Below are 113661 nucleotides of genomic sequence, written 5' to 3'. Positions count from 1 at the left end.
GTGCCGTATTGACAGCCAGAGCTGAAGCGTCTTGTGTCTGGGCACTGGTGAAGTTGCGCTTGGCGATGACGGCCTGCTCCGCAGCCCGGCGGGTCGTCCAATATCCTTTGAAGCGGTGATGGCCGAAAATCATATAGGCGGGCAGGGCAAGCACCGGTGCAGACAGAAGGAACACGACCCAGCCGATCGCTCCTTGCGGCGTGCGTGCAGTGCGTGCCGCGCTGAGAGCTGCCACTCCGGCCGCCGTCCAGGTTGCAGCCAGGGCGGCGGTGCTTAGAACGATCCAGAACATAGAGGGCTCCAAAAACTGCCTGATTGTCAGACTAGTACCGATCCGGGCATCCCGCCATACCCGGGGACGGGCTTGTCTGTCCGCTTCATGATTTGACGCTGGCATTTTCCCTGCAGTTGTGGGACGTTGCGACTATGCCGATCCTTCCGCCAGTCCGCATGTGGCCAGCCGCATTGTTATCCGCCGCCGGCCGTTTCAACAGAAAGAACGGCTGGGTGATGAGCAGCCATATCGCCATGTCGATGATGCTGGCGCTTTTTCCCTTTGTGCTGTTCACCGTTGCACTGGCAGGCACCATTGCCGGCCTCCTGTCGCAGGAGGTCGAGGTCGAGGCGATGACGGAACAGGTGTTCAGTGTCTGGCCTGATGCGGTGGCACGGCCGATCCTGACGGAACTCAAGGCGGTATTGCGGACATCCAATACGCAACTGGTGACATTGGGCGGCCTGTTTGCGCTTTATTTCGCGTCAAACGGCGTCGATGCCGTGAGAACCGCCATGGTCCAAGCCTATCATGACACCGACACCCGGCCGTTCTGGCGGTCCCGTGCGCTGTGCATCGCGCTGGTCATTCTTGGCGGCGCGGGCATTCTGGCGGTCACGGTGTTCGAAGTGATCATGCCGCTGTATGTGCGCCACATTACCAAACTGCTGCCTTTTGCCACTGTGCCACAAGGTTGGGAGCAGGGGCTGAGGGGGCTTCTGGCCCTTGCGCTGCCAACGGGTGCGGTTCTAGCGTTTCATGTTCTGCTGCCTGGGCGGGTGCATCGTTTCCGGCGCATTCTGCCAGGCGCCGTGCTGACGCTGCTGCTGTGGTTGATCTGCGGCAGCGGCTTTGCGATCTACGTTGGTTCATTCGCCCAGTATTCAGCCACTTACGCAGGCCTGGCAGGCGCAATGGCGGCGATGATTTTTTTGTATCTCAATTCCGCCATTCTGATCTTGGGAGCGGAATTCAACGGTGCCCTCATCGATATGGCGAACAGCATGGGCCGGACATAGACCCTGCGGCACTGGTGCAACTGTTTCCGTTTATTCAACAATAAGGCAGCCTTGCCACAATTGCGCCCAGGTCTCAGCCCAATCGGCCCTTAGAACTACAGAAAGCTGCGGATCCAGAAAGGGCCATCATGACAAAACTGCAAAACAAACTGCGCCGCATGCGTCTGTTCGAACTGATGCGGCAGCATGGACTTGCCCGCAATGCTGTCCGCGAACTGCAGGTGTCCCGGCTGACCGATGAAGAAGGCGAGGAGGCCATTCTGCTTCGCACGCTTGCAGCCCGGTCGCTGACCATGCCCCACAACCGTCAGGTTTGACGCGGTTCAGCCGCGGAACCCCATGGCCACAACAAATTTCTCAGAGCTGTCCGACCGCGAGGAGGGCGGCTTGATGTTCATTACCTTGGTGAATTTCTGTTTCAGAAGCTTCTGCAAATCACCCTCTGCGCCGCCGGCCAGAACCTTGGCGACAAAGGTGCCGCCTTCCTCCAGCACGTCAAAGGCGAAGTAGGCGGCGGTTTCGCACAGCGAGATGATCCGCAAATGGTCAGTCTGCTTGTGGCCTGAACTGGCCGCAGCCATGTCCGACATCACCACATCCGCTTTGCCACCCAGCCATTCCTTGACCTGATCGTCAGCGCCGTCGTCCATGAAGTCGAGCTGGTGGAATTCTGCGCCTGCCAGCGGTTCGACCTCCTGCAGGTCGACACCAATGATGCGCCCGACAGCCTTGCCTTGTTTTTCGCCGAGAGAATTGATCCGCTTCACTGCCACCTGCGCCCAGCCACCCGGCGCACAGCCGAGGTCAACCACCCGCGCACCGTTCACCAGGAAGCGGAACTTGTCGTCCAGTTCCATTATCTTATAAGCGGCGCGGCCGCGGTAGCCTTCGGCCTGGGCGCGTTTGACATAGGGGTCGTTCAGCTGCCGCTGCAGCCAGCGGGTTGAGCTGAGCTTGCGCCCGCGCGCCGTTTTCACATTGACTTTCAGGTCCCGCTGACCGCGTCCCGAAGTGTTCTTTCCTGTCGGTGTTTTTGCCATGATTGCCACCATTTGCGCCGGGCGTCCGGAGTTTCGACACCTCCGGCCCGGAAAAATCCAATTCTACCGGCCCCGGTTAATAGGGGCCGTCTTCCAGAACGCCATCCGCACTCATCTGCGCATAAAGCAGGCCTTCGCGCAGGCCGCGGTCCGCGACCGATAGCCTGTCGGTGGGCCAGCAGCGCAGCAGAGCCTGCAGGATGGCGGAACCGGACATGATCAGCGCCTGCCGGTCCTCGCCGATGCGAGGGTCGCGGCGGCGGCCCTGAGGGCCGAGTTCTAGATAACCCCGGATCACTTTGTCAATCTGATCACTGGTCATCCGCAGCCCGTCCACCTTAGTCCGGTCATAACGTTTCAGGCCCAGGTGGGACGCTGCAACGGTGGTGACGGTGCCGGAGGTGCCGACTATCTGAAACCCCGCACGTGCCTGCTCATCTTTGTAGGGGGCGAAATCGGCCAGATTTTCCTCGAAGAACCAACTCATCAGGGCAAATCGGGCTGCATCGTCCTCCACGTCATTGAACTGGTCGCGCAGCGTAGCGACACCGAGAGGCACCGAGATCCAATCCACCACCTTGGCGGCAGGAAAGGGGCTTTCGGTAGGGTGAAACCCGTTATGCAGCCGCATGATGGCCGCCGGCCGGTCGCGCCGTGGCACGGAAGACACGTCGATCCACACCAATTCAGTGGAGCCGCCGCCGATATCAACCACCAGCAACTGCTCCGTCTTGGTGGACACCAGCGGCGCGCAGGAAATCACTGCCAGCCTCGCTTCCTCCTCCGGCTGTATGATTTCCAGTGTCAGACCGGTTTCCCGTTTTACTTGGCGGATGAAATCACGTGCGTTCTTGGCGCGGCGGCAGGCCTCTGTTGCCACCAGCCGCATCCGCTTGACCTTGTTGCGTTTGAGTTTCTGCTGACAGATCCGCAGCGCCTGGATGGTGCGCGCCATCGAGGACCGCGACAGCCGTCCGGTCCGCTCCAGTCCGGCGCCGAGCTGCACCGACTTGGAGAAACTGTCGACCACATGAATGCCGCTGCCCTTGGGCTGGGCAATCAGCATGCGGCAGCTATTTGTACCCAGATCCAGCGCAGCATAAAGCGCATCAGGATCGGGACGGGCCGGTGCAGGGGTCTCAACCGCTTTGGGAAACGCGCCCGCACCTTTCGAGCGCCTGGGCGCCATGATTCACGCCCTCCGATTATCGTGTTAAGAATGACAATAGGTGCGCGGATGAACCGGCGCAAGCGCCGTGGGAGCAGAAGTGAAGCAATTTCCGCTGCTTCCCGAAAAACTCATAATCCACATGAATATTTTGGCACTAAGCCGCTGTGGCATTCGCAGGTGTACAAAGCTAGTGTCGCGGCAGCAAAACGTCGCTCAATCCCATCGTGTTGTCGAAAATCGACCAACCTGCGGCGCGCCACCGCACTAGAACGTGGTCTATCCAGGCTAGGAGGAAAGCAAGGCATGCCCGACGTTACGATCGTATACTGGCGCGATATCCCCGCGCAGGTCATCGTTGGCAAAGGCCGCCGCGGCGCCAAGCGTCAGCTCGAGGAACGGTTCGAGCAGGCAATTGACCGCGCAGCCATGAAGGTGAACGCAAAAGACGCGGACGCCTATCTGGCTGAATGGCGCAAGGCTGCCCCTTTCTCTGCAGAAGGTGAGGCGGCTGATGTAGCCGAAGCCGAAGCGAAGCGCCTGGAAACTGAGTATGATCAGGACCGCCTGAAGGCACTGATTGCGAATGACGGATGGGCGTGACCCCTACCACTTTGGGAGGCCGTGATGGCTTTGCTGAACTTTAAAAAACGCGACTCTGGCGCAGGCCAATCCGCCACCCCGGAGATGGAGGCCTTCCTGAAGGGGTATTCCATCGAAGTGATGCCCCGTACGGCTGCAAAGGTGGAGGATTTCCGCGACCTGCTGCCCGCCGGAACGCGCGTTTACATTGCGCACATCGAAGGCACGCCGATCGAGGATATGGTCGAGACCGCCAAGCGCATCGCTGGCGAAGGCTATGATGTGATGCCGCACTTCCCGGCACGGATCATCAAGGACAAGGCGACGCTGGGAGACTGGATCAGCCGTTATCAGGGTGAGGCAGGCGTCAAGCAAGGCCTGATCCTGGCAGGCGGCGTTGCCAAGCCGCATGGCGACTTCGACAGCTCGATGCAATTGCTGGAGACCGGCCTGTTCGACCAGGCAGGCTTTACCAACCTGCACGTGGCAGGCCACCCCGAGCCGAACCTGGACATCGACCCCAAAGGCGGCCGCGCCAACACCTATGCGGCGCTTGACTGGAAACAGGAATTCTCCAAGCGCACCGACGCTCAGATGGCGCTGGCAACCCAGTTCTGCTTTGAGTCGCAGCCCGTGATCGACTGGGTGAATGAACTGAACGAGCGCGGCATGAACCTGCCGGTTCACATCGGTATCGCCGGCCCGGCCAAACTGCAGACCATGATCAAGTTCGCCATCGCCTGCGGCGTCGGCCCGTCGCTGAAGGTTCTGCAGAAGCGCGCCAAGGATGTCTCCAAGCTTCTGCTGCCGCATGAACCGGGTGAGGTTCTGGCGGGTCTGGCAGCCCACAAGGCAGCCAACCCTGACTTTGCAATCGAGAAGGTTCACTTCTTCCCGCTGGGCGGCATCAAGACCAATGCCACCTGGGCCATCAACAACGGCGGCGACTCCGCCAAGCCGGTTAACTCCTAAGGATCCACAATGACCCGTACAGTCGTAGAATCAAAAACAAAAACCGCGGTCCTGGGCTTTGACGAGCCGTTCTGCGTAATCGGCGAGCGTATCAACCCGACCGGCCGCAAGAAACTGGCGGCCGAGCTGGAAGCCGGCGATTTCTCCACCGTTGAAAAGGACGCTGTGGCACAGGTTCTGGCCGGCGCAACCGTGCTCGATATCAACGCAGGTGTGGTTTACAACTCCAACCCGAACCCGAACGAGACCGAGCCGCCGCTGATGAAGAAGATCGTCGAGCTGGTTCAGGGCCTTGTTGACGTGCCGCTCTGCATCGACTCCTCGGTTCCCGGCGCGCTGGAAGCTGGCCTGGAAGTTTGTGAAGGCCGTCCGCTGCTGAACTCGGTCACCGGCGAAGAAGAGCGTCTGGAGCAGATCCTGCCGCTGGTCAAAAAATACAACGTGCCGGTTGTGGCGATCTCCAACGATGACACCGGCATTTCGGAAGACCCCGACGTGCGCTTTGCCGTTGCTAAGAAAATCGTTGAGCGTGCTGCTGATTTCGGCATTCCGGCGCATGACATCGTGGTTGACCCGCTGGTGATGCCGGTTGGCGCCATGGCGACTGCCGGCCTGCAGGTGTTTGCCCTGGTCCGCCGCTTGCGCGAGGAACTGGGTGTGAACACCACTTGCGGCGCGTCCAACATCTCCTTCGGACTGCCGAACCGTCACGGCATCAACAACGCCTTCCTGCCGATGGCAATGGGCGCGGGCATGACTTCTGCGATCATGAACCCGGTGGCGCTGCCGGTGACCCAAAAGGCAATCGCCGAGAAGAAGGCCGCTGTCGAAGCCGCTGGCATCATCCTGCCTGAAGCCATGGATGACGAGGCGTTTGTCACCATGTTCGGACTCGGTTCCACCAAGCCGCGCGCCGGTAAAGAGATGGAGGCCATCCGCGCCGCCAACTTCCTGACCAACAACGACCCGCATGGCGGCGAGTGGATCAAGTTCAACAAGCCCCCGGCAGCCGAGGGTGAAGAAGGCCGCGGCCGTGGCGGCCGCGCCGGCGGACGCCGTCGCCGCGCTTGATCCGCATACTGCAAATCAATACAAAGGCCGGGCAGCATTGCCCGGCCTTTTTTCTTATTCAAATTCAGAAAGTTAGGCGCGCATTCTAAAGGGTGCCCAGGCCTGGGGTGCATGGCTGGAGACCAGCGCGCCGACCCGGCGCGGGCTTAAGTCTTCATTTTGGGAAGCGGTCTACAAGGAAAAATGGCGGAGAGACAGGGATTCGAACCCTGGGTGGGCTTGCACCCACAACGGTTTTCGAGACCGCCCCGTTCGACCACTCCGGCACCTCTCCGCGGGGGTCTGGTGGGGCAGCGTTTAAGGTTGATTCCAGACCGGCGCAAGGGGCGATTTGCGCCTTTGGCAAAAAAAGCCGGATTTGCGTTGCCAGCCAACGGTTTTTGCTTAGATTTGCACTATGCAGATGACCCTTCCGCTCCCCGTTTTCCTGATGCGTTTTCTGGCCGCAATGTGGCTTGGCTGCTGGGCGGTCGCCCAACCTGCCGCTGCCGCGGATCGTGCCCGGGTGGAGGCATTTCTGGAGGTTACCGGCTTTGACGTGGCGCTCGACAGCATCGCGCTGTCCGCCTCCAGCGCTCCGGACATGCTGGGCGTCGATGCCGGTGCCTTCGGGAGCCAGTGGACCGAAATGTCGGAGGAAGTCTTTGATACCGCACAGATGCGTGGCCTGGCTCTGGATATTCTGGAGAACACTCTGGATGACGAGGCACTGGATCACGCCTCCGCATTTTATGCCAGTGATCTGGGGAAGCGGCTGGTGCGGGCGGAAAATTCCTCGCATCTGGTCGAGGACGATGAGGTGAAGCAATTGGCGGGCAACCGCATCATCTCTGATCTGGTCAAGGCGGGAAGCAAGAGAGTCGCGATGTACCAGCGGATGGGCAGCGCAATCGATGCAGCGGGCACTGGTGTAAAAGCGCTGCAGCAGATCCAGTTCCGCTTCCTGATGGCCGCCGCCGCTGCTGGCGTGATCGAAATGGATCTGGATGCGGATGAGCTGCGCGCGCTGATGAAGGAGCAGGAAGGCGAACTGCGGCTCAGCCTGCAAGCTTCCAGTCTGGCGGCCTCTGCTTATACCTATCAGGAGTTCTCCGACGCAGAGGTGCAGGCCTACGTCGAGGCCCTGGAGGAGGAGCCGATGCAGCGCGTCTATGAACTGCTGAATGCGGTGCAATACGAGATCACCGCCAACCGGTTCGAGGAGCTTGCGCACCGCATGGCGGAGCTGACACCGGGCCAGGATATCTGATTTTCGCTGGGCACCTGAAATGCCAGTGGAAAACAGTTGACACACACACCGATCCGAACCATAAGCCCGCATCCCGGCCCGGAATCCGTGCGCCGGGGTTTATTTGTCATACGCCCATCCAAGGGCGCGCTGTTCGAGGCGGCATCTGCCGAAACGCCCGCAAGGGGGCCGTAGGACGCGGTTAGAAAAGGAAAGACGCACATGTTTGCGGTCCTCAAGACTGGCGGCAAGCAGTACAAGGTTCAGGCGGGCGACGTGCTCCGCGTTGAGAAACTTGCTGCAGATGCCGGCGACACCATCCAATTCGACGAAGTTCTGATGCTGGGCGGCGACGCTCCGGTTGTCGGTGCTCCGCTGGTTGACGGCGCAGCCGTCAAGGCAGAAGTGATCGAGCAGATCAAAGGCGAGAAGCTGATCCACTTCGTCAAACGCCGCCGGAAGCACTCCTCCAAGCGCACCAAAGGCCACCGTCAGAAGCTGACCCTGGTCCGGATCACCGAGATCCTGGCTTCGGGCGCCACCAAAGCCGCACCGAAAGCTGCTGCCAAAGCCAAAGCTGCTCCGGCTGCTGAAGCTGCTGCAGGTTCGGACGACCTGACCGCCCTGACCGGTGTTGGTCCCGCAGCTGCCGCCAAGCTGGCAGACGCAGGCCTGACCACTTTCGCCCAGATCGCAGCCTTGTCCGCAGACGACATTGCTGGTATCGAGGCGATCAAAGTGAAGCCCGAGTGGGTTGAGCAGGCCAAAGAACTGGCCAAAGGCTAAGGAGAGAGAGAATGGCACATAAAAAAGCTGGCGGTTCCTCCCGTAACGGCCGCGACTCTGCTGGTCGCCGCCTTGGCGTGAAACTCTACGGTGGCCAGGCAGCCATCGCAGGCAACATCATCGTGCGTCAGCGCGGCACCAAGTTCTGGGCCGGCGAAGGCGTAGGCATGGGCAAGGATCACACCCTGTTCGCAACTGCCGACGGTGCTGTAAGCTTCCGTAAAGGCCTGAAAGGCCGCACCTTTGTATCGGTTCTCCCAGTGGCGGAGGCCGCTGAGTAAGCCGACCCGAAGGGTAAAGAAATCTTTAGGGGGATCGGCTATAAGGCCGGTCCCCTTTGCCGTTTTAGACTGTGAGAATGTGATGAGTTTTTCTGGAAAGCCCGGCTGTCGAACGCGCCTGAAATGTGTTCACGCCAGGCAAACGGGAATTTTTCCACAATTTGAACGTTGTAACTATTGCCGCCGCAGCCGCGCGGACACATCTCAAGCAGGCAGCCGCAAGACTGCGGGCTGAGGAGGAGCAGACCCATGAACCTGGAACAGATCGTGTGCCAGCAAGTCATCGAAACCGAACGTTTTGTGCTGCGGCCGCTTCGAAAGTCAGATGCCGGCCTGATTGAGCATTACGTCAGCGACCAGCGGGTGGCCCGCATGACCCGTTCGGTACCCCATCCGCTGCCGCCGGGCGCGGCTGAGGCGTTTGTGGCCCGTGCCATGTCTGATGAGCGGGACGAAGATGTTTGGGTGATCGATGGCACCGTTGAGGGCGATTCCGAGCTGAAGGGTGTCATTGGGCTCAAGCGGATGGACCGAAATCAGTCAGAGGTCTCTTATTGGACTGCGCCGCCGTTCTGGAACACCGGGCTTGCCTCTGCCGCGCTGAAGGCGCTGGTTGATGCCAACCCGCAGAAGAATGACGCGATGTTTGCGTCCGTCTTTCAGGACAACCCGGCCTCGGCCCGGGTTCTGATCCATTGCGGCTTTGATTATCTGGGCGACGCCGAAAGCTACTCGGTGGCGCGGGATGCCTCAGTCCCAACCTGGACTTACAGCCGAAAACTGTGATTGGCGCGGCGCGCGCTTTGCGGTAAGGCAATCGAAACAGTCCCGTCACGGCCCCGGGCCTTGGCGGGACACTTGTACTGCACGGGCGGACATTGAGGTCTGCTGCATTAAGGAGCTGTCATGAAATTCCTCGATCTGGCAAAGGTCTATATCCGCTCGGGCGCCGGCGGGAACGGCTGCGTCAGCTTCCGCCGTGAGAAGTACATCGAATACGGCGGTCCGGATGGGGGCGACGGCGGCAAGGGCGGCTCGGTCTGGGCTGAGGTCACCGAGGGGCTGAACACCCTGATCGACTTCCGTTACCAGCAGCATTTCTTTGCCAAGAACGGGCAGTCCGGTATGGGCCGCCAGCGCACCGGCAAGGATGGCGACGACATCATTCTGCGTGTGCCTGTCGGAACCGAAATCCTGGACGAGGATCAGGAAACCGTTCTGGCCGACCTCACCGTGCCCGGCGAGCGTGTGCTGCTGGCCAAGGGCGGCAATGGCGGTTTCGGCAACCTGCACTTCAAATCCGCCACCAACCAGGCGCCGCGGCGCGCCAATCCGGGGCAGGAAGGCGTTGACCGCACAATCTGGCTGCGGCTCAAGCTGATCGCGGATGCGGGTCTTCTGGGCCTGCCGAATGCGGGCAAGTCGACGTTCCTGTCGGCGACGTCCAATGCCCGCCCCAAGATCGCGGATTACCCGTTCACCACGCTGCACCCGAACTTGGGCGTGGTCGGCATAGACAACACCGAATTTGTGGTCGCGGACATCCCCGGCCTGATCGAAGGCGCGCATGAGGGCAAGGGGATCGGCGACCGCTTCCTGGGCCATGTGGAACGCTGCGCGGTGCTGCTGCACCTGATCGACGGCACCTCCGAAACCGTGGTTGAGGATTACGAGACCATCATCGGCGAGCTGGAGGCCTATGGCGGCGTTCTGGCCACCAAGACCCGGATCACCGCACTTAACAAGGTCGATGCAATCGATCCGGAGGAGCTGGACGAGAAACGCAAAGCCCTGGAAGAGGTTGTTGGAGGTCCGGTGCTGCTGATGTCCGGCGTCAGCCGTCAGGGTGTGAATGAAGTTCTGCGTGCCCTGCGCAACGAGATCGACGATGACCGCTTGCGGATGAAGCCCGCCGAGGAGGAAGAGCCTTGGCAGCCCTGACGTCGGCAAAACGCATTGTCGTCAAGATCGGCTCGGCGCTGCTGGTTGACCGGGAGACCGGTGAGCTGCGTGTTGGCTGGCTGCATTCGCTGGCCAATGACGTTGCCTGGCTGAAGTCGCGCGGCACCGACGTTGTGCTGGTGTCCTCTGGTTCTATCGCGCTGGGGCGTGGTGTTTTGGGCCTGCCGCGTGCTGACCTGCCTCTGGAGCAATCCCAGGCAGCCGCTGCCGTCGGTCAGATCCGCCTTGCCCGCGCCTATGAGGAGGCGCTGGCGCCGCACCGGATAACCACGGCGCAGGTTCTGGTAACGCTGGAAGACAGTGAAAACCGCCGCCGCTACCTGAACTCACGCGCGACACTGGAAACGCTGCTGGCGATGGGGGCTGTGCCCATTGTTAACGAGAATGACACCATCGCCACTGATGAGATCCGCTATGGCGACAACGACCGTCTGGCGGCACAGGTTGCGGTGACCGTTGGGGCTGATGCTTTGATCCTGCTGTCAGATGTGGATGGTTTTTACAGCGCCAACCCCGCGCTGGACGCTGATGCCAAACGCTATGACCGGATTGATGAAATCACGCCAGAGATAGAGGCGATGGCCGGGGACGGCGTCTCCGGCCTGTCCAAGGGCGGCATGATCACCAAACTGCTGGCGGCTAAGATGGCAACCGCCGCTGGCTGCGCCATGGCGATCACTGAAGGTTCGCCTCTGAACCCGCTGAAAACGCTTGAAGAAGGCGCGTCTTGTACCTGGTTCACTGGACAGGGCGACCCGCAGGCCGCGCGCAAACGATGGATCGCGGCGATGAAGACCCGCGGCGTTCTGACTATCGACGAAGGCGCCGCCCGCGCGCTGATGTCCGGTAAAAGCCTGCTGCCCGCAGGTGTCCGTCATGTGGAGGGTGACTTTGGCCGCGGCGATCCGCTGGCCATCCTCGGCCCAGACGGGCGCAAACTGGGGCAGGGGCTGTCGCGCTACACCGCGGACGAAGCCCGTGCCATCCAAGGCCGCCAATCGCAGGAGATCGAGGCCACGCTGGGCTATCCCGGCCGCGCCGCTCTGATCCACCGCGATGATATGGCGCTTTGACCGCACCACCTTATAGTTTATTCCAGCCGGGACGGCACCCAGTGCCAGACAGGGACCGGCAAGGGCACGAGACATATGAAAGACAATGAAAACATCCCCGCCGTGATGGCGGAGCTTGGCAAACGTGCAAAGAAAGCGGCGCAAGTGCTGGCTACAGCCAGCGCTGAACGCAAACATGCAGCACTCATCGGAGCCGCAGAAGCGGTCTGGAACCGCCGGGCAGAAATCATCGCGGCAAACGCCAAGGATCTGGAGTTCGGCCGCGGCAAGGGCCTGTCGGACGCGATGATGGACCGGCTGATGCTGGATGAGGCGCGTATTCAAGGCATCGTCGACGGGTTGCGCGCAGTTGCAGAGCAGCGTGATCCGGTCGGCGAAATTATGGAAGAGTGGGAGCAGCCCACCGGCCTCAAGATCCAGCGCGTCCGCACACCGCTGGGTGTAATCGGTGTGATCTACGAAAGCCGGCCCAATGTGACCGCCGATGCCGGCGCGCTTTGCTTGAAATCAGGCAACGCGGTGATCCTGCGCGGCGGCTCCGAAAGCTTCCATTCTTCACAGGCGATCCACGCCTGCCTGGCAGATGGCCTCAAATCCGCAGGCCTTCCGGAAGACGCAGTGCAATTGGTGCCGACCCGCGACCGCGCCGCAGTGCAGGAACTGCTGACCATGACAGACTATGTGGATGTCATCGTCCCGCGCGGCGGTAAGGGATTGGTCGGGCTTGTGCAGCGCGAGGCGCGGGTGCCTGTTTTTGCCCACCTCGAGGGCATCGTGCACATCTACCTCGACAAGGCTGCAGATCCGCACAAGGCGCTGGAGGTGGTGCTGAATGCCAAGACCCGCCGCACCGGCATCTGCGGTGCTGCCGAGTGCCTTCTGATCCATCAGGACATTGCGCCGACGCTCGGCAAGATGGTTCTGGAAGCGCTGGCCTCCGCCGGTGTGGAAATCCGCGCTGAGTCAGGGCTTCCGGGACCGGTGGGCATGATCAGTGCCTCGGAAGAGGACTGGGGCAAGGAGTATCTGGATTCCATCATTGCAGCCAAGCAGGTGGCGGACATAGATGAAGCGATCCAGCACATCCGCACGCATCACTCCCAGCATACCGATTGCATCATCACTGAGGACGAGGACGCGGTTCAGAAGTTCTTTTCAGAACTCGACAGCGCCATCCTGATGCATAATGCCTCAACTCAGTTCGCCGATGGTGGCGAGTTCGGAATGGGGGCAGAAATCGGGATCGCCACGGGCAAGATGCACGCCCGCGGCCCGGTGGGGGCAACCCAGCTTACCAGTTTCAAATATCTGGTGCGCGGCAACGGCACCATCCGCGCCTGACCTTCATAAATGCAAAACGCCGGGCATGTAGCCCGGCGTTTCTTTGCGCAATATGCAGTTTTCAGAACTGCATCGTGATGTTTTCCAGGTTCAGTTCCAGCCTTACGGTTCGGCCTGCCTCCTTTGCTGCCTCCGGCAGCATGGCGAATTGAACCAGTGCGGGCGTTATCTCGGCGTTGGAGCTGCCGCCGCTGACACGAGCCCACAGCTCATCATCAACCGTGACTTTGCGGCCTTCGCCGACGATCGTCCATTTGCCGTCGGCACAGAAGATTTTGACCGTGCCGCCATAGGGCAGGGCGCTTTCCAGGCACAGCGCCGACAACAGCGCCAGCCGAGCCTCGCTGCGGGTGCAGCCCTCCAGCGGCGACCATTGATATTGAATGCGTCCGCCCTTGCTGACGTCTTCAAGCACGGAAACCACCTCTGCCCGCGGTGTCTGCTGGTCGCCGGCGGAGCCGAAGGCGATGCGGAAGAAACGGATGCGCGCATTGGCATTTGCGACGCTGTCGGAAATCAGCTCCAGCTCTGGTCCCGACATGCTGCCGGCCATGCCCAGAAGCTCCAAACCATTGTTGATGGCGCCGACCGGGCTGATCAGATCATGACAGATCCGCGACCCTACCAATGCGGCCAGATTGGCGTTATCTACACCCATAACTATTACTTCCTCCGAACTGGGCCATCCCCCTATGAATGACCTCAACGCTATTTTCACCCCCGGCATGTTCGTCCGTCACCCGGATCACCCCGATTGGGGAGTGGGCCAGGTGCAGTCGAACGCGGGCGGCAAGATCACTGTGAACTTTCCCGACCAGGGCAAGCTTGTGATTGACGGAGCGCGTGTCTCCCTTATTCCCGTCTTTGATCCATAACGGTTTATGAAGGGTTAACGTAATCCCTCAAATTTTCCCCAATACCTGCGCGCTCTTTGCCTGATTGGCTTGCAGCGCTCAACCCTCAACGATGCGAAGGTGAGCAAATGGCAGACGCCGCCCCGGAGTTTTCTGTGAAAATCGCTGAATCTGAGGATGAACTGCGCGCCGCGCAGGCCCTGCGCTATGACGTGTTCGTGCGTGAACTGGGCGGTGGCGGCGAGATGGTCGATCACGAGGCTGGGCTTGAACGGGACAGGTTCGACCCCTTGTTCGACCACATGCTGGTGACGGACGAGGCCACGGGCACAGTGGCAGGGGTTTACAGGCTGCTGCGCGATGACCAGGCGGCACAGGCGGGACAGTTCTATTCAGAGGATGAATACGACCTGAGTGCGCTGAAGGCCTCAGGCCGCCGGCTGCTGGAATTGGGCCGGTCCTGCCTTCACCCCGATTACCGCGGCGGGATGGCCATGTTTCACCTTTGGTCTGGACTGGCGGACTATGTTGAAAAGCACGGGATTGAGGTGCTGTTCGGCGTCGCAAGCTTCCATGGCACCAACCCCAAGGCGCTGGCCAATCCGCTTGCCATGCTGCACCACAACCATCTGGCGCCGCCAGATCTGCGTGTGCGGTCAAAGAAATTTCAAACCATGGACCTGGTGGGCGTTGATGATCTGGACCGAAAGCGCGCCATGGTCGAAATACCGTCTCTGATCAAGGCATATCTGCGCCTCGGCGGCTTTGTCGGCGAAGGCGCGTATGTCGATTATGCTTTCAACACCACCGATGTTTGCCTGATCCTGGACACGGCGCGGATGAATGAGCGTCAGCGCAGGATCTACACGGGAGGCCGGGAATGAACATCAGCTGGCACAGCGAAGATCCCCCGGATCCGATACGGATCCCCTTAGCTGGCTGGCTGCTAGTGCTTTTGCGCGGTCTTCCGCTGGCGCTGCTGGTGTTCGGCGGGCTGGCGATTCTGCTGATGGTTCGGCTTGCCGAGCGGCCCCTTTTTGGCGTTCGGCGCCCGGTAACGCCCTTCATCACCCAGTTTGTCTGCCGCAACGCGTTCCGCCTTCTCGGGATCAATTACAGAACCCGGGGCGGCCTGATGCGCCGGAACGGAGCAGTGGTCGCCAATCATTCCTCCTGGCTGGATATTTTCGCACTCAATGCACGTAAGCGGATCTATTTCGTCTCCAAGGCGGAAGTGGCCACATGGCCGGGGATTGGCTGGCTCGCGCAGGCAACCGGCACCGTTTTCATCGAACGCAATCCGAAAAAGGCAAGGGAGCAGGCGGAACTGTTCGAACAGCGCCTGCTGGCGGGGCACAAGCTGTTGTTTTTTCCGGAAGGCACCTCGACAGACGGGTTGCGTGTTTTGCCATTTAAAACAACACTCTTTGCCGCCTTTTTCACAAAGGAACTGCGCGAACAGCTGCATGTGCAACCGGTTTCCGTGCGGTTTCTGCCGCCCAAAGGAGAGCCAGACCGGTTTTACGGCTGGTGGGGCGACATGGACTTCGGGCCTCATCTGCTCAAGATCCTTGCAGCTCCGCGGCAGGGTGCGGTGGAACTGATCTACCATCCGCCTCTGAAGGTCTCGGACTTTCCGGACCGCAAATCCCTGGCCGCCAAGGCGGCGGAAATGGTTCGTTTCGGCCATGAAACCGGCCGTCCGGCGGGTAATTGACGGTTTGCACTGCTTTTCCGCCCCGCAGCCCTTGTCAGCTGACAATTTCTGATCTATAGGCGCGCCTACGAACCCGCAGGCGGGGTTTGGCCTGATCAGGGGAGACATCCCTGACGGACCCCCGGTTGGAGCATCCGCTCTGAACCCCCGCCGAGGATTGAAACCGGAAAGGATATATTAGCATGGCTCTTCCTGAGTTCTCCATGCGTCAGCTGCTGGAAGCTGGCGTTCACTTCGGCCACCAGACTCAGCGCTGGAACCCGCGCATGTCGCCCTTCATCTATGGCGCGCGCAACGGCATCCACATCATGGACCTGACCCAGACTGTTCCGATGCTGGACCAGGCGCTGCAGGTTGTCCGTGACACCGTCGCCAAGGGCGGCCGCATCCTGTTCGTCGGCACCAAGCGCCAGGCAGCTGGCCCGATCGCCGAAGCTGCTGAGAAATCTGCTCAGTACTACATGAACCACCGTTGGCTGGGCGGCACTCTGACCAACTGGAAAACCGTTTCCCAGTCGATCAACCGCCTGAAGGAAATCGACGAGAAGATGTCCGGCGGCGCCGAAGGCCTGACCAAAAAAGAGCGTCTGGGCATGGAGCGCGATCAAGAGAAGCTGCAGGCCTCCCTGGGCGGCATCCGCGAAATGGGCGGCGTGCCGGACCTGCTGTTCGTCATCGACGTGAAAAAAGAAGCACTGGCCATCGCCGAAGCCAAGAAACTGGGTATCCCGGTTGTGGCTGTTGTCGACACCAACTGCTCCCCCGATGGCGTTGACTTCATCATCCCGGGCAACGACGACGCATCGCGCGCCATCTCGCTGTACTGCGACCTGGTTGCCCGTGCGGCTCTGGACGGCATGTCGGCTCAGCTGGGCGCAGCAGGCGTTGACCTGGGCGCACTGGAAGAAGCACCGGCAGAAGAGGCCGTTGCTGAAGAAGCAGCCGCCGAAGCCTGATCCGTTCTGTCACGGAACTGACATGCGGGGCAGGGTATCACCTGCCCCAAATCTGTTTTTGAATTGAGGAGAGCCAAGAGATGGCAATCACTGCAGCAATGGTGAAAGAACTGCGCGAATCCACCGGCGCAGGCATGATGGACGCGAAAAAAGCACTGGTCGAGAACGACGGCAACATGGAAGCCGCCGTTGACTGGCTGCGCACCAAAGGCCTGGCGAAAGCCGCCAAGAAATCCGGCCGCACCGCCGCAGAAGGCCTAGTGGCTGTTGTCGTCGAAGGCGGCAAGGGCGTTGCCGTCGAGGTGAACTCCGAAACCGACTTCGTTGCAAAGAACGGCGAATTCCAGGAAATGGTTGGCAAAATCGCCACCGCAGCTCTGGGCGCCGCTGACGTCGAAGCCCTGGCTGCAGCAGATCTGGGCGGCAAATCCGTTGCCGAGACCCTGACCGACAAGATCGCCACCATCGGCGAAAACATGTCGCTGCGCCGCATGGAAACGCTGGAAGGCGAGACCGTCGTGTCCTACGTCCACAACGCGGCAACTGCCGGCATGGGCAAAATCGGCGTTCTGGTTGCAATGAACGGCGGCGACGAAACCATCGGCAAACAGGTTGCAATGCACATCGCAGCCGTGAACCCGGCGGCGCTGTCCGAAGCTGACCTGGATGCCTCCATCGTTGAGAAGGAAAAGCAGGTTCAGATCGACATCGCCCGCGAATCCGGCAAGCCGGAGCAGGTGATCGAGAAGATGATCGAAGGCCGCATGAAGAAATTCGTGGCTGAGTCGACCCTGCTGAACCAGCAGTTCGTCGTGAACCCTGACCTGACCGTGGAAGCCGCAGCCAAGGAAGCAGGCGCCACCATCACCGGCTTTGTCCGTGTGGAAGTCGGCGAAGGTATCGAGGTCGAGAAAGAAGACTTCGCAGCAGAAGTTGCCAAAGCTGTTCAGGGCTGATCTGGTCCAAACGCATCAAGTTCGGAAACCGGCAGGAGATCTCTCCTGCCGGTTTTTTTGTGTGAGAAGGCAGGCATGAGAAGACTGTCCAATGACATGGCTCCAGCCACCTGCGATTAGGAAAAAAACTGTTGCAGCGGAAGTGCGAGGGGCCCCGCTGATGGGGATGGGCAGGACCCCTCATATATCGGGGCAGAACACGGATCTATACGTGCCTGCCCCAGACCAGGTAGGAGAGCCTTGTAATCGCAAGGTTCGATACCCAAAGTTCCTTGGCCAAAGCCACCACTCACGGAACATGAGGAATTTGCAATGAATTATCCTTTAGCGGTAGTACAGAATACCATACTTTTTGACGCTAATTAACGTCTTTTGCGCTGCTGTTAGCGAGTGGGTGCCTTCAGCTGGAGGATACTTAACATGTAAAACCTCCATTATTTCAACGCTATAAGCTTCTAAGCTGAGGCCGGATTGGAGGCGGTTTGGTTCGAGCCTTAGGCGTCCACAACATACATCTGGTTGTAAAGGGCAGCTTTCAGGACAGCCTGCGCAGTGGTCTCCACTGACAAAGATTCCCGTGCCAAGCGAAGGTGTTTTTCAATTGTCGCCGGCGTCAGTCCCATCAGCAATGCAATATCCTGAGTCGTCTTGCCATCACCGACCCATTGCAGCACCTCCCGCTGCCGCTTGGTGAGGCTCCGGTGCGGAGTTTCATAGGGCAGGGTGAGGATCTTCAAATGCGCCACGTTGTTCATCAGGACAATATCCTCGCCCTCATCCTGCCACAGTGCATCTACCTGATCCTGAGACAGGCCCGGCCGGGCGGCCAGGGAAATTGCACCTTTGTAGCGTGGAGAGGAGGAGCAAAAGCTAATCGTATAGCCCGCTTTCATGTCCAGGGCCTGGTTGAATTCGTGTACTTTCAGAGCTTCGGGACCCAGAGCGCCTTTTGCGGCCATTTCCTGGACAATCCGCCAGCTACCGGGGCCCTCATTCTCTAGAGCCCAGCGGAGCATCGGCGCGTGAAAATAGAGCCCCTTGCGCAGGAAGCCGTCCAAGTACGCGTTCTCATGGTTGGACAAGATGACGAAGTCATCCGGATCCCCCAAAGATGTCTCTGTCTTGTAGCGCGTGTGCCCGTAGATCAGCCTGTCGAACCCGTACTCTGACATCTGCTGAACGTGGCCATGCCACAACTCCTCCAAGCTCTGCGCACCGCAGACAAAATTCAGGTATCTACGGATTTTCATGCTGAACCGGCACCCTTCAAATGCGCCGCCAGAGCATCTAGTGCCAGCAAAAAACCCTGTGCGCCAAATCCGCAGATCTGTCCCAGTGCTGCCTTGGATATGTAGGAGGTGTGGCGGAACGCCTCGCGTGCATGAATGTTTGAAAGATGCACTTCAACAGCCGGAATTTCCACGGAAATCAAGGCATCCATCAGTGCGATTGAGGTGTGCGTATAGGCTCCGGCATTCAGGATAATCCCCTGATGGCGGCCCTTGGCATCATGGATCGCGTCAATAAGAACGCCCTCGTGGTTCGATTGCAGGCAAGCTACTTCCAAACCCAGCTTCGCGGCATGATCCGCACAAGCGTCCTCAACCATTGCCAATGTCACAGAGCCATAGACCTCCGGCTGGCGGGTGCCAAGCAGGTTCAGGTTGGGTCCGTTCAAAACCAGAATACTCGCCATCGGTATGTCCTTGCCGTCTTTCCCTTTGAACTTCTAAGACAAATTTATTTCGAATGCGAACACACAAACGTATTTAGGCGAAAAAAACGTGAGGCAACTTGCTCTGGTTGAAGAAACCGGGATGCTGCTGAGTTGATACCTGTGGTGCAATGCAAAGTGATCCGCTCAACCAAAGACACAAGATCCGCTCGACCTGGCCAAACGTTCAACGCATTATCCCCCAAGTCCCAGTGGGAATTACCGGGTATGGACGGGAGGCGCCAATGAACCCTGAGCTAGTGGGGAGAATTAACTCCTGGCAGCAACGCTATGCGGACCAACGGAAATATCCTGGAAGCACATTGCTGATCCGCCGCGGTGGTGAGGAAATCTACTTCCATGCCGCTGGGATGCGGAACATGGAAGAGAACCTGCCATATACCCGCGATACGCTGGTGCGGCTCTACTCAATGACCAAGCCTGTGACGTCGCTGGCTGTTATGATGCTGCTGGAACGCGGCGCGTTTCACCTGGATGCGCCAGTCAGCGATTTCCTCCCGGAATTCAGTAGCATGAGGGCACTGATACCGGCTGCAACGGCCATCGATCAGACTGAACCATGCCAGGTGCCGACACTGCATCAGCTGCTGACACATACCAGCGGGCTGAGTTATCCGTTCAATCCGGGAGTTTTACCCCAAGCAATGGCGGGAGAAGATATCCTGTTCAAGCCGGACCATGGTCCGCTGTCTTCCATGGTTGCGCGCCTGGCAGAGCTGCCTCTGGCATTCAAGCCGGGGAGCCGCTGGGAATATTCGGTGGCAACGGATGTACTGGGCCGGGTTGTGGAGGTTGTGTCCGGCAAGACGCTGGGCAGCTTTCTGAGCAGTGAAATCTTTGAGCCGCTGGGCATGGCAGAGACCGGATTTCAGGTGCCAGACGGGGCAGGGAGCCGCTTTGCCTCGCTCTATACGCCGCTTGCCGGTGATGCCATGGCGCTCAACTCTGCGGATTCAGGCAACGACAGCTTGCGCCTCACTGACAGTCACGGGAACTCTCCTTTTGAGCAGGCCAGCATGCAGTCAGGCGGTGGCGGGCTGGTTGGCACAATTGATGACTACATGGTGTTTGCTGAGATGCTCCGGCAGCGGGGCCGTTGCAAAGATGGTTTCCTTATCAGCCCGTATGTGATTGATTTTATGATGCAAAACCATCTTTCTGGCGATATTGCATCGATGGGGCCCAGCAGTTTTGCAGAGCAGCCTATGGAAGGAATGGGCTTCGGGCTTGGTGGTGCGGTCGTGCTGAATCCTGCACGTGCCCGCTGTCCTGGTTCCATCGGAGACTTCAGCTGGGGCGGAATAGCCTCAACCTTTTTCTGGGTCGACCGGAAACTGGACTTGTCAGTGGTGTTTCTGACCCAGCTGGCACCCTCCAGCTCATATCCATCACGCCCGGAACTCAAGGCACTGGTGCATGGCGCCATCACAGACTAACGTGCATTTCCGGCAACACGGCTGGTGAATGGAAAGAAATACCTATGACTGATACCGCCAAAGTTCTGCTTGATCTCCTGGATCTTGAATGCCTGGACACCAATCTTTTCCGAGGGTCCGGATCTGGTGGTGAAACCCCGACGCGGATCTACGGCGGGCAAGTGATCGCGCAGGCATTAACTGCGGCTTATTCTACTATTTCCGGACGTTTATGCCATTCTCTTCATGCGTATTTCATCCGGCCCGGTGATCCGTCAAGGCCGGTAATCTACGAGGTTGATCCCGCGCGCGACGGCCGCAGTTTTACCACGCGGCGGGTTGTGGCGATGCAGAACGGAAAGCAAATCCTGAACTTGGCAGCTTCCTTTCATGCTCAGGAAGACGGCTGGGATCATCAGCACAAAATACCCGAGGTGCCGGATCCGGGCAGCTTGGAGCCGCGCCACAAAATCCTCAAGCGGAATGCCAACCGATTTGCGCAGGACAAGCAGGCTGAACTGCTCCGGCCGCGGCCGTTTGAAATCCGCGAGGTGGAGCCGCGCGACCCGATGGCACCCGAAAAAACCAGTGATGCCAATCAGATGTGGGTTCGAATGGAAGCGGCACGCGGCGCTGGCCCGGAACTGCAGCACATTCTGCTGGCCTATGTGTCGGACTTCGGGCTGCTGGGATCCTCGATGCGTCCGCATGGGCTGACGTTTCACAATCCCGAAGCCATGACGGCAAGTCTGGACCACGCGATGTGGTTCCACGCTCCAGTGCAATTGCAGAATTGGCATTTGTATTCGATGGACGCGCCATTTGCAGGCAGCGCCCGCGGTTTTAATCGCGGATCTATCTTTACAGAAGACGGGAAATTGGTAGCCAGTGTTGCCCAAGAGGGCTTGCTGAGACCTCTAAAGCGCTGATCTTGCGAATAATTAGCTGCCACAGCCACTCGGATCGCCCAACTATTTACCATAATTCTGATTATAAGACTACTGTTGGCGCGGCTAAAACGAGCCCCTAAAAGAAAATGGCTCCCTCTGATCCAGAGGAAGCCAGTTGTCACCGGTCAGGCTCCTTCATTGACTGCCCGAAAGTTTGTTCTTACCTGGGCCATCCCGGTGTTCAGAACGGGCGCACCCGTTCCTGATGTCGTCACAAGCGGCTTTAAGCCTGCCTGCCGTGTTTGGATGCGGCGCCGTCGGGGGTAAGACCGGCGCCGCAAGCGAAGGACCTCAGCTGCAGCCGGAGGTTCCCCCGCAGGTGTTGCATTTCATGCAGGTGCCGTTGCGGACCAGCGTGTAGTTGCCGCACTCGCCGCAGGCCTCGCCTTCATACCCTTGCATTTTTGCCTTGGTGCGTGCATCCATTCCACCAGTGCTTTGCGCCGGTGCTGAACTTGTTTCCGGCACCAGGGTTTGCAGCGCCGCAACCGGATCAGTGCCAGTGCCCAGCACGCCCGCGTCAGTCTGGCCGCCCTGCAGCACCACCAGATCCTGCGGCAGCCGCTTGCGCAGATAGCCGGTCGACGAAATCTGTTTCAGCACTTCCAGCGAACGGGTCGCCGCGCTTTCACTCAGTTCGGACAGGTTCGACACGCCTTCTTCTTCGCCGCGGCCCAGATCGTCAAAGGTTGCGCCTTCCGGTTTCACATGCGCCAGATCGGTGCGGTCGAGATAGGAAACAGCCAGTTCGCGGAACACGTAGTCGAGGATTGAGGTCGCATTCTTGATCGAGTCGTTGCCCTGGACCATGCCTGCGGGCTCGAACTTGGTGAAGGTGAAGGCGTCGACAAATTCCTCCAGGGGCACGCCGTACTGCAGGCCGACCGACACCGCGATGGCGAAGTTGTTCATCATCGCCCGGAAGCCAGCGCCTTCCTTGTGCATGTCGATGAAGATCTCGCCGAGGTTACCGTCCTCATATTCGCCTGTGCGCAGATACACCTTGTGGCCGCCGACTACTGCCTTCTGAGTATAACCTTTGCGCCGTTGCGGCATCTTGGTGCGGTGCGATTTCAGCACCTCCTTGATGACCACTTTCTCGACGATCTTCTCAGCCAGCACTGCGGCCTTCTCTTGGCTGGAGCCGCTTTCCAGCACTTCTGCCGCGTCGTCATCATCTTCGACCAGCGCCGCCGCCAGCGGCTGGCTCAATTTGGAGCCGTCGCGATACAGCGCATTGGCCTTGATGCCCAGGCTCCAGCTCAGCTCATAGGCCTTCTGGCAGTCCTCGATAGTGGCCGAATTCGGCATGTTGATTGTTTTGGAAATCGCACCGGAGATGAAACTCTGGGCTGCCGCCATCATGTAGATATGGCTGTCAACGCTCAGGAAGCGCTTGCCTTTCTTGCCGCACGGGTTGGCACAGTCAAAGATCGCATAGTGCTCTTCCTGCAGATGCGGCGCACCTTCCAGAGTCATGGTGCCGCAGACGTGGTCATTGGCCGCCTCGATGTCCGCCTTGGTAAAGCCCAGGTGGCGCAGCAGGTCGAAAGTCGGATCATTCAGCTTGGTCGCCGGGATGCCCAGCACGCCAGTGCAGAAATCTTCGCCCAGGGTCCACTGATTGAACACGAAGCGGATGTCGAAAGCCGATTCCAGCGCGGCGTCTACCTTGGCCAGCTCATTGGGGCCAAATCCATGTCCTGCCAGCGAGGTGTGGTTGATGCCCGGCGCATTTCCGATGGAGCCATGGCCCACCGCGTAGGACACGATTTCCTCGATCTGCGAGGAACTGTAGCCCAGCCCCTCCAGCGCCGACGGCACCGAACGGTTGATGATCTTGAAGTAGCCGCCGCCCGCCAGCTTCTTGAACTTCACCAGGGCAAAGTCCGGCTCGATGCCTGTGGTGTCGCAGTCCATAACCAGGCCAATGGTGCCGGTTGGCGCAATTACCGTGGTCTGGGCGTTGCGGTAGCCGTGCTCTTCGCCCAGTTCCAGTGCTTCGTCCCAGGCGCTGGCGGCCAGATCTGTCAGCAGCGCATCCGGGCAGTTGGCGATGTCCAGCGGCACGGGCTTGACCGCCAGCGCCTCATAGCCCTCAGCGTTACCCTTTGCAGCGTTGCGGTGGTTGCGAATAACCCGCAGCATGTGGTCTGCGTTTTTCGCATAACCCGGGAAGGCGCCCAGTTCAGATGCGATCTCGGCGGAGGTCGCATAGGCAACACCGGTCATCAGCGCGGTCAGCGCACCGCAAAGCGCCCTGCCCTCATCCGAGTCATAGCTGTAGCCCATGTTCATCAAAAGGCCGCCGATATTGGCATAGCCCAGACCCAGGGTACGGAAGTCGTAGGAGCGTTGCGCGATTTCCTTGGAGGGGAACTGCGCCATCATCACCGAGATTTCCAGCGTCAGCGTCCACAGGCGACTGCAGTGCATATAGTCATCTGCCTGGAACTGGCCGTCTTTCAGGAAGCTCAGCAGGTTCAGCGATGCCAGGTTGCAGGCGGTATCGTCCAGGAACATGTATTCCGAACAAGGGTTTGAGCCGCGAATCTCACCGTCTTCCGGGCAGGTGTGCCACTCGTTCACGGTGTCGTGGAACTGGATGCCGGGATCGGCACAGGCCCAGGCCGCGTGGCCAACTTTCTCCCACAGATCGCGCGCCCGTATCACCTTGGCAACCTGGCCGTCGGTGCGGTTGAACAGTTCCCAGTCGGCGTCCTTTTCGACCGCATGCAGGAACGCGTTGGTCACCCGGATCGAGTTGTTGGAGTTTTGACCGGAGACAGAGCTGTAGGCCTCCGAATCCCAGTCGGTGTCATAGGTCGGGAACTCGATCGAGGTGTGGCCCTGCTTGGCGTAGTCCAGCACCCGCTTGATGTAGGTTTCCGGGATCGCCACCTTCTTGGCTTCGCGGATCGCCAACTTCAGCCCGCCGTTGACCGCCGGGTCATAGGCGCCGGCCTCAGCCCCGTCCCAGTTGCGGATCGCCTCGAAAATGCCGTTCAGCATCTTCTCGTGCATTTTGGAGCCCGCTACGATTGACGCGACTTTCTGCTCCTCCAGCACCTTCCATTCGATGAACTGCTCGATATCCGGGTGGTCGGCATCGACGATCACCATTTTTGCTGCCCGACGGGTTGTGCCGCCTGATTTGATGGCGCCCGCCGCGCGGTCGCCGATTTTGAGGAAGCCCATCAGACCGGAGGATTTGCCGCCGCCGGACAGAGGCTCACCCTCGGCGCGCAGATGAGAGAAATTGGTGCCGGTGCCGGAGCCGTATTTGAACAGGCGCGCCTCGCGCACCCACAGGTCCATGATTCCGCCGTCCTTGACCAGATCGTCAGAGACCGACTGGATGAAGCAGGCGTGCGGCTGCGGGTGCTCATAGGCGCTGTCCGACTTGGTCAGCTTACCGGTCTTGTAGTCGACATAGTGATGGCCCTGCGCCGGGCCGTCGATGCCATAGGCCCAGTGCAGGCCGGTGTTGAACCACTGCGGAGAGTTCGGGGCCGAGCGCTGGGTCGCCAGCATATAGCGCATCTCGTCGTAATAGGCGCGCGCATCTGTCTCAGAGGAGAAATAGCCGCCCTTCCAGCCCCAATAGGCCCAAGCGCCCGCCAGACGGTCGAACACCTGCTTGGAGGACGTCTCGCCGCCCAGCTCCGCGCCTTTATCGGGGACCGAGCGCCACAGGAACTCCGGCACGTCCTTTTCGCGGACCTTCTTCAGGCGGGACGGCACACCGGCCTTGCGGAAATATTTCTGAGCGATCACGTCGCTGGCCACCTGGCTCCACGACGCAGGGATTTCAATGTTGTCGAGCCGGAAAACGATTGTCCCGTCCGGGTTGCGAATCTCCGAGGTGGCGGAGACAAAAGCCAGATCGGCGTAAGCATCCTGCCCGGGTTTGGTGAATTTCCGTTCGATCTTCATGCTCTGCCCCTTCTCAAGCACACATCGGTCAAGTGTCACGGTGCCCCCGCACCAGCCATTCCGGCCACGCAACACGCAGATACCCAGCTCACGCCGCATTCGACGCACTTGCGGCCCTCGCCGGCCTTTCTTCACAGGACTGTCTGCTGTTTTTCAGCGTTGTTGCTGTGGCCCCTTAACCCACCAGATTTAGTGCCATCGCAACCGGTGTCCACAATTTGGCGTATTCACACACAATGGGTCAACGTTAAATTTACCCCTTGGCAACGATCTTTGCTGTTGACGCTATTCGCGGTTTCAAGGGTCCGGTGAAGGCCATTGATTCATCCACAGGCTGCCACGTCCTTCGCTGCCAAACTCTGCTCTGCTGCCAGGCCGGAATTCTTACGCCAAGCAAGTAACTTGCCGCTTCGCAGAAAGGCCAGAGCTAAGGTTCAACCGGGCAATGATTCACATCTGTTGACCGGCCGGCAGCAAGTGTCGCGCTCAAACAACTTTACGGTGATCTACCGATGGTATCATGGCGCTGCGGCATCGGGGCCTGCAGTGCCATTAATCAAGTGATGCGGGTCAGCACCAGTTGGTTAAGAGTGTGTTAACAAGGTATTAAAGAAGTATTAACGCTTAGGGTTGTGTTTGAGGTGCACGTGTCTCCAAAAGCGTGAGGCGAATCTTGGCAGCAGATTCTGCCAGTTGGGATTCGCTGAAGTTTTATGGAGAGAAGTGGTCGGGGCGGCGAGATTCGAACTCACGACCCCCTGTACCCAAAACAGGTGCGCTACCAGACTGCGCCACGCCCCGGACCGTGCGCCTTCCTATCTCCGGCCAAGTGATTTGAAAACCCCTAACAGGGCCAAACTGCGCCTCTGGCGGAAAAAATTTGATGCCGCATCTGAGTGCCAGATGCGATGCCGTAGCGACGGGCCAGCCCGCCGTTGATTTCGAGCACCGCAAACACGTTATCTCCGCCCGGGATCGGGGTAAGATCGCCGGGTTTGGCGTTCTCATGCACTGAGGTCACCAGGCCATTTTCGCTCAGAAAAATGATGTCGAGCGGAATCAGGGTGTTCTTCATCCAAAACGCCGCGGGCTGGGGCTGGTCGTAGACAAACAGCATCCCTGCCCCGCGCGGCATCGACTTGCGGAACATCAGCCCTTGGGCGCGCTCCTGCTCATCGTCAGCGATTTCAACTGAAAATCCGGTCTGCCCCCAGCTGCCGCGCAGATCGACCCGGCCGGATTGGCATTCTCCGGCAAAACCTGGTGCGGTCATCACGAAACTGGCGGCTGCGGCGAGGCTCCAGTACTGAAGACGCCGCAACATCAGCTCAGTCCTGGTGGCCTGCCGCCAATGCGGCTTCCCACGCCAGCACCTCGACCGCCATGCGGCCGCGCTTGCCATCAATAACCCGCATCGCCAGCGCTTCGCCGGGCTGCAGATCGGCAAGGCCGGATTGGCGCAGCACTTCTACATGCAGGAAAACGTCTTCGCCGCGGCCGAACACATTGGCAAAGCCAAAGCCCTTGCCCTTGTCGAACCATTTTACCCGTGCGGGCTCGAGCGGCTCATTTTGCAGGCTACCCATATCCAGCTCGGCAAAATCGCTCAGCACCGGGGTGTCTTCGCGCTCGGGCGGCTGGATCGAGATCACCTCGACGGCCTGTACACCGCGTCCAGTCTGATGCGTCACGATCTCAATGCGGGCGCCGTCCGCGACAGAGCTTTGCCCGAAATTGCGCAGCACATTCACATGCAGAAGAATGTCCGGCCCGCCGGTGTCGGAAACGACAAAGCCGTACCCTTTTGCCGGGTCGAACCACTTCACCAGCCCCTGAACTTGCTGCAAGCTGCTGAGATCTTCTGCCACTGGATATTCCCTACCGCGTTTCTTGTTTTTTGATGGTGTCCTGATGCGCCAAACTGACCTTGGAATTCAAGCTAAAAAGTCTTGAAATTGTCACGAAAGACCCCTTGACCCAAGGTAAACTGACGATTCCTGTCAGGGATTGAGCCGATTGATCTGCCATGCTGCAGATGCGTCATCGCGGCGCCAGCGGAACCGGTCGTGCAACCGGAAGGCACCATCGGCCCAAAACTCGATCTCAACCGGCACCAGACGGTACCCGCCCCAGAACGGCGGGCGCTCGGGATTCGGGCCCTTCATCGCTGTCACTTTTGCGACCTCCGCCATCAGCGTGCCGCGGCTGTCCAGCGGCTGCGACTGTTTTGAGGCCCAGGCTCCCAGCCTGCTTTTGAGCGAACGGGACCTGTAATATTCATCGGCCTGCGGCCCTTCCTCGCGGGTGATGGCGCCGCGCACGCGGATCTGACGGCGCAGCGATTTCCAATGCATCACAAAGGCTGCCTTGCCCGCATGGTCCAGTTCCTGCGCCTTGGCACTGCCGTAGTTGGTATAGAACACAAAGGCGCTGTCCTCGATTTCCTTGAGCAGAACCATGCGGCTGTTGGGCAGCCCGGTCTCGTCCACCGTGGCCAGTGCAATGGCGTTCGCATCATTTGGTTCGGTCTGCTCCGCCTCTGCAAGCCAGGACCTGGCAATGGCAAACGGATCGTCGCCTTCAAATATACCTGTACGGTCGGACATGGGCACCTCAAACGGTAATTTGATTGCAACCTAGGGAGCTTCCTTTCCGCCTACAAGGGCGTGAACCCTTGAAGCGCCCCGCGCGGCATTATAAACACCGCTAAATTATCAGATCACAGGCGGAGAACCTGCATGTCTAGTCAACTGATGGCCGGTAAGCGCGGCCTCATCATGGGCCTGGCCAACGACAAATCCATCGCGTGGGGCATTGCCAAGGCCTGCGCTGATGCCGGGGCCGAGCTTGCCTTTTCCTATCAGGGCGATGCTCTGAAAAAGCGGGTTGATCCGCTGGCGGAGCAACTGGGCAGCAATATCGTTCTGCCCTGCGACGTGTCGGACGAAGCGTCGATCGACGCACTGTTTGCCGAACTGGAAGCCAAATGGGGCAAGCTGGACTTCGTGGTTCACGCCATTGGCTTTTCCGACAAGAACGAGCTGCGCGGCCGTTATGTCGACACCAGCCGCAGCAATTTCCAGATGACCATGGACATCTCGGTGTTCTCGTTCACTGCCGTTGCTAATCGCGCCGAAAAGATGATGAGTGAAGGCGGTTCGCTTCTGACCCTCACCTACTACGGTGCCGAGCAGGTGATGCCGCATTATAATGTGATGGGTGTTGCCAAGGCCGCACTGGAAGCGTCGGTCAAATACCTGGCAGAGGACCTGGGCAAAGACGGCATCCGCGTCAACGCGATCTCTGCCGGCCCGATCAAGACCCTGGCCGCATCGGGCATCGGCGATTTTCGCTACATCATGAAGTGGAACGAATACAACTCGCCGCTGCGCCGCAACGTGACCATCGACGATGTAGGCAAATCTGCCCTTTACCTGCTGTCCGACCTCAGCTCCGGCGTGACCGGCGAGAACCTGCATGTGGATGCAGGCTATCACGTCGTCGGCATGAAGGCAGTGGATGCGCCGGATATTTCCAAGTAACTGAACAGGCAGAGCCCTGGGCAACGGTCCGGGCTCCTGCAAGCTGACGCGACACCGCGGGGAGCACAAAACATGACCGATCGTTTGCCGCACGAAAAAGGCTTTCACATCAGCTGGGACCAGATCCACCGCGACAGCCGTGCGCTGGCATGGCGTCTGGACGGGCAAGGCCCCAAGGATGGCGCCTGGCGCGCTGTTGTGGCAATCACCCGCGGCGGCATGGCGCCGGCCATGATCGTCAGCCGCGAGCTGGATATCCGCACTGTCGACACCATCTCGGTGCGTTCTTACCACCATCAGGCCCAGGGTGAGGCGGAGGTGCTGAAAGCGCCGGATGCGGGCCTGATGGGCGACGGTGAGGGCGTGCTGATCATTGACGATCTGGTCGACAGCGGAAAAACTCTGGAACTGGTGCGCCAGATGTACCCCAAGGCGCATTTCGCCACGGTCTATGCCAAGCCCAAGGGCCGCCCGATGGTGGACACTTTCATCACAGAGGTCAGCCAGGACACCTGGATCTTCTTCCCTTGGGATATGGCGCTCCAGTATGTGGAGCCCTACCGCGGCAAGGATTGATCCGCACCGTGATTGAATTTCAAAGGCGCGCATCACTGCGCGCCTTTTTCTTTGGCCGTTCCAGCACCGCCGTTCCCGCTTGAGCCGTCCGGGCCGCCGTGCCAGACATACGCAGGCGCGCAAACCGGCGCGCCGGAAGTTTCTGACGCAGCCCGGAGCCGCCCATGCCCCTGCCCCGCACCCAAGCCACCTTTGTGTCGCCTATCGTCGAATCGCGCCGCTGGGTGGCCGGGGCGGAATTCCCGCCGGACCGACTGCTGTTGAATGTGAGTCAGGCCGCCCCGGCAGAAGCTCCGCCGGAAGGGTTGCGTCAGGCGCTGGCGGATGCTGCGCTCAATGACGTCTCTGCACATCTCTATGGCCCCGTGCTCGGCAACGACCCGCTGCGCCGCGCGCTGGCACAGCAGATGTGCCGTCACTATCAGGCAGAGGTCTTGCCGGAACAGGTTGGGATCACCTCCGGCTGCAATCAGGCCTTTGCCGCCGCGATAGCAGCGCTTTGCGGTGAAGGCGATGAAGTAATCATCCCAGTCCCTTGGTACTTCAATCACAAAATGTGGCTGGACATGGCAGGGGTAACCGCCGTGCCGCTTCGAACGGGCGAAGGTATGCTGCCGGATCTGGCCTCAGCAGAAGCGCTGATTTCGGACCGCACCCGCGCCATCGTGCTGGTCACGCCCAACAATCCCTGCGGTGTGGAGTACCCCAGCGGCCTGGTTCAGGCTTTCTTCAGCCTCGCCCGCAGCCGCGGGCTGGCGCTGATCGTTGACGAGACCTACCGAGACTTTGACAGCCGCGGCGGCGCACCGCACGGGCTGTTCCAGATGCCGGACTGGGGCACCACCCTTATCCATCTCTATTCCTTCTCAAAGGCTTACCGGCTGACAGGCCATAGGGTCGGTGCAATTGCCGCCTCGACGGACCGCCTGTTTGAGATGGAGAAATTCCTCGACACAGTCACCATCTGCCCCTCCCAGCTGGGGCAGGCCGGCGCGCTGTGGGGTATTGAAAACCTGCATCATTGGCTGGCAGGCGAACGCCAGGAAATCCTCGACCGCCGCCTGGCGATTGAGGAAGGCTTCCCGGTGCTGGCCGCAAAAGGCTGGAAACTGCTGGGCTGCGGCGCTTATTTCGCCTATGTCGAGCACCCGTTCGAAGAACCCTCCGAACAGATCGCGCGCCGGCTGGTCAAAGAGGCGTCAATCCTGATGCTGCCGGGCTCCATGTTCATGCCCGAGGGTGACCCGGACGGCGCCCGACAGTTCCGCATTGCCTTTGCCAATGTGGACCGTGCTGGCATCCGGACCCTGTTTGACCGTCTCGCAGCCTTTAATCCTTGATCATCCAGCAGTTTGCGCTGCATTCATCTTGCCCCTCTGCGGGCAGCCGCGTATTCAGTCAGCGGCATTTCCCGCTGCAAGGCACTCCCTTGCGCGGCAGAACAATAAAGAGGGCATCATGGCCGCAGGCATGAAACATCTATCCAAAACCTTCGTCTGGATCCTGATGGGGATGCTGATTGTCGGCCTTGCCGGCTTTGGCGCCGTGAACTTCTCCAGCTCCTCTTCCTCCGTTGCCCAGGTCGGTGACGAGGATGTCAGCATCGGCACCTATGTGCGCGAGCTGCAGCGCGAGCAGCGTGCCCTGCAGGCGCAGACCGGCCAGGCTATGTCCATGGCGCAGATGACCGCTTTCGGCCTTGACCGGGTGGTCCTGGGCCGCCTGATTTCCCTGGCGGCACTGGATCACGAGGCCAAGAGCCTCGGTCTGTCGCTGGGTGATGAGAACCTGATCGAGGAACTGGCTGCCATCGACGCTTTCCAGGGTGTGAACGGACAGTTCGACCGCGAGGCCTACAGTTTTGCTCTGCGCAATGCCGGCCTCACGGAAAAGGAATTCGAAGAAGACCTGCGCCGCGAGGCCGCCCGCACCATCGTGCAAAACGCGGTTCTGTCCGGCGCCAAGATGCCCGAAACCCTGACCGAAACCCTGACCAGCTATATCGGCGCCCGCCGCAGCTTCTCCTATGTGCAGATCAACGCCGCGGAAATCGACCTGACAGCTGAGGTTGCATCGGACGCGGACTTGAAAGCTTTCTACGAGGCCAATCAGGACCAGTTCATGCTGCCGGAAACCAAGGTCATCACCTATGCCGCTCTGCGTCCCTCCATGCTGCTGGACGAGATCGAGGTGGACGAGGCCCAGCTGCAGCGCCTGTTCGAGGACCGCTCTGACCAGTACCAGGTTCCCGAACGCCGTCTGGTCGAACGTCTGGTGTTTGGCGGTGAGGAAGCAGCCGCCAGCGCCAAGGCACAGCTGGAAACCGGTGGCGCCACCTTTGAAAGCCTGGTCGAGGGCCGCGGCCTGACACTTCAGGACATCGACATGGGCGACGTCACCATGGGCGACCTTGGCCCAGCCGGCACTGATGTCTTTGCTGCTGAGGTGGGCGCCGTGGCAGGCCCGCTGGCCTCGGACCTCGGCCCGGCGCTCTACCGCGTGAACGGCCGTCTGGAGGCACAGATCACCACCTTTGAAGACGCCAAGCCGGAACTGGTGGAAGAGCTTGCCTCCGACCGCGCCCGCCGCCTGGTGGAAACCCAGGCCGAAGATATCGACGACATGCTGGCCGGCGGCGCCACGCTGGAGGAGCTGGCAACCGAAAGCGGTCTGGAACTGGCCCAGATCAACTGGACCGAAGACAGCAGCGATGACATCGCGGCCTACGAAGGCTTCCGCACCGCCGCCGCTGCCGTAACCGCCGACGACTTCCCGGAAGTTGACTTCCTTGAGGACGGCAGCCTGTTTGCCCTCCGCCTGGACGACACCCTGCCGGAACGCCCAGAACCCTTTGATGATGCCAAGGAGAAGGTTCTGGCCGCCTGGCAGGCAGACCGGCTTGCCAACGCTCTGAAGGACCAGGGCGAAGCGCTTCTGGCGCAGGCAGAAGCCGCAGGCGGTTTTGCAGAAGATGCCGAAGTGAAAACCGAAACCGCGCTCACCCGCACCGCCTATATCGATACAGTGCCGGCGGGTCTGGTTGCAGGAGTATTCGGGATGGAGATCGGCGATTTCCGCCTAGTCCAGGACGCCGACTCTGCCGTGGTTGTCCGTCTCGACGCCATCCTGCCGCCGGAAGCAAGCGACGACATGACCCTGCTGACCCAGGCGCTGCAGGCACAGCTGGATCAGGCGCTGGCACAAGAGCTGTTTCAGGCCTATGCGCAGGACGTCCAGACCCGCGCCGAACCCCGTGTAGACCAGCAGGCGCTGAACGCAGCGCAGGCGAACTTCCAGTAACCAAGGCACCAGACCCATGGCCCTGACCCCCGATTTCGACAGTTTCTCCAAAGCCTATGAGGCCGGCAAAAACCAGGTCGTCTACACCCGCCTTGCCGCCGATCTCGACACGCCGGTGTCGCTGATGCTCAAGCTGACCGGCGCACAGAAGGACGCCTTCATGCTGGAGTCCGTTACCGGCGGCGAGGTGCGCGGGCGCTATTCGATCATTGGCATGAAACCGGATCTGGTCTGGCGCTGCCACGGAGAGCAATCCGCCCTGAACCGCTCGGCGCGGTTCGATGCGGATGACTTTACGCCGCAGGATGGCAACCCAATGGACAACCTGCGGGCGCTGATTGCCGAGAGCAAAATCGACCTGCCCGACGACCTGCCCCAGGCAGCGGCCGGGCTCTTTGGCTACCTCGGCTATGACATGATCCGTCTGGTCGAACACCTGCCGGATGTGAACCCGGATCCGCTCGGACTGCCCGACGCGCTTATGCTGCGCCCCTCCGTGATTGCCGTTCTGGACGGCGTCAAGGGCGAGGTGACCGTGGTCTCCCCCGTCTGGTCCAGCGATGGCCAGACAGCCAAGGCGGCATATGCTCAGGCCGCTGAACGGGTGATGGACGCGGTACGCGATCTGGAGCGCGCCATGCCCGCCGAAAGCCGCGACCTCGGCGACGCCCATGAAGCTGCTCCGCCGGTGTCGAACTTCACCAAGGACGGTTACATGGCCGCAGTGGAGAAGGCCAAGGAATACATCCGCGCGGGCGACATCTTTCAGGTGGTGCCGGCACAGCGCTGGACCCAGGAATTCCGCCAGCCGCCATTCGCACTTTATCGCTCGCTGCGGCGCACCAACCCGTCGCCCTTCATGTTCTACTTCAACTTCGGCGGTTTCCAGGTGGTGGGTGCCAGCCCGGAAATCCTGGTCCGTGTCTTCGGGCAGGAGGTCACTATCCGCCCCATCGCAGGCACCCGCCCCCGCGGTGCCACGCCCGAGGAGGACAAGGCGCTGGAACTGGATCTGCTGGCCGACAAAAAGGAGCTGGCAGAACACCTGATGCTCTTGGACCTGGGCCGCAACGACACTGGCCGGGTGGCCAAAATCGGCACCGTGCGCCCGACTGAGAAGTTCATCATCGAACGCTACAGCCATGTGATGCACATTGTCTCCAATGTCGTGGGTGAGCTGGCAGAGGACAAGGATGCGCTGGATGCCTTCTTTGCCGGCATGCCCGCTGGCACTGTCTCCGGCGCGCCCAAGGTGCGGGCGATGGAAATCATCGACGAACTGGAGCCTGAAAAGCGCGGCATCTACGGCGGCGGTGTCGGTTATTTCTCGGCCGGCGGCGACATGGACATGTGCATTGCTCTGCGCACGGCGATCGTCAAGGATCAGAACCTCTATATCCAGGCCGGCGGCGGCGTTGTCTATGACAGCGACCCGGAGGCCGAATACATGGAGACTGTCCACAAATCCAACGCTATCCGCCGTGCTGCCGCCGACGCCGCTCGTTTTACCGGAAACGGCAACAGCTAACCCCAAGATGGCGGGATACCCCGCTTCTTTCTTGTGAAAACACTCCTGCCGAAGGCAACGGCGCCTGTACAGGGCGCCGTTTCACTTTGCGAGGGATCACTTCTCGGGCAGCAGCGAATCCAGGCTGGCTGAGACCGGTGCCAGCGCCACCCGCTCCGCCCGGTCTTGCAGGCCCCACAGCAGCAAAGCTGAGATCGTATCCGGGCGCAGACGTCCCAGCATGATTACCGCGCCCTCCTGCCCGGCCCGGAATGCCGCCTGATCCAGAAACCGCCGGATCGCCCGCGGATCCTGTCCTGCACCGTCAAAATCGCGGAACACCACACCAGCCGGCACGCCGTCACGCAGCGCCAGTTTCTGCACTGTGTTAAGGCCGCTGTCCTGGGTCACCAGGCCGTAACCGGCTGACGCCGCCACCGCCGCCACTTGGTCCGCAAGCGGACGGTTTCCCTGCACGCCGGTATCAACACCTTCGAGGATTGCCACTGCTTCCGGCAGCTTGCCGCGCCAGACCTCAAAGGAGGTTTCCGCGTCCTGCGGCGTCGCTTCACGCGGCAGGTCCGCCAGCAAAAGAACCTCAAAGCCGGCCTCCCGGCGGGCGGCCATTTTCGCGGCTGCCTCAGGATCCTCCGGGTCGATCGCAAAGCTCAAGGGGTAGGGAAATTCCGCTAGGGCCTCCGCGCCAATTGCGCCTGCATCATCAATCAGCACAATCGACATCAAAGGCCGGTCTTCGGGGTTGAGGAACGGTTCCGCATTGGCAGTAAACGGATTGGCCACAGGTTCGCCGCCAAAACCGTTCGAGATGGTTTCCTGTTTGTCCCGCTCAGTCAGCGGCACAACCAGTGTTCCGATACTGGGCGTCAAGGGTGCAGGTTCGGCGGCTTCCGAAGCCGCAGCCTGTTCCGCACTTTCACCGGAATCACTGCTGCCCGCGGCCGCCGGGATGCCAGATGCAGCCCCGATCACCGGCAGAGTAATTTCTGCAGGCGCAGTGCCGATATCTGGAACCTGTAAGGTGCTGGTCACAGGGGCTTCGGCTGTCGCGGGGGCCTTCTCCTGCACAGGCAGTTCAACCGTCCCAAGCTCCCCTTCCCTGGGGTTTTCTTCCGGCGCGGCTGCGGGTTCTGTTGACGCCACAATCACACTTTCGCTGCCCGGCTCTTGCGGGGCGGCAGGCAATGCCGACTGCGGCTGGTGCCCGGCGGCGGTCACTACGGGGTCCGGAGCCTTTGCCGGTGCAAGCTTACCCGCGCTTTGCATCGCGGTGACAAGGCCTACCGCAGGCTGGTCTGCCGGAGTCGTATCGGCGCCAGCAAGGGCGCTCAGGTCATCTCCGGCGGCCTCTGCACCGGGCGCCTCGGGCTGAACCTCAGCCAGATCGGCGTCGCGCTGGCCATTGCCGGGAACCACTGCTTCCTCACCGCCGCCATTGGGCATTTGCGGCACTTCACCGGGGTCATGCGCAACCGGTTGCGGAGCCTCCGCCGCTTGAGTTTCCGCCACCGCAGGCGCAGCACCCGCAGTTTGGCCGGCAGGTTCCGGCGTTGGTTCCGGTTTGACCGCCGTCTGCGGCAGTGGCACCGACAGTGATAGCATCGCCAGTCCGCCCGCCGCCAGCAAAGCCCCGACACTCACGCCGCCCAGAAATCCACGCATGCCTGTTTTGCCTCTCAATCTTTCTGCCGTGCTGCGCCGCTCAGGCCTGCCAGTGTGAACCATGTGCCGGTTCGCCCCCGCATTCGCCCTTCCTGCCCTTGACGCTGCCTCGTATCCCTGAACAAGTATGTTGCAACCACTATACTGCGGCGCGCACCCCGCCCGCCACCCTTAAAAGAGCCCGCAAGATGCTGCTGCTGATCGACAACTACGATTCCTTCACCTACAACCTCGTCCACTACCTCGGCGAGCTTGGCGCCGAAATGGAAGTGCACCGTAACGACGCCATCAACGTGCAGGAAGCGATGGCGATGAAGCCCTCAGGCATTCTGCTGTCGCCCGGCCCGTGCGACCCGGATCAGGCCGGCATCTGCCTCGCCCTGACTGAGGCCGCGGCAGAGACCAAGACGCCGCTGATGGGGGTCTGCCTCGGCCACCAGACCATCGGCCAGGCCTTCGGCGGCAAGGTCGTGCGCTGCCACGAGATCGTGCACGGCAAGATGGGCATGATGCACCACAAGGACACCGGCGTTTTCAAAGGCTTGCCGACACCTTTTGAGGCAACCCGCTATCACTCTCTGGTGGTGGAGCGCGAAAGCCTGCCTGATTGCCTGGAAATCACGGCTGAGCTGGAAGACGGCACCATCATGGGTCTGCAGCACAAGGAACTGCCGATTCACGGAGTCCAGTTCCACCCGGAATCAATTGCCTCCGAACACGGCCATGCGCTCTTGAAGAACTTCCTCGACGTGATGCAGGTGCCGGCATGAGCGACCAGCTGAAGCCGCTGATCGGTGCCGCTGCCGAACGTTCCCTGTCCCGCGAAGAAGCCGAGAAGGCCTTCACCCTGCTGTTTGAGGGCGAGGCCACGCCGAGCCAGATCGGCGGCCTGCTGATGGCCATGCGCACCCGCGGTGAAAGCGTTGATGAATACGCCGCCGCCGCCGCGGTGATGCGCGCCAAATGCAATCCGGTGAAGGCGCCCGCCGGCGCCATGGATATCGTTGGCACCGGCGGCGACGGTAAGAACACCCTCAACATCTCCACCGCCACTGCCTTTGTCGCGGCGGGCGCCGGCGCGGTGGTCGCCAAGCACGGAAACCGCAACCTCAGTTCCAAATCCGGCACTGCAGACATGCAGTCCCAGATGGGCATCAACGTGATGGTCGGCCCGGAAGTTGTTGAAAAGGCGATAAATGAGGCCGGGATTGGTTTCATGATGGCGCCGATGCACCACCCGGCGGTGGCGCATGTGATGCCCACCCGGGCTGAGCTTGGCACCCGGACCATCTTCAACATCCTCGGCCCCCTGACCAACCCGGCCGGCGTCAAGCGCCAGCTGACCGGCGCCTTCAGCCGCGAAATGATCCGTCCCATGGCGGAAACCCTTAAAACCCTCGGGTCTGAGCGCGCTTGGCTGGTGCATGGCTCCGATGGAACCGATGAGCTGACCATTACCGGCGTCAGCTGGGTCTCAGCGCTGGAGGAGGACGGCACAATTCGCGACGTCGAGCTGCACCCCGAGGACGCGGGCTTGCCGGTGCATGACTTCGACAAGATCGTTGGTGGCACCCCGGAGGAAAACGCCATGGCCTTCCGCGTGCTTTTGCAAGGCACGCCCTCGGCCTACCGCGACGCGGTGCTGCTGAATGCCGCCGCCGCGCTGGTTGTAGCTGGCAAGGCCGCAGACCTCAAGGAAGGCGTGGCACGCGCCGCCGAGTCGATCGACAGCGGTGCCGCCAAGGCCAAGGTCGAAGCACTGGCCCGGATCACCTCAGCCGCATGACTGATCTGCCTGCAGGGCTGGGGACTTGGTCCAGCCTGCCGTTTTTCAGCACTGTCTGGCCCGGGATTTCCTCCGCGATTGATGCGGATGGACGGGAAATCCTGCCGCCCGCGCATCAGCGGTTTGCGGCGCTGGAGCTGACCCAGCCAGCGGACACCCGGGTGGTGATCCTCGGCCAGGACCCCTATCCGACACCGGGCCACGCCCACGGCCTGGCCTTCTCGGCAGAACCGCATGTGCGCCCCCTTCCCCGGTCCTTGTCCAATATTTACAAGGAACTGGCAGACGATCTTGGCGTCACCCGACCCAACGCGGATCTGCGCGGCTGGGCGCGCCAAGGCGTTCTTCTTCTGAACACTGCCCTGTCAGTCCCGGCAGGCGAAGCGAACGGCCACAAGCTCCTTGGCTGGCATCACCTGATGCATCAGGTGCTGGAGCTGACATCGGCGCGCCCCACCGCATACATTCTCTGGGGAAATGCTGCACAAAAGCTTGAAAAACATATCAAACCGGGCGATCACCTGATCCTGAAAACCGCCCATCCCTCGCCCCTTTCGGCGCGGCGCGGTTTCTTCGGGTCCCGGCCCTTTTCAAAAGTGAACAATTGGCTTACCGCCCGCGGCGAAGATGCCATAGACTGGAACGCAGGAACGGAGACGCCGGTATGACCGAAAACGTGCTCGACAAGATTAAGGCCTACAAGCTTGAGGAAGTGGCCGCGGACAAGGCCGCCAAACCGCTTGAGGCGGTCGAGGCCGAGGCGCGCGAAGCCTCCCCGGTGCGCGGCTTTGCCGACAGTCTGATGCAAGCCAACCGCACAGGCTATGGCCTGATTGCCGAGATCAAGAAGGCGAGCCCCTCCAAGGGCCTGATCCGCCCCGATTTTGAACCGGCCGAACTGGCCAAGGCATATGAAGACGGGGGCGCCACCTGCCTGTCGGTGCTGACCGACACCCCCAGCTTCCAGGGCGCCAAGGACTTTCTCACCCAGGCCCGCGAGGCCTGCGCGCTGCCTGCGCTGCGCAAGGACTTCATGTATGACACCTACCAGGTGGCCGAAGCCCGCGCGCTGGGGGCCGACTGCATTCTGATCATCCTCGCTACGGTTTCCGACGCCCAGGCGCAGGAGCTGGAGGAAAGCGCCTTTGAATGGGGCATGGATGTGCTGCTGGAAGTGCACGACGCCGAAGAGCTGGAACGCGCCTGCAATCTGAAATCGCCGCTGATGGGCATCAACAACCGCAACCTCAAGACCTTCGAGACAACTCTGGACACCACCCGGACCCTGTCCCGCATGGTGCCTGCCGACCGCACAATCGTCTGCGAAAGCGGGCTTTTCACGCCTGAGGACCTCAGCGATATGGCCCGCTACGGCGCCCGCACCTTCCTCATCGGCGAAAGCCTGATGCGGCAGGATGATGTGGCTGGCGCCACCCGTGCGCTGCTCACCAACCCGTTGATGCCTGGCATGATGTAAAGGAGGACCATATGAGCCTCACGCATTTCGACACCAAGGGCGACGCCCATATGGTCGACGTCTCGGACAAGGCGGTGACCTCGCGCATTGCCACCGCCGAGGGTCACATCACCATGGCGCAGGAAACCTTTGATATCATTGCCGAAGGTCGCGCCCAAAAGGGCGATGTGCTGTCGGTGGCTCGTCTCGCAGGCATCATGGGTGCTAAGAAGACGCCCGATCTGATCCCGCTCTGCCACCCGCTGCCGGTGACCAAAGTCGCGGTGGAACTGACGCTGGATCCGGACCTGCCCGGCGTGCGGGTTGAGGCCACGGTCAAGACCACCGGCCAGACCGGGGTTGAGATGGAGGCGCTCACTGCCGTCTCCACCGCCGCGCTCACCGTCTATGACATGGCCAAGGCAGTGGACAAGGCGATGCAGATCGGCGGTATCCGTGTCACGCTGAAAGATGGCGGAAAATCAGGCCGGTACGAGGCGTAAATGATCCCTGTCAGTGAAGCCCGCGCGCATCTTCTGGCGCTTGTCAGCCAGCTGGAAACCGAGGAAATTCCCTTGGCCGAGGCCTCAGGCCGGGTGCTCGCTCGCGACGTTCAGGCCCGCCGCGACCAGCCGCCGTTCTCAGCCTCCGCGATGGACGGCTATGCAGTCAACGCCGCCGAGGTTGAGCTGCACGCCATGTTCAAGGTGATCGGCGAGGCCGCTGCCGGCCACGCATTCGCTGGCCGCGTCGGAGCCGGCCAGGCGGTTCGGATTTTCACTGGCGCCCCGGTGCCCGAAGGCGCAAGTTTCGTTGTTATCCAAGAAGATGTCAGCCGTTCTGGCGATCTCATCACCATCAAAGATGAACCTGGCAGAAATCACAACATCCGCCCCCGCGGCGGTGATTTCACCGATGGCCAGACCGTCCGCGCACTGAAACGTCTGACCCCTTCGGATATCGCTCTGCTGGCCGCGATGAACATTCCGTCGGTTCCCGTCTCCCGCCGCCCGGAGATTGCGCTGATTTCCACCGGCGACGAGCTGGTGATGCCTGGCGGGACGCCTGGTCCGGACCAGATTATCGCTTCCAACACCTTCGGCCTCAAGGCGATGCTGGAAGGTATGGGCGCCCGCGCCCGTATCCTGCCCATTGCCCGCGACACCGAAAGCTCCTTGCGCACAGCGTTTGAACTAGCTGAGGGCGCAGATCTGGTGGTCACCATCGGCGGTGCCTCGGTTGGCGATCACGATCTGGTCGGCAAGGTGGCGCAGGACCTTGGAATGGAGCGCAGCTTTTACAAAGTCGCGATGCGCCCCGGCAAGCCGCTGATGGCCGGCCGCATGGGCGCCGCAGCAATGGTCGGCCTGCCGGGCAACCCGGTGTCTGCTATGGTTTGCGGCCATGTCTTCCTGGCGCCGATGGTCCAGGTCATGCTGGGATTGCCGTCTGAAGCCCAGCAACTGCAGGAAGCAATCCTTGCTGAACCGCTCGGCGAAAACGGCCCGCGGGAGCACTACATGCGTGCAAGGGTCGAAAACGGCCAGTTGACTGCTTTTGGGAACCAGGACAGTTCGCTTCTCACCATTCTGGCCGACGCCAACGCCCTGCTGGTGCGCCCGCCGAGCGACGGTGCCCGCACTGCAGGTGAAACGGTGCAATACCTCTCCGTCTGAACCCGGTTCTTCTTTGCGCAAATACTCAAACCGGACGCGGCAGCCTCCGACCCTGCCACTGCGATTGTTCGAATACAGCCATGTTGACACAAAACGTGAACATGCGTAGAACAAAAGAAAACATGAGGCACGGAGGGAGCGGCGATGCTCACAAAGAAGCAACTTCAACTGCTGGAATTCATTCACAAACGCCTGCAACGCGATGGCGTGCCCCCCAGTTTTGACGAAATGAAGACTGAACTCGACCTCAGGTCGAAATCTGGCATCCACCGGCTGATCACTGCGCTGGAGGAGCGCGGTTTCATCCGGCGCTTGCCGCACCGCGCCCGCGCCATTGAAATCATCCGCTTGCCAGAAAGCCTTGGCGGCACTGGCGAACCGCAGGGGTTTGCCCCCAGGGTGATTGACGGCGGTCAGGCTCCAGCCGCGGCGCCGGCTCCGGCATCAGCAGACCCGCTGCGCCAGGCGGCGGTTGAACTGCCGGTGATGGGCCGCATCGCCGCAGGCGTGCCGATTGAGGCAATCAGCCAGGTCTCGCACCAGGTGGCAGTGCCCGGCGGCATGATCGCCCCCACTGGCCAGCACTATGCGCTGGAAGTAAAGGGCGACTCGATGATCGAGGCCGGCATCAACGACGGCGACATCGTGGTGATCCGCGAGACTTCCGCGGCCGACAACGGCGACATCGTGGTGGCACTGGTCGAAGGCCAGGAGGCAACGCTGAAGAAGTACTACCGCGAGGGCTCCATGATCGCGCTGGAGGCTGCTAACCCGGCCTATGAAACCCGCCGCCACCCCGAAGATATGGTTCAGGTGCAGGGCCGTTTGGTCGGCCTGATCCGCACTTACTGACCCCTGGCCCTGTTCAGCAGCAGCCGCAGGCGGCGGATTTCCTGCCCCTCCGGCTGCCAGCCTGTCCAAGGCCGCTCACCCGCAGCATCCCGGGCTGTCAGCAGGCCGCCGCTCCGGGTCAGGGAAATACTGCCGGTCTGCCGCATGACTGCTGGCGTCAGCAGCAGGCAGTTGCTGGATTCCGCCACTGTGGAAATGACAATATCGTCGTCTTTGCAATTGCTTGCTGCCGACAGCTTACGCTTGCCCGGCGCATGCACCAGGCGAAACCCTGCGCCCTGCCAGACCGGCAGGCTGCCCGGACCGGCAACCCAACGCGCGGCCGCATCGGGCTGCGACGCCAGATCACCGTCATTCTCCAGCCATATCTCTGCAGTAAATCCCTGCCCCTTGGCCCGCGACAGTGCGCGGCCCTCAGGCCCCATCACTCCCACCAGACCGCCGGAGTCGGCAATCAGTATGTCCGGGCGCTCTGCAATGAACCAAAGTGCGAAGGCACAGGCCGCAGGCAGCAGTCCGGCAAGCCGCAGCCGCCCCTGCCAGACCACCGCAAAAATGAAACCCCCGGCAAGCAGCGGCAGCACCCAGGGCCCCGGTGCCGCCACCCGGGACACCGAGCCGTCAAAGCCGGACACGGTCCGGGCAACCCACAGGATCCAATCCATCCCCCATTGCATGGCCGCCAGCCCGATCCACTCCAGCCCGAACGGTGCCAGGGTCAGGGCCAGCACGGCGGCAGGGATCACAACTGTGCCCATCACCGGCACTGACAACAGGTTTGCCAGCAGCCCGTAATGCGGAATAGTGTTAAAATGTGCCGCCGCAAAGGGGGCCGTGGCAGCCCCGGCCACAGCAGAGGAAATCACCAAGGCGAGCACAGGCCGCAACCAGCGCGGCCCCAGCTGCACCTGCCCGTCCCGCAGCGCGGCAAACACCGCCACCAGCGCCGCGGTGGCGGCAAAGCTCATCTGGAATCCGGGGCTCAGCAGGCTTTCCGGCCGCCGCAGCAGCACGATCAGCGCCGCCACCGCCACCGCCCGCAGGGTGATCGCCCGCCGGTTCAGCAGCACTGCCCCGAACATCACCGCCACCATGACAAAGGCGCGTTCCGTTGCGACATTGCCGCCCGACAGCATCAGATAGCCACCCCCGGCGGCCAGCGCTGCAACTGCGGCCAGCTTCTTGACCGGCCAGCGCAGCGCGACCCAGGGAACCAGGCACATCAGGGTGCGCATCGCGGAAAAGACAAAGCCAGTGAGCAGCCCCATGTGCAGGCCGGAAATCGCCAATAGATGCGCCAGGTTGCTCTGCCGCAAAGCGGTCAGTGTCTCCTCACCCACGCCGCTTCGATCGCCCGCTGTGACAGCGGCTGCAAACCCGCCGGTTTCTCCCGGCAGCCGCTTCTGCAGATATTGCGCCAGTGCCCTGCGCAGCCGCTCAACCGGCTTGTCATCACCGGGGGCTTCGGCCAGCAGCACTGGCACCCGTGTGTAGCCCAGCCCGCCCAGCTGCTTGAACCAGGCGTGGCGGCGGAAATCGAAGCCGCCCGGCTCCACCGGCCCCTGGGGCGGCAGCAAATGCGCGGTGGTCATCACCCGCGCACCGGGCGGCGGTATGTCTTCCTGTCCCTTCAATGAAATCCTGACCAGCGCAGGCGTTTTTTCCTGTGAAACACGGTCCAGCCGAACCTCGTCCAGTGTCAGCCGAAGCGCATCGGTGGGAGAGCGGTCCACCGCCACCACCCTTCCTTCAACCGGCCCGTAGTAGCGGAAGTCCAGCACCGGGGCGGCCACCAGATGGGTGCGTGCAAACGCTAGGCATATCCCTGCCGCCAGCAGCGCAGGCACCCAGCACAGAAAGGCCAAGGCGTGCCGTATCAACGCACAAGCTGCGAACAGCATTGAGGCAGCCGCCAATACGGCAATACCCGTTGCGCTTGGTTCAACCTTCAGGCTGAAATAGATGGCTATGCCAGTGCCCAGAAACACCGGCACCCAGGGAAACAGGTTGCCGCGCTGGCCTTGCAGAACGTTGCTGGCTGCAGTTCCAAGCCCCATGCTTGCCCCCCGCCGTCTCGCCCGGTAGACAGGCGGAAACTCTACGCCTCACATGGTTTCCAAAAGGTAAATCCTGCACATGACCCAACCGGTTGTCACCCGCTTCGCGCCTTCTCCCACCGGCTATCTGCATATCGGCGGCGCCCGCACTGCGCTGTTCAACTGGCTGTATGCCCGCGGCCGCGGCGGCAAGTTCCTGCTGCGGATCGAGGACACAGACCGCGAACGCTCCACGCCGGAGGCCACCGCTGCCATCCTGCAGGGTATGGAATGGCTGGGGCTGGATCATGACGGTGAGGTGATCAGCCAGTTCGAACGCGCGGACCGCCACGCCGAGGTTGCCAGGCAGCTGCTGGCCGAGGGCAAGGCCTATAAATGCTTTGCCACCCAGGAAGAAATCGCCGCCTTCCGCGATCAGGCAAAGGCTGAGGGCAAATCCACCCTCTACCGGTCGCCCTGGCGCAATGCGGATGCCACCAGCCACCCGGATGCGCCTTTTGTGATCCGCATCAAGGCGCCGCAGGATGGCGCCACCGTGATCAAGGACGAGGTGCAGGGCGACGTCACCATCCGCAACGACCAGCTGGACGACATGATCCTGCTGCGTTCCGACGGAACCCCGGTCTATATGCTGGCGGTTGTGGTTGATGACCACGACATGGGCGTGACCCATGTGATCCGCGGCGACGACCACCTGAACAACGCCGCCCGCCAGATGATGATCTATCAGGCGATGGGCTGGGACGTGCCGGTCTGGGCGCATATCCCGCTGATCCATGGTGCGGACGGCAAGAAACTGTCCAAACGCCACGGTGCGCTCGGCGCGCAGGAATACCAGGCGATGGGCTACCCGGCGGCCGGCATGCGCAACTACCTGGCGCGTCTCGGCTGGTCACACGGCGATGACGAGTTTTTTACGGACGCGCAGGCAAAAGAGTGGTTTAATCTCGGCGGCATCGGCAAAAGCCCGGCCCGGTTCGACACCAAGAAGCTGGAGAATCTCTGCGGTCAGCACATTGCCATCGGCGATGATGCCGCGCTGCGGCAAGAAATCTGCGCCTATCTGGCGGCTGCCGGGGAAGCCGCCCTGACTGACGCGCAGTCACAAGGCCTGGAGCGTGCGATGTATTGCCTCAAGGACCGGGCGCGCACATTCCCTGAACTGCTTGAAAAAGCACATTTTATCCTTGCTTCACGGCCTCTTGACCGGGATGCGAAGGCAGAAAAAGCCCTGTCTTCTGTATCCGATGGTATACTGGATGAATTGACGCCGCAGTTGCAAAATGCTAGCTGGGTCCGTGACGATCTGGAGGCGCTTCTGAACGGATTTGCAGAAGCCCATGATACCAAGTTCGGCAAACTGGCAGGCCCCTTGCGGGCGGTGCTGGCCGGCCGGGCGGTAACGCCTTCGGTGTTCGACATGATGCTGATTCTGGGCCGCGAGGAAACCATCGCCCGGCTCAAGGACGCAACAGGCTGACCGCGGCCAGGCCGCCCGGGAACGCCTGTTTTTGATACGACAACCCCTGCGCGGCCTCGCGCAGGCGCTGCCCCGCATGAAGACGCCCGGACGGGGCAGCTTTCGTGCCTGCAACAGGAAGGGACATCTATGACCGAGACACAGAAATCTGCCACGCTCACGCTGAATGGCGAAAATTACGAGCTGCCCATTTTCTCGCCAACGGCCGGGCCTGATGTTGTCGACATCCGCAAGCTCTACGCGCAGGCAGGTGTGTTCACCTATGACCCGGGCTTCACCTCCACCGCGAGCTGCGACAGCACCATCACCTATATCGACGGTGACAAGGGCGAACTGCTGCACCGCGGCTACCCGATCGACCAGCTGGCGTCCAAGTCGCACTACCTCGAGGTCTGCTATCTGCTGCTTTACGGTGAACTGCCGACCGCAGCCCAGCTCGAGGATTTCGAAACCCGTGTGACCCGTCACACCATGGTGCATGAGCAGATGCACAACTTCTTCCGCGGGTTCCGCCGCGACGCGCACCCGATGGCGACACTGGTGGGTGTTGTCGGCGCAATGTCGGCTTTCTACCACGACTCGCTGGATGTGACCGACCCCTGGCAGCGTGAGGTTGCCGCCGTGCGCCTGATCGCCAAGCTGCCGACCATCGCCGCGATGGCCTATAAGTATTCGATCGGCCAGCCGTTTGTTTATCCGCGCAACGACCTGGATTACGCCGCCAACTTCCTGCACATGTGCTTCTCGGTTCCCGCCGAGGAATACCACGTGAACCCGATCCTCAGCCGGGCCATGGACCGTATCCTGACCCTGCACGCGGATCACGAGCAGAACGCCTCCACCTCTACCGTGCGCCTGGCGTCCTCTTCCGGCGCGAACCCCTTTGCCTGTATCGCGGCCGGCATCGCCTGCCTCTGGGGCCCGGCCCACGGCGGCGCCAATCAGGCTTGCCTGGAGATGCTCAAGGAAATCGGCACTGTTGACCGCATTCCCGAATACATCGCCCGCGCCAAGGACAAAAACGACCCGTTCCGCCTGATGGGCTTTGGCCACCGCGTGTACAAGAACACCGACCCGCGCGCGACCGTTCTCAAACAGTCCGCGGATGAAGTTCTGGAGCTCTTGGGCGTTGATGACAACCCGCTGCTGCAGGTCGCCAAGGAGCTGGAGCAGACCGCCCTCAATGATCCTTACTTCATTGAGAAGAAGCTGTTCCCGAACGTCGACTTCTACTCCGGTATCATCCTGGAGGCGATGGGCTTCCCGACCTCGATGTTTACGCCGATCTTTGCGCTGTCGCGCACCGTCGGCTGGATCTCGCAGTGGAAGGAAATGATCGCCGACCCGCAAAACAAGATCGGCCGCCCGCGCCAGCTGTACCTCGGCGAAACCATGCGCGACTACATCGACATCGAACAGCGCTGAGCAGCCGGCACTAGATGACAAACGCCCCGCAAACTGCGGGGCGTTTTTTTTGTTTTGAAGCACATGTTTAACCGGGGGCGGGCTTGCCGGGAAACGCTGCAAAAAGCGTTTCCTAATGCCATGGCTAACCCCGCAGTCTCAGAAAGGCGTCAGCGCCCCTCGAATTTCGCGGGGCGTTTTTCCATGAACGCGGTCACGCCTTCCAGGAAATCACGGGTCTTGCCGCATTGACCCTGCAGATGCGCCTCTTCCGACAACTGCTCTGCCAAGGTGCGGCCATAGCTGTCGCGCAGGGCCGCCTTGGTGGCAGCCAGCGCCTTGGTCGGGCCTTCGGCCAGATAGGCTGCACGCGCGCGCCAGTGAGCGTCAAATTCGGCGTCCGGCACCGCTTCCCAGATCATGCCCCAATCGCTGGCCTGCTGCGCGCTGATGCGGTCGGCAAACAGCGCTGCACCCGTGGCCTTGGCCAGGCCGATCTGGCGCGGCAGGAACCAGGTGCCGCCGGCATCCGGGATCAGCCCGATCTTGGTGAAGGCCTGCATGAAGAACGCGCTTTCGCAGGCAATCACCACATCCGCCGCCAGCGCCAGGTTGGCCCCTGCCCCGGCTGCGGCGCCATTGACTGCGGCAATCACCGGCACCGGGCAATCATAGATCGCCTGCAGCATCGGCAGATACTCATCGCGCAGGGTGCGCTCCAGATCCAGCTTGCCCTGGCTGCCGGCATCGCTCAGGTCCTGACCGGAGCAGAAAGCATCGCCAGCGCCCGTCAGCACCACCGCGCGCGCCTCTCCCGCGGCCAGCCGCATCGCATGGGTTATCTCCGACCGCATCCGGCTGGTCAGCGCGTTCTTGCGGGCTTCCCGGTTCAGCGTGATCACCGCCAGCCCGTCCTGCAGTGAAAACAGGATTTCTTTGTATTCCATCGGAGTGCCCCATCTAACAATAGCCCTGGGCCGCGCGATCTGTCCGCCAGCGCAGCCGGTTGGCAGGCATCGTGACGCAAAGCGCGCGGGCCGGAAAGACAGACCCGGCGTCAATCCTCCAGGATTTTCTTGAGCCGTTCCTGCTCTTCGGCGCTCAGGGATTGCTCTGCCGCCTTTGGCGTACGCGCCCGGCCGCGGACATAGAAGATCCCGATCACTAGCGCTGCCAGCAGCATCAATGGACCCGCAGCCCAAAGCAGCAGGTTGGCGCCCTGCGCTGTGGGATTCAACAGCACGTATTCGCCGTACCGGTCGACGATGAAATCCATCGCCTCCCGGTCGCTGTCGCCGGCCACCAGCCGCTCGCGCAGCAGCACGCGCAAATCGCGGGCAAGCTCGGCGTTGGAGTCATCGATGCTTTCATTGCGGCAAACCAGGCAGCGAAGGCCCTCTGACAGGTCGCGGGCGCGGGCCTCCAGCGCCGGATCATCCAGCACCTCATCCGGTTCCACTGCCAGCACCGGGGCCGGAACGTAGACCGCTAAAGCCATCAACGCCGCCAAGGCAAGGATCAGGAAACGCATCTGCTTCATTCTGCCGGCACTCCTGCAGAGGGTGTCTTGCGCGCGCCCGCGGCAACGCGGAAACGCCGGTCGCTGAGGCTGAGGAGCCCGCCAAGCGACATCAGGATGCAGCCCGCCCAGATCCAGTTGGCAAAGGGCTTGATATAGGTCCGCATGGTCCAGCTTCCGTCCGCCTGCTGGTCGCCCAGCACCACATAGAGGTCACGAGTCACGCGATAGTCGATGGCTGCCTCGGTGGTGGGCATCTTGGCAACCGGGTAGTCGCGTTTTTCCGGGAACATCACTGCCTCGGGGCGGCCATTGCGGGTGACTTCGACCCGGCCCTTGGTGGTGAAATAGTTTGGCCCCTGCTCGCGGCTCACGTCTTTCAGCGTCAAGGTGAAGGCGCCAACTTCAAACGGTTCACCCAGCTTGGCAACGCGGATGTCCTCCTGCTCCCAGGCGGTCAGGCCTGCGATGGCAAAGATGGTGATGCCAAGGCCCCCATGAGCCACGGCCTTGCCCCAGTCGGCCCGCGGCAGCCGCAGCATGCGGGTCAGGCGGTTCGACTTGCCGCTGCGCAGCCACAGGTCGGCCAGCGCGCCAAACACCATCCAGGAGCCAAGGAACAGCCCCACCGGCCCCAGCGCGGACCGCCCGGTCTGCATCGCCCAGGCCAAGACGCCCAGCGACACCGCCAGCAAAAACACATAGCGCAGCTGCCAGGCCACCTTGCCGATCCGCCCGCGCTTCCACGGCAGCATGGCGCCGATCGGCATGATCAGCCCCAGCACCACCATGAACGGTGTGAAGGCAGAGTTGAAGAACGGCGGGCCGACGCTCAGCTTGCGGTCAAAGACCATCTCCGCGACGATCGGCCAGACGGTGCCGAAGAACACCACAAAGCAGCTGACCGCCAGCAGGATGTTATTGGCCACCAGTGCGGTTTCGCGGCTGACCATGCCAAACAGGCCCTTGGCCTCCATCGCCTGGGCGCGGGCGGCAAACAGCGTCAGTGCACCGCCGGTGAAAAACGCCAGAATGAACAGGATGAACACGCCGCGTTCCGGGTCGTTGGCAAAAGCGTGCACGCTGGTGATGATGCCAGAGCGCACGATGAAAGTGCCGATCAGGGAGAAGCCGAAGGCGAGGATCGCCAGCAGGATGGTCCAGCTTTTCAGCGCCTCACGCTTTTCCACCACGATGGCGGAGTGCAGCAGCGCGGCGGCCAGCAGCCAGGGCATGAAGGAGGCGTTTTCAACCGGGTCCCAGAACCAGAAGCCGCCCCAGCCCAGTTCGTAATAGGCCCACCAGGACCCCAGCGCGATGCCGATGGTCAGAAACACCCAGGCCGCCAGCGTCCAGGGCCGCACCCAGCGGCCCCAGGCAGCGTCGATGCGGCCTTCGATCAGGGCGGCGACGGCAAAGGAGAATGCCATCGAAAGCCCAACATAGCCGAGGTAGAGGAACGGCGGATGGAAGGCCAGCCCCGGGTCCTGCAGCAGCGGGTTCAGGTCCTGCCCGTCAAACGGCGGCACCGTCAGCCGCAGGAACGGGTTGGAGGTGAACAGGATGAAGGCAAAGAACGCCACACCAATCGCCGCCTGCACTGACAGCACGCGCGCCTTCAGTGTCGGGGGCAGCCCGCCGCCAAAGACCGATGCCATGGCGCCGAACAGGCTGACGATCAGCACCCACAGCAGCATCGATCCCTCGTGGTTGCCCCAAGTTCCGGAGATCTTGTACAGCATCGGCTTGGCCGAATGGCTGTTGAGCGTCACCAGCTTCAGAGAGAAGTCCGAGGTGATGAAGGCCCACATCAGCGCGCCAAACGAGAACGCAGTAAACAGGAATTGCGCCTGTGCGGCAGGTTCCGCCACGGCCATCCAGCCGGGCCAGCGTTTATGGGCGCCGATCAAGGGGATAACGGCCTGCACGATGGCAATCATGAAGGCGAGAATTAGGGCGAAATGTCCGAGTTCTGTGATCATGTGCCGGTCTGTCCATGCATGGTCTTCAGGGATGGGTTTCCTATACGCCTCTCTGCCGGCAGGGCCAATGGCAAACGCCGCGCCACGCCGCCGCAGAAGGCAAATTGTGATCAGCCGCGGCTGGTTTTCCAGGCCCTCAGGGCTGGGTTGACTTCTAATTCGGTGGCATCCAGCCGGGCAGCGGCATCGGTGCCGGTCGACGCTGCCGCGGGTGAGTCTGCCCTAAGGTGCTCCAGCACGGCGATGTTGCTTGCCACCTGTGGCACCCGCGCCATGCTGGCAGCGAGCCCCTGCTGGAATTCCTGGCTTTTCATCTGATGGCGCGCGCCGAAGTAGAATGAGACGATGACGCCCAAAAGCCACCACAGCGGCTCCGGCACCAGCGCCAACCCTTGCATACGGGCGGCAAACCAAACCGGATCGCTGAGCGCGGAAATCATCAGCGCCAGGGTCCCCAGCGCCAGCAAGGGCCGGGGCAGCCGGTTGACGCCGTCCATGAACCGGTCGAACCGGCTTTTGCCGCCGTACTGGAATTCGGCGGCCAGCTGGCTGAGTGCCGCGGACTGCATCTGATGCGCCCGCGCCGCACCCGCCTCGGCATTCTCGCGGAACACCTCAGCCGTTTCGCGCAACACATTGCGCCGGCTTCCGAAAATCAACCCCAGAACATCCGTGATCAGCCCCATTCTGCTGTCCTCCGCTGAAATGCCTGACGGCTCAGGTGGTACTGGGCTGAGATGAACTCCTCCGCCCGTTTGATCCAGCCACCCTTGGTGCCGTCGCGGGCACGGGCGAATTTGCGGCTGGCTGCACGGCGATCCGCCAGACGGAAGTAGTAATTCCGGCGGGCTATGCCGTAGGCGTCGCGCAGGGCGTCCGCGTCAACCAATGCCGCCTGCGCTGCCGCTGATGCCGTCTGCGGGCCGATGGCACCGTCCACAACGACATCAAACCCCATTTCGTTCAACAGCCGCTGCAGGATGCGCACCGCATTGCTGCCGGCATTCACATACATATCGAACATCGATGGCTGCAGGCAGGCAGGCAGGCTTGTGATGCCGGGTGCCTCAAAGTAATGGCGGATGAAAATCTCCACCGCCTGCGCCCGGCTCAGCGCCTTCACGTCCTGCACAGTCACAATCCCGTCACCGGTCAGGTCCAGCCCCAGCCGCCGCATTGTGCCGATGGTCACCCCGTGTTTGGTGGCCCCGCCCGGGTCATCCGGATCATTCACAAAGCCGCCTTCGCGCGCCACGATCTGTTCTGCAATTTCAGTCACTGTCAGCATGTCACCTCACCACTTCCGGTTTGGCTCATACTGCCGCATGGGGCCTAAGATCCCCTGACACCACCGTACGCTGGGTGCGCAACACCCCCAGCAAAGCGCTGGTGCGCCGCGCATCGCGCGGCGCCGGGCCCAACGCAAAACGCCCCCCGGAAGGGAGGCGTCTTTGGGGCGGGAGCGCTCTGCTTCCAAGACCGGGCTTAGGTTTCGGGCTCCTGATAAACGCCTTGTTCCTTCAGCGCGTCCATGACTTCCTTGGGCATGTAGGTTTCGTCATGTTTTGCCAGAATTTCAGTGGCTTCAAAGACGCCATTTACGTAGCTGCCGGTCCCGACCATGCCCTGGTTCTCTTCAAACAGGTCGGGCAGCACGCCGGTATAGGCGACCTGCACTGTTGCTCCGCCGTCGGTGACGTCGAAATGCACGGTCATGCCTTGGCCGCGCACCAGCGAGCCTTCGGCGACCAGCCCGCCGATGCGGAAGACTTCCGATGGTTTCGGCGGCTCTTCGGCCACCTGGCTGGGCGAACGGAAATAGTTGATCCCGTCCTGCAGGGCATAGCCGATCAGGGCGGTTGCCACGATCAGGGCCACCGCGGCAACCGCGATGACCTGGATCCGGCGCTGTTTCTTCAGGTTCTTCATGGTGTCCTCAATTCAGGCCCAAGCCAGCGCCGCCCCCGGATCAGGGGAACAGCGGCGCCATCAACAAGCCCTCGGTTTCTTCCTCACCTAACATCAGGTTGGCGTTCTGCAAGGCCTGGCCGCTGCTTCCTTTTGTCAGGTTATCCAGTGCTGCGATGACGATGGCACGGCCTTCGATCCGGTCCTGTGCCACGCCGATATGGCAGAAATTAGAGCCGCGCACGTGGTGGGTGCTCGGCGCCTCGCCAAACGGCAGAAGTTCGATGAAGGGCTCATCGGCGTAAGCCTGGGCAAAGGTATCATGGATCGCCTGTGCATCACCCTTGACATAGACGGTCGCAAGGATGCCGCGGTTCACCGGCAGCAGGTGCGGGGTGAACTGCACCTTGACCGGGCGGCCGGCGATCTTGCTGAACTCCTGGTCGAACTCGCCCAGGTGCCGGTGGGTGCCACCGATGGCATAGGCGTTGTAGCCCTCGCTCAGCTCTGCGTGCAGCAGGTTTTCCTTGAGCGACCGGCCGGCGCCGGAGACTGCGCATTTCAGGTCCAGGATGATGTCGTCCAGGTCAATGACGCCAGCCGCGATCAGCGGCCGCAGGGCGAACTGGCCGGTGGCAGCGTTGCAACCCGTTCCGGCCACCAGCCGCGCGGATTTGATCTCATCCCGGTAGAATTCGGTGAGGCCATAGACCGCCTCTTCCTGCTGCGCCAGCGCGGCATGGGGGTTGCCGTACCATTTCTCGTATTCCGCCGGGTCGCGCAGCCGGAAGTCTGCCGACAGGTCGACGATCTTCAGGTCCTTGGGCAGGGCGGCGATCACCTCCTGGCTGGTCTTGTGCGGCAGCGCGCAAAAGCAGAGGTCGATGCCCGCAAAGTCGATCTCATTGATCTTGCACAGCACCGGCAGTTCCATATGGCGCAGGTGCGGGAACACTTCGGCCATGGTCATGCCGGCCTTGCGGTCGGCTGACAGCGCCGCGATCTCGATATTCGGGTGCTGGGCAATCAGCCGCACCAGTTCGGCGCCGGTATAGCCGGAAGCGCCAAGGATAGCCACTTTATGGGTCATGTCAGACCTCATCCTTCAATATGATATGCCGGTTCCGCAGCCATCTGCGGAGAGAGATAGGAAATACTGCGCCTCGGCACTTTGACCTGGAACAAGGTTCCGGGGCGTATGTGGTCAGGCCGCCTGAAAGGTGATTTCCCGTCGGAGAAACTGGGTCGCGCGGTCGCTGACACGGCCCGGATTGCCGGTGGTATAGAAGCCGCCTGCGCCACTGCCGTTCATGTCCGGGTGGCGGGTCAGATAGTCCGCCAGGCTGTCGGCCACCAGGCTGCCCTGGCTGAACACCTTGACGTCCGGGCCAAGTGCGGCCTGAAAGGTCTGCTCCATCAGCGGGTAATGGGTGCAGCCAAGAATTGCGGCCTGCGGGTGCGGCATCTTGCGTTTCAGCGCATCGACGTGGGAGCGCACCAGCGCCTCCGCAAGGATCATGTCGCCGTCCTCGATCGCGTCGACAACGCCGCCGCAGGCCTGCGCCTCGACATCGACACCAATGGCGCGGAACGCCAGCTCCCGCTGAAAGGCGCGGCTGGCGACGGTGGCAGGTGTTGCGAACAGCGCCACGTGTTTCACCTCCACCTCGCGCGGCGGTGAGTTGTCGCCCCACTGCCGTTCGGTCAGCGCTTCGATCAGCGGCACGAAGACGCCGAGCACCCGCTTGCCCTGGGGCAGCCCGCCCTCCTGCATCCGGCGCAGCGCGGCGGCGGAGGCGGTGTTGCAGGCGAGGATCACCAGATCGCAGCCCTTGTCCCACATGTCTTCAATCGCGGATTTGGTCAGCTGATAAATGTTTTCGGCGTCGCGCACGCCATAAGGCGCGTGGGCGTTGTCGCCGTAGTAAAGGAAATCCACATCCGGCAGGCGCTTTTGCGCCGCGTCCAGGACGGTCAGCCCGCCCAGGCCTGAATCAAAGATGCCTACAGCCATGTCGCCTTCTCACGCGCGGTGTTTTTCTTCGAACTCAAACCCATACCCGTAGGATTTGAGCGGTACTGGAGAAAGCTCATACGTCGCTTTGCGCAGAAAATCCATAAGTGCTTTTGTGTCTTTGGCCATTGGCGCCAGAACGTCGCGGTCAATCGGTTCGCCAATCACCACCCGGACCGGGGTCCCGACGCGTTTGCGGAACTCCTGGATCAGCAGTCCCATGCGCAGGGTGGCGTGCAGGTGACTGGCGATCTGGAACAGCCGCGAAGTATGGCCGTCAAAGAACACCGGGACCACCACGGCATCGGATTTGGCGACCATCCGGGCGGTGAAGCCGCGCCAGCCCGGGTCCATGGGGTGACCCATAGGGCGCGCTGCGGTGGACACAGTGCCGCCCGGAAAGATGCCGATAGCGCCGCCCTGCCCCAGATAGCTGAGCGCCGCCTTGCGGGTTTGCAGGTTTGTCTGCATCGCCTTCCGGGTTTCGGTAAAATCAACGGGCAGGATCACATTGTTCAGGTCCTCCGCCTTGCGGAATAAATGGTTTGCCAGAATGCGGAAATCGCCGCGGGTCTGGGCCAGGATATGCCCCATCATCAGCCCGTCGAGGATGCCGTAAGGATGGTTGGCGATCAGGATCACCGGCTTGTCCCGCGGGATATTCGCCAGCGTTCCGCCTGCGATATCCAGCGTCAGCCCGTAGCGTTCGGCCATCACGGCCCAGAAGTCCCGGCCCGCCGCCACCTCTTTCTCATACCCGGCAGCGCGGCGGATCAGGTTCAGCCGACCAGTGGAGTTCTCCATCAGCCGGATCACCGCGCGGCCTGTGCGGGTGGAGGCGGAATGGGCATAGGAAATGTCACGGGCGATTTGGCGCTGCGCCTGCATCCGGGCGGGTCTCCGTAAGGTGTTTGCAGCCAGATAAGGCCGGCAGCCCTGCATGCAACAGGCTTATGACGCAGGTGTGACGATGTGCAGCCGGTTCCCGCTCAAGGCCGGCAAGTTGGTCAGGCCGCAGTCTCCCGGTTGTCTCCCATCAGCGGCAAGCCCTCCAGCCCGGCCCCGCGCCACAGGACATAGGTCAGGATCGGCTGTGCGCCCGTGTTCATCGCATGCGGCTGCCAGCCGCCGTGCAAGCGCGTTTCGCCAGCGCCCAGCCAGCTCTCGTTCTCTGCTGTCAGGAACTGGGCGCCGCCGCCGAGCACCACGTAAAGTTCTTCTGCCTCGTGGCTGTGCCAATCGTATTTCAACCCGGCGCCCCAATAGGCGATATAGCCGCGCAATTGGGTGCTGCGGAAATGGCCGGTCGGGCCGAACAGCTCAAAATAACCGTAGTTCTGCAGGAAATGCGCGCCGACCTCGGCCTCGGTGTAGGTCTGGGTCCAATGCGCTTGGGATGCTGAGGCGCGCAGAGCATTGATCAGCGGCTGGGTCACGGGCGTGCCCGGCTGGCTGAACCCCGCTACCTGGTCTTGCGCGGGCATTGCTGCGGGCGCAAGCGCAGCCGGCTGCAAGTCACTGGGCCAGGGTGCAAACTCGCGCAGGGCAGGCAGCTGGCTGTGCAGTTCGCGGGCGGCCTGCAAGGCCTGAGAGAGGGACATCGGGCGGCTCCTTTCCGGTACAGCAGAAACATGCAATTCGGGCCGAGCCTAGCGGCGGCGCGTAAAGCCGCGCGCTGCATTTGCAGGAAAATTTGCCAAAAGCGACCGCCGCAGCAAAAAAACAAGCGGACTGGGTCCAAAAGGCGGAACGGCAAACGCCGCGCGTCAGCGCGGCGCCGGGCCCAACGGGTTTGGGCCTTTCTTTGAAAGGGTCAAGGCGGGCGGGAGCGCCCCGCCCTGCCCCGGGTGTTACTCTGCGGCTTTACTCTGCCGCCTGTTTCAGCGGCACGCCGCCCTGGCGCAGCGCGGCCAGCAGTTCCTCTCGGCGTTTGGCGGCCTTCTGCTCGTTCGCCATCTTGACCGGGCCGAAGCCGCGGATCTGCAGCGGAAGTTCGGCCAGTGCGACCAGCGGCTCCATGATCTCAGGCGCAGCTTTCGGCAGCCATTCCTTCATGTCAGCCTCATACTGCTTGATCAGCGCGCGTTCCATCTTGCGCTCTTCGGTGTAGCCGAAGACGTCCAGCGGCGTGCCGCGCAAGCGTTTCAGCTTGGCCAGCAGCCGGAATCCGCGTTCCATGCTTGCGCCGAACTTGCGCTTCTTCGGTCGGCCGTTGGGGTCGGTGCCGCCCAGCATCGGCGGCGCCAGGTGGTAGGAGAGCTTCAGATCGCCCTCAAACGCCTCTTCCGCTTTGGCGCGGCTGTCGAGCAGCAGGCGGGCGACCTCGTACTCGTCTTTATAGGCCAGCAGTTTGTGATAGCCCTTTGCCACCGCTTCCTTGAGGGCGGGATCGCTGATGCCCTCCAGCAGCTTGTCATAGCGCTTGGCCAGCCCCTTGCCCTGGTAGGCCACCAGGTGATCAGCGCGGAAGGCGATTTTCTCGTCCAGCGTCTTGGGCTTGTCCACCACCTTGGGTTCGATCAGCCGGGCCGCCTCTTCCGGGTGCAGCACCGCCCAGCGGCCGATGTCGAAGGCGCGCTTGTTGCGCTCCACCGCGGCGCCATTCATCTCGATCGCCTGCGCGATGGCCTCAAAGCTGACGGGGATCAGACCTTTCTGCCAGGCGCCGCCGAACACCATCATGTTCGAAAAGATCGAGTCGCCCATGGTGGCGCGGGCCAGTTCAGATGCATCAAACAGGTCCAGCTGGTCACGCAACCGCGCCTGCAGGGCCAGTTCCAGACGGTCGGACGGCACCTTAAACTCGGTGTTCTTGGTGAATTCGCCGGTGATGATCTCGTGGCTGTTCACAACCGCGCCGGTCTTGCCGGTTGTGGTCAGGCCCAGGGTCTTGGCGCCGGCGCTCACCACCAGGTCGCCGCCGATCAGGGCGTGCGCCTCGCCGGTGGCGACGCGGATGGCGGAGATATCCTCGGGCTTCTCAGCAATCCGGCAGTGGATATGCACCGCGCCGCCCTTCTGGGCGAGGCCGGCCATTTCCATCAGCCCGGCGCCCTTGCCATCGATCTGCGCTGCCTGCGCCAGCACCGCGCCGATGGTCACCACGCCGGTGCCGCCGACGCCGGTGATCACCACGTTATGAGTGCCGTCGATGGCCGGCAGGTCCGGCTTCGGCAGATCCGGCAGGTCCAGGCCCGCGGTTGCTTCCTTGCGGATCTTGGCGCCTTCGACGGTCACGAAGGACGGGCAGAAGCCGTTCAGGCAGGAGAAGTCCTTGTTGCACGACGACTGGTCGATGGCGCGTTTGCGGCCAAGCTCGGTGTCCTTGGGCACGATGGAGACGCAGTTTGATTGCACCCCGCAATCGCCGCAGCCCTCGCAGACGTCGGTGTTGATGAACACCCGCTGGTCCGGATCCGGGAACTGGCCCCGTTTGCGGCGGCGGCGTTTCTCGGCGGCGCAGGTCTGGATGTAGATAATGGCGGAGACGCCCTCGACCTGTTCGAACTCGCGCTGGATCTTCATCATCTCGGCGCGTTCATGCATCCGCATCCCAGCCGGGAACAGGGCGGCGTCCACGTCTTCCTTCTCGTCATAGACCACGGCCATGGTCTTGACGCCCATCGCCTTCAGCTCATGCGCGATCTGCTGCGCGGTCAGGCCGCCCTCGGCCTGCTGGCCGCCGGTCATCGCCACCGCGTCATTATAGAGTATCTTGTAGGTGATATTGGTGCCTTCGGCCAATGCCGCGCGGATTGCCTGCACGCCGGAGTGGTTGTAGGTGCCGTCGCCCAGGTTCTGGAACACATGCTTGCGGGTGGAGAACGGCGCCTCGCCGACCCAGTTCACTCCCTCGCCGCCCATATGGGTGAAGCCCGTGGTTTCGCGGTCCATCCATTGCACCATGAAGTGGCAGCCGATGCCGGCATAGGCGCGGGAGCCGTCCGGCAGGCGGGTGGAGGAGTTGTGCGGGCAGCCGGAACAGAAGTACGGCAGCCGGGTGGCGATTTCCTCGGCGTTGTCGGCGCGGCGCGCCTCTGCCAGGGCTTCCAGCCCTGCCTTGATTGCTTCGGTCTCGCGGCCTTCCTCAATCAGGATGCCGCCCAGTTTCTCGGCGATCATGATCGGGTCGAGCGCGTATTTGGTCGGGAACAGCTCCTCGCGGTGCATGCCGCCGGCGCCGCCCTTGTACCAGCCGTAAACCCGGCGGCCGCGGCGGTTGTCAAAGATCGCTTCCTTGATCTGGATCTCGATCAGCTTGCGCTTTTCCTCGACCACGACAATAAGGTCCAGGCCTTCGGCCCAGTCGTTGAAGCCCTTCATGTCCATCGGCCAGGTCTGCCCCACCTTGTAGGTGGTGATGCCGAGGCGTTCGGCCATGTTCTCGTCGATGTTCAAGAGCTTCAGCGCATGCACCAGGTCGAGCCAGTTCTTGCCCGCAGCGACAAGGCCGATCTTGGCGCCGGGTTTGCCCCACATGCGCTTGTCCATCTTGTTGGCATGGCTGAACGCCTCTGCCGCAAAGCGCTTGTAGTCGATGATGCGGTTTTCCTGGCGGAAACGGTCGTCATCCAGGCGGATGTTCAACCCGTCGGCGGGCATGTCGAACTCAGGAGTGACAATCTCCATCCGTTCAGGCCGGGCATCGACTACCGAAGTGACCTCAATAGTGTCTTTCATGGTCTTGAGGCCGGTCCAGAGGCCTGAGAATCGGGAAAGCGCATAGCCATAGATGCCATAGTCCAGGATCTCCTGAACGCCCGCCGGGCTGACGATCGGCAGGTAGCAGTCCAAGAGCGACCATTCCGACTGGTGCAGCACGGTGGAGCTTTCGCCGGTGTGGTCATCACCCATCGCCAGAAGCACGCCGCCGTATTTGGAGGAGCCGGCCATATTGGCATGCCGGATCGCGTCGCCAGAGCGGTCGACGCCCGGCCCTTTGCCGTACCACAGGCCGAAAACGCCGTCGTATTTGCCTTCACCGCGGACCTCTGCCTGCTGCGCGCCCCAGAGCGCGGTGACAGCCAGATCCTCGTTCAGCCCGTACTGAAAGGTGACGTCCGCTTCCTTCAGCTGCTTTTCGGCGCGGGACATCTGCAGGTCCACTGCCCCCAGGGGCGATCCGCGGTAGCCGGTGACAAGCCCGGCGGTATTGAGGCCTGCCGCCTTGTCGCGGTGCTTCTGCATCAGCATCAGGCGAACCAGCGCCTGGGTGCCGTTCAGCAGCACAGGCGATTTGGTCAGGTCGTATTTGTCGTTCAGCGTGATTTTCGGCGTGCTCATCGTGGCCTCCTCAACCGGGATTAGCTTGCACTTTCTGCCCGCAAGAATAGGTCATAATTGCTGACCTGAATAGCCGCATTTTTTTCGATTTTGCTCGCTTGCGCCGGGGAAACTGATACATAACTAAGATTTCATACAGTCGGCCCCGAACGGACAGAAAGTAACACATATGGATTGGGATAAGCTCAGAATATTTCACGCGGTGGCCGATGCGGGCAGCCTGACCCATGCGGGGGACAAGCTGAATCTGTCGCAATCCGCGGTCAGCCGCCAGATCCGGGCGCTGGAGGAAAGCCTGAATGCGACGCTTTTCCACCGTCACGCGCGCGGACTGATTCTCACGGAGCAGGGCGAGCTGCTGTTTGACGCGACGCAATCCATGTCTGCGCGGCTGGAAGCGGCCTCTGCCCGCATCCGCGACAGCGAAGAGGAAGTGTTCGGCGAGCTGCGGGTGACCACCACCGTGGGCTTTGGCACCCTGTGGCTGGCGCCGCGGCTGACGAAACTGTATGAACAGTACCCCAACCTCAAGATCGACCTGATGCTGGAAGAGCGGGTGCTGGACCTGCCGATGCGCGAGGCCGACGTGGCAATCCGCATGAAGGAGCCGAGCCAGGCCGATCTGGTGCGCAAGCGGCTGATGACAGTGCGGATGGGGCTTTATGCGACGCCGTCCTATCTTGAAAAGAATGGAAACCTGGAAACATCCGCGGACATCTCCAATCACCGGCTGATCTGCCAGAACCAGCATTCGGCCCAAGTGGGGTCCGCTGCTGTTCTGGGCAAGAAACTGATGGCCTTGAACCCCGGTTCGCTGCTGACGGTGAATAATTACTTTGGTGTGCTGCAGGGCGTCCTGCACAATCTGGGCATCGGCATTCTGCCTGACTATGTGACCGAAGAATTCCCTCAGCTGGTCGAAGTGCTGCCGGAAGAGGTCCAGAACGAGGTTCCGGTCTACCTCGCCTATCCGGAGGAACTGCGCCATTCCCAGCGCGTTGGCGCCTTCCGGGATTTTGTTCAAAGCGAGATCATGGCACACCGCAAGCATATGAAGGAACTGGGCAAACTCTAAGCGCCCGAACCGGGGTGGCGCTATGGTTTTGCGGCTGCTTCACGGCAGGCGGGCCATCCGGCGGCAAATACATGCGTCAGCCATGCAAAAACCGCATAGCAGCATTGACGCTGATTTGGCGTAACTCCCCTTGAAGGGTAGGCCCATTCACCCTAAATGAACCTCATGAAGGCGGCGGCTTCGCCCCCCTTCATACCTCCCTGTTGGACTTCGGCCGAGCTTAGTGCTCGGCCTTTTTTTTGGCCAAACGGCAGCCTGCCGCAGATTAACGTGCTGCGGAGCAAGCCTTTTTCCTTTGACCTGAATACAACTCATCGGTTCAACTGAGCCAGAGGTTACCCGCACCCGGCCCGTTTTACTGGCACAGGAGGTTCCGATGACGTTTATTTTTCAGCACTTCGCCCGCATTTTCAGCGTTTTTTTGACAGTTCTGGTTCTTGGGACAGCCCTGCAGGCACCGGCCATTGCCCAGACCAGCGGGGCCCCGGCTCTGCCTGATCCGCTGACTGAGGACGCCATTCATGAGATGGTCGCCCGAATGTCCGACGATCAGGTCCGGGTGCTGCTGCTTGAAAGGCTGGACGCCGTGGCAGCCCGGCAAGAGGCTGCCACCCCGCCGCCGACCCTGACGGGGCGGGTTGTGCAGCTGTGGACAGCCTTCACGTTGCCGGTCACGGATGCAGTGCGCAAACTGCCGGTGCTGCCGGAAGGCCAGGCCCGGGCGATCGGAAACTTTGTGCAGAAACATGACGGTTTCGGCGGCGTGCTGAAAATGCTGGGGCTGATAGCCCTGACCCTCGCCATCGGCCTGGCTGCCGAATTCGGGGTGCGCAAACTGATCGCGCGCTGGCGCAACCTTGAAACAGTCAGCGGCGATGCGGACACCCTGGCCGGAGCGCTGAGCTTTCTGGGCCGCCGCTTCCTGCGCGAGATAATCGGCCTTGTGGTCTTTTATGTCGTGATCCGCGTTGTGGGCCGCACGCTGCTGGATGCGCACATGCTGCAGTTTGCGGCACCGATGGTCACCTACCTGATCTGGATGCCGCGTGTGGGCGCGGCGGTGTCACGTTTCATCATGGCGCCGGAGCGGCCGGACCGGCGGCTGGTCAATGCCAGTGACCGCTGGGCCGACTTCCTGCATTTGCACACCATTGGTCTGATTTTCCTGGCCGGGCTGACCATTTTCTCCGTTGGCTTCAATGCCGCCAACGGGGTGCCGCCGGAATCAATCCGTCTGGCCTACTGGCTGGACACCCTGGTCTATGTCTACATTATCTGGATTGCCTGGACCGCGCGCGAAGGGCTGGCCGATATGATGCGCGGCACCGACCCGGACCGCACCAGGTACGATGAGATGGCAGCGCAGTATTATCCCTATTTCGCAATGGCTGTGGCGGCGTTGACTTGGGTCACCGTCGGCATCTTGGTTGGCCTCGGAAAAGTGGAACAGCTGATCCACGGCGCCCATTACGTCACCATGTTCTGGCTGCTGGCCGCGCCTGCCCTGGACACGGCTATCCGCGGCCTGGTCAAGCATCTGGTGCCGCCGATGTCCGGTGAGGGCCATCTGGCCGAAGCGGCGTATATCTCCACCAAACGCAGCTATATTCGGATCGGCCGGGTGCTGGTCGCGGGCATTGTACTGATGATCATCTCCAACGCATGGGATGTTGACCTGATGGCCATCGCCACCGGTGCAGAGGGCATTGCCGGCAATATTATCGGCTGCCTGATGACCATCGCAGTGGGCTATGTGGTTTATGAAGGCGTTTCGCTGTGGATCAACAGGCGGCTCGCCAAGGAACAGACCTCCGGCGAGGAGGCTGAGGCGGGCGGTGAAGGCGGCGGCGCGGGCGGGTCCCGGCTGGCGACGGTGCTGCCGCTCTTGCTGGTCACCGCGCAGATCGCCATCGTGGTGATTTTCGGCCTGCTGGCGGTCGGCGCGCTGGGCATCGACATCACGCCGCTTCTGGCCGGTGCGGGGATCCTGGGCCTTGCCATCGGCTTTGGCGCGCAAAAGCTGGTGTCGGATGTGGTATCCGGCATCTTCTTCCTGATCGATGATGCCTTCCGTGTCGGTGAGTACGTGGAGGTCGAAGGCACCCGCGGCACGGTGGAGAAAATCTCCATCCGCTCGATGCAGCTGCGCCATCACCGCGGGCCGATCAACACCATTCCCTATGGCGAGATCCCCAAGCTGACCAACTACAGCCGCGACTGGGTGATCATGAAACTGCGCTTTACCGTGCCGTTTGATACCGATCCCAACAAGGTCAAGAAGATCTTCAAGAAGATCGGCGCCTCGATGCTGGAGGATGAACTGTACAAGGACGACTTCCTGCAGCCGTTCAAAAGCCAGGGCGTGTTTGATTTCGATGACGTCGGTATGATCATGCGCGGCAAGTTCATGGCCAAGCCGGGCACCCAGTTCACCATCCGCAAGGAGATCTACAACCGGGTGAAAGCGGCCTTTGCCGAAAACGGCATCGACTTTGCCCGCCGCGAGGTCCGGGTAGCGATCCCGGGGCTGGAAGATACCGAGCAGTTGAACGACACCGAAAAGGCAGCCGTGGCCGCCGCTGCTGGCAGTGCCGCGCAGCAGCAGGCGGCAGAGGGAGGAGCTGGTGCTGCCGGGCAGAAGAAGTAATATCCTGCTCCGGGCCATCCGCTCTGCTGCCCTGGCCGCCGGGCTTGCAGGCCTGGCAAAGGCCGGGCTGGCCGCAGGTCCTGAACAGACGGAACGCCACCTTAACCATATCGAGACTGCGCAGAAGGCGGAGGGCTATGGCTTCCGCAACGGCTCTGTCGTGGTGGCGCCGGTGCCGTTTTCCAGCCCGATGATCGGCTCCGGCCTTGGCTTAGGCGCGGGCTACCTGTTCAAGACCAGCCCGGAAGCCAACACCTCCGTGATCGGGGTGGGCGGGCTCAGATCCGACAATGGAAGCCAGGCGGCGGCGGTCATGTTCAACTTTGCCCTGCCCGGAAACCGCTGGCAGGTCAAGGCGCTGGCGGCACGGGCGGATGCGGTCTATGACCTCTATACCGGGCTGGGTGTTCTGCCGGTCAGCCAGGACGGATCGCTGGTGCGGATCAATGCCTCCTACGGGGTGACGCCGGACCTGTCTGCCGGTGTCGTTCTGCGCTACTTGGAGACCAGCCTCTCTCCAAACGCAGGCCTGCTGCCATCCAGCCTGCAACCCGATGCCGATCTGGAGATCGGCACCTTCGGCCTCAGCCTCGATTGGGACCGGCGCGACGACAGCGACTATCCCACAGAAGGCACACGGCTGACCGCTTTTGCCACCCGCTCCCATACCCTGGGCGGGCTCAGCCGCCGCTATGACAAGGCCTATGCCATTTTCGACGGCTACCGTCCGCTTGGGCGCGGCGGGGTGTTTGCCCTGCGCGGCACCTTATGCGCGGCCTCCGGAAACACGCCTTTCTTTGATCAATGCTCTATCGGCGCCACCGACAACATGCGCGGCTTCAACAGCACACAGTTCATCGGGCCGCGCTCGGCCTCCATCCAGGCCGAATACCGCAGACGGTTTTCCAGGCGGTGGGGCGGCGTGGTCTTTGCCGGTACCGGCTGGACCGGGCCGGAGTTCGGCGATTTGACGCAGGGCGGCAGCCACAGCGCCGCCGGCGCAGGCGTCCGCTACCGGGTGTCCAAGAAATTTCCAGTGGATTTCTCCATTGATGTCAGCCGCAACAACGAGCAGGAAACCCAGCTTTATGTCTATGTCGGGCAGCGGTTTTGACGCTGCGGCCACGCTGCGTGCATCCGTTTGCGCAACCCCTCTTTCCCAATGGCAAAGCTTGCTCTAAAAGGCGCGCAATCGCAGCCATTGGGGACGTTTACGGATGCAGGAACCCGCCATCACGCCTGAACTGATCGCAAATCACGGGCTGAAGCCTGATGAGTACGATCTGATCCTCGAAATCATCGGGCGGGAGCCGACCTTCACCGAGCTGGGCATCTTCTCGGCGATGTGGAACGAGCACTGCTCCTACAAGTCCTCCAAGAAATGGCTGCGCACCCTGCCGACCGACGGCCCGCAGGTGATCTGCGGCCCCGGCGAGAACGCGGGCATCGTGGACATCGGCGACGGCGACGCCGTTGTTTTCAAAATGGAAAGCCACAACCACCCCTCTTACATCGAGCCCTACCAGGGCGCGGCAACCGGGGTCGGCGGCATTCTGCGTGACGTGTTCACCATGGGCGCGCGCCCCATCGCCTCGATGAATTCGCTGTCCTTTGGCGAGCCCGGCCACCACAAGACCCGCCAGCTGGTAAACGGTGTGGTTGAGGGCATCGGCGGCTACGGCAACTGCTTTGGCGTGCCATGTGCAGGCGGCGAGGTTCGCTTCCACCCAGCCTATAACGGCAACTGCCTGGTGAACGCATTTGCGGCCGGCCTGGCCAAGACCGACTCGATCTTCTACTCTGCGGCTTCGGGCGTTGGCATGCCGGTTGTGTACCTGGGCGCTAAGACCGGCCGTGACGGCGTTGGCGGTGCCACCATGGCGTCGGCAGAGTTTGACGACACCATCGAGGAAAAACGCCCCACCGTTCAGGTCGGCGACCCCTTCACCGAGAAACGCCTGATGGAAGCCACGCTGGAGCTGATGCAGACCGGTGCTGTGATCTCGATCCAGGACATGGGCGCCGCGGGCCTCACCTGCTCTGCAGTGGAAATGGGCGACAAGGGCAAACTGGGCGTGCGCCTGGACCTTGAAAAGGTGCCGCAGCGCGAAGAAAACATGACCGCCTACGAGATGATGCTGTCGGAATCCCAGGAGCGGATGCTGATGGTGCTGAAGCCGGAGCTGGAAGCCGAGGCGCGCGCGGTGTTCGAAAAGTGGGACCTGGACTTTGCCATCGTTGGCGAGACCATTGCCGAAGACCGCTTCCTGATCATGCACAACGGCGAAGTGAAAGCCGATCTGGTGCTGTCCAAGCTGTCCTCCACCGCGCCGGAATACGACCGTCCGTGGGTGGAAACCCCGGCAGCCGAGCCGTTGACCGACGCGGACGTGCCGACCATCGACCCGATCGATGGCCTTAAGGCGCTGCTGTCCTCGCCGAACTACGCAGGCAAGCAGTGGGTCTATGAGCAGTATGACACCACCGTGATGGGCGACACCCAGCGCCGTCCGGGCGCAGGCTCCGGTATCGTGCGTGTGCATGGAACGGACAAGAAACTGGCGTTCACCTCCGACGTGACCCCGCGCTATGTCAAGGCGAACCCGTTTGAGGGCGGCAAACAGGCGGTGGCCGAGGCCTACCGCAACCTGACCGCTGTGGGCGCCCTGCCGCTGGCGACCACCGACAATCTGAACTTCGGCAACCCCGAAAAGCCGGAGATCATGGGCCAGTTCGTCGGCGCCATCAAGGGCATCGGCGAGGCGGTTGCCGCGCTCGACATGCCGATCGTCTCCGGCAACGTGTCGCTGTATAATGAGACCGACGGCAAAGGCATCCTGCCGACCCCGACCATCGGCGCCGTGGGCCTGATTGCCGCGGGAGAAGAGCCGATCATCGGTGAAGCACGCGACGGCCATGTGGCATTGCTGGTGGGTGAAACCGTGGGCCATCTGGGCCAGTCAGCACTGCTGGCTGAGGTCTTCAACCGCGAGGACGGCGACGCCCCGGCAGTGGATCTTGAGGCAGAGAAGCGCAACGGCGAATTCATCCGCGCCAACCGCGAACTGATCAAGGCCTGCACCGACCTTGGCGATGGCGGCCTGGCGCTGGCGGCGTTCGAGATGGCCGAGGAGGCCGGCGTCGGCGTGCAGATCGACGCGGGCGACACCCAGACCGTGTTCGGCGAGGATCAGGCGCGTTACCTGATCGCCTGCAACTTCGACCAGGCCGAGGCGCTGATGCTGGCCGCAGGCCAGGCAGGAGTTATCATCACCACCGTCGGCAAGTTCGGCGGCGACATGGTGAAAATCGGCACCTCCGAGGCGCCGCTGGCTGAGCTAAAGGACATCTTCCGCTCCAGCTTTGCAGCAGCCGTGGCCTGATTGCTGGCCCGAACGGGCGGCAGTTGATACATGAACATTGGCGGGATGGCACAGCCGTCCCGCCTTTTTCTTTGTCCCGGAGGCATGCCGATGACCTTTCCAGAGCTGACAGAGGATTGCAGCCGGTGTGCGGGCCTGTGCTGCGTCGCCTATCCGTTTGAGGCGCATGAGGATTTCGGCCTGCTGAAAGCGGCAGACACCCCCTGCCCCAACCTCGCCCCGGATTTCCGCTGCTCCATTCACGCCGATCTTGCCAAATGCGGCTTTAGCGGCTGTGTTGCCTACTCCTGCGCCGGCGCCGGCCAGCGGGTGACACAGGAGCTGTTTGATGGCGAGACCTGGCGCGACGACCCGGACCTGCTGACCCATATGACCTATGCCCTGCGGGTCGTCCGCCCGGTCCATGAGGCGCTGCTGGTTCTGCAGGAGGCCGCGGCGCTGCCTTTGCCGCGGGACTTTGAGGACCGCTGCGCAGAGCTGACCCGGGCGCTCTGCCCGGAGGACCCCTCTTCCGTCTGGGATTTTGAGGAAGATGCCGTGCAGGAGGCCCTGGCAGCGGTGCCGGAATTTGTCGAAAGCATTGCCCCTTTTGCGCAGGGCTGAGGCTAATCCTGCTTGCACACCCCCAGCCGCACACCTACATTTTTGGCAAACAAGACAAAGGACTTCCCCGGATGCCCATGCAAGCCCACGAAATCGAAGAACTGCTGCGAGATGCCTTCCCGGATGCCGAAATCCAGGTCGGCGGCTCCGACGGCGTGCACATGTCGGCGATGGTTGTCGACGAAAGCTTCCGCGGCAAGAACCGCGTCCAGCAGCAGCGCGCCGTCTATGCCGCGCTGAAAGGCAAGATGGACGGCCCCGACGGCGAACTGCACGCGCTGGCGCTGACCACCAAGGCGCCGGAGTAACCCGGAATGTCGCTTTTCTCCTCCATCCTGGTGATTGGCATTGTGATCATGACCGCCATAGTGGCGCTCGTATCCCAGCGCCGCCGCCCGCTGGAGGAGAATGACGACGACCCGAATTACCACACCCTGCGGTCCGACTATCAATCCGGCATGGGCGGCGGGTCCGCCCGGACCTGGAAAGTTCCCAAGGATCCGCAGGAATATGCCCGTTTCTTTGTTCCAAAGAACAAACTGAAATAGCACTGCGCCCATCCTGGCGTTCTCTGTGGGGCGGATTGGCAAAACGCACCTCGTTCCCTATATGAACGCCAACGGAAACGGCGCAGCAGCCGAAAGGAAAAGAATACATGACCGACGCAAAGACCCGCATCGACGAAACCGTCAAAGCCAACGACGTGGTGCTTTTCATGAAAGGCACCAAGGAAATGCCGCAATGCGGCTTCTCCTCGCGCGTGGCAGCGGTGCTGAACTACATAGGCGTCGATTACACCGACGTGAACGTGCTGGCGGACGAGGAAATCCGCTCGGGCATCAAGGAATACTCCGACTGGCCGACCATCCCGCAGCTTTACGTCAAGGGCGAATTCGTCGGCGGCTGCGATATCATCACCGAGATGGCTCTGTCCTCGGAACTGGACACCCTGTTTGACGACAACAGCATCGCCTTCAACAAGGAAGCCGCTGACAAGATCCGCGAAGCCAACGCCTGACTTCAATCGGTATCAGAAACAAAAGAGGCCTGCCGTGTCCGATACGGCAGGCCTCTTTCTTTACGCCAGCGCCGCGCGTTACTCCGCGCCGACCAGAACCAGATCGTCGATGGTAAAGGTCTCTCCGGCGCCTTGCAGGCGGGCCACGATTTCACCCCGCTCCAGGATCAAAGCGTCGCCGGTGTCAGCATCGTTTTCAACAGTGTAATCGTCTGCGTCAACTGCCCCGCCGTCAGCGCTGAAAAGCAGTTGAACCACATCCTCGCCCGGCGTGAAATCCGTGATGCTGGTTACGCCTTCTGCGTCCTGGGACATATACAGTGCAAAACTGTCCTGACCACCGCCGCCGGTGCCGGTGTCACCTGCTCCAAGCAGCAGGAAATCACTGCCGGCCCCGCCATTCAGGGTATCGGCCCCGTCGGCGGCATCCGACAGGCTGAGCCCTGTGAGCGGGGTTCCCTCGTCGCGAAGCATGTCGATTTCTTCGGGGCTGACCTCGCGGGAGAAGTTCACACCGCTCAGCGCATCGTTGCCGTTCCCGCCGTTCAGCACATCGGCACCGTCGCCGCCGATCAGGTCGTCGTCCCAGTCGCCGCCGTTTAGCGTGTCGTCGCCGCTATCGCCGAACAGAACATCCTTTCCGCCGTCGCCGGACAGCATGTCATTGCCGTCACCTCCATAGACGATGTCATGAAACGCACCACCAGAGATACTGTCGTTGCCGTCACCGCCATAGGCCGTGTCCATGCCTGCGCCGCCCGAGAGCACATCATTGCCGTTGCCGCCGTCCAACAGGTCAAAGCCCGAGCCGCCGACCAGATGGTCGTTCCAGTCGCCGCCGCTCAGCGTATCGTTGCCGTCACCGCCAACCAGCGTGTCCATGCCGCCGTCACCGGACAGCGAGTCATCGCCTATGCCGCCATCGAGAATGTCGTGGTGGCTGCCGCCGGAAAGGGTGTCGTTACCCTCTTCGCCATAGACGACATCCATGCCGTCACCTGAATACACCTGGTCATCCCCGGCACCCGCATGAACGGTGTCAAATCCGGTCCCGCTTTCAACGAAATCATCGCCGTCGCCGAACACCAGATCGTCCGGACCAGCGGTAGGCAGATCTTCAGCCGGTTCCGCGGGCAGGTCATCCAGCTCTGTTTCAGGCCCGGTGCCGTTGTCATCGTCATCATTGTCCAAGCCGATTGCGATCCCGGCTACCGCCAAGGACCCGAAAAGAAGCGCCCCAATCATGTATTCCCCCAAAAGCAGAAAGTTAAAATTTTCCACAATCTTAATATTACGGTGCAGTGTACGGGTCCAGCACGCGTTTGACGTGTAACGCTACGGTACTGGAAACGCATTGTTCCGAAATTCGAAACGATAGAAGCAACGCGCAACCCCGCACCTCCCGGCGCAACCGGGGGCGTTAACCACCTGAAACCTTGGGGATAGGATCGGCCGTGTCAGCCGGCGGGCTGTACCTTCTCTTCGATTTCCTGCGCCAGGGACTCGGTCCGGGCGGCCAGTTCAGCCAGACTCTCGGTCACTTGCGGCGGCACCACGGCCACCTCGATCCGCTCAGGCTCGGGCGCGGGCGCGGCCTTCAGCGCTTCCAGCTCCTGCATCCGCTCAGACAGTTCTGCCTCGACTTCCTTGATCCGGTCCTCGACGGCCGCGGTCTTGTCGGCCAGCATCAGCCCGGCCATCAGCAGCATCCGTGCTTCCGGCATGCGGCCGATCTGGTCGGACAGCACCTGCGCCTCGTCATCCAGCATCTTGGCAGCAGCGTGCAGATAGCTTTCCTCACCTTCCTGACAAGAGACTTCAAAGCCGCGGCCGCCGATATGTATAGTCACCTCAGGCATCAGACTTCCTCTCCTTCAGGCAGATTGCGGGCATTGGCCAGAAGCGGCTCCAGCTTGGCCAGAACCGCGTTGACCTGAGCCTGATCGCTGGCCTGCGCCGCGCGCAGCCCTTCGATTTCCGCTTCCATCGCCGTGTTGATCAGGCCGGCATCACCCAGGCTTTGCGCGTTGGCGTCCCGCAGAGCGGCATTGGAGGCGCGCAGCTCCTCATTGGCCAGCCGCAGCTGCTGCAGTTCGCTGTCCAGCCGCACCAGGGCCTCGTTCTGGCGTTCCAGCTCAGCGTTCATGTCCGGAGCATCCGCCTGCGTGCCGCCTGCAGGTGCCGACTGCAGCTGGGCCTGCAAGGCATCATTGGCGGCCTTGGCCTCGGCCAGTTCATCCTCCAGCGCTTCCTTGTCGTTGGCAGCGGTATTGGCCGCTGCTTCCAGCTGGCCCTTCAGGCGGCTGACTTCGGACCGCAGGGCCTGTTTCTCAGCCGGGTCGCCGGCTTCGTTTCTCAACAGCTCCAGCTCGGCCTGCATCGCCGCCACATCTTCACTGCTGGCAGAGGAACCCCCAGACGCGTCGCCCTCAGCTTCCTTCAGCCGGGCGTGCAGTACCTTCACCCGCTCTTCCAGCTGGGCGTTGGCAGTTCTCTCTTCGTCCAATGCCTGCTCAAGCTCGGCGTTGGCGGCCCCGGCAGCTGCGGCCTCAGCGGCCTGAACAGCCGCAGCCGTTGCTTCCTCGGCCTTGACCCTGTCTGCAGCGCGCGCCTCCTGCAGCGCGGCAGAGCCCGCGCTGATGCGCTCCAGCGCGGCCTGAATGCGGCCTTGCAATTCTTCAATCTGGTTCATGCCTGTCCCTCACCCGCACCCTGCCGTTCCATTATCGTTCCGCTGCCCGTCCGAATCGAGCGGGCGCGGCCGGCCTGGGCCAGTTCTTCCTTTTCAGGAATAAATCACCCCCCTTTGCGTTTCAACCACTTGCCGCGCCTAGTTCGCGCAGATTGGCTGCAATAGGCGCAACCACGCTTGATCTTTGGCGCATCGCTGTTATTGAGCGCAACAAATGCCTGTTAACGCCAAAGGACAATCCAAGTGGACCTGACAGCCCTGCGCACCGCCAATCCCGACCATTGGAACAAGGCCGCCGCCATCCGCGCGCTGGCACTGGACGCCGTTGCCGCCGCGAACTCCGGCCATACCGGCATGCCGATCGGCATGGCCGATGTCGCCACCGTGCTGTTTGAAAAGCACCTGAAGTTCGACGCATCCAACCCGCAGTGGCCGGACCGCGACCGGTTTATCCTGTCGGCGGGCCACGGCTCGATGCTGATCTACTCGCTGCTGTACCTTACCGGCGACAAGCAGGTCACTCTGGATCAAATCAAGAATTTCCGCCAGTCCGGCGCGCTGACCGCCGGCCACCCCGAGAACTTCCTGCTGGACGCGGTTGAAGTCACCACCGGCCCGCTGGGCCAGGGCATCTCCAACGCCGTCGGCTTTGCCATGGCTGAAGAAATGCAGCGCGCGCACTACGGCAAGAAAGTTGTTGATCACCACACCTATGTGATCGCCGGCGACGGCTGCCTGATGGAGGGCATCAGCCAGGAGGCCATCGGTCTCGCAGGCCGCCACAGCCTCGGCAAACTGATTGTCTTCTGGGACAACAACAACATCACCATCGACGGCACCGTTGAGCTGTCCGACCGCACCAACCAGGTGCAGCGCTTCAAGGCGTCGGGCTGGCAGGTGATCGAAATCGATGGCCACGACCCGGTTGCCATCGACGAGGCCATCACTGCGGCGAAGAAATCGAAGAAACCTTCGATGATCGCTTGCAAGACCCACATCGCCCTGGGCCACGCCGCACAGGACACCTCCAAGGGCCACGGCGCGCTGACCGACCCTGACCAGCTGAAAGCCGCCAAGGACGCCTACGGCTGGACCGGCGGCGCGTTTGAGGTGCCGGCAGAGATCAAATCCCAGTGGGAGGAAATCGGCGCCCGCGGAAAGTCCGAGCGCGCAGCCTGGGAAGCCCGCTTTGCAGAACTCTCGCAGCAGAAGCAGGACCGTTTCAACCGCGCCTACGCTTTGGACGCGCCCAAGAAACTCTCGGCTGCCATCAAGGCGCTGAAAAAGCAGGTGAGCGAGGAGCAGCCCAAGGTTGCCACCCGCAAATCCTCGGAAATGGCGCTGGCCGTCATCAACCCGCTGATGCCGGAAACCGTGGGCGGTTCCGCCGACCTCACCGGCTCCAACAACACCAAGACCGGCGACCTGGGCGTCTTTGACACCGACAACCGCAAGGGCCGCTATGTCTACTGGGGCATCCGCGAGCACGGCATGGCCGCCGCGATGAACGGCATGGCGCTGCACGGCGGCATGCGCCCCTATGGCGGCACCTTCTTCTGCTTCACCGACTACGCCCGCCCGGCGATGCGCCTGGCGGCCCTGTCGAAAATCCCGTCCGTGTTCGTGATGACCCACGACTCGATCGGCGTTGGCGAAGACGGCCCGACCCACCAGCCGGTGGAGCATCTGGCGATCTGCCGCGCGACCCCGAACACCTATGTGTTCCGTCCCGCCGACACCGTGGAAACCGCCGAGGCCTGGGAAATCGCCCTCACCTCCAAGGACACCCCGTCGGTGATGACCCTGACCCGTCAGAACCTGCCGACCGTCCGGACCGAGCACAAGCTGACCAACATGGTCGAAAAAGGTGCCTATGTGCTGGCCGAGGCTGAGAACAAGCGCCAGGTGATCCTGATCGCCACCGGCTCCGAGGTTTCCGTTGCAATGGAAGCCAAGGCCAAGCTGGAAGCCGAGGGCATCGGCACCCGCGTCGTCTCCATGCCCTGCATGGAGCTGTTTGCACAGCAGGACGAAGCCTACCGCCGCAAGGTCCTGCCCGCAGGTCCGGTGCGTGTGGGTATCGAGGCAGCTGTCCGCGACGGCGGCTGGGACCGCTGGCTGCTGGGCGAGCGCGGCCAGGAGAAGAAAGCCGGTTTCGTCGGCATGGACCGCTTCGGCGCCTCTGCCCCTGCAGGCGAGCTGTTCGAGCGGTTCGGTATCACGGCTGAGGGCACTGTAGCCAAGGTGAAAGAGCTGCTGGGCTGAGCGAAGCCGTAAGGCAATTACAAACAGAAAGGGCACCCAGGAGGGTGCCCTTTTGTGCTACTGCGAGGAGCCTACATGTGGCCCATCTTTTTAAGGTAGTAAACATTTTTAAGTGCAAAATTAAATGCGAACAGCCCCGATGTCCGGGTAACGAAATGAGGAAACGAAAATGGTAGAAATTCAATCAACTATTTTCATCATTGGCGCTACGCTAACAGACACCCTTGAAGCTGGGGTGTTAGTCCTGATTGCCGCAGTAATAGTGTTCGATTTGATTGTTGACCTACGGCACAAAACCTTTTTGGCTTTAGGAATTTTCCAAGCTGGCGGGATTGCCGCAGGCTATTATTGGGCACTTTGGATTGCATCACAGCAAGATGTAGCGGGTCCGTATGCATGGGCAACGGTAGTTGGCACATGGTTCGCTTTTACGTTTCTGGCCCACTTTCTTTTTGCCGTAATAAAACGGATGAACCTCAGTAAAAAACGCTGACCAATTCACTAAACCACCTACTAATTCCCAATCCTAGCCAACACAGGCCCCACAACCTTCGTCGCCAGCGGGATCAGCACCAGCCCCCAAACGACCCCAAACACCCCGTCCATCGCTGCCTTGGCGGTCCACTCGGCAAAGCCCTCCCAGGCGGCAGGCACCGCGTGGCCCACGGCATAGGCCCAGTCGTGGATCAGATGACCCAGCCAGCCAAAGCCCAGCACCTCCAGCCCGTGAATGATGATGGAGCCGCCGACCCACAGCATCGCCGCGGTGCCGACCACGGACAGGATCCACATCAGAACCGGCATGAACTTGACCAGCCCGCGCCCCAGGCCGCGCCCGACCGGCGTTGGCGCGTTGCCCGCCAGATACAGCCCCACGTCGTCCATCTTCACAATCACTGCGACCGAGCCGTAGACGGCCAGCGTCACACCAATCGCCACCACGGCCAGCGTTGCCGCCTGCATCCAGACATTCGGCGCCTCGATGGCGGCCAGCGCGATGGTCATGATCTCCGCCGACAGGATGAAGTCGGTCTTGATCGCGCCCTTGATCTTCTGCTCTTCCAGATGGCCGGGGTCTTTGATGCTCATATCCTCGTCGATGGCGTGGTTCGCGTGCGGGAACAGCACGTGAAAGACCTTCTCCGCGCCCTCAAAGCACAGGTAGGACCCGCCCAGCATCAGCAACGGCGTAATTGCCCAAGGCGCGAAATTGGCCAGCAGCATCGCCACCGGCAGCAAAAGGATCAGCTTGTTGAACAAGGAGCCGCGGGTGATGCGCCAGATGATCGGCAGCTCACGGGCCGGTGCAAAGCCCTGCAGGTACTTCGGCGTCACTGCCGCATCGTCGATGATCACGCCTGCGGTCTTGGCGCCGGCCTTGCCCGCCGCTGCAGCCACATCGTCAACTGATGCCGCAGCCACCTTGGCAATCCCTGCCACATCATCCAGCAGCGCCAGCAATCCGCTCATGCCAATTCCCTCAATCCCTGTTCGCGTCTGAGTGGCAATCTGCCCGGTTCCGCGCCGCAGCACAAGCGTTAGCGCCACCGCATCCGGGGCTCGGATTTCCGTTACCGCCACCGGCTGAAACCGTTACCGCCAACAGCATGATTTTGCGCTAACAGTTTCATTTAATGACGCTTTTACCCCTTTAGACCACATCCGCCCCGGTCTATATGGCGGCCAAAGGTTTTGCTCGCTTGGAGACGTACTCATGACCATCAAAGTCGGGATCAACGGTTTTGGCCGCATCGGCCGCTGCACCCTGTCGCACATCGCCGCCTCGGGCCGCGACGACATCGAAGTGATCAAGGTGAACGCCACCGGCCCGCTGGAGACCGCGGCGCATCTGATCAAATACGATAGCGTGCATGGCCGTTTCCCGGGTGAAGTGACCATCGGCGACGGCACCATGAACCTGGGCCGCGGCGACATGCAGATGTTCTCCACCTACGACATGAATGAGCTGGACTGGTCGGGCTGCGACGTCGTCCTGGAATGCACCGGCAAGTTCAACGACGGTGAGAAGGCCAAGGCGCACCTGGAGCGCGGCGCCAAGAAAGTGCTGCTGTCTGCCCCCGGCAAGAACGTCGACAAGACCATCGTGTTCGGTGTCAACGACGACCAGCTGGAAGCCGGTGACAAGATGATCTCCAACGGCTCCTGCACCACCAACTGCCTGGCGCCGCTGGCCAAGGTGCTGGACGAGGCGTTCGGCATCGAGCACGGCATCATGACCACGATCCACGCCTACACCGGCGACCAGCCGACCCTGGACCGCCGCCACAAGGACCTGTACCGCGCCCGCGCTGCTGCCATGTCGATGATCCCGACCTCGACCGGTGCTGCGAAGGCCCTGGGTGAAGTGCTGCCGAACCTGAAGGGCCGCCTGGACGGTTCTGCCATCCGCGTGCCGACCCCGAATGTCTCCGCCGTGGACCTGACCTTCCGCGCCGGCCGCGACGTGACCGCAGAGCAGGTCAACGCCGCCGTTAAAGAGGCTGCTGAGGGCCCGATGAAGGGCGTGCTGGGCTATGAGCCGGCGCCGCTGGTCTCTGTTGACTTCAACCACTCGCCGGAAAGCTCCATCTTTGCGCCGGACCAGACCCGCGTGGTCGAGGACCGCATGGTGCGCGTCCTGGCCTGGTACGACAACGAATGGGGCTTCTCGGTCCGCATGGCCGATGTAGCCGTGGCCATGGGCAAGCTGGGCTAAACGCCCCTGGCCTCTTGAGAATTCGCGCCCGCTCAGGTTATCTGGGCGGGCGTTTTCATTTGCGGCGGAGCCTTCATGACCAACCGGATTGCCATCTGCCTCGGGCTGTTCCTGATTACCGCCGCGGTCATCGATATCGTCCTGTTCGGCGACAAGCATATGATCTTTCTCGGCAAGAAGCTGTTTGCGCTGATCGACTGGGCGGCTTTCTGGCGCTGACACCCCTCACATTCCAGCAGCGTTCCCCGGACAGCAAAAACCGGGCGTCAGCCCGGCTTTGTTTGTTTCCAATACTGTGAACGGTTTCAGCCGGTCTTACCCAACCGCTCCATCAGCTTGTCATTGACAAGCGGTGTGACGAATTTCGAAACATCGCCGTCCAGCCGGGCGATTTCCTTGACCAGCTTTGACGCGATCGCCTGGTGCCGTGCCTCCGCCATCAGGAACACGGTCTCGATCGAACTGTCTAGCGCCCGGTTCATGCCGACCATTTGGAATTCGTATTCGAAATCTGCGACCGCCCGCAGCCCGCGCACGATGATCTGGGCACCGACGTCGCGGGCGCAGTCGATCAGCAGATTCTCGAACGGATGCGCTACGATCTCTGTGCCGGTCTCGTCGCTCAGCTTGGCGCATTCCGCCTCGATCATCGCCACCCGCTCCTCCAGCGGGAACAGCGGCCCCTTGTCGCGGTTGATGGCGACACCGATCACCAGCTTGTCCACCAGCGCGCTGGCGCGGCGGATGATGTCGATATGCCCGATGGTGATCGGGTCAAAGGTGCCGGGATACAGACCAACGCGCATGGGCGGCCTCCTGCCTTGTCAGAAATTTCTGCACACGCAAACATATTTGCCGCCGTCATTGCAAGGGGGCAGAAATACGGAGGCCCCGCCTGCGGCCAAGTGCCCCGCGCGCCGGCCTGCGGCTCAGTGGCCCATGATCATGTCCTGCAGCGCGTCCTTCTCCATCGCAACCTGGGCAAGCTGCGCCTTGACAGCATCGCCCAGTGTGATGATCCCGATGAGCTTTCCGTCGTCTTCCACCACCGGCATGTGGCGGAACCGGCCATCGGTCATCTGCTGCAGAACCTCGCCGACATTGGACTGGCTGGTGCAGGTGACCAGTTCCTTGGTCATATAGTTGCTGACCGGCTCGTCCAGACAGCCTGAGCCGGATTTGGCCAGTTCCCGAACGATATCGCGCTCGGACAGAATGCCATCCGGGTAGTCTCCGTCGGCGGAAACAACAACGGTGCCAAAACGGTTGTCTGACATGACTTTTGCTGCCTCGGAAACACTCGCAAACAGGCTGACCGTAACAACACCCGAGCCGGCCTTGGACTTTAAAATCTCTTGAACGAGCACGCTGGAGACCTCCGGAAATAACTTCTCTATAAATTAAGTGTGCCGCAACGCAGCTTTAAGTCAAGGCTTCCAGCCGGGCCACCTCGTCGCGGATGCCTTTGGACAGCGCCTGGGCAAAGCGGTTGAGCCGCTCGCTGCGCTGGTCGCCCTGGTGGCGCACCAGGTGGAAACTGCGCGTCAGGCTCACCTTGTCAGTCAGGATTTTGCGCAGCATCCGGTGGGCCGGCAAACTGAAATCATGCGCCACGCAGACCGCCGTTCCTTGCGCCGCCATCTTGATCTGCACCGAGACAGAGTTGGACGCCAGCGCCACACGTTCAATCCCGATGTCGTTCAGATAGTCCAGTTCCTTGTCAAAGATCATATCGGGGATATAGCCGATCATCTTGTGGCCTTTCAGATCCTCCAGCTTTTCGATCGGCGGATGGTCCTTCAGGTAATGACGCGAGGCGACAAGGTGCAGCTTATAGTCGCAGATCTTCTGCACCAGCAGTTTGCCCGCCGTGGGTGCACTGACCGTAACAGCCATATCCGCTTCGCGGCGGCTGAGGTTAATGACGCGGGGCAGCGCCACGATCTGGATATCCAGATCCGGGTTCGCTTCGGCGATCTCGGCACAGACCTGCGGCAGGATGTAATTGGCGCTGCCATCGGGCGCGCCGATGCGGATCTGGCCGGACATGGTGTCGCTGGGGCCGCTCAGGGCTTCCGTCCCTGCCCGCATTGCCTGTTCCGCGGCCTCGGCATGGACCAGCAGCCGGTCGCCGGCGGCGCTGAGGGCATAGCCTTGCGGCGATTTCACGAACAGCGGGGTCTCCAATGCCGCCTCGAACCGGGCAATGCGGCGGCCGACGGTGGCGGGATCCATCTTGAGGATGCGGCCGGCGCCGGACAGGCTCGCCTCCCGCGCCACCGCCAAAAACACTTTCATATCATCCCACTGCGGATCCATTGGCCCGGGGTCCTCCGTTTATCTGCTAACCTGGCGTTAACCTTTTGCGTTCCTGCAAAGCCTCTTTGAAATGTTTCCTCTTTTCCGATGTTTTTTGCAAGCCTACGATATGGGCAAGATGAACAGAGGAGGATCCGATGAAAGAACTCGGCCACTTTATCAACGGCAAACTGGTCTCCGGCACCTCGGGCCGCTTTGACGATGTCTTCAACCCCGCAACCGGCGAAGTGCAGTACCAGTGCCCGATGGCCAGCGCTGCGGAAACCACCGATGCGATCGAAAAGGCCGCCGCGGCGCAGCCCGCTTGGGGCGCCACCAACCCGCAGAAACGCGCCCGCGTGATGATGGCGATGGTCGGCCTGATGAACCGCGACATGGACAAGCTGGCAGAGGCGCTGTCGCGCGAGCACGGCAAGACCATCCCGGACGCCAAGGGCGACCTGCAGCGCGGTCTGGAAGTGATCGAATACTGCATCGGCGCGCCGCAGATGCTGAAGGGTGAATTCACCGACAGCGCAGGCCCCGGCATCGACATGTACTCCATGCGTCAGCCGCTGGGTGTTGTCGGCTCCATCATGCCGTTCAACTTCCCCGCCATGATGCCGCTGTGGCACGTCGGCCCGGCGCTGGCCTGCGGCAACGCGGTGGTGCTGAAACCGTCCGAGCGCGATCCCTCCGTGCCGCTGATGCTGGCGGAGCTGTTCGTTGAGGCCGGCCTGCCCGAGGGCGTGTTCCAGGTGGTGAACGGCGACCGCGAGGCGGTTGACACCATTCTGGACAGCGAGATCATCCAGGGCGTGTCCTTCGTGGGCTCCACCCCGATTGCGCAGTACATCTATTCCCGCGCCACTGCCAACGGCAAGCGCGCCCAGTGCTTCGGCGGCGCCAAGAACCACATGATCGTGATGCCCGACGCCGATCTGGACCAGGCCGCTGACGCGCTGGTCGGCGCAGGCTTCGGCGCGGCCGGCGAACGCTGCATGGCAATCTCGGTTGCGGTTCCGGTCGGTGAAGAAACCGCCGACAAGCTGATCGAGAAGCTGATCCCGCGCATCGAAAAGCTGAAGGTCGGCCCCTACACCGCCGGCGACGACGTCGACCTGGGTCCGGTTGTGACCGCGGCGGCCAAGGAACGTATCCTGGGCCTGATCCAGTCCGGCGTCGACCAGGGCGCGGAACTGGTTGTCGACAACCGCGACTTCAAACTGCAGGGCTACGAGGACGGATTCTTTGTTGGCGCGCACCTGTTCGACCGGGTCACCCCGGACATGGACATCTACAAGCAGGAGATCTTCGGCCCGGTGCTTTCCACTGTCCGTGCAGGCACTTACGAGGAAGCCCTGAAGCTGGCGATGGACCACGAGTACGGCAACGGCACCGCGATCTTCACCCGTGACGGCGACACCGCGCGTGACTTCGCCTCCCGTGTGAACATCGGCATGGTGGGCATCAACGTGCCGATCCCGGTGCCGCTGGCCTATCACACCTTCGGCGGCTGGAAGAAGTCAATGTTCGGTGACCTGAACCAGCACGGCCCGGACAGCTTCAAGTTCTACACCCGCACCAAGACCGTAACCTCCCGCTGGCCCTCGGGCATTAAGGAAGGCGGCGAGTTCAACTTCAAGGCAATGGACTAACTCCCTGCCACTTAATAGGAAAAGGCCCCGGACATTCCGGGGCCTTTTTCGTTTCTGCCGCTTGTTATTCCTCCGGCAATCCCGCGACCTGCAGGCTTTCCAGCCAAATGCGCCGGTTTTCCGGGTGGTTCTTGCTGCCCTCGAATTGTTTGCGCATCGCCGCAACCGACAATTTTGGATTGATGGCCAGCGCCGCTTCTATGGCTGCCTGCGCCTCATCACTGCGGCCCAGCCGGGACAGATTGGCAGCGCGCAGCAGATGGGCATAGACCTGCCACACCGGGCTTTTCGCCACCGCCCGCATCTGCCGTGCGGCTTCCAGCGCGTCGTCATGGCGGCCCAAGTGGAACAGGATGTGACCCTTGTAGAAATACATGGCGTGCAGCATCGGGTCGCGCGGGCTGAGGCGGATCGCCATCTCGGCTTGCGGCAGCGCACGTTCCTGCAGGCGGAACCAGTCCAGCGTATGGGCAAGCTCCAGCCGGATGCGGGCATCGTTGGGATTGAGTTCCGCTGCGCGTTCCAAATTGGCAATCGCAGGCTCCCCCTTGCCGGTAAAACGGTAGATATATCCAAGCGCCGCATGGGCTTGTGGATCGTTGTTGTCCAACCGGATCGCGGCCTGTGCCGCGTCAATGGCTTGATCCAGCACCGCTTGCCCCTCTTCCACCCAGCCGTGGAAAAACTGCGTTCCCAAAGCCCGCGCCTCCAGGCTGCGGGCGGCAGCAAAGCCCGGGTCCATCTCTGCCGCCAGCCGCGCCAGCCGCAGCGCTTCCCTCTGCGCTTCCGCTGTCAGGATGCCCTGTTGCAACCGTCCGCGCAGGTACAGGTCCCAGGCGCTCAGGTCCTCTGTCGGGCGTGAAAGCTGTCCGGAGGCTTGCGACGTTTCGATCTCTGGGAGCAGCCGCCCGGCGATGGCACGAGTAATCCCGTCCTGAATTGAAAACACACCGGCCAGCTCTCGCTCGAACTGTTCCGCCCACAACGTGCGCCCTTCCGGCAGACCGATCAGCTCTGCAGTGATGCGGATGCGGCCTGCGTCCCGCCGGACACTGCCGCGCAAGGCATGGCTCAGTCCCAAATCCCGTGCCGCCTGCAATTGTGCCGCCGGATCACCGGGATAGGCCCGCATGGTCGCCGCAGATATCACGAACAGCTCCCGGAACCGCGCCAGATGGGTTGTCAGTTCCTCCGTCAGCCCCTCGGCGAAGAATGGCTCGGCGCCCTCCTCGCCCAGGGTCTCAAACCGCAGCACCGCCAGCGAGGGCCTTGCCTCAACCGCTGCCTTTGGCGCCGGCCACAGCCAGAACAGCAGGGCGACCGTCAGAACAGCCAGCGACGCAAGCGCGCCAGCCAGCCCAACGCGCCTGCGGTTTTGAGGCCCAAGCGGAGCATCTGCCTGTGTTTCCGCGGCAAAGCTGTAGCCGCGTTTCGGAAAGGTCTTGATATAACGCTGCTGCGCCGCGTCATCCCCCAGCGCGCGCCGCACGGACCGTATCCGGGTGTTGAGCGCCGCATCGGTGATTGCCCGTCCCTGCCAGATCTCCGCTATCAGGTCGTCCTTGCTGACGACACGGCCCCGGTTCCGGATGAGAACCTCCAGCAACTGCAGCGCCTGCGGCTCCAGCGCGACGTCTTCGCCTTGCCTGCGCAGCCCGGTGCCGCCCGGATCAAACTCGAACTCATCAAAAACATACATGCCGGACATCTGCCCCTTTAGGCAGGGATTGTCATACAGAAATCAGAAAAAGTCATCAGATTATCAAGCTTTTGCGCATCTTCAGGGCCAAGGCTGGAGCAGCAGGCGCCGGCACCTCAGATTTTAGACCAACCTGAAAGGACAAGAGAATGACACCTCGAACCTTCTTAACCTCCGCTGCAGCAGCTGCAACTTTCGCCTGTGCGGCATCGGCTGAAACGGAGCTGCAAACTGACTTAAGCAACGGCGGCACCGCAATGACCGCGGAAGAGATCGCCGATCTGGTTGTGGGAAAGGCGGTAACCGCCAAGGCAGGCACCAAAACCTTCCGGTTCTACTATGAACCCGGCAACCGGCTGGTTGGGGAACTGGAGGGCGGCGGCTGGTCCGGGGCTGGCGCCTATGCGATCACCGACGGCAACCAGATCTGCGTCTCAATGCCCAAGGACGGCGGGCGCTACCGCTGTCTGACTGTGGTGCGCAACAGCGATACGGTCCGCAAATACAACGCCGAGGGCAAGGCCACGTTCGAGATCCTGGCAACGGAAAAAGCCATCGGCTTGTGACTCGCAGGTGCCAGAAGCCGCCTGCACACTGGAGGCCGCCCTGCAGCCATTCCTGCAAGGAACCTGCGCAAATCCCCCCGAAATGATGGCGTTCCTGCAATGGCGCCGGAAATTCGCCGGAAATGCAGGCGCACAGGCCGGTTTTTGCTTGTTCCGCTGCGTAACTCGTCTATCCGGGCAGGAACAGACAGACAAACGGCAGGCGCATGAGCAAGACAGAAATACCGAACCAGCCGCAGGCGGCTGCTAAGTCCGCCCGCGACTGGGTCAAGATCCTGGCCCAGTACCGAGACCCCAGCGCCCTGCGCAGCAGCTTTGAGCTGGCAGTGACTGTGGTGCCTTTCCTCCTTCTTTGGGCGCTGGCCTGGTGGTCGCTGTCCGTGAGCTATTGGCTGACGCTGGCCATTTCCGTGCTGATCGCCGCTTTCCTGTTGCGCCTGTTCACCATCCAGCACGATTGCGGGCATGGCTCCTTTTTCAACAACCGTCATGTCAGCGACTGGGTGGGCCGCATTATCGGCGTGCTTACGCTCACGCCCTATGACGTCTGGCGCCGCACCCATTCGATCCATCACAGCACCCACGGCAACCTCGGCAAACGCGGCATGGGCGACATTCACACGATGACCGTGGCCGAATACCGCGCTGCCAGCCGCTGGGACCGGCTGGTCTACCGGCTGTACCGCCACCCGGTGACCCTGTTCGGGATCGGCCCCGGCTACCTGTTCTTCCTGCAGAACCGCATCCCTTACGGCCTGACTGGCCAGGCCCGCTACTGGATCAGCGCCATGGGCACCAATGCGTCGATCCTGGCCGCGCTGGGGCTGATCTGGTACTTCGGCGGGCTGATGCCACTGCTGCTGATCTTCCTGCCGGCCACGCTGATTGCCGCCACTGCGGGCCTGTGGCTGTTCTACGTGCAGCACCAATTCGAGACCACCCAGTGGGAGAGTGAAGAAGACTGGCAGCTGCATGACGCCGCGCTGCACGGCAGCTCTCATTACGTGCTGCCGCCGGTGCTGCAGTGGCTCAGCGCCAATATCGGCATCCACCATGTGCACCACCTCTACAGCCGCATCCCTTTCTATCGCCTGCCCGAGGTGCTGCGCGACCACGCCGAATTGGCCGAAGGCAACCGGATGACCATCCGCGAAAGTCTGGCCAACGCCCGGCTGCATCTGTGGGATGAGGACAGCAAGCGCCTTCTGTCCTTTGCCCAGGTCCGCAGCCTGCCGGCTTGAACAGCAACTGCTGCACCGGGCGGCAAAGTTCCGCCGCCCGGCATTACACAAGCTTGTGAGACCGGGAATTTCCGCTATTTCGCCCCTAGGAAAACCCGTAGGCATGCTTATCTTGCTGCGGAGTTTTCGAGCAGCACGGTAGAGGCAACATGACCAAACTCCGCATCACCCGCCGCGCAACCCTGATGGGGCTTGGCGCGACCCTGGCCACCCCGGCCCTTCTGCGCGCGCAATCCACCGACGCCTTCCCGCAGAACGAACCCGCCATCCGCGAAGAAGTGCCGGTGCAGCGCAACACCTCCGCCTTCAGCCAGCAGAACTGGCAGGATCATTTCGAGACGCTGGGCGTTGGCTGCCTGCTGGCCGACATCAGTTCCCGCGCGCTGCATTACTGGGGACCGGACAATGAAACCTACCGGCTGTTCCCCTCTTCGGTGCCGATGACCGAGGACCTGACCAAACGCGGCTACACCGAGGTGGTGCGCAAGAGGGAAAACCCCAGCTGGACCCCGACCGCCTCGATGCGGGAACGCGACCCATCGCTCCCGGTGACAATCGAGGGCGGCGTTCCGAACAACCCGCTGGGCACCCGAGCGATGTATCTGGACTGGCCCGCCTATCTGGTGCACGGCACCCATGACACCCGCAAGATCGGGCGGCAGAGCTCCTCCGGCTGCATCGGCCTTTATAATCAGCACGTCGAAGAGCTGTATGAACTGGTGCAAATCGGCACCCAGGTGCGGCTGCTCTGATCAGCGAGCCCGCACCGGCAGGCCCCGAATGTATACGGGCGCGGGAATATCCCGCGCCCTTATACGTTGGTCAGTTGCGTCAGCTCAGGCTGATGTGATCCGGTTTCAGCCCGGCATTGAACCGCTCCAGCGTTTTCTCCAGCAGCGCCTCAAAGTTGCGGGTGAACTTCTCCGTATCATAGAGCGGACCTGTCTCGATCCCCTGACGCACCCTAGCTTTCACATCGGCCAGATAGTCCTTGTCGCGGGCAAGCTTCAGAGCCAGGGCCTGATACTGCTGCGGCGTTGTGGTGGTCAGCTCATCCATTCCGACAGAGTGCAGAAGGCTGGCGGCAACACGCGCCGCAAACTGCTTGCCGACCTTTGTGACAACGGGAACACCTGCCCACAACGCGTCACTGGCGGTGGTGTGCGCGTTCACCGCAAACGTGTCGAGGAACACGTCCGCCAGCGGCAGACGGGCAAGATGCTCCGCTTGCTGGGCGAAGCCGGCAAACACGATCCGGTCCGGGCTGACGCCCCGCCGCTTGGCTTCTACGCGGATGTTGTCGCGGATGTCGTCATGGGCGGCGTAGAACCACAGCACACTGTCCGGTACCAGCTTCATCAGCTTCATCCAGATGTCGAATTCTTCCGGTGACACCTTGTAGGGGCTGTTGAAAGAGCAGAACACCAGCGCATCTTCCGGCAGACCCACATCCGCTCGCGTGGGCAAATCCTCTGAGGCCTTTCGGCTGTCGTCGTTCGACTGGTAGCAGTCCGGCATATAGAGAACTTTCTCGGTGTAGTGCTTGCGGTACTTCGGCGGCACCACAACCGGGTCGGCAATCATGTAATCAATGGCATCCACACCAGAGGTGCCGGGGTAGCCGAGATAGGATATCTGAACCGGCGCCATCCGGTGATCAAACAGGTTGATCCGGTTGCCCTTGGTGTGCCCCTTCAGGTCGATGGCGATGTCCAGCCCGTCCGCCCGTGCCTGTTCAACAATGATCTCGCTCGCGACGCCGCCGACCTGGCGGTAGACATCCGCGGATTGCTCCGCCCGCAGGCGGCCCTGCTGCTGGGTCATGGCGCCGTAGTCGTAGATGTAGATCTCGAACCGGTCCCGGTCATGCAGCTCGAACATCCGGCCGATCAGGTACATTGTCGCGTGATCCAGGAAATCGCAGGAGAAATATCCGATCCGGATCTTGTCCTTCTTTGCAAGCGGTGCGGTAAAGCTGGCGGTCTCTTCCTTGCAGACCTTGTTGGCGTTGGCGGCAAGCACTGAGTACTGTTTCTGCATCTCCGGATCGTCCACCACACTCAGGAAGGAGAACGGGTCGATCGCCTTCATGACCTTGGAGAAGTTCTTGATCTTCTTGCGGGCCTTGCCGAACTCGGACCAGTCGCATTTGCGCCGTTTCAGGTGCATCATGCGGGCAAAGACAACTTCATTTGACGGCGCGAACTTCAGGCAGTCCTGGAAATAGTTGATGGCTTCCTCATCCTGCCCGATCCGCATCAGATAGCTGCCGATATAGGCCAGGCATTCCGGGTTCTGGGGTTCCAGCCGCAGCGCCTCAACATGGCAGAGAATCGCCTTGTCGCGCTTCTCCATCAGTTCGTAGATCTCACCGAGCGCGGTATGGATAGAGCGGTTCTTGGGATCCAGTTCCAGCGCCTGCTCCATCAGATAGACCGCGTCCTTGAAACTGCGTTCAACCGCCTTGCGGCGTGACAGTTTCATCAGGCGCACCACCTGTTCGCGAACCGGAACGTCGTTTGATTTCAGCAGGCCGTGGCGCATGGCCATTGTGAAATTCGCCCGTTCATTGCTGGCCACCGCCGCCGGGAAATCCGGTGTTTTTCCACCCCCCTTTGCGGATCCGCTGAGGTTGGATGCCAGAAAATGCTGCGCCCCTGAATTTGACACGTCGCCTGCTCCTTTTGGAATGCGTAATGCAGGGTTCACCTGCACATGACCGGTTTGAGACAGAGTTTCGCCGAAGTTTCTTAATTTTCTCCTGACCCCGGGTGCCAGATGCCGCGGCAATGCTGCACGGCGGCTTTGCAATTGCGCAGCTTGCCTCAGCGTCCCCCGGCCGCTATTAAATTAACAACTGTTCAATTCATCTAACCGGCGGGAGGAGCGGCGCATGGATTTTGCACTGACAGAGGAACAGCAGGCCATTTTCGACATGGCCCTTGCATTCGGCCAGGACAACATCGCACCGCATTCCCGAGAGTGGGAGAAAGCAGGCACCATCCCCAAAACCCTGTGGCCGAAACTGGCAGAGTTGGGTTTCGGAGGGCTTTACGTCTCTGAGGAATACGGCGGCTCCGGCCTTTCGCGCCTGGACGCCACGCTGGTCTTCGAAGCGCTGGCCATGGCCGACCCCGCCATCGGCTCCTTCCTGTCGATCCACAACATGTGCGGCGGCATGATCGACAAGTTCGGCTCCGAGGAGACCAAGCAGAAATGGCTGCCCAGCCTCTGCACCATGGAGAAGATCTTCTCCTACTGCCTGACCGAGCCGGGCTCCGGCTCTGACGCCGCTGCTCTCAAAACCCGCGCCGAGCGCAGCAATGAGGGTTACATCCTGAACGGCACCAAGGCATTCATCTCCGGCGGCTCCTATTCTGACGCCTATGTCGTGATGTGCCGCACCGGCGAAGACGGCCCCAAGGGGATCTCCACTGTGGTGGTCGAGGACGGCAACCCGGGCCTGTCTTTCGGCGCGCTGGAGGACAAGATGGGCTGGAAGGCGCAACCCACCTCGCAGGTGCAGTTCGACGACTGCGCAATCCCCGCAGACAACCTGATCGGTGAGGAAGGCAAGGGCTTCTCCTATGCTATGGCGGGGCTCGACGGCGGACGGCTGAACATCTCTGCCGGTGCATTGGGCGGCGCTCAGGCGGCGCTGGATCAGACCGTCCAGTACATGTCCGAGCGCAAGGCCTTCGGCAAATCCATCAACCAGTTCCAAGCGCTGCAGTTCCGGCTGGCGGAATATGAAACCCGCCTGCAGGCAGCCCGCACCTTCCTGCGCCAGGCCGCGTGGAAACTGGACACCGGCGCCCATGACGCCACCAAGTTCTGCGCCATGGCCAAGCTGATGGTTACCGACACCGCCTTTGACGTGGCCAACGGCTGCCTGCAGCTGCACGGCGGCTACGGCTATTTGGCGGATTATGGAGTTGAGAAGATCGTCCGCGACTTGCGGGTGCACCAGATCCTGGAAGGCACCAACGAGATCATGCGCCTGATCGTCTCGCGCCAGCTGATTGCAGGCTGACCCGCCCTGCCCCAGACTGTACGGCAAGACATACTGATGGAGCACGCCAGATGAGTGACATCCACATCCGCAATTCCGGCCAGGCCGGCCGCATCACCTTCACCCGCCCCAAGGCGCTGAACGCGATGAGCTATGAGATGTGCATGGCTATCGACGCCGCCATGCGCGACTGGGCAAGGGATGACACCGTCAAACTGGTGGTGATCGACGCCGAGGGCGACAAGGCATTTTGCGCAGGCGGTGATATTGCCGAGCTCTATGACACCGGCACCAAGGGCGACTATTCCTATGGCCGTACTTTCTGGCGCGATGAATACCGGCTGAACGCACTGATTTTTGAGTATAAGAAGCCAGTGATCAGCTTCATGCAAGGATTCACCATGGGCGGCGGCGTCGGCATCGGCTGCCACGGCACCCACCGGGTCGTCGGCGAAAGCAGCCAGATCGCCATGCCGGAGGTCGGCATCGGCCTGGTGCCGGACGTGGGCGGTTCCCTGATGCTGTCGCTGGCGCCGGATCACCTGGGGGAATACCTTGGCATGACTGCCGCTAGGATGGGCGCGGATGATGCCATCCTCGCAGGCTTTGCCGACTACTTCATCCCGCAGGACCAATGGCCGGCTCTGATCTCCGCGCTGGAGGAAACCGGCAGCGCCAGGCTGGTCGAGGATGCCGCCAAGCCCGCGGCTGAGGGAAAGCTGCGCACGGTTCGCGAGCACACGACCAGACACTTCGGCAAGGACAGCCTAGAGGACATTCTTGCCAGTCTTGAGGCCGGAGATAGCGAATTTGCCGCTGCCGCACTGAAATCTCTCAAACGAAACTCGCCGCTGTCGATGGCCTGCACGCTGGAAATGCTGCGCCGGCTGCGTGCCGACGGCCCTGCCATCCGCCGGGCGCTGGACCTGGAATACCGCTACACATTCCGCGCTATGGAACACAGCGATTTTCTGGAGGGCATCCGGGCCCAGATCATCGACAAGGACCGCAACCCGCAGTGGCAATATGCGGGCGAGGCCGTCCCGCCGCAGGCGGTCGAGAACATGCTGGCGCCGCTGGGCGCCGACGCGCTGACATTTGAGGAGGACGTGCAATGAAGATCGGATTTATCGGGCTGGGCAACATGGGCGGGCCGATGGCCGCTAACCTCGCCAAGGCCGGCCACGAGGTCACCGGCTTCGACATGGCCGATGTCAGCATCGAAGGCGTCACCATGGCTGCTTCCGGCCCTGATGCCGCAGCTGGTGCTGATGCCGTCATCACCATGCTGCCGAACGGTGCTATCCTGCGCGCGGTCGCAGCGGAAGTTATCCCGGCCATGGCCAAGGGCGCCGCTCTGATCGACTGCTCCACCGTCGACGTGGATTCTGCCCGCGCGGTGGCTGAGCAGACGGAGGCCGCAGGCCTCCTGTCCGTCGACGCGCCGGTCTCCGGCGGTATCGGCGGCGCGGCCGGCGGCACGCTCACCTTCATGGCCGGCGGCTCGGCAGAGGCGTTTGCGGCCGCTGAGCCTCTGTTTGATATCATGGGCCAGAAGGCCGTGCATTGCGGCGAGGCCGGTGCCGGCCAGGCGGCCAAGATCTGCAACAACATGATCCTGGGCGTCACCATGATCGCCACCTGCGAAGCCTTTGCCCTGGCTGACAAGCTGGGCCTCGACCGGCAGAAGATGTTCGACGTGGTTTCCACTTCCTCAGGCTACAGCTGGACCATGAACGCCTATTGCCCCGCCCCCGGCGTCGGCCCGCAATCGCCCGCTGACAACAACTACCAGCCGGGTTTTGCAGCGGAGCTGATGCTCAAGGACCTGGGCCTCAGCCAGCAGGCCGCCGAAAGCGCCGATGCCGACACCCCGATGGGCGAGCTGGCCATGGCGCTCTACAAAAAATTCGTCGAGGACGAAGACGGCAAAGGCATGGACTTCTCTGCCATGCTGCCACGGTTCGAAAAGCGCAGCCGGGAGGGCTGAGACGCCCAGCCGCGGCACGCGGCCACCTCCCAAACCGGCAGCGCGCAAGGCCGGTCCCTGACGGGGCCGGCCTCTATCTTTTCCGGCATTCCAAAAATTCCTCTAAAATTCGAGTAAACTTCAGGATTTCGACCAAGGCCCGCCACTATTCCGCCGCAATTCAGCAGCATTCCGGAAAACAACCCGTTAACCAGCTCCCGGATTGAGGCGCCCGCTATGGCCACTGCGACCGAACTGAACATCGACTCCTCCGCGACCGCCACCCAGATGGCGGAGGAGATTTTCGGCGACGGCGTGACTGTGACCAGCGCCAGCTACAGCGGCGACACTCTTTCCTCCGGTATCTACACCGGCGCGGACATTACCACACCTGGCGTGGCCCCCGCGGATTCAGGCGTCATCCTGTCAACCGGCTATGTACGGGACTTCACCAACAGCGACGGCTCAACCAACACCAACCAGAACACCAACACCTCCACCAATACCAGCGGTGTAAACGGCGATGCAGATTTCGACGCGCTGGCGGGTGCCAGCACATTTGACGCATCCTTCCTGGAGGTCGATTTTGTACCGGACGGCGACACGCTGACCATCGACTTCGTGCTCTCGTCCGAAGAATACCCTGAGTTTGCCAGCTCCCAATACAACGACGTCATTGGCGTTTGGGTGAACGGTGTTGAGGCGCAGGTCTCCATCGGTGACGGCACCGCCTCGATCGGCAACATCAATGACGGCACCGAGAACGTCTATGTCGACAACACCGGCGACCAGTACAACACCGAAATGGACGGGTTCACCATCACCCTGACGTTCATTGCTCCCGTGAACGCAGGTGAAATCAACACGCTGAAGATCGGCGTCGCTGATACCTCCGACAGCAGCTATGACACCAATCTGCTGATCGCCGGCGGTTCAGTCCAGACCGCCGTGGTGGCCCAGGATGATGAGGCGGAATTCGCCATCAACAAGACCCGGGTGCTGGACGTTCTGGAGAATGACACCACCGCCGCCGGCACGCTGACCGTGACCCATATCAATGGTCAGCCGGTCACCGCCGGGGACACCGTTACCCTGCCGACCGGGCAGCAAATCACCCTGAATGCTGACGGCACTTTCACCGTAGTGACAGACGGCGATTTAGAAACAGTCTACTTCAACTATACTGCGGACAACGGCCAGGGGAACTCTGACACCGGGCTGGTAGAGATTACCCAGACCGTGCCCTGCTTCCTGCGCGGCACGCTGATCCGGACCCCGGATGGCGAGATCCCGGTCGAGGACCTGCGCCCGGGCATGGAAGTTCTGACCTACGACAACGGCCCGCAGGTTCTGAAGTGGATCGGCAGCCGCAGCACCGCATGCACAGCCGAAACGGCTCCGGTCCGTTTTGTCAAGGGCAGCTGCGGCAATAACCGCGACCTCTATGTGTCCCCGCAGCACCGGATGGTCGTGTCCGGCCCGCTGGCAGAGCTTCTGTTCGGCGAGGAGGAAGTCCTGGTCAAAGCCAAGGACCTGGTCAACGACAAGACCGTGCGACCGGCACTTGAGATGCAGAGGGCAGAGTATTTCCACCTCCTGTTCGGCAGCCACCAGATCGTCTGGGCGAATGGCGCCCTCAGCGAAAGCTACCAGCCCGGCCCTGAAACCGCGGCCGGCTTCGATGCCGGCACACAGGCGGAAATCCGCGAATTGTTCCCTGAACTTTGCGCTGAAACCGGCCGTGGCTACGGAAATGCCGCCCGGCTCTCGCTGCGCAGCTTTGAAGCGCGGGTTCTTGCCGCCGCCTGAGCTGCAACCGGCAACCCGCCGCCTCCCGTTTTCAGCCCCTCTTGGCTTTGCCGCCGGACCCTTTATGTGAAGGACAGCGCAAAGAGGACCCGCTGTAAATGTTACGCCGCCTTGTTCCAATATCTGTTCTTGCCGCTGCCAGCGCGCTGGCGATTCCGCTGGCTGCCGGCAATGGCAGCCCGGACAAGGACGCATTGGAATGCCCGCAGGGGCTGGCGATGAAAGCCTCGCACTGCACACCCGGGCCGGCTGCCAAAAAGTTCTACCGCCGCGGCGACCACATCCTGGATGACTACACCTGGATCGGTGAGCCGGGCCATTGGGCGCCGGACCCCTACGCTACTTATGTGCAGGCCGGCGGTTATGTTTATCAGGTGAACCGGGAAACCCAGAAGGTTCTGCGCTTGATCGGTTCTGCAGACAGCCTCGCCCAGTAAGTGCTGTGCTGGGCGGCCCGGTCAGGCCCCGGCCATCGCTGCTATCATTTGACGTGTTGCCTCATCGGCAGGAAACAGCATCTCGACCCTCAGCTCCGACATCGCTAGGTCACCGGTGCCGCCGAACTGGGTGATGGTTGAGAAAAAGGCCAAAACCTGCCCGCCCATCCGGTAACGCGCGGGGATCACTGCGGGCAGCACGCCCTCCTGCGGCGCATCATGGGCGGCAGCATTTGCCTGCAGCCGCGCCACCGCGCGCTCCAGAACCGGATCAGCACCGAAATGCGCCAGTTCCGTGCGCAACCGCGCAAGGCTGTGACGCTCCACTTCCTCCAGATTGTCCAGCGCCGAACGCAAGACCGCATTGTCCAGCAGTGCCTCGATCAGGCTGCTGCCCTTGGCTATACCGGCATTGCCCAGCATCATTTCCATTGGGCGGTTCAGATCCAGCAGGGTCCAGTGACGGTCGATCATCATCGCTGGAAAAGGCGCATGCGCATCGAGCATCTGTTCCGCCGCCTGCCTGAGCGGCGCCAGTTCCGCATCCTCCAGCGGGCGGCTCGCATAGACCGGCGCCAGACCGGCAGCGGTCAGCAGCTGGTTCTGTGCTCCGCCCGGCAGCTGCAACTCCTGGCTCAGACGCAGCACCATGCCCCGGCTGTGGCGCGACCGCCCGCTCTCGAGGAACGACAGATGCCGGGCTGAGACCCCGGCCTCCAGCGCCAGCTGCATCTGGCTCATCCGCCGCAGCCCGCGCCATTTCTTTAAAACCGCGCCAAAGCTCTCCGCCATTTGATGCCTCCGTTTTCCGCAGCATAGGGGGCTGCAGCGGGGAATACACTTACCCCCCAGGTAATTGTTTTGCCTCCGCTCTCCGCTGCATCTTGGCGGAGACATTTCACAGGAGCTTCCCATGTCTCACACTGCCGCGATCCGCATGCTCAAGACTGTCTCAATCCTCGGCACCGCTTTCGGCCTTGCCATGGTGCTGGCCCTCGTCACACCACTCGGCGCAGTACTCAGCCTGTTCATCGATCTCGCCTTCCTACCGGTGGACGGTGCCCAAGCGCTCAGTCCAGGCGCAGCCTCCCTGATGACAGCCATCAGCGGCGGGTTGATGTGCGGCTTCTGTGTTCTGATCTACCTGGTGACTGAGCGCATCTACAGCACCGACCCGGCCCTTGGCCGCCGCCTGCTGCTCCCGGCGCTGCTGGCCTGGTACATCCCCGACAGCCTCGGCTCCCTCGCCTCCGGCGCCTGGTTCAACGTGGCGATGAACACGGCCTTCCTGGGGCTGTTCCTGGTGCCGCTCGTCCTGGCCCGCCCCGCGGCGCCGCAACCCGCCTAAAGAAAAGGGGGGCGCAAACGCCCCTCTGTTCATCTGGCCAAAAATATCCCGGGGTGAATTGGCCAAAGGCCAAGAGGGGCAGCGCCCCTCTTATTCACTCTGCCGCCACCTTCCGCGCCGCCAGAATGTCCTTCAGATAGCGCCCGGTGTGGCTGCGCGGCTCCTCGGCCACCGCTTCCGGGGTGCCGGCCGCAACAATCTCACCGCCGCCATCCCCGCCTTCAGGGCCGATGTCGATGATCCAGTCGGCGGTCTTGACCACATCCAGATTGTGCTCGATCACCACCACCGAATTACCCTGCTCCACCAACTCGTGCAGCACTTCCAGCAGCTTCTTTACATCCTCGAAATGCAGGCCAGTGGTCGGCTCATCAAGGATATACAGCGTCCGCCCGGTAGAGCGTTTCGACAGCTCCTTCGACAGTTTCACCCGCTGCGCCTCGCCGCCTGACAGCGTGGTCGCCTGCTGGCCCACCTTGATATAACCAAGGCCTACCCGCATCAGCGCGTCCATCTTGTCGCGGATCGCAGGCACCGCCTGGAAGAAAGTCTGTGCATCTTCCACAGTCATATCCAGCACGTCGGCAATGCTCTTGCCCTTGAACTTGATCTCCAGCGTCTCGCGGTTGTAGCGCGCGCCCTTGCAGGTCTCGCAGGTCACATAGACGTCGGGCAGGAAATGCATCTCGATCTTGATGACGCCGTCGCCTTGGCAGGCCTCGCAGCGGCCGCCCTTGACGTTGAAGGAGAACCGCCCGGGCTTGTAGCCGCGCGTCTTCGCCTCCGGCAGGCCGGCAAACCAGTCGCGGATCGGAGTGAAGGCGCCGGTATAGGTCGCCGGGTTCGACCGCGGTGTGCGCCCGATCGGACGCTGGTCAATGTCGATCACCTTGTCCAGATGCTCCAGCCCCTTGATGCTCTCGCAAGGTGCAGGCGTCTGCCGCGCGCCATTGAGGCGCATGGAGGCGGTCTTGAACAGCGTCTCGATGGTCAGCGTCGACTTGCCGCCGCCCGACACGCCGGTCACACAGACGAACTTGCCCAGCGGGAACTCGGCCGTCACCTCTTTCAGGTTGTTGCCGGTGGCCTTCACCACCTTGATCTTCTTCTTGTTGCCCTTGCGCCGCTTGGCCGGCACCGCGATCTCCCGCGTGCCTGCCAAATACTGGCCGGTGATCGAATTGGTGTCAGACGCAATGGCCTGCGGCGTGCCGTGGCTCACCACCTCGCCGCCATGCACCCCGGCGCCTGGGCCGATGTCAAAGACGTAATCCGCCTGGCGGATCATGTCCTCGTCATGCTCCACCACGATCACCGTGTTGCCCTGGTCGCGCAGGTTCTTCAGCGTGCCGATCAGCCGGTCATTGTCGCGCTGGTGCAAGCCGATGGAGGGCTCGTCCAGCACATACAAGACCCCGGTCAGGCCGGAACCGATCTGGCTCGCCAGCCGGATCCGCTGGCTCTCGCCGCCGGACAGCGTGCCGGAATTGCGGCTCAGCGTCAGATATTCCAACCCCACATTGTTCAGGAACCCCAGCCGCTCGCGGATTTCCTTGACGATGGCGCGGGCGATCTCCTGTTTCTGCTGTGTCAGGTGGTTCGGCACATCCTCGATCCAGGCCAGCGCCTCGCGGATCGACAGCTGCACCACCTGCCCCACATGCACGCCGGCGATTTTCACCGCCAGCGCTTCCTCGCGCAGACGGTAGCCCTCGCAGTGATGGCAATGGCGGTTGTTCTGGTAGCGCTCAAACTCTTCGCGGATCCAGTTGGAATCGGTCTCGCGGTAGCGCCGCTCCATGTTCGGGATGACGCCCTCAAAGGTGCGCTCCACCTGGTAAACCCGGCCGCCCTCGTCATAGCGGAACAGGATCTCCTCCTCGCCGGACCCGTACAGAAACACCTTCTGCACCTTCTCGGGCAGATCCTTCCAGACGGTGTTCTTGTCGAACTCGTAATGCCGCGCGATGGCTTCAATGGTCTGCAGGAAATAGGGAGACTTGCCTTTGCGCCACGGCGCCAGCGCGCCGTCATAAACCTTCAGGCTCTGATCCGGCACCACCAGCCGCTCATCGAAAAACAGCTCAACCCCCAACCCGTCGCATTCCGGGCAGGCCCCGAACGGCGCGTTGAAGGAGAACAGCCGCGGTTCGATCTCCGGGATGGTGAAGCCGCTGACCGGGCACGCAAAGTTTTCGCTGAAGGTGATCCGCTCCGGATCCCCCTCCCGCGGAGCCGTTTCCAGAATGGCAATACCATCGGCCAGGTCCAGCGCGGTGCGAAGTGAGTCCGCCAGCCGCGTCTCCATCCCCTCGCGCACCACCAGCCGGTCGACAACCACGTCGATGTCATGGCGGAACTTCTTGTCCAGTGTGGGCGGCTCGTCCAGTTCATAGAACTCCCCGTCCACCTTAACCCGCTGGAAGCCCTGCTTGCGCAGCTCCAGGAATTCCTTCTTGTACTCGCCCTTGCGGTCGCGGACGATCGGCGCCAGCAGATAACCGCGGGTACCCTCCTCCATCTCCATGATCCGGTCGACCATGTCCTGCACCTGCTGCGCCTCGATCGGCTTGCCGGTGGCCGGGCTATAGGGCGTGCCCGCGCGGGCAAACAGCAGACGCATGTAGTCATAGATTTCCGTCACCGTGCCAACGGTGGAACGCGGGTTTTTGGAGGTCGTCTTTTGCTCAATCGAGATCGCAGGGGACAGACCGCTGATATGGTCCACATCCGGCTTTTCCATCATGTCGAGGAATTGGCGGGCATAGGCTGACAGGCTTTCCACGTACCGGCGCTGCCCCTCGGCATAGATGGTGTCGAACGCCAGCGAGGACTTGCCCGAGCCCGAAAGGCCAGTGATCACCACCAGCTCATCGCGCGGAATATCCACGTCGATGCTTTTCAGATTATGCTCGCGCGCGCCGCGCACTTCGATGGATTTCAGCTCAGCCATAATGCCCCCGTACCCGCGCCGCCGAACCCTTGGCGGACGCCCGCCCTACAGATAGGGAATGCTGTGGAAAACGCCAAGCCTAAAAAGAGAACATTGCGCGAACAGGTTGAAACTTGCTGACAGCAGCTGGCAGCAGCCGGAAAAGCTCCGTTCTTAGGTTCGGAATTCGGCACGAATTCCGTTGCGCCGCGCGCTTTGCGCGGCGCTTGGCCCAACGGGAACGGGCCCCTTGGGGCCAGTGACGGGCGGGAGCCGCCGCTCAGGCCCAGGCGCGCCGCCGTACGGCCAGCAGCTGGTGTACCAGAATGCCTGCCAGGAACAGGGCGCAGACCACCAGCATCATGCCGCCATAGCCTGCCAGGCCCAGCGAGCCCAGCAACAGAGGCGTGCCGATCACATTGCCTGCGTTGCCCGCCTGCGACATGGCGCCATTGGCCTCAGACTGATCCGCCGCGGTGGTGTTCAGCTGCGGCACGCAGGCAAAGCTGCCGCTCTGCACCAGGCCAAAGGCCGCCGCCAGCGCAAAACACGCCAGCCAATCTCCCGGCATGGCCCAGAGCCACAGCCCCCCCGCCGCACATAATCCAAAACCCAGCTGAATGAGCTGCACCGCCGGCATCACCCGCAACAAAGCCACCCCCAACAGCATCGACGACGCGATGGAGATCAGCGGAAACGCCCCCATCACAAAGGCCCGCTGCTCCGCTGGCAGATGCGGCGGAAGCACCGTCAGGAGCGCCACAAAACAAGTGGTGTAAAACAGCCAGCCCGCGGCCGGCGCCAGCTTGAACGGTGACCGGTAGATCTTCAGATGAAGGGCCGCCAGGTTGGCCAGCTGCGGCATCGGCTGGCGCGGCGGCACCGGCAGGCCCCGCATCGCCCACTGCAGCAGAACAGCCAGCACCGCCATCAGTGCGGCATGCGCGGCAAACAGCGACAGCAGGCCATGCGCGGCCACCAGCGGCAGCCCCAGCCAATTCAAGAGCGCAAAGGCAACGCCGAAAAACGTGCTCCACACCGTCAGCGCCGTGCCCCGCTGGCGGTCGCTTGCCAAGAGCGCCATCAGCGTCGGCCCCGCCACCACGATGCCCAGGTGCGACAACCCTTCGGCCGCGCGTGTCACCAGGAACAGCCCGTAGGGCAGATGCAGCACCTGCAGCGCCGACATCATGGCGCCTGTCCACAAGGCCCAGACCAGCGTGCGCCGGTAGCCGAAGGAAGAAACAAACAACCCGGCCACCGCACCCATCAGAATGCCCAGCACGCCCGTCATCGACACGCTGAGGCTCAGGCCGGCTCCGGCTTCCGGATACAGCGCGCCCAGCTGATCAAAGACAACCGACACCTTGCCGTATTGCGCGGCAGCGCCAAGGCCGGCCGCCCAGACCGCAAGGATCGCGCCCCAGCGGGTTTTCCCGGATGCCATCATGACTGCCGCCCCTTTGATCTTGTTCTGCCACTGGTTACCCCGTGCCGGCACCAGTGGCCAGAGGGCGCCCAGTATCTGACGCAACGCCCCGCGCGCCCGGGACATGCGGCACCACGAAAAAAGGCGGCCCTCAGCAGGCCGCCTTTTCAAATGCACACCACCGCGGGCAGCTTACATATGGATCACGCGTCCATAGGCATCCAGCACCGATTCATGCATCATCTCGCTGAGCGTCGGGTGCGGGAAGACGGTGTTCATCAGGTCTTCCTCGGTGGTCTCCAGCTGGCGGCCCACCACATAGCCCTGGATCATCTCGGTCACCTCGGCGCCGACCATGTGGGCACCCAGCAGCTCGCCGGTCTTGGCGTCAAAGATAGTCTTGACCACGCCCTCGGCCTCACCCAGCGCGATGGCCTTGCCGTTGCCGATGAAGGGGAAGCGGCCGACCTTGATGTCGTAACCCAGTTCCTTGGCTTTCGCTTCGGTATAGCCGACGGAGGCCACCTGCGGCTGGCAGTAGGTGCAGCCGGCAATGCTTTCCGGCTTCACCGGGTGCGCGTGCTTGCCCGCGATCAGCTCGGCCACCATCACACCTTCGTGGGACGCCTTGTGCGCCAGCCAGGGCGCGCCGGCGATGTCGCCGATGGCATAGAGGCCATCGACGCCGGTGCGGCAGAATTCATCAGTGATCACATGGGTCCGGTCGACCTTGACGCCGAGCTCTTCCAGCCCCAGGCCCTCGACATTGCCGACGATGCCCACGGCGGAGATCACGGTGTCGAACTCCTGTTTCTCTACCTTGCCGCCCACTTCGATATGGGCCGTCACTTTGCCCTTGCCGCGGTCCAGCTGCTTGACCATGGCTTTCTCCATGATCTTCATGCCCTGTTTGACAAAGGCCTTCTTGGCAAAGGCAGAGATTTCCGCATCTTCGACCGGCAGCACCCGGTCCATGACTTCGACAACCGTCGTGTCAGCGCCCAGGGTGTTGTAGAAGCTGGCAAATTCGATGCCGATGGCGCCAGAGCCGATCACCAGCAGCTTCTTCGGCATCCGCACCGGCTGCAGCGCGTGTTTGTAGGTCCAGACCAGATCGCCGTCCGCTTCCAGCCCCGGCAGCTCGCGGGCGCGGGCGCCGGTGGCCAGAACGATGTTCTTGGCGGTCAGATCCTGGGTGCCCTTGTCGGTCTTGACCGAAACCTTGCCTTTGGCCGGAATCGACGCTTCGCCCATCACCACGTCGATCTTGTTCTTCTTCATCAGGTGGCCGATGCCGGAGCTGAGTTGTTTCGCCACCCCGCGCGAGCGTTTCACCACCGCATCGAGGTCATAGCCGATGTTCTCCGCCTTCAGGCCGAAATCCTTGGCGCGCTCCATCAGGTGGAACACTTCCGAGGAGCGCAGCAGCGCCTTGGTCGGAATACAGCCCCAGTTCAGGCAGATGCCGCCCAGATGCTCACGCTCGACCACGCAGGTCTTCAGGCCCAGCTGCGCCGCACGGATGGCGGCGACATAGCCCCCCGGCCCGGCGCCGATTACGATCACGTCATAAGATTGTGCGGCCATGTTGCTCCCTCGCCCTCGAACAGGTTCCAAAACTAGTTTACCGTTAAACTAGTTTTCGCTGCACTGCAATCATCCTCTGCTGCGGCATAGCGGCCATGCATTTTCCGGCAGGTTTCCGCTTGGCAGAACAGGCAGCTCCGGGCCAGCATAGGCCGGAAGCTTTCTGCAATCCACAACCCTGGACCGCATGCATATGACAAAAAACCTTTTCGATCTTGCCAAGGCGCTCTTGAACGCCACCCTGATCCTGCTGGCACTGTGCGTGTTCCTGGCATGGAAACTGATGGCCGCAGCCGAAGGCGTCACCGCCAATGCGGCCGCAATTGCGGATCAGGTGTCCCCGCTGCGCACGGCCGTCTCGGGGCTGCAAGAGGAGGCAGCCGCTCTGCGCAGCATGGTGCAGGACGGCACCGCCACTGCTGCAAGCCTCACCCGGCTGGAGGCGCGCCTGGCACAGGTGCAAGCCAGCCTTGCAGACATGCGTGCCCTGCCCCGGCAGGCCGCGGCAGAGGCAGCCCGTGCAGGCGCTGCTGAACTGGCCGGCCGGATCATCCAGGCCGCGCCTTTGCTGAAGGATGGCAGCGCGTGCAGTTCAGGCGAAAGCTGACCCCGGCTCAGCCTCTTTCGGCGTAGGCCGCCAGCAGCCCGCCGAACTCCTCCATCGTGGGGAAATGCTCAAAGCTGTGTTCTGCGGTGACCTGCACAAACGGATGCTTGGCCGCTGTCCAGGTCTCAATGAACGGGCGGAACCAGCTGCTGTCCTCGAACATCGTCGGACGCACGTTCACAAACCCCTCCACGCCGGTGATGCGGGTGAACATCCAGGTCTGGCACCCAGGACAGCAATAGTGGGCCAGTTCGGCACCCTTGGCACCGCCAACGACAGGATCGCCCTGGACAACCCGGAACGCCTCAGCCGGGTACAGCGCGGTCAGGGAAAACGCGCTGGCGCTCATCTTTTGGCAGCCGCGGCAGTGGCAGGCGGCTGTCAGCGCCGGCGGTTTGGACACTTCTATTCCGGTGGCACCGCAGCGGCAGCTGCCGGTCATGGGAAAGGAGGATACAGTCATGCTCTCTCTTTCAAAGAAATTTATGAAATACGGGAGCACCTTCCTGCCGCAGTGCCGCACCGCAGGCAAGGGACCGCCAAAGAAAAACGCCGCGCCCGTCCTCAGGGCGCGGCGTTGAAATCTTCCAGTTGAACCGGTGTCAGCCGGCCGCTTGCATCTGCCGCACGGTCTCGCCATAGCCGCCGGCCTGCACATAGGCCAGTTCCGGGCTAGTGCTGGCCCGGTGCAGGGCCTCGTTGCGGTAGGGGAAGCGGCCGAACTGGCGAATCACTTCGCGGTGGGCACGGGCATGCAGCAGGTTGCTGGTGCCGGTCTGAGGCATCCGCTCCATCATCAGCCGGATGCAGCGTTCCTGATCGCACAGGTTTTCGGAATGCATCATCGGCAGATAGAAAAACTGCCGCGCCGGCTCGTCGATTTTCAGGTCCCAGTTCTTGTTGATCGCGATCTTTGCCGCCGACAGGGCCGCCCGGTCCGAGGCAAAGGCCCGGCCCTCGCCGCGGAACATGTTGCGCGGGAACTGGTCCATCAGGATGATGTAGGCCAGAGTGCCGCTCGGGTAGGTTAGCCAGAAGGAGAACCGGCCTTCGCAGGCCGCCTCCCAGGTGCTTTGGAACGTGTCGCGGATCTCCTGATCCAGCGCGTCATCCTGCAGATACCATCCCTTCTCCCCGACTTTGTCGAGCCAGAATGCAAGTATCTCTTCGGGACCAGCCATCGGTCGTAACTCCAAGTTTTTCCTGACCCTAACTTCAGGCCATTTTACATTACCTTTACAAGTAACCTTGGGTCACAAATTGCGTCAGACAACCCCATTGTGTGAAATAATCCTCACAATTCCGGTCGGTTAGCGCAATCAGACTGTTTCTTGGGCAGTTTCCTGCTCCTCCAGTTCGCTTTCGATGGCGTATTCCTGGGCAAACTCCACAGCCACCGGCGTTGCCGTCGGCGACATCGCGGCAAAGCTGCCGGTTTCATCGACAGGAACCGCCGCACGCTGCGTCGCGCGGTAGGCGGCATAGGCGGCCATCGCAAACATCAGCGCGCCGATGAAGGTGAAGAACCCCGCGGGCCCGAACACGGCATCCTCCATCAGCCAGCCGGTGATCAGCGGCCCGGCGATGGCGCCCAGCCCGTTGATGAAGATCAGTCCGCCGGAAGCCGCCGCCATGTCGTCATGCTCCAGATAGTCGTTGGTATAGGCGATCAGCAGCGAATAGAGCGGGTTCGACAGCCCGCCGATGAAGAAAGCCGCCACCAGCAGCATCTTGAACTCCATCCCGAACAGGAAGCCCAGCACCGCGCCGATGCCGCCAGCCAGGGCGGCCGCCAGGATCAGGAAACGGCGGTCCATGCGGTCCGACAGCCAGCCCAGCGGGTACTGCAGCAGCATCGCCCCCACATAGAAGGTGGAGACAAAGACCGACAGCTGCCACAGTGTCAGCCCGGCGGCAGAGCCGTAAACCGCGCTCATCCCGAACTGGGCCGAGAACACGCCGCCCAGCAGGAACATGCCAACACAGCCCAGCGGCGAGGTTTCAAACAGCTGGCGCAGGGTCATCGGCTTGGTGGTGTCAAAGGCCGGCGTCGGCGAGATCGACAAGAGGATCGGCCCGAAGGAGACAGAAACCAGGATCGACGCGATGATGAACGCCTCATACCCGGCCGGGTCGCCGATCTGGATCATCATCTGCGCGGCAATGATGCCGATGGTCTGCACGATCATGTAGAGCGACAGCGCCTTGCCGCGGTTGGTGTTGTCAGCCGCATTGTTCAGCCAGCTTTCCGCCGTCACATACACGCCGGAGAAGCAGAAGCCGATGATCATCCGCCCCAGCGCCCAGGCAATGGTGTTGGGCAGCAGCGGATAGAGGATCATTACCGCCGAGATGAAAGAGGCCAGCGCCGCAAAGACACGCACATGGCCGACGCGGCGGATCATCTCCGGCGCCAGCCGCGAACCGCCCAGGAAGCCCACAAAATAGGCCGCCATCACGATCGACATCTGGAAGGTCGAAAAACCCTCGAGTTCGCCGCGCACACCCAGCATGGTGCCCTGCAGGCCGTTGCCCACCATCAGCAAGCAAACCCCCAGCAGCAGCGCCCATGCGCTCGACAGCACCTGCAGCATTTTCATGCCTCCTTCGAAAGCAAAGCAGCCCTCCACAATGGGACGGGCTGCTATCAGTTTTGATTGTTATGTCCGGGCGATCAAGCCCGCCGGGCCGGTATCGCCGATTCCGATTTCAGTTTAATGAACCCTTTGCGCGCCTTCAGGGTTCCATAGTTGCGGCGCTTGTCTACGATTCCGTGCCGCATTTCTGAGATGTATTCGCCTTTGCCGGGATCAAAAGCGACGCATCGCCATAAGAGAAGAACCGGTAGCGGCTTTCGACCGCGTGATCATAGATCTTGCGGATCTCTCCCTGCCCCATCAGCGCCGAGACCAGCATCAGCAGCGTCGATTTCGGCAGGTGGAAGTTGGTCATCAGCGCATCCGCCACCTGGAACGCAAACCCCGGATAGATAAAGATGTCGGTGTCACCTTCCCAAGCATGGATCCGGCCGTCCTTGGCGGCGCTTTCGATCAGCCGCAGCGCCGTGGTGCCGACCGGAATCACCCGCCCGCCTGCAGCCTTGGTTGCGGCGATCTCTGCTGCGGCCTCTTCGCTCACCTTGCCCCATTCCGCGTGCATCCGGTGGGTGGTCACATCCTCCACCTTGACCGGCAGAAAGGTGCCCGCGCCCACATGCAGGGTGACATAGGAAATCTCAACTCCGCGCGCCTTCAGCGCCTCCAGCAGCGGCGCGTCGAAATGAAGGGAGGCCGTCGGCGCCGCCACCGCGCCGGAATTTTTGGCCCAGACGGTCTGATAGTCGGTCTTGTCCTGCTCATCCGCGGCACGCTTGGCGGCGATATAGGGCGGCAGCGGCATCGCGCCAGCCTCTGCCAATGCAGCATCAAAATCGGTGCCGCTCAGATTGAAGCGCAGCTGCCCCTGGCCGTCGTCGATGGCTTCAAGCCTGGCGCTCAGGTTTTGAGAGAAGACAATCTCCTCACCCGCTTTGATCTTCTTCAGGGGCTTCAGCAGCGCGGCCCAGCTGCCATCGGCGCGGGGTTCCAGCAGGGTCGCCTCGATCCTGGCCGCCACGGGGCCTTGCGCGCTGTCGCGGTGCCGCAGCCCGCTCAGGCGGGCCGGGATCACCTTGGTATCATTCAGCACCAGCCGGTCGCCGGGCTGCAGCCAGCGGGTCAGATCGGTCACTTGCCCATCGTGCAGGGCACCGCCCTCGGCCACCAGCAAGCGGGCCGAGCTGCGCGGGTTGGCAGGCCGGGTGGCAATCAGGTCGTCGGGCAGGTCGAAGTCGAAATCGCTGAGTTTCATGGCGCGCGCTATAGGCTGTGCAGCGGGAGAAATCTATGGCGATTTTCGCCCTCTGCAAGGTTTACTTGTCAGATCCCCGCGGTTCGCGGACCTGTTCCTGGCCTTCCTCCAGCTCCTCACCGTCGGCTGAGAACGCCCTGGTGTCACCAGGCACCTCCGGCGCCGGACCGCGGAAGATCTCGCGCAGGAAACCCGGTGCCAGCCCTGCAAGCGGGTTCACCGTGACCGATGGGTCATCAGCGGTTCCGCGCAGGGTGAAGGTGAACCCGAACAGACCTTCGCCGTCCCGCGGCGACAACACCCGCCCGATGGCATTCAGAAGGTAAACAGGCGAGATCACCCCGCGCATGTTCAGCCGGCTGCTGTTCAGGTCGAAATTGCCGTCCAGCGACAGCCCCATGGACGGGCCGACCGCGCTGCTCTGATGCAGGATCAGATGCGAAGCCCCCAGCCGGAACCGGCCCTCCATGCTGGTGAACAGGATGCCTTGGCCGGTCATCTCGTCCAGAAGGCCTACCAGGCTGATCGCGTTCAGGATCGCCGCCATCGAAGGCGCGTTCTTCACACGGATGTTGCGGACCGCGACCCTGCCGTCATATTCGCCCGGCGCCCCCGCGGCCGGCACCAGCGTCATGTCAAAGCTGCCGCCGCGGCCATGCCCGAACACCCCGGCAGAGCGGAACACCCCGCCCGCATCATTGGAGCGGATGCGCGAGGCAGTGCCGCCGTTCTGCGGCACCACCGTACCGGCCACCGGCGTCTGACCGTTCAAACGTGCGGTGAACTCCCCGTTCATGCCGCCGCGGGTGGAAAACCTGCCCTGGAAGTTCTGCAGCCCGATGCTGTCAGTCACTTGCAGGTTCTGCAGCCGCAGTGTCACCGGTACATCACCGCCTCGGCCGCCGCTGCCGCCACCGTTTGACGTATCCGAAAACGGCGACCGGTTCAGGTCCAGCCGACCGCCGGTCACCTCAATCGCTGGTGCTGCGGCGCCCCGGCCGGTGAAGGTCACCGCGCCCTGAAACCAGTTTCCCGCCCGCGCCGAGGTGAGCACTGCCTGGTTCAGCCCACCGCTCTTGTGCGTCGTGACCTGGCCAGTGGCTGACAGGCCCGGCGCCTCCAGTTCCAGCCTGTCCACTGCGGCGCTCTCACCGAGGGTCGCGGTCAAAGACAGTTTGCCGGTTGCGCTTTCTCCCTTGCGCCAGCTGATTTCCGGGATCCGGAGCCCCGCACCCCGCAGATCCGACTCCAGTGTCAGCTGTGGCGGCACCCCCGGCTTCAGGTCCACTGCATAGCGCCCCTGCGCCTTGCCGGTAACCGACCCGCGCGGCAAGCCGATCCGGAACGCCTCGACTGCTGCCGGCGACAGTTCGATCGTCCCTTCGACCCGGCTGTCCGGCGCGGCACCCTTGCCAATCTTCTGCCGCCAACTGGCGCTCAGCGGCACGCCAGACAGGCTGCCATCGCCGCTGATCCTCACCTGCCCCTGATCACCCTCAACCCGCAGCAGCGGTGCCTTCGCAACATGGCCCGGCACCAGCTTGGCGGACTGAACACCCTGCACCGTGCCGCTGTAATGATACAGGATCTGCTCCACCGGAATCTTCTTCTGCAGCGGCAGCGCCAGCGTGCCCTCGGCCTCCACCTGCCCTTCCGCCAGGTCCACCGGCAGATTGGCCTTGTCCATCACCCGCAGGGGCTCCCGGTTCAGCAGCGACAGCGCCGCCGTGGCAGATCCGCGCGCCTTGATCCGGGCAATCCCAGGCGTTCCGTCCTTGGCGGTAACATCCGGGATAATAAAGGACGTGCCGGCAACCTCCACTTCGCCGCCTTGGTCCGCTGTGATCGTGCCGCCGGAGGCCGTGACCACAAACCGCTGGCCGTACAGGCTCAGCTGACCGGATCCGCCCCTCACCGGCGGCATGAATTTCTGAAACACCACCTCGGCGCCCTCAAACGCCAGATCCAGGCTGACAAACGGTTTGCCGCTGCCGCGGCCGCGCATGTGGAAACCCACATCGCGCACCAGCCCGGCGTGCAGGTTCTCACCCACCCACTCCCGCGGTTTGGGCGCCAGCACCGAGGGCCACAATTCCTTGACCCGCTTCACCTGCACCTGGTCGACGCTGCCGTTCAGGTCATAGTCCCAGCCCTCAGGGCCAGCGCCGACGGTGCCGTCAAAGTGAATGCGGCTGCCGCCGTCATGCACCAGCATCTCTCCCAGCCGCAGCCGGAAGGGCTTGAGCCGCAGATCGAAATCCGCATCCACCGCAGGAAACTCCACCGGGGTTTCAAACAGGCGGCGCGGGTTCAGCTTCAGATCGGAGAACCGCAGCTGCCCGACCAGCCCGGCCAGCTGGCCGTTCTGCACCCCGGCCAGGCTTGCCTGGCCCTGCATCACCCCGGAGCCCCAGCCGCTTTCAATGCTCAGTTCCGAGAACGCCAGAAGCTGGGCCGCCGGATCATAGGTGAAATAGCTGCGCGCGCCGGTGATCGGCACCGGACGGGTCTGCGCCGCAGGCTGGATCACCCCTTCGCCGATCCGCAGGCTGGCCTGAACCGGCTGCACCACGCCATCCGCCGCCACGCCGCCGCGCAACGACCCGGAGATCGGCGCCCGCAGAACCCCCAGCCAGCCAAGCGCCGGGCTCTGCACCGCGATATCCTCACTGGCGATCTCGGAGACCAGCACCCCGAACTCCGCCTCGGGGCTGCCGATTTCGGAGGTATAGCTGGCTTCCACCGTGCCAACCTCGCCGCGTCCGCTCAGGACCGAGAAGGCCGCCGACAAGGAGACCGAGCCGCCCTCCCGCTGCAATCCGATCCTGCCGCCGTCCAGAGTCCAGCCGCGGCCCAGACGGTCGTCAGTATAGGACAGCGTCAATTCGCTGGTCTCAACCTCGGTCAGCGCAGCCAGCACCGGCTTCTGCAACTGGCTGTCCCATTGCTCGATCAGTTCCACCAGGCTGGCAGCGCGCCGCGACGGTGCCGCACCGCTAGCAAAGCTCAGCGCCAGGCTGCCGTCCTCGTTGCGCCTGAGCGCCGCAAACAGCCCGCTCAGGGCGATCCGCTTGGGCTGGATCCGGCCCTGCAGCAGGGGCCGCATCGCCAGGCTTGCCTGGGCATCGGCCAGCTGGGCAAAGACGCTGCCGTCCGGGTGCCGCAGCACCACATCCCGCAGGCTCACCCGCGGCCGCCAGCCCTTGTTCACCACGACATTGATGGCGCCGAATTCGACCTGCAGCCCGTTCAGGTGCCGCTCAATCCGCGCCTCCACCCGGTTGCGCACCCAATCCGGCGCATCCAGCCGGGTGCCGACCCCGAAATAGACTGCGCCAGCGCCCAGAAAACTCAGCAGCGCCAGCACCCAGACCAGCCCGCGCAGCAGCCGCCAGCGGCGCCGCCGCCGCGGCACAGCCCGAACAGCCGCATCCGTTTCCGGAGCGGGACCGGTCACCGGCACCGCCTCGGCGGCGGCGCGGTTATTCTCGCCGGCGGGTTTGATCTCAGCTTTCCCTTCGCTGCTCATGGGTTATGGTCGCCGCACAGTGATTTGCGCAAAAGACAGGAGACAGGCCAATGCTCGACGTTTCAGATCCCGCCCCTTCCTTTACCCTGCCCCGCGGCGGCGGCGGAGAGGTCACTTTGTCCAGCCTCAAGGGCGCGCCCGTGGTGCTGTTCTTCTATCCCCGCGATAATACCCCCGGCTGCACCAAAGAATCCATCGCCTTTTCAGAGGCTTTGCAGGCATTCGCCGATGCCGGCGCTCACGTTTTCGGGATTTCCAAGGACAGCCTCAAGAAGCATGAGAATTTCACCGCAAAACACGGGCTGACAACGCCGCTTCTGTCGGATGCCGAGGGCACCGTTTGCGAGGATTACGGCGTCTGGAAAGAGAAAAGCATGTACGGCAAGAAGCACTGGGGCATCGAGCGCTCCACCTTCCTGATCGGTGCGGACGGCAAAATTGCCCGCGTCTGGCGCAAGGTAAAGGTCGACGGTCACGCGGAAGAAGTGCTGGAAGCCGTTCGCGCCCTTTAGGCGGGGCGCTCCCGCCAGCCCTGCCCGTGCCCTGACGGGCACGGGCCGCGGCTGTTGGGCCCGGCGCCGCCCCGGCGGGGCGGCGCGCAGTGCGCGGGACGCGCACTGCCATGCCCAAGCCGGCCAGGGCGATCAGCCTGCTGATCTCCCGCAGGCGCGGGAGTGCTCCGGTTTCCGGACTGGACTCTGCCGCTCAAATCAGGTGAACCCGCCTCTTGAGTGATCCAGCCGCACCGCAGAAACAGGAGAGACGCATGACTGATCAGCCCCTTTCGCTCGCCGAACGCGCCGCAGAAGTGCTGACCACGGCGGACGGGCGCGCCAAAACCGCCCTGTCGCGCTGCCATGCCGCCGAATGGTTCGCCAGCCGCACCGGCGATGCGCCGCAAATCCCGATCGGCACCGCCCGTCCGCCGATGCACCCGGCCCGCCCGGACAGCCCCGAACTCCTGAACCCGCGCGATGTGCCCAAGCGCAAGCCGGGATCCGAAGCGGGCCGCATCGCGCTGCTGCACGCGGTGGCCCATATCGAACTGAATGCCGTCGACCTGCACTGGGACATCATCGCCCGCTTCTCGCATGTGCCAATGCCGCTGGGGTTCTTCGACGACTGGGTCAAGGCCGCGGATGAGGAATCCAAGCATTTCAACCTGATGTGCGACTGCCTTGAAGTCTTGAACAGCCACTACGGCGCCCTGCCCGCACATGCTGGCATGTGGCGCGCGGCTGAGGATACCGCAGAGGATCTGATGGGCCGCCTCGCCGTGGTGCCGATGGTTCTGGAGGCCCGCGGCCTAGACGTGACCCCCGGCATGATCGGTATTTTCCGCAAGGCAAACCTCTCTCAGGCAGTGGAGGCGCTGGAGCTGATCTATGCCGAGGAAGTCAGCCACGTCGCTTATGGATCCAAATGGTTCAACTTCCTGTGCGGGCGGGACAATCTGGACCCCAAGGAGGAATTCCACGCGCTGGTGCGCAAGTATTTCCGCGGTGCGCTGAAACCGCCCTTCAACGAGGAAAAACGCGCCGATGCCGGGCTGCCGCCGGATTTCTACTGGCCGCTGGCTGACCAGGTGAAACCGCTGCCCGGCTGGTAACCCTGACTGGCAGACAGGAATGACAGCCAGGCGCCGGCCTTTACCTGACGGCCGCACAGGCGTAGACTGTGCGCCCCGGCAATCCGGCTGAACCTATGTTCCAAAACGACTTTCCATTGCTGAGCACCGCCAGCCTTGTTGCATTGATCATGCACAAGGCCAGCTCGGGGCCGGTCACGCTGGAAAGCTGCGAAACCGCCCTTGACGCTCTGTTCCGGCAAGCGAACGAAACCCCGGGCCTGCCGCCGGCAGAGCGGCGCGACCGGCTTGCGGGCCATCTGGCGGATCTGCAGACGGCCTGCATTCTGGAACCTTTGGGAGCAGGCATCTGGCAGCTGACCCGTCGCGGCCGACGGGCGCTGGAGCAGCACCCTGAAGGCCTCGACCAGACCGACCTCGCCCGTTACCCGGAATTTGCCGAACACCTTCGCCGCAACGCGCACAAGCCCTGCGGAATGGACCCGCGCGGCGCCCATTTCGACGAGGGGTTCCGCGCGGGCATGACGGGCCAGCCGATCACCGCCAACCCTTACGCCTTCGACAACGCCGACCATCAGGCCTGGGAAAGCGGCTGGAGCGAAGCGCAGGAAGACCGCCAAGGCTGACCGCCCCGTTTCGGCACGGTGCATCACCCGCCGGCGGAATGGCAGAGATTGGCTCTGGCAGCGCCTCAGCCATCCATATCCACCCAGATATGGGCAACCGTCTCTGCCGGTGTTCCGTCCGGCTGCTTGTCCCGCCCATTGTACTTGGTGAATTCCCCAAATCCCCGCAGCTTTGCCTCCCGGATGTGACCGAAAGCCTCCTGCGAGAAGAAGATTGGCAGCCCGCCGCTGGACTTGTGGCACCAGACCGGAAGATGTGACAGGAACCGCGCCCGCCCCAGCGAGTCGAACATTTCTTTCTGAAACGACGGCGTCGCGTCCCCGCGCAACTGGCTGTACTGTTTGTCCCCATCCAGCAGAAACACCGTGCGGCCGCAGACAAAATGGAAATAGTCCTGGCTCGAAATGCGCTGCCCCTTGGCATTGTACATCATGCAGGGGATGAACTGATGCGCGCCCTCCGGGTCCGCCGCCTGGATCGCCATTTTGAACGAAGCACTGATCACCGGATCGCCTGAAATTGACAAGCAGTCCGGAAGAAACTCAGGCACGCTGTTCCGCGCAAGCCGGACATTTCCAAACAGCTCCTGACAACCGCTCATGTCCGATGGGCGGTAAACCATCGCCTTCTCAGGTGTCCCCGGCAGCTCCAAAAGATGTGCATCAGTTCTGAAGCCCGCGCGCTTTCGGCTGTAGCTGAAAACATGCGGTTCAAAAGCCACCGGAAAGTCCCGAGCGTCCCCCAGATCCGGCTGAAACATGAAAATCGTCCGGCAGTTTTCCGGTTTCTGCATCTGCTCTTTGACGGAAGGAAGGGACGGCATTGGAAGTTCTTTCTTGGAAATACCATGACTTGCTATCAACCACGTCCTGGCTGCACAACTCTCCTGCCTTCTGCCCGTCTGGCCCCGGCCGGTTGCGCAAGCCTCAGCCCCAGGAGCTTGGCCGCAGAAACCGACGCGTGCCCCTCGGCAATTTCCCGCCGATCCCCTGCCCCTGACCGCTGCGGCCCGCCGCAATGGGTCAACAGGCTTGCCCAAATGGCCAGCCCTGTCTATTGACTTCGGCCAAGGTCCCGGACGCTCCCGGCAGCGGCGCACCCCGGACCGGACGACGGGACAGACAGGGAAGTCACATTGCGCACACGGCTCGCGATCAGAATTCACAGCTTTCTCGAACGCCGCTTCCCGGAGCGGCGGGTGTTCCTCAAGTCCGACACCGACACCAGGTTCATCCGTCTGCGCTCCGAAACACAGCTGGTGGCTGTGGGCGGTGTTACCCTGTTTGTGGCCTGGTCGATCGTCGCCACCGCCATCGTTCTGATGGACAGCATCGGCTCCGGCAACTTCCGCGAGCTGGCCAAGCGCGACCAGCAGACCTACCGCGCCCGCCTGAATTCCATTTCCGATGAACGCGACGCCCGCGCCGAAGAGGCCCTGGCCGCGCAGGAGCGCTTCAACGCCGCGCTGGCACAGATCTCTGTCATGCAGTCGGAACTGCTGGCATCCGAGACCCGCCGCCGCGAACTGGAAACCGGCATCGAGGTGATCCAGTCGACCCTGCGCGACACCATGACCCAGCGCGACGGCGCCCGCAGGGAACTGGCGCAGCTGAAGGAAGAATCCGAGGGCGGTGCCAGCCCCCATGCCGTGATGGCCAGCGCCGAGGCGCAGATGGGCCTGCTCGCGGATGTGCTGGCTGACACCGCGACCGAACGCGACCAGATCCTGGCCGACGCCCGCGGCGCGCTGGAGCAGCGCGACGAGCTGGAGCTGGAACTGCAGCTGATGAATGAGCGCAACAGCCAGATCTTCCGCCAATTGGAAGAGGCGGTTGCGGTCTCCGTCACCCCGCTCGACAAGATGTTCCGCAACGCCGGCATGCCGCCCGACCGCATTCTTGAGCAGGTGCGCCGCGGCTACAGCGGCCAGGGCGGCCCGCTGGAGCCGCTGGCAATGTCCACCCGCGGCGAGGAACCCAGCCCCGAAGCGCTGCGCGCCAATGCGATCCTGGCCAAGCTCGACCAGCTGAACCTCTACCGGCTGGCCGCCCAGCAGGCGCCCTTTGCAACGCCGGTGAACCTCGGCCACGTGCGCCAGACCTCCGGCTTCGGCTACCGCCGCGACCCGAAAACAGGCGGCCGCCGCCTGCACAAAGGCTCCGATTTCGCCGGCAGCACCGGCACCGATATCTTTGCCACCGCCGACGGCGTTGTCACCCATGCCGGCTGGCAATCCGGCTACGGCAAGATGGTCACCATCCGCCATGCTTTCGGCATCGAAACCAGATATGCCCATAACTCCAGGATCCGCGTGACAAAGGGCCAAAGGGTCTCGCGCGGGGATCACATTGCTGATATGGGTAACACCGGACGGTCCACCGGGACCCACCTCCACTACGAGGTCAGGGTCAACGGGCAAGCTGTTAACCCCATGATCTACATCAAGGCTGCGAGAAATGTTTTCTAAGAGCAAAATCAACGAGCCCGGGCCGAAGCAGGCCGAAGCAACCCCGGCACCCGCGGCAGCACCGGCAGCTGCGCCGGCGGCCAGCGACTACTCTTCCAGCATGCCCAAGGCCAAGCCCGCCGCATCGCTGCTGAGCTCGGACCTGCACATCACCGGCAACGTCAAGACCACCGGCGACATCCAGGTCGAAGGCACCGTCGAGGGCGACATCCGTGCGCATCTGCTGACCGTTGGCGAAACCGCCACCATCAAGGGTGAAATCACCGCTGATGACGTGGTCATCAATGGCCGCATCGTCGGCCGTGTGCGCGGCCTCAAAGTGCGCCTGACCTCCACCGCGCGGGTTGAGGGCGACATCATCCACAAGACCATCGCAATCGAAAGCGGCGCCCATTTCGAAGGCTCCGTGCAGCGCCAGGACGACCCGCTGAACCCGGGCGGCCGCAAGTCCGCTCCGGCCGCTGCTGCCGCACCGGCCGCCGCACCGGCACCGTCCGCTGCCGTTCAGGCCGCCACCGCGGCCCGCAAAACCGAAAGCTGAGCCGCCGTCACGGCAGGTACTCAGCACCGCCGGGTCTGACAGGGACCGCACAGGCGCCGCAGGAGTTTTCCTGCGGCGTTTTCTTTTGCGGCCGCGCAGCTGCCTTTACCGTTCACTTCAGCATCCAGCGCCCGTCCGGCCAGAAGGCGTGGAAGGCAAAGGCGAACATCACGTCATGGGCTATGTTCCGCCCCTGCGCGTCGCGCACCCGGACAGATCCGATGTCGCGCCCCTGCGCCAGCCGCCCGGTGTCCAGAGCAGAGGCCTGCCCTGCCCGCCAGCTCAGCACCAGCCCGGCCTCACGGATCTCTCCCTCCTGCGCCAGCCGTTCCATCGGCCAGGCCCGGCTTCCAACCCTTACCACCCGCGCCATCGGTGCCATCCCGTGCGGCGGCGGGCTGCCATCGTAAAGAAACGGCCACTTCGCAGTGTCGTAGCCGCGGTAGGGGTTGCGCCCGTAATCGCGGTTCCAGCCCGGCTCTGCCATCACCAGCCCATCCGGATTGCGTTCGGTGAACTCCTGCCAGCTTTCGACCCAGCTCGGCAGGGTCTTCAGCTGTACGCCGGTCATACGTCCCACGATGCTCGTTCCGGTGGCCTGCTGCCACCAGCTCTGGCTCTCACGGTCATACATCACCATGTCGGAAAACCGCAGCTTGCCGCTGACGCCGAAACTCAGGGTCCCCGCCGCGGTGCGCCGGTCGAACGTCACCGCAGAATTGCACAAGGGGCAATAGGTCACCGCAACCGGTATCCCGGCCACAACATCGTTCACGATCTCATGCCAGGTCAGGTAGCGCAGCGGATAGGCCCGCGGCTTGGCGCCGTCCATCTCCAGCGTGATCACCGGCTCGCGCGGCTTCAGCCGCCGCGCCTTGGCAGTTGCCACGAACTGCGGCTTGTCCAGCGCCGGGATCGCGTCCTTGCCCACCCCGCCAGAGCGGATCTGGCGCCACTCCGGCACATTGGTGCGGCTGAAATCGGTCTGCGGCCACTCCCGCTTCCAGACATTCGGATCGGCGGCAGCACCCGGCGGCAGCAGCAGCGCCATACACAACAATAAACTTCGGAACATGGCCAGCACCTCCCGGCCTCATTAGAGAGCGGTAAAATGGCCGGGAACAGGGGCAAGCACGGGCTTGTGACCGCCTGTCAGTGCTGGACGCAAAAAAGCCCGCCCCCGGAACGCCGGGCGCGGGCCAATTGGTTTATTGAAACAGGACCGAATTACTCGGTCACGGTCACCTTGGTCATCGCATCCGGCTGGCCGATCACAGAACCGTTGTTGCCGGCGCCGCGCTTGATCGCGTCGACCACATCCATGCCCTCGGTGACCTTGCCGACAACCGTGTACTGGCCGTTCAGGAAATGGCCCGCATCGAACATGATGAAGAACTGCGAGTTGGCGCTGTTCGGGCTTTGCGAACGGGCCATGCCAACGACGCCGCGGTCAAACGCCAGGTCGGAGAACTCGGCCGGCAGGTCTGGGCGGCTGGAACCGCCGCGCCCGGCATAGCTCATGTCGCCACCGATGCGGCCGAATTCCACGTCCCCCGTCTGCGCCATGAAGCCCTCGATCACACGGTGGAACACCACACCATCGTATTTGCCTTCCGCCGCCAGTGCGGTGATCTGCTCCACGTGCTTAGGCGCCACGTCCTCAAAGAGGTCGATCTTGATGGTGCCGTTGGCTTCGCCTTCGACCTGAACCTCCAGGCCGGTGGCAAAGGC

105 protein-coding genes and 2 tRNA genes (2 of these 107 only partly in view) are annotated in these 113661 nt (G+C 62.2%); 61 read left to right on the top strand and 46 right to left on the bottom strand.

The window, feature by feature from the left end; genetic code table 11:
* Positions 1 to 292, bottom strand: the beginning of a protein-coding gene (cls, locus tag RA26_RS09315) for a cardiolipin synthase (protein ID WP_039182988.1). The gene continues 1124 nt to the left of window position 1, outside the view; only the first 292 of its 1416 coding nucleotides appear in the window; its start codon is at positions 290 to 292; its stop codon lies off the left edge, out of view.
* A 134-nt stretch (positions 293 to 426) separates the two neighbouring features.
* Here cls and RA26_RS09310 point away from each other — a divergent pair, with 134 nt between their 5' ends.
* Positions 427 to 1293: a YihY/virulence factor BrkB family protein gene (locus RA26_RS09310; RefSeq protein ID WP_039182986.1), complete on the top strand. Its 867-nt coding sequence runs from the start codon at positions 427 to 429 to the stop codon at positions 1291 to 1293.
* Positions 1294 to 1421: 128 nt separating this feature from the next.
* Positions 1422 to 1610 (top strand): hypothetical protein, encoded by a 189-nt coding sequence (locus tag RA26_RS09305; protein ID WP_039182984.1) that lies wholly within the window; start codon positions 1422 to 1424, stop codon positions 1608 to 1610.
* A gap of 6 nt (positions 1611 to 1616) precedes the next feature.
* Here RA26_RS09305 and RA26_RS09300 read toward each other — a convergent pair whose 3' ends face one another.
* Together RA26_RS09300 and RA26_RS09295 are read right to left on the bottom strand one after the other, a co-directional pair.
* Positions 1617 to 2333, bottom strand: a complete 717-nt coding sequence (locus tag RA26_RS09300) for an RlmE family RNA methyltransferase (RefSeq protein ID WP_039183432.1) — start codon at positions 2331 to 2333, stop codon at positions 1617 to 1619.
* Positions 2334 to 2409: 76 nt separating this feature from the next.
* A complete protein-coding gene (locus RA26_RS09295) occupies positions 2410 to 3522 on the bottom strand; it encodes a Ppx/GppA phosphatase family protein (RefSeq protein ID WP_039182982.1) in 1113 nt (370 codons plus the stop codon).
* A gap of 285 nt (positions 3523 to 3807) precedes the next feature.
* Here RA26_RS09295 and RA26_RS09290 point away from each other — a divergent pair, with 285 nt between their 5' ends.
* From RA26_RS09290 to RA26_RS09280, 3 genes are read left to right on the top strand one after another with little or no spacing between them, the layout of a single operon-like run.
* The gene (locus RA26_RS09290; RefSeq protein ID WP_039182980.1) at positions 3808 to 4104 is read left to right on the top strand and encodes a virulence factor; all 297 of its coding nucleotides are present in this window, start codon (positions 3808 to 3810) and stop codon (positions 4102 to 4104) included.
* Positions 4105 to 4128: 24 nt separating this feature from the next.
* Positions 4129 to 5055: a methylenetetrahydrofolate reductase gene (locus RA26_RS09285; protein ID WP_039182978.1), complete on the top strand. Its 927-nt coding sequence runs from the start codon at positions 4129 to 4131 to the stop codon at positions 5053 to 5055.
* A gap of 9 nt (positions 5056 to 5064) precedes the next feature.
* Complete coding sequence (locus tag RA26_RS09280; protein WP_039182976.1) at positions 5065 to 6126, top strand: methyltetrahydrofolate cobalamin methyltransferase; 1062 nt, start codon at positions 5065 to 5067, stop codon at positions 6124 to 6126.
* A 184-nt stretch (positions 6127 to 6310) separates the two neighbouring features.
* Here the strand turns inward: RA26_RS09280 and RA26_RS09275 are convergent.
* Positions 6311 to 6400: transfer RNA gene (locus RA26_RS09275), tRNA-Ser, on the bottom strand.
* 123 nt (positions 6401 to 6523) lie between these two features.
* Here RA26_RS09275 and RA26_RS09270 point away from each other — a divergent pair.
* The 7 genes from RA26_RS09270 (at position 6524) to RA26_RS09240 (ending at position 12797) form a co-directional block, all read left to right on the top strand.
* Positions 6524 to 7375 (top strand): DUF2059 domain-containing protein, encoded by an 852-nt coding sequence (locus RA26_RS09270; RefSeq protein WP_039182974.1) that lies wholly within the window; start codon positions 6524 to 6526, stop codon positions 7373 to 7375.
* 201 nt (positions 7376 to 7576) lie between these two features.
* Positions 7577 to 8140, top strand: a complete 564-nt coding sequence (gene rplU, locus RA26_RS09265) for a 50S ribosomal protein L21 (RefSeq protein WP_039182971.1) — start codon at positions 7577 to 7579, stop codon at positions 8138 to 8140.
* An 11-nt stretch (positions 8141 to 8151) separates the two neighbouring features.
* A complete protein-coding gene (gene rpmA, locus RA26_RS09260) occupies positions 8152 to 8421 on the top strand; it encodes a 50S ribosomal protein L27 (protein ID WP_019297807.1) in 270 nt (89 codons plus the stop codon).
* A gap of 249 nt (positions 8422 to 8670) precedes the next feature.
* Positions 8671 to 9207 (top strand): GNAT family N-acetyltransferase, encoded by a 537-nt coding sequence (locus tag RA26_RS09255; RefSeq protein ID WP_039182969.1) that lies wholly within the window; start codon positions 8671 to 8673, stop codon positions 9205 to 9207.
* Positions 9208 to 9327: 120 nt separating this feature from the next.
* Complete coding sequence (gene obgE, locus RA26_RS09250) at positions 9328 to 10362, top strand: GTPase ObgE (RefSeq protein WP_039182967.1); 1035 nt, start codon at positions 9328 to 9330, stop codon at positions 10360 to 10362.
* Complete coding sequence (gene proB / locus RA26_RS09245; protein WP_039182965.1) at positions 10350 to 11456, top strand: glutamate 5-kinase; 1107 nt, start codon at positions 10350 to 10352, stop codon at positions 11454 to 11456. Before obgE ends, proB begins: the two co-directional genes overlap by 13 nt.
* A gap of 75 nt (positions 11457 to 11531) precedes the next feature.
* The gene (locus RA26_RS09240; RefSeq protein ID WP_039182963.1) at positions 11532 to 12797 is read left to right on the top strand and encodes a glutamate-5-semialdehyde dehydrogenase; all 1266 of its coding nucleotides are present in this window, start codon (positions 11532 to 11534) and stop codon (positions 12795 to 12797) included.
* 61 nt (positions 12798 to 12858) lie between these two features.
* On the opposite strand, the gene RA26_RS09235 is transcribed toward RA26_RS09240, so the two are convergent.
* Complete coding sequence (locus tag RA26_RS09235; protein ID WP_039182961.1) at positions 12859 to 13455, bottom strand: histidine phosphotransferase family protein; 597 nt, start codon at positions 13453 to 13455, stop codon at positions 12859 to 12861.
* Positions 13456 to 13489: 34 nt separating this feature from the next.
* Between RA26_RS09235 and RA26_RS09230 the strand changes: the two genes are divergently transcribed.
* The 5 genes from RA26_RS09230 (at position 13490) to tsf (ending at position 17280) form a co-directional block, all read left to right on the top strand.
* Positions 13490 to 13672: a DUF3553 domain-containing protein gene (locus RA26_RS09230; protein ID WP_039182960.1), complete on the top strand. Its 183-nt coding sequence runs from the start codon at positions 13490 to 13492 to the stop codon at positions 13670 to 13672.
* A gap of 107 nt (positions 13673 to 13779) precedes the next feature.
* Entirely contained in the window at positions 13780 to 14535 is a 756-nt protein-coding gene (locus tag RA26_RS09225; RefSeq protein WP_039182958.1) for a GNAT family N-acetyltransferase, read from the top strand.
* Positions 14532 to 15368: a lysophospholipid acyltransferase family protein gene (locus RA26_RS09220; protein WP_039182955.1), complete on the top strand. Its 837-nt coding sequence runs from the start codon at positions 14532 to 14534 to the stop codon at positions 15366 to 15368. The genes RA26_RS09225 and RA26_RS09220 overlap by 4 nt, the downstream gene beginning before the upstream one ends.
* A gap of 182 nt (positions 15369 to 15550) precedes the next feature.
* Positions 15551 to 16324: a 30S ribosomal protein S2 gene (gene rpsB / locus RA26_RS09215; RefSeq protein WP_039182953.1), complete on the top strand. Its 774-nt coding sequence runs from the start codon at positions 15551 to 15553 to the stop codon at positions 16322 to 16324.
* Positions 16325 to 16404: 80 nt separating this feature from the next.
* Entirely contained in the window at positions 16405 to 17280 is an 876-nt protein-coding gene (gene tsf / locus RA26_RS09210) for a translation elongation factor Ts (RefSeq protein WP_039182951.1), read from the top strand.
* Between the two features lie 494 nt (positions 17281 to 17774).
* Here tsf and RA26_RS09205 read toward each other — a convergent pair whose 3' ends face one another.
* A complete protein-coding gene (locus RA26_RS09205) occupies positions 17775 to 18530 on the bottom strand; it encodes a LuxR family transcriptional regulator (protein WP_039182949.1) in 756 nt (251 codons plus the stop codon).
* A complete protein-coding gene (gene aroQ, locus RA26_RS09200; RefSeq protein ID WP_039182947.1) occupies positions 18527 to 18976 on the bottom strand; it encodes a type II 3-dehydroquinate dehydratase in 450 nt (149 codons plus the stop codon). The genes RA26_RS09205 and aroQ overlap by 4 nt, the downstream gene beginning before the upstream one ends.
* Before the next feature lie 263 nt (positions 18977 to 19239).
* Here aroQ and RA26_RS09195 point away from each other — a divergent pair, with 263 nt between their 5' ends.
* Complete coding sequence (locus RA26_RS09195) at positions 19240 to 20451, top strand: serine hydrolase domain-containing protein (RefSeq protein ID WP_039182946.1); 1212 nt, start codon at positions 19240 to 19242, stop codon at positions 20449 to 20451.
* Between the two features lie 44 nt (positions 20452 to 20495).
* The gene (locus tag RA26_RS09190; protein ID WP_039182944.1) at positions 20496 to 21359 is read left to right on the top strand and encodes an acyl-CoA thioesterase; all 864 of its coding nucleotides are present in this window, start codon (positions 20496 to 20498) and stop codon (positions 21357 to 21359) included.
* A gap of 312 nt (positions 21360 to 21671) precedes the next feature.
* Here RA26_RS09190 and RA26_RS09185 read toward each other — a convergent pair whose 3' ends face one another.
* The 5 genes from RA26_RS09185 to pdxH form a co-directional block, all read right to left on the bottom strand.
* Positions 21672 to 25316, bottom strand: coding sequence for a vitamin B12-dependent ribonucleotide reductase (locus tag RA26_RS09185; RefSeq protein WP_039182942.1), 3645 nt, complete (start codon positions 25314 to 25316; stop codon positions 21672 to 21674).
* A gap of 724 nt (positions 25317 to 26040) precedes the next feature.
* Positions 26041 to 26117 (bottom strand) — tRNA-Pro (locus tag RA26_RS09180).
* Between the two features lie 43 nt (positions 26118 to 26160).
* A complete protein-coding gene (locus RA26_RS09175) occupies positions 26161 to 26640 on the bottom strand; it encodes a DUF192 domain-containing protein (RefSeq protein ID WP_039182940.1) in 480 nt (159 codons plus the stop codon).
* A gap of 4 nt (positions 26641 to 26644) precedes the next feature.
* On the bottom strand, positions 26645 to 27184 hold the full coding sequence (locus RA26_RS09170; RefSeq protein WP_039182939.1) for a cold-shock protein: 540 nt from the start codon (positions 27182 to 27184) through the stop codon (positions 26645 to 26647).
* A 132-nt stretch (positions 27185 to 27316) separates the two neighbouring features.
* Complete coding sequence (pdxH, locus tag RA26_RS09165) at positions 27317 to 27922, bottom strand: pyridoxamine 5'-phosphate oxidase (protein WP_039182937.1); 606 nt, start codon at positions 27920 to 27922, stop codon at positions 27317 to 27319.
* Positions 27923 to 28054: 132 nt separating this feature from the next.
* Between pdxH and fabI the strand changes: the two genes are divergently transcribed.
* From fabI to trpE, 5 genes are all read left to right on the top strand, one after another.
* Positions 28055 to 28858 (top strand): enoyl-ACP reductase FabI, encoded by an 804-nt coding sequence (fabI, locus tag RA26_RS09160; RefSeq protein WP_039182935.1) that lies wholly within the window; start codon positions 28055 to 28057, stop codon positions 28856 to 28858.
* A gap of 72 nt (positions 28859 to 28930) precedes the next feature.
* Positions 28931 to 29434, top strand: a complete 504-nt coding sequence (gpt, locus tag RA26_RS09155) for a xanthine phosphoribosyltransferase (protein WP_039182933.1) — start codon at positions 28931 to 28933, stop codon at positions 29432 to 29434.
* 164 nt (positions 29435 to 29598) lie between these two features.
* Complete coding sequence (locus RA26_RS09150; protein WP_039182931.1) at positions 29599 to 30774, top strand: aminotransferase; 1176 nt, start codon at positions 29599 to 29601, stop codon at positions 30772 to 30774.
* Between the two features lie 118 nt (positions 30775 to 30892).
* Positions 30893 to 32734, top strand: coding sequence for a peptidylprolyl isomerase (locus RA26_RS09145; RefSeq protein WP_039182929.1), 1842 nt, complete (start codon positions 30893 to 30895; stop codon positions 32732 to 32734).
* A gap of 16 nt (positions 32735 to 32750) precedes the next feature.
* Entirely contained in the window at positions 32751 to 34262 is a 1512-nt protein-coding gene (gene trpE, locus RA26_RS09140; RefSeq protein WP_039182927.1) for an anthranilate synthase component I, read from the top strand.
* Positions 34263 to 34358: 96 nt separating this feature from the next.
* Here the strand turns inward: trpE and RA26_RS09135 are convergent, their stop codons facing one another.
* Complete coding sequence (locus RA26_RS09135) at positions 34359 to 35921, bottom strand: divergent polysaccharide deacetylase family protein (protein ID WP_039182924.1); 1563 nt, start codon at positions 35919 to 35921, stop codon at positions 34359 to 34361.
* 188 nt (positions 35922 to 36109) lie between these two features.
* On the opposite strand from RA26_RS09135, the gene RA26_RS09130 reads away from it, so the two are divergent.
* The 7 genes from RA26_RS09130 (at position 36110) to lexA (ending at position 41691) form a co-directional block, all read left to right on the top strand.
* Complete coding sequence (locus RA26_RS09130) at positions 36110 to 36691, top strand: anthranilate synthase component II (protein ID WP_039182922.1); 582 nt, start codon at positions 36110 to 36112, stop codon at positions 36689 to 36691.
* The gene (gene trpD / locus RA26_RS09125; RefSeq protein ID WP_039182920.1) at positions 36688 to 37707 is read left to right on the top strand and encodes an anthranilate phosphoribosyltransferase; all 1020 of its coding nucleotides are present in this window, start codon (positions 36688 to 36690) and stop codon (positions 37705 to 37707) included. Before RA26_RS09130 ends, trpD begins: the two co-directional genes overlap by 4 nt.
* Complete coding sequence (locus RA26_RS09120) at positions 37704 to 38375, top strand: uracil-DNA glycosylase (RefSeq protein WP_039182917.1); 672 nt, start codon at positions 37704 to 37706, stop codon at positions 38373 to 38375. The genes trpD and RA26_RS09120 overlap by 4 nt, the downstream gene beginning before the upstream one ends.
* On the top strand, positions 38372 to 39184 hold the full coding sequence (gene trpC, locus RA26_RS09115) for an indole-3-glycerol phosphate synthase TrpC (protein ID WP_039182914.1): 813 nt from the start codon (positions 38372 to 38374) through the stop codon (positions 39182 to 39184). Before RA26_RS09120 ends, trpC begins: the two co-directional genes overlap by 4 nt.
* An 11-nt stretch (positions 39185 to 39195) precedes the next feature.
* A complete protein-coding gene (gene moaC, locus RA26_RS09110) occupies positions 39196 to 39666 on the top strand; it encodes a cyclic pyranopterin monophosphate synthase MoaC (protein WP_039182912.1) in 471 nt (156 codons plus the stop codon).
* On the top strand, positions 39667 to 40839 hold the full coding sequence (locus tag RA26_RS09105) for a molybdopterin molybdotransferase MoeA (protein WP_039182908.1): 1173 nt from the start codon (positions 39667 to 39669) through the stop codon (positions 40837 to 40839).
* Between the two features lie 144 nt (positions 40840 to 40983).
* Positions 40984 to 41691: a transcriptional repressor LexA gene (gene lexA / locus RA26_RS09100; protein WP_039182905.1), complete on the top strand. Its 708-nt coding sequence runs from the start codon at positions 40984 to 40986 to the stop codon at positions 41689 to 41691.
* Here lexA and RA26_RS09095 read toward each other — a convergent pair.
* Positions 41685 to 43748, bottom strand: a complete 2064-nt coding sequence (locus RA26_RS09095) for a ComEC/Rec2 family competence protein (RefSeq protein WP_039182902.1) — start codon at positions 43746 to 43748, stop codon at positions 41685 to 41687. The genes lexA and RA26_RS09095 overlap by 7 nt on opposite strands.
* Positions 43749 to 43827: 79 nt before the next feature.
* Here RA26_RS09095 and gltX point away from each other — a divergent pair, with 79 nt between their 5' ends.
* Positions 43828 to 45228, top strand: coding sequence for a glutamate--tRNA ligase (gene gltX, locus RA26_RS09090; RefSeq protein WP_039182899.1), 1401 nt, complete (start codon positions 43828 to 43830; stop codon positions 45226 to 45228).
* Positions 45229 to 45357: 129 nt separating this feature from the next.
* Entirely contained in the window at positions 45358 to 46653 is a 1296-nt protein-coding gene (locus RA26_RS09085; RefSeq protein WP_039182896.1) for a citrate synthase, read from the top strand.
* Positions 46654 to 46802: 149 nt separating this feature from the next.
* Here RA26_RS09085 and RA26_RS09080 read toward each other — a convergent pair whose 3' ends face one another.
* The 11 genes from RA26_RS09080 to RA26_RS09030 form a co-directional block, all read right to left on the bottom strand.
* The gene (locus tag RA26_RS09080; protein ID WP_039182892.1) at positions 46803 to 47579 is read right to left on the bottom strand and encodes an enoyl-CoA hydratase-related protein; all 777 of its coding nucleotides are present in this window, start codon (positions 47577 to 47579) and stop codon (positions 46803 to 46805) included.
* Positions 47580 to 47689: 110 nt separating this feature from the next.
* Positions 47690 to 48163 (bottom strand): cytochrome c-type biogenesis protein, encoded by a 474-nt coding sequence (locus RA26_RS09075; protein WP_039183430.1) that lies wholly within the window; start codon positions 48161 to 48163, stop codon positions 47690 to 47692.
* Between the two features lie 5 nt (positions 48164 to 48168).
* A complete protein-coding gene (locus RA26_RS09070) occupies positions 48169 to 50133 on the bottom strand; it encodes a heme lyase CcmF/NrfE family subunit (RefSeq protein ID WP_039182889.1) in 1965 nt (654 codons plus the stop codon).
* A gap of 110 nt (positions 50134 to 50243) precedes the next feature.
* Positions 50244 to 50819 carry a holin family protein gene (locus RA26_RS09065; protein WP_039182885.1) on the bottom strand — a complete coding sequence of 192 codons (576 nt, stop codon included), beginning with the start codon at positions 50817 to 50819 and terminating at the stop codon, positions 50244 to 50246.
* The gene (locus tag RA26_RS09060; RefSeq protein WP_039182883.1) at positions 50810 to 51421 is read right to left on the bottom strand and encodes a holin-associated N-acetylmuramidase; all 612 of its coding nucleotides are present in this window, start codon (positions 51419 to 51421) and stop codon (positions 50810 to 50812) included. Before RA26_RS09060 ends, RA26_RS09065 begins: the two co-directional genes overlap by 10 nt.
* A gap of 197 nt (positions 51422 to 51618) precedes the next feature.
* On the bottom strand, positions 51619 to 52062 hold the full coding sequence (gene ccmE / locus RA26_RS09055; protein ID WP_039182880.1) for a cytochrome c maturation protein CcmE: 444 nt from the start codon (positions 52060 to 52062) through the stop codon (positions 51619 to 51621).
* A gap of 40 nt (positions 52063 to 52102) precedes the next feature.
* The gene (argC, locus tag RA26_RS09050) at positions 52103 to 53131 is read right to left on the bottom strand and encodes an N-acetyl-gamma-glutamyl-phosphate reductase (protein ID WP_039182877.1); all 1029 of its coding nucleotides are present in this window, start codon (positions 53129 to 53131) and stop codon (positions 52103 to 52105) included.
* A 114-nt stretch (positions 53132 to 53245) separates the two neighbouring features.
* Positions 53246 to 54055, bottom strand: a complete 810-nt coding sequence (gene murI / locus RA26_RS09045; protein WP_039182875.1) for a glutamate racemase — start codon at positions 54053 to 54055, stop codon at positions 53246 to 53248.
* Positions 54056 to 54064: 9 nt separating this feature from the next.
* On the bottom strand, positions 54065 to 54943 hold the full coding sequence (locus tag RA26_RS09040; protein WP_039182872.1) for a lysophospholipid acyltransferase family protein: 879 nt from the start codon (positions 54941 to 54943) through the stop codon (positions 54065 to 54067).
* 119 nt (positions 54944 to 55062) lie between these two features.
* On the bottom strand, positions 55063 to 55656 hold the full coding sequence (locus RA26_RS09035; protein ID WP_039182869.1) for a dimethylsulfonioproprionate lyase family protein: 594 nt from the start codon (positions 55654 to 55656) through the stop codon (positions 55063 to 55065).
* A 262-nt stretch (positions 55657 to 55918) separates the two neighbouring features.
* Positions 55919 to 59338, bottom strand: a complete 3420-nt coding sequence (locus RA26_RS09030; protein WP_039182866.1) for an indolepyruvate ferredoxin oxidoreductase family protein — start codon at positions 59336 to 59338, stop codon at positions 55919 to 55921.
* Positions 59339 to 59507: 169 nt separating this feature from the next.
* On the opposite strand from RA26_RS09030, the gene RA26_RS09025 reads away from it, so the two are divergent.
* The 8 genes from RA26_RS09025 to grxD all read left to right on the top strand — a co-directional run bounded on the left by RA26_RS09025 (position 59508) and on the right by grxD (position 68064).
* Positions 59508 to 60413, top strand: a complete 906-nt coding sequence (locus RA26_RS09025) for a LysR family transcriptional regulator (RefSeq protein ID WP_039182863.1) — start codon at positions 59508 to 59510, stop codon at positions 60411 to 60413.
* Between the two features lie 376 nt (positions 60414 to 60789).
* Positions 60790 to 63060: a mechanosensitive ion channel family protein gene (locus RA26_RS09020; protein ID WP_039182860.1), complete on the top strand. Its 2271-nt coding sequence runs from the start codon at positions 60790 to 60792 to the stop codon at positions 63058 to 63060.
* The gene (locus RA26_RS09015; protein ID WP_241482615.1) at positions 63038 to 64174 is read left to right on the top strand and encodes a BamA/TamA family outer membrane protein; all 1137 of its coding nucleotides are present in this window, start codon (positions 63038 to 63040) and stop codon (positions 64172 to 64174) included. The genes RA26_RS09020 and RA26_RS09015 overlap by 23 nt, the downstream gene beginning before the upstream one ends.
* A gap of 103 nt (positions 64175 to 64277) precedes the next feature.
* Positions 64278 to 66443, top strand: coding sequence for a phosphoribosylformylglycinamidine synthase subunit PurL (gene purL, locus RA26_RS09010; RefSeq protein WP_039182858.1), 2166 nt, complete (start codon positions 64278 to 64280; stop codon positions 66441 to 66443).
* Positions 66444 to 66533: 90 nt separating this feature from the next.
* Complete coding sequence (locus RA26_RS09005; RefSeq protein ID WP_082015790.1) at positions 66534 to 67046, top strand: hypothetical protein; 513 nt, start codon at positions 66534 to 66536, stop codon at positions 67044 to 67046.
* A 71-nt stretch (positions 67047 to 67117) separates the two neighbouring features.
* A complete protein-coding gene (locus RA26_RS09000; RefSeq protein ID WP_039182851.1) occupies positions 67118 to 67354 on the top strand; it encodes a BolA family protein in 237 nt (78 codons plus the stop codon).
* 6 nt (positions 67355 to 67360) lie between these two features.
* Positions 67361 to 67594, top strand: coding sequence for a hypothetical protein (locus RA26_RS08995; protein WP_039182848.1), 234 nt, complete (start codon positions 67361 to 67363; stop codon positions 67592 to 67594).
* A gap of 107 nt (positions 67595 to 67701) precedes the next feature.
* Positions 67702 to 68064: a Grx4 family monothiol glutaredoxin gene (gene grxD, locus RA26_RS08990; RefSeq protein WP_039182845.1), complete on the top strand. Its 363-nt coding sequence runs from the start codon at positions 67702 to 67704 to the stop codon at positions 68062 to 68064.
* Between the two features lie 78 nt (positions 68065 to 68142).
* Here the strand turns inward: grxD and RA26_RS08985 are convergent, their stop codons facing one another.
* The 3 genes from RA26_RS08985 to RA26_RS08975 all read right to left on the bottom strand — a co-directional run bounded on the left by RA26_RS08985 (position 68143) and on the right by RA26_RS08975 (position 70756).
* Positions 68143 to 69309 (bottom strand): calcium-binding protein, encoded by a 1167-nt coding sequence (locus RA26_RS08985; protein WP_052272360.1) that lies wholly within the window; start codon positions 69307 to 69309, stop codon positions 68143 to 68145.
* 212 nt (positions 69310 to 69521) lie between these two features.
* Positions 69522 to 69923, bottom strand: a complete 402-nt coding sequence (locus RA26_RS08980; protein WP_039182842.1) for a cell division protein ZapA — start codon at positions 69921 to 69923, stop codon at positions 69522 to 69524.
* Positions 69923 to 70756, bottom strand: a complete 834-nt coding sequence (locus RA26_RS08975) for a hypothetical protein (protein ID WP_039182840.1) — start codon at positions 70754 to 70756, stop codon at positions 69923 to 69925. Before RA26_RS08975 ends, RA26_RS08980 begins: the two co-directional genes overlap by 1 nt.
* Before the next feature lie 243 nt (positions 70757 to 70999).
* Here RA26_RS08975 and tkt point away from each other — a divergent pair, with 243 nt between their 5' ends.
* Both tkt and RA26_RS08965 read left to right on the top strand, forming a co-directional pair.
* Positions 71000 to 73021 (top strand): transketolase, encoded by a 2022-nt coding sequence (gene tkt / locus RA26_RS08970; protein WP_039182837.1) that lies wholly within the window; start codon positions 71000 to 71002, stop codon positions 73019 to 73021.
* A gap of 169 nt (positions 73022 to 73190) precedes the next feature.
* On the top strand, positions 73191 to 73514 hold the full coding sequence (locus tag RA26_RS08965) for a hypothetical protein (RefSeq protein ID WP_039182834.1): 324 nt from the start codon (positions 73191 to 73193) through the stop codon (positions 73512 to 73514).
* Positions 73515 to 73534: 20 nt separating this feature from the next.
* On the opposite strand, the gene RA26_RS08960 is transcribed toward RA26_RS08965, so the two are convergent.
* Complete coding sequence (locus tag RA26_RS08960) at positions 73535 to 74491, bottom strand: DUF808 domain-containing protein (protein ID WP_039182831.1); 957 nt, start codon at positions 74489 to 74491, stop codon at positions 73535 to 73537.
* Between the two features lie 244 nt (positions 74492 to 74735).
* Here RA26_RS08960 and gap point away from each other — a divergent pair, with 244 nt between their 5' ends.
* Both gap and RA26_RS22945 read left to right on the top strand, forming a co-directional pair.
* Positions 74736 to 75737: a type I glyceraldehyde-3-phosphate dehydrogenase gene (gap, locus tag RA26_RS08955; protein ID WP_039182828.1), complete on the top strand. Its 1002-nt coding sequence runs from the start codon at positions 74736 to 74738 to the stop codon at positions 75735 to 75737.
* Positions 75738 to 75812: 75 nt separating this feature from the next.
* Complete coding sequence (locus RA26_RS22945; protein ID WP_039182825.1) at positions 75813 to 75956, top strand: hypothetical protein; 144 nt, start codon at positions 75813 to 75815, stop codon at positions 75954 to 75956.
* An 86-nt stretch (positions 75957 to 76042) separates the two neighbouring features.
* Here the strand turns inward: RA26_RS22945 and coaD are convergent, their stop codons facing one another.
* From coaD to RA26_RS08935, 3 genes are all read right to left on the bottom strand, one after another.
* Positions 76043 to 76543, bottom strand: a complete 501-nt coding sequence (gene coaD / locus RA26_RS08945) for a pantetheine-phosphate adenylyltransferase (protein WP_039182822.1) — start codon at positions 76541 to 76543, stop codon at positions 76043 to 76045.
* Positions 76544 to 76666: 123 nt separating this feature from the next.
* Positions 76667 to 77104, bottom strand: a complete 438-nt coding sequence (locus tag RA26_RS08940; protein WP_039182819.1) for a CBS domain-containing protein — start codon at positions 77102 to 77104, stop codon at positions 76667 to 76669.
* 55 nt (positions 77105 to 77159) lie between these two features.
* Positions 77160 to 78056, bottom strand: a complete 897-nt coding sequence (locus RA26_RS08935) for a LysR family transcriptional regulator (protein WP_039182816.1) — start codon at positions 78054 to 78056, stop codon at positions 77160 to 77162.
* A 137-nt stretch (positions 78057 to 78193) separates the two neighbouring features.
* On the opposite strand from RA26_RS08935, the gene RA26_RS08930 reads away from it, so the two are divergent.
* Positions 78194 to 79693, top strand: coding sequence for a CoA-acylating methylmalonate-semialdehyde dehydrogenase (locus RA26_RS08930; protein WP_039182812.1), 1500 nt, complete (start codon positions 78194 to 78196; stop codon positions 79691 to 79693).
* Positions 79694 to 79757: 64 nt separating this feature from the next.
* Here RA26_RS08930 and RA26_RS08925 read toward each other — a convergent pair whose 3' ends face one another.
* The gene (locus tag RA26_RS08925; protein ID WP_039182809.1) at positions 79758 to 81392 is read right to left on the bottom strand and encodes a winged helix-turn-helix domain-containing protein; all 1635 of its coding nucleotides are present in this window, start codon (positions 81390 to 81392) and stop codon (positions 79758 to 79760) included.
* A 149-nt stretch (positions 81393 to 81541) separates the two neighbouring features.
* Here RA26_RS08925 and RA26_RS08920 point away from each other — a divergent pair, with 149 nt between their 5' ends.
* The 3 genes from RA26_RS08920 to RA26_RS08910 all read left to right on the top strand — a co-directional run bounded on the left by RA26_RS08920 (position 81542) and on the right by RA26_RS08910 (position 83951).
* Entirely contained in the window at positions 81542 to 81958 is a 417-nt protein-coding gene (locus RA26_RS08920) for a hypothetical protein (protein ID WP_152612580.1), read from the top strand.
* Positions 81959 to 82164: 206 nt separating this feature from the next.
* Positions 82165 to 83199 carry a fatty acid desaturase gene (locus RA26_RS08915; RefSeq protein WP_039182803.1) on the top strand — a complete coding sequence of 345 codons (1035 nt, stop codon included), beginning with the start codon at positions 82165 to 82167 and terminating at the stop codon, positions 83197 to 83199.
* A gap of 149 nt (positions 83200 to 83348) precedes the next feature.
* Positions 83349 to 83951, top strand: coding sequence for a L,D-transpeptidase (locus tag RA26_RS08910; RefSeq protein ID WP_039182801.1), 603 nt, complete (start codon positions 83349 to 83351; stop codon positions 83949 to 83951).
* Positions 83952 to 84030: 79 nt separating this feature from the next.
* On the opposite strand, the gene RA26_RS08905 is transcribed toward RA26_RS08910, so the two are convergent.
* On the bottom strand, positions 84031 to 85749 hold the full coding sequence (locus RA26_RS08905; RefSeq protein ID WP_152612579.1) for an O-linked N-acetylglucosamine transferase, SPINDLY family protein: 1719 nt from the start codon (positions 85747 to 85749) through the stop codon (positions 84031 to 84033).
* A gap of 343 nt (positions 85750 to 86092) precedes the next feature.
* Between RA26_RS08905 and RA26_RS08900 the strand changes: the two genes are divergently transcribed.
* The 5 genes from RA26_RS08900 (at position 86093) to RA26_RS08880 (ending at position 91426) form a co-directional block, all read left to right on the top strand.
* A complete protein-coding gene (locus RA26_RS08900; RefSeq protein WP_039182798.1) occupies positions 86093 to 87232 on the top strand; it encodes an acyl-CoA dehydrogenase family protein in 1140 nt (379 codons plus the stop codon).
* A 50-nt stretch (positions 87233 to 87282) separates the two neighbouring features.
* Positions 87283 to 88329, top strand: a complete 1047-nt coding sequence (locus tag RA26_RS08895; protein WP_039182795.1) for an enoyl-CoA hydratase/isomerase family protein — start codon at positions 87283 to 87285, stop codon at positions 88327 to 88329.
* Positions 88326 to 89201, top strand: coding sequence for a 3-hydroxyisobutyrate dehydrogenase (gene mmsB, locus RA26_RS08890; RefSeq protein WP_039182792.1), 876 nt, complete (start codon positions 88326 to 88328; stop codon positions 89199 to 89201). Before RA26_RS08895 ends, mmsB begins: the two co-directional genes overlap by 4 nt.
* A gap of 216 nt (positions 89202 to 89417) precedes the next feature.
* Positions 89418 to 90989 (top strand): choice-of-anchor L domain-containing protein, encoded by a 1572-nt coding sequence (locus RA26_RS08885; protein WP_039182789.1) that lies wholly within the window; start codon positions 89418 to 89420, stop codon positions 90987 to 90989.
* A 98-nt stretch (positions 90990 to 91087) separates the two neighbouring features.
* Complete coding sequence (locus RA26_RS08880) at positions 91088 to 91426, top strand: hypothetical protein (protein ID WP_052272358.1); 339 nt, start codon at positions 91088 to 91090, stop codon at positions 91424 to 91426.
* Positions 91427 to 91447: 21 nt separating this feature from the next.
* Here the strand turns inward: RA26_RS08880 and RA26_RS08875 are convergent, their stop codons facing one another.
* Entirely contained in the window at positions 91448 to 92218 is a 771-nt protein-coding gene (locus RA26_RS08875) for a helix-turn-helix domain-containing protein (protein ID WP_039182786.1), read from the bottom strand.
* A gap of 121 nt (positions 92219 to 92339) precedes the next feature.
* Between RA26_RS08875 and RA26_RS08870 the strand changes: the two genes are divergently transcribed.
* The gene (locus RA26_RS08870) at positions 92340 to 92774 is read left to right on the top strand and encodes a hypothetical protein (RefSeq protein ID WP_039182783.1); all 435 of its coding nucleotides are present in this window, start codon (positions 92340 to 92342) and stop codon (positions 92772 to 92774) included.
* Positions 92775 to 92868: 94 nt separating this feature from the next.
* Here RA26_RS08870 and uvrA read toward each other — a convergent pair whose 3' ends face one another.
* The 3 genes from uvrA to lpdA form a co-directional block, all read right to left on the bottom strand.
* A complete protein-coding gene (gene uvrA / locus RA26_RS08865; protein WP_039182780.1) occupies positions 92869 to 95727 on the bottom strand; it encodes an excinuclease ABC subunit UvrA in 2859 nt (952 codons plus the stop codon).
* 259 nt (positions 95728 to 95986) lie between these two features.
* A complete protein-coding gene (locus RA26_RS08860; protein ID WP_039183419.1) occupies positions 95987 to 97156 on the bottom strand; it encodes an MFS transporter in 1170 nt (389 codons plus the stop codon).
* Positions 97157 to 97327: 171 nt separating this feature from the next.
* The gene (gene lpdA / locus RA26_RS08855; protein WP_039182777.1) at positions 97328 to 98722 is read right to left on the bottom strand and encodes a dihydrolipoyl dehydrogenase; all 1395 of its coding nucleotides are present in this window, start codon (positions 98720 to 98722) and stop codon (positions 97328 to 97330) included.
* Positions 98723 to 98915: 193 nt separating this feature from the next.
* On the opposite strand from lpdA, the gene RA26_RS08850 reads away from it, so the two are divergent.
* Entirely contained in the window at positions 98916 to 99329 is a 414-nt protein-coding gene (locus RA26_RS08850) for a hypothetical protein (protein WP_039183417.1), read from the top strand.
* Between the two features lie 7 nt (positions 99330 to 99336).
* Here the strand turns inward: RA26_RS08850 and RA26_RS08845 are convergent, their stop codons facing one another.
* The 5 genes from RA26_RS08845 to RA26_RS08825 form a co-directional block, all read right to left on the bottom strand.
* On the bottom strand, positions 99337 to 99771 hold the full coding sequence (locus RA26_RS08845) for a GFA family protein (protein WP_241482614.1): 435 nt from the start codon (positions 99769 to 99771) through the stop codon (positions 99337 to 99339).
* Positions 99772 to 99931: 160 nt separating this feature from the next.
* Positions 99932 to 100510 carry a DUF924 family protein gene (locus RA26_RS08840; protein ID WP_039182771.1) on the bottom strand — a complete coding sequence of 193 codons (579 nt, stop codon included), beginning with the start codon at positions 100508 to 100510 and terminating at the stop codon, positions 99932 to 99934.
* A gap of 138 nt (positions 100511 to 100648) precedes the next feature.
* Entirely contained in the window at positions 100649 to 101923 is a 1275-nt protein-coding gene (locus tag RA26_RS08835) for an MFS transporter (protein ID WP_039183414.1), read from the bottom strand.
* A gap of 169 nt (positions 101924 to 102092) precedes the next feature.
* Positions 102093 to 103178 (bottom strand): tRNA preQ1(34) S-adenosylmethionine ribosyltransferase-isomerase QueA, encoded by a 1086-nt coding sequence (gene queA / locus RA26_RS08830; RefSeq protein WP_039182767.1) that lies wholly within the window; start codon positions 103176 to 103178, stop codon positions 102093 to 102095.
* Positions 103179 to 103239: 61 nt separating this feature from the next.
* Entirely contained in the window at positions 103240 to 106707 is a 3468-nt protein-coding gene (locus RA26_RS08825; RefSeq protein ID WP_039182764.1) for a YhdP family protein, read from the bottom strand.
* Between the two features lie 50 nt (positions 106708 to 106757).
* On the opposite strand from RA26_RS08825, the gene RA26_RS08820 reads away from it, so the two are divergent.
* The 3 genes from RA26_RS08820 to RA26_RS08810 all read left to right on the top strand — a co-directional run bounded on the left by RA26_RS08820 (position 106758) and on the right by RA26_RS08810 (position 108921).
* Entirely contained in the window at positions 106758 to 107219 is a 462-nt protein-coding gene (locus tag RA26_RS08820) for a peroxiredoxin (RefSeq protein ID WP_039182760.1), read from the top strand.
* A 254-nt stretch (positions 107220 to 107473) separates the two neighbouring features.
* The gene (locus RA26_RS08815; RefSeq protein ID WP_039182757.1) at positions 107474 to 108316 is read left to right on the top strand and encodes a ferritin-like domain-containing protein; all 843 of its coding nucleotides are present in this window, start codon (positions 107474 to 107476) and stop codon (positions 108314 to 108316) included.
* Between the two features lie 95 nt (positions 108317 to 108411).
* Positions 108412 to 108921 (top strand): ribosome modulation factor, encoded by a 510-nt coding sequence (locus tag RA26_RS08810; protein ID WP_039182753.1) that lies wholly within the window; start codon positions 108412 to 108414, stop codon positions 108919 to 108921.
* 65 nt (positions 108922 to 108986) lie between these two features.
* Here the strand turns inward: RA26_RS08810 and RA26_RS08805 are convergent, their stop codons facing one another.
* The gene (locus RA26_RS08805) at positions 108987 to 109961 is read right to left on the bottom strand and encodes an imm11 family protein (RefSeq protein ID WP_152612578.1); all 975 of its coding nucleotides are present in this window, start codon (positions 109959 to 109961) and stop codon (positions 108987 to 108989) included.
* A 96-nt stretch (positions 109962 to 110057) separates the two neighbouring features.
* Here RA26_RS08805 and RA26_RS08800 point away from each other — a divergent pair, with 96 nt between their 5' ends.
* Together RA26_RS08800 and RA26_RS08795 are read left to right on the top strand one after the other, a co-directional pair.
* Positions 110058 to 111389 carry a M23 family metallopeptidase gene (locus tag RA26_RS08800; RefSeq protein WP_039182748.1) on the top strand — a complete coding sequence of 444 codons (1332 nt, stop codon included), beginning with the start codon at positions 110058 to 110060 and terminating at the stop codon, positions 111387 to 111389.
* Complete coding sequence (locus tag RA26_RS08795; RefSeq protein WP_039182745.1) at positions 111379 to 111930, top strand: bactofilin family protein; 552 nt, start codon at positions 111379 to 111381, stop codon at positions 111928 to 111930. Before RA26_RS08800 ends, RA26_RS08795 begins: the two co-directional genes overlap by 11 nt.
* Positions 111931 to 112042: 112 nt before the next feature.
* Here RA26_RS08795 and RA26_RS08790 read toward each other — a convergent pair whose 3' ends face one another.
* Positions 112043 to 112981, bottom strand: coding sequence for a DUF3179 domain-containing protein (locus RA26_RS08790; protein ID WP_241482613.1), 939 nt, complete (start codon positions 112979 to 112981; stop codon positions 112043 to 112045).
* Positions 112982 to 113157: 176 nt separating this feature from the next.
* Positions 113158 to 113661, bottom strand: partial view of a peptidylprolyl isomerase gene (locus tag RA26_RS08785; protein WP_039182740.1) — the 3' portion only. It continues 45 nt past the right edge of the window; 504 of the gene's 549 nt are visible here — the last part of the coding sequence; its start codon lies beyond the right edge, outside the window — the gene reads right to left on this strand; it ends in the stop codon at positions 113158 to 113160.

This window comes from Leisingera sp. ANG-M7 (genome assembly GCF_000813965.1).
GTDB lineage: Bacteria > Pseudomonadota > Alphaproteobacteria > Rhodobacterales > Rhodobacteraceae > Leisingera.
Note: the sequence above shows the minus strand (reverse complement) of the source record. Positions and strands in the feature narration are given on the sequence as shown.

What these genes read in the sequence shown, in the direction of transcription:
- RA26_RS08795 (WP_039182745.1), top strand. Translation starts at nt 111,379, where the DNA reads ATGTTTTCTAAGAGCAAAATCAACGAGCCCGGGCCGAAGCAGGCCGAA.
- lpdA (WP_039182777.1), bottom strand. Translation starts at nt 98,722, where the DNA reads ATGGCCGCACAATCTTATGACGTGATCGTAATCGGCGCCGGGCCGGGG.
- RA26_RS08810 (WP_039182753.1), top strand. Translation starts at nt 108,412, where the DNA reads ATGTTCCAAAACGACTTTCCATTGCTGAGCACCGCCAGCCTTGTTGCA.
- gap (WP_039182828.1), top strand. Translation starts at nt 74,736, where the DNA reads ATGACCATCAAAGTCGGGATCAACGGTTTTGGCCGCATCGGCCGCTGC.
- obgE (WP_039182967.1), top strand. Translation starts at nt 9,328, where the DNA reads ATGAAATTCCTCGATCTGGCAAAGGTCTATATCCGCTCGGGCGCCGGC.
- RA26_RS09230 (WP_039182960.1), top strand. Translation starts at nt 13,490, where the DNA reads ATGAATGACCTCAACGCTATTTTCACCCCCGGCATGTTCGTCCGTCAC.
- RA26_RS09040 (WP_039182872.1), bottom strand. Translation starts at nt 54,943, where the DNA reads ATGCAGGCGCAGCGCCAAATCGCCCGTGACATTTCCTATGCCCATTCC.
- RA26_RS09095 (WP_039182902.1), bottom strand. Translation starts at nt 43,748, where the DNA reads ATGGGGCTTGGAACTGCAGCCAGCAACGTTCTGCAAGGCCAGCGCGGC.
- RA26_RS09075 (WP_039183430.1), bottom strand. Translation starts at nt 48,163, where the DNA reads ATGCGTTTCCTGATCCTTGCCTTGGCGGCGTTGATGGCTTTAGCGGTC.
- RA26_RS09150 (WP_039182931.1), top strand. Translation starts at nt 29,599, where the DNA reads ATGCCCCTGCCCCGCACCCAAGCCACCTTTGTGTCGCCTATCGTCGAA.
- RA26_RS09310 (WP_039182986.1), top strand. Translation starts at nt 427, where the DNA reads ATGCCGATCCTTCCGCCAGTCCGCATGTGGCCAGCCGCATTGTTATCC.
- RA26_RS08995 (WP_039182848.1), top strand. Translation starts at nt 67,361, where the DNA reads ATGTCGCTTTTCTCCTCCATCCTGGTGATTGGCATTGTGATCATGACC.
- RA26_RS09195 (WP_039182946.1), top strand. Translation starts at nt 19,240, where the DNA reads ATGAACCCTGAGCTAGTGGGGAGAATTAACTCCTGGCAGCAACGCTAT.
- purL (WP_039182858.1), top strand. Translation starts at nt 64,278, where the DNA reads ATGCAGGAACCCGCCATCACGCCTGAACTGATCGCAAATCACGGGCTG.
- RA26_RS09255 (WP_039182969.1), top strand. Translation starts at nt 8,671, where the DNA reads ATGAACCTGGAACAGATCGTGTGCCAGCAAGTCATCGAAACCGAACGT.
- RA26_RS08905 (WP_152612579.1), bottom strand. Translation starts at nt 85,749, where the DNA reads ATGGCCATGCGCCACGGCCTGCTGAAATCAAACGACGTTCCGGTTCGC.
- RA26_RS08825 (WP_039182764.1), bottom strand. Translation starts at nt 106,707, where the DNA reads ATGAGCAGCGAAGGGAAAGCTGAGATCAAACCCGCCGGCGAGAATAAC.
- RA26_RS08975 (WP_039182840.1), bottom strand. Translation starts at nt 70,756, where the DNA reads ATGAACCAGATTGAAGAATTGCAAGGCCGCATTCAGGCCGCGCTGGAG.
- grxD (WP_039182845.1), top strand. Translation starts at nt 67,702, where the DNA reads ATGACCGACGCAAAGACCCGCATCGACGAAACCGTCAAAGCCAACGAC.
- RA26_RS09190 (WP_039182944.1), top strand. Translation starts at nt 20,496, where the DNA reads ATGACTGATACCGCCAAAGTTCTGCTTGATCTCCTGGATCTTGAATGC.
- RA26_RS08790 (WP_241482613.1), bottom strand. Translation starts at nt 112,981, where the DNA reads ATGGCGCTGCTGCTGCCGCCGGGTGCTGCCGCCGATCCGAATGTCTGG.
- RA26_RS09120 (WP_039182917.1), top strand. Translation starts at nt 37,704, where the DNA reads ATGACTGATCTGCCTGCAGGGCTGGGGACTTGGTCCAGCCTGCCGTTT.
- RA26_RS09290 (WP_039182980.1), top strand. Translation starts at nt 3,808, where the DNA reads ATGCCCGACGTTACGATCGTATACTGGCGCGATATCCCCGCGCAGGTC.
- RA26_RS08835 (WP_039183414.1), bottom strand. Translation starts at nt 101,923, where the DNA reads ATGCTGCAGGTGCTGTCGAGCGCATGGGCGCTGCTGCTGGGGGTTTGC.
- gpt (WP_039182933.1), top strand. Translation starts at nt 28,931, where the DNA reads ATGACCGATCGTTTGCCGCACGAAAAAGGCTTTCACATCAGCTGGGAC.
- RA26_RS08860 (WP_039183419.1), bottom strand. Translation starts at nt 97,156, where the DNA reads ATGATGGCATCCGGGAAAACCCGCTGGGGCGCGATCCTTGCGGTCTGG.
- RA26_RS22945 (WP_039182825.1), top strand. Translation starts at nt 75,813, where the DNA reads ATGACCAACCGGATTGCCATCTGCCTCGGGCTGTTCCTGATTACCGCC.
- RA26_RS08965 (WP_039182834.1), top strand. Translation starts at nt 73,191, where the DNA reads ATGGTAGAAATTCAATCAACTATTTTCATCATTGGCGCTACGCTAACA.
- RA26_RS08930 (WP_039182812.1), top strand. Translation starts at nt 78,194, where the DNA reads ATGAAAGAACTCGGCCACTTTATCAACGGCAAACTGGTCTCCGGCACC.
- aroQ (WP_039182947.1), bottom strand. Translation starts at nt 18,976, where the DNA reads ATGGCGAGTATTCTGGTTTTGAACGGACCCAACCTGAACCTGCTTGGC.
- RA26_RS08850 (WP_039183417.1), top strand. Translation starts at nt 98,916, where the DNA reads ATGACAAAAAACCTTTTCGATCTTGCCAAGGCGCTCTTGAACGCCACC.
- RA26_RS08875 (WP_039182786.1), bottom strand. Translation starts at nt 92,218, where the DNA reads ATGGCGGAGAGCTTTGGCGCGGTTTTAAAGAAATGGCGCGGGCTGCGG.
- trpE (WP_039182927.1), top strand. Translation starts at nt 32,751, where the DNA reads ATGGCCCTGACCCCCGATTTCGACAGTTTCTCCAAAGCCTATGAGGCC.
- RA26_RS08820 (WP_039182760.1), top strand. Translation starts at nt 106,758, where the DNA reads ATGCTCGACGTTTCAGATCCCGCCCCTTCCTTTACCCTGCCCCGCGGC.
- tsf (WP_039182951.1), top strand. Translation starts at nt 16,405, where the DNA reads ATGGCAATCACTGCAGCAATGGTGAAAGAACTGCGCGAATCCACCGGC.
- RA26_RS09205 (WP_039182949.1), bottom strand. Translation starts at nt 18,530, where the DNA reads ATGAAAATCCGTAGATACCTGAATTTTGTCTGCGGTGCGCAGAGCTTG.
- RA26_RS08960 (WP_039182831.1), bottom strand. Translation starts at nt 74,491, where the DNA reads ATGAGCGGATTGCTGGCGCTGCTGGATGATGTGGCAGGGATTGCCAAG.
- pdxH (WP_039182937.1), bottom strand. Translation starts at nt 27,922, where the DNA reads ATGTCCGACCGTACAGGTATATTTGAAGGCGACGATCCGTTTGCCATT.
- ccmE (WP_039182880.1), bottom strand. Translation starts at nt 52,062, where the DNA reads ATGAAGAACCTGAAGAAACAGCGCCGGATCCAGGTCATCGCGGTTGCC.
- RA26_RS09185 (WP_039182942.1), bottom strand. Translation starts at nt 25,316, where the DNA reads ATGAAGATCGAACGGAAATTCACCAAACCCGGGCAGGATGCTTACGCC.
- RA26_RS08845 (WP_241482614.1), bottom strand. Translation starts at nt 99,771, where the DNA reads ATGACCGGCAGCTGCCGCTGCGGTGCCACCGGAATAGAAGTGTCCAAA.
- RA26_RS08885 (WP_039182789.1), top strand. Translation starts at nt 89,418, where the DNA reads ATGGCCACTGCGACCGAACTGAACATCGACTCCTCCGCGACCGCCACC.
- trpD (WP_039182920.1), top strand. Translation starts at nt 36,688, where the DNA reads ATGAGCGACCAGCTGAAGCCGCTGATCGGTGCCGCTGCCGAACGTTCC.
- argC (WP_039182877.1), bottom strand. Translation starts at nt 53,131, where the DNA reads ATGACCCATAAAGTGGCTATCCTTGGCGCTTCCGGCTATACCGGCGCC.
- RA26_RS09135 (WP_039182924.1), bottom strand. Translation starts at nt 35,921, where the DNA reads ATGCGTGGATTTCTGGGCGGCGTGAGTGTCGGGGCTTTGCTGGCGGCG.
- RA26_RS09220 (WP_039182955.1), top strand. Translation starts at nt 14,532, where the DNA reads ATGAACATCAGCTGGCACAGCGAAGATCCCCCGGATCCGATACGGATC.
- RA26_RS08915 (WP_039182803.1), top strand. Translation starts at nt 82,165, where the DNA reads ATGAGCAAGACAGAAATACCGAACCAGCCGCAGGCGGCTGCTAAGTCC.
- RA26_RS08985 (WP_052272360.1), bottom strand. Translation starts at nt 69,309, where the DNA reads ATGATTGGGGCGCTTCTTTTCGGGTCCTTGGCGGTAGCCGGGATCGCA.
- RA26_RS09065 (WP_039182885.1), bottom strand. Translation starts at nt 50,819, where the DNA reads ATGGGGCTGATCACGGATGTTCTGGGGTTGATTTTCGGAAGCCGGCGC.
- RA26_RS09005 (WP_082015790.1), top strand. Translation starts at nt 66,534, where the DNA reads ATGACCTTTCCAGAGCTGACAGAGGATTGCAGCCGGTGTGCGGGCCTG.
- RA26_RS09105 (WP_039182908.1), top strand. Translation starts at nt 39,667, where the DNA reads ATGATCCCTGTCAGTGAAGCCCGCGCGCATCTTCTGGCGCTTGTCAGC.
- mmsB (WP_039182792.1), top strand. Translation starts at nt 88,326, where the DNA reads ATGAAGATCGGATTTATCGGGCTGGGCAACATGGGCGGGCCGATGGCC.
- RA26_RS08900 (WP_039182798.1), top strand. Translation starts at nt 86,093, where the DNA reads ATGGATTTTGCACTGACAGAGGAACAGCAGGCCATTTTCGACATGGCC.
- RA26_RS09235 (WP_039182961.1), bottom strand. Translation starts at nt 13,455, where the DNA reads ATGGGTGTAGATAACGCCAATCTGGCCGCATTGGTAGGGTCGCGGATC.
- moaC (WP_039182912.1), top strand. Translation starts at nt 39,196, where the DNA reads ATGAGCCTCACGCATTTCGACACCAAGGGCGACGCCCATATGGTCGAC.
- RA26_RS08870 (WP_039182783.1), top strand. Translation starts at nt 92,340, where the DNA reads ATGTCTCACACTGCCGCGATCCGCATGCTCAAGACTGTCTCAATCCTC.
- RA26_RS09020 (WP_039182860.1), top strand. Translation starts at nt 60,790, where the DNA reads ATGACGTTTATTTTTCAGCACTTCGCCCGCATTTTCAGCGTTTTTTTG.
- RA26_RS09060 (WP_039182883.1), bottom strand. Translation starts at nt 51,421, where the DNA reads ATGCTGACAGTGACTGAAATTGCAGAACAGATCGTGGCGCGCGAAGGC.
- RA26_RS09130 (WP_039182922.1), top strand. Translation starts at nt 36,110, where the DNA reads ATGCTGCTGCTGATCGACAACTACGATTCCTTCACCTACAACCTCGTC.
- RA26_RS09035 (WP_039182869.1), bottom strand. Translation starts at nt 55,656, where the DNA reads ATGTCCCTCTCTCAGGCCTTGCAGGCCGCCCGCGAACTGCACAGCCAG.
- RA26_RS09305 (WP_039182984.1), top strand. Translation starts at nt 1,422, where the DNA reads ATGACAAAACTGCAAAACAAACTGCGCCGCATGCGTCTGTTCGAACTG.
- queA (WP_039182767.1), bottom strand. Translation starts at nt 103,178, where the DNA reads ATGAAACTCAGCGATTTCGACTTCGACCTGCCCGACGACCTGATTGCC.
- RA26_RS09025 (WP_039182863.1), top strand. Translation starts at nt 59,508, where the DNA reads ATGGATTGGGATAAGCTCAGAATATTTCACGCGGTGGCCGATGCGGGC.
- uvrA (WP_039182780.1), bottom strand. Translation starts at nt 95,727, where the DNA reads ATGGCTGAGCTGAAATCCATCGAAGTGCGCGGCGCGCGCGAGCATAAT.
- RA26_RS09070 (WP_039182889.1), bottom strand. Translation starts at nt 50,133, where the DNA reads ATGATCACAGAACTCGGACATTTCGCCCTAATTCTCGCCTTCATGATT.
- RA26_RS09270 (WP_039182974.1), top strand. Translation starts at nt 6,524, where the DNA reads ATGCAGATGACCCTTCCGCTCCCCGTTTTCCTGATGCGTTTTCTGGCC.
- RA26_RS09030 (WP_039182866.1), bottom strand. Translation starts at nt 59,338, where the DNA reads ATGAGCACGCCGAAAATCACGCTGAACGACAAATACGACCTGACCAAA.
- RA26_RS08925 (WP_039182809.1), bottom strand. Translation starts at nt 81,392, where the DNA reads ATGTATGTTTTTGATGAGTTCGAGTTTGATCCGGGCGGCACCGGGCTG.
- gltX (WP_039182899.1), top strand. Translation starts at nt 43,828, where the DNA reads ATGACCCAACCGGTTGTCACCCGCTTCGCGCCTTCTCCCACCGGCTAT.
- RA26_RS09300 (WP_039183432.1), bottom strand. Translation starts at nt 2,333, where the DNA reads ATGGCAAAAACACCGACAGGAAAGAACACTTCGGGACGCGGTCAGCGG.
- RA26_RS09145 (WP_039182929.1), top strand. Translation starts at nt 30,893, where the DNA reads ATGGCCGCAGGCATGAAACATCTATCCAAAACCTTCGTCTGGATCCTG.
- fabI (WP_039182935.1), top strand. Translation starts at nt 28,055, where the DNA reads ATGTCTAGTCAACTGATGGCCGGTAAGCGCGGCCTCATCATGGGCCTG.
- RA26_RS09280 (WP_039182976.1), top strand. Translation starts at nt 5,065, where the DNA reads ATGACCCGTACAGTCGTAGAATCAAAAACAAAAACCGCGGTCCTGGGC.
- RA26_RS09175 (WP_039182940.1), bottom strand. Translation starts at nt 26,640, where the DNA reads ATGTTGCGGCGTCTTCAGTACTGGAGCCTCGCCGCAGCCGCCAGTTTC.
- lexA (WP_039182905.1), top strand. Translation starts at nt 40,984, where the DNA reads ATGCTCACAAAGAAGCAACTTCAACTGCTGGAATTCATTCACAAACGC.
- coaD (WP_039182822.1), bottom strand. Translation starts at nt 76,543, where the DNA reads ATGCGCGTTGGTCTGTATCCCGGCACCTTTGACCCGATCACCATCGGG.
- RA26_RS08840 (WP_039182771.1), bottom strand. Translation starts at nt 100,510, where the DNA reads ATGGCTGGTCCCGAAGAGATACTTGCATTCTGGCTCGACAAAGTCGGG.
- RA26_RS09285 (WP_039182978.1), top strand. Translation starts at nt 4,129, where the DNA reads ATGGCTTTGCTGAACTTTAAAAAACGCGACTCTGGCGCAGGCCAATCC.
- RA26_RS09225 (WP_039182958.1), top strand. Translation starts at nt 13,780, where the DNA reads ATGGCAGACGCCGCCCCGGAGTTTTCTGTGAAAATCGCTGAATCTGAG.
- rplU (WP_039182971.1), top strand. Translation starts at nt 7,577, where the DNA reads ATGTTTGCGGTCCTCAAGACTGGCGGCAAGCAGTACAAGGTTCAGGCG.
- RA26_RS08980 (WP_039182842.1), bottom strand. Translation starts at nt 69,923, where the DNA reads ATGCCTGAGGTGACTATACATATCGGCGGCCGCGGCTTTGAAGTCTCT.
- RA26_RS09295 (WP_039182982.1), bottom strand. Translation starts at nt 3,522, where the DNA reads ATGGCGCCCAGGCGCTCGAAAGGTGCGGGCGCGTTTCCCAAAGCGGTT.
- rpmA (WP_019297807.1), top strand. Translation starts at nt 8,152, where the DNA reads ATGGCACATAAAAAAGCTGGCGGTTCCTCCCGTAACGGCCGCGACTCT.
- RA26_RS08880 (WP_052272358.1), top strand. Translation starts at nt 91,088, where the DNA reads ATGTTACGCCGCCTTGTTCCAATATCTGTTCTTGCCGCTGCCAGCGCG.
- RA26_RS08935 (WP_039182816.1), bottom strand. Translation starts at nt 78,056, where the DNA reads ATGGATCCGCAGTGGGATGATATGAAAGTGTTTTTGGCGGTGGCGCGG.
- RA26_RS08815 (WP_039182757.1), top strand. Translation starts at nt 107,474, where the DNA reads ATGACTGATCAGCCCCTTTCGCTCGCCGAACGCGCCGCAGAAGTGCTG.
- RA26_RS08895 (WP_039182795.1), top strand. Translation starts at nt 87,283, where the DNA reads ATGAGTGACATCCACATCCGCAATTCCGGCCAGGCCGGCCGCATCACC.
- murI (WP_039182875.1), bottom strand. Translation starts at nt 54,055, where the DNA reads ATGGCTGTAGGCATCTTTGATTCAGGCCTGGGCGGGCTGACCGTCCTG.
- RA26_RS09085 (WP_039182896.1), top strand. Translation starts at nt 45,358, where the DNA reads ATGACCGAGACACAGAAATCTGCCACGCTCACGCTGAATGGCGAAAAT.
- rpsB (WP_039182953.1), top strand. Translation starts at nt 15,551, where the DNA reads ATGGCTCTTCCTGAGTTCTCCATGCGTCAGCTGCTGGAAGCTGGCGTT.
- RA26_RS09240 (WP_039182963.1), top strand. Translation starts at nt 11,532, where the DNA reads ATGAAAGACAATGAAAACATCCCCGCCGTGATGGCGGAGCTTGGCAAA.
- RA26_RS09080 (WP_039182892.1), bottom strand. Translation starts at nt 47,579, where the DNA reads ATGGAATACAAAGAAATCCTGTTTTCACTGCAGGACGGGCTGGCGGTG.
- RA26_RS08920 (WP_152612580.1), top strand. Translation starts at nt 81,542, where the DNA reads ATGACACCTCGAACCTTCTTAACCTCCGCTGCAGCAGCTGCAACTTTC.
- RA26_RS09000 (WP_039182851.1), top strand. Translation starts at nt 67,118, where the DNA reads ATGCCCATGCAAGCCCACGAAATCGAAGAACTGCTGCGAGATGCCTTC.
- trpC (WP_039182914.1), top strand. Translation starts at nt 38,372, where the DNA reads ATGACCGAAAACGTGCTCGACAAGATTAAGGCCTACAAGCTTGAGGAA.
- RA26_RS08910 (WP_039182801.1), top strand. Translation starts at nt 83,349, where the DNA reads ATGACCAAACTCCGCATCACCCGCCGCGCAACCCTGATGGGGCTTGGC.